Source organism: Aliiroseovarius zhejiangensis, from assembly GCF_014656375.1.
In the GTDB taxonomy this organism is placed as follows: domain Bacteria; phylum Pseudomonadota; class Alphaproteobacteria; order Rhodobacterales; family Rhodobacteraceae; genus Aliiroseovarius; species Aliiroseovarius zhejiangensis.
Genome location: NZ_BNCH01000003.1, coordinates 111,978 through 224,913 on the forward strand (window position 1 = coordinate 111,978; position 112,936 = coordinate 224,913).

The following is a 112,936-nucleotide window of genomic DNA, read 5'->3' on the forward strand; positions in this document are numbered from 1 at the left end:
GATCCGCCCGTCGCTGAACTCAAGCAGCGCCCAGGCCGCGGCGTTGGTCTGATAGATACCGATCACCGACATTCGGTTTCGACCGTCATCTGGTTGGATGGAAGCAGCCACGGGGGTTGGAGCGGTTGCCAGATCGTCCACGCCCACAGCCGGTTCGGGGGGGCGGGGGAACGGCTCGGCGATCCGCTCAGGCTCAGATGGCAACCTGGGTTCGGGACTGCGCCGTTTTAGCGGACGTGGGGAGGCGGTGGGCGCAGACGCCAAATCGGGTTTCAGGACATCCTCTTCCGCCTTCGGCTGGGGCAAGGGCAGCGGGGTGGCGGCCAAGACCTTCGCGATCTGGTGGATCAGGTCGTCGTCGTCGGTTTTGTTGGCAATGACAGGGGCAGGTGGCGGCTGGCGCAGGTTTTCGGTGCCGTCCGCCAGATGCAGGGCAGGGGCCGTGATCGGTGTCGGCGTTGCCAGGCGCTGCGTATCAACAGAAAGAGAAGCGGGTGAGGCGGCTGGCGCTGCGACGAAATCCAGCGCGGCGAGTGATTGAGACACGTCAAGCACAACCGCATGATCCACCCGTTGCGGCCAAGTGTCCGGCTCGGCCATGGCAAACACGGTATCGGGAGAAGGGCGGGGACTGTCACTTGCGAGTGCGAAGACATCGGCCGGTGGCGGCGGCGGAACGGATATATCAACCGGTTCGGCCAGCGCGGCGACCAGCATGTCCAACTGATACTGCGCGTCGTCGTCCGACCGGACGGACTGGTCCGGGGCCACTATGTCCTGCACCGGCGATCCGAGCGAATAGACCAGAGCCGTGTCGGCAGCACCAAGCCCGTCGGCGCGCGCGGTTGCGTGAAGAGCAGGTGCGGGGGGCAGGTCGGTCATGTCATTGGCAGGTTTCAGCGAGGGGCCAAGACCATCCGGATCGACCAAGGCGTGTGGCACGGGGGGCGGGGCCAGAACATGACCCGCCGTCAGGATCGCCAGGTGACCGGCCTCGGATCGTGGCGTTCGGGGTTGGTCGAGATCGGTGGCAAATTCGGGCATATACGCTGTTGGTGCCGTTTTCTCGGGACCTTGCGCGGTCTCGCTCGGCACCGTGAACACCTCGTCCGGCGCGATGTCGCGAGTGATCGCATAGGGATCCGGCCAAACCCGTTTCGCGGCATAGATGGCGACGGACAGGAACAGCCCGCCAACGATAAACAGGACCGATAGAACGGACAATGCCAGTCGATACGATCTTGTTCCTTTCATAATTCCAACCTGCGTCCTGATGAAATCTGGCCTTCACGATCAAGCGCCCGGTCGCACGGCTTGTCAATATTGGCGCGTTACCGGCTAGCGTTGCAGACTGTTCTAGCGGTGGACTGTTGCGCGAAAACACAAATACAGGTGAAGGGTTTCGGTGAAGATCACAGGATGATTTAGCTTATTCCAACATTTGCCCTTCCCACTGGAAAGAACATACAGAACTACAGCAGGGGCCGGTCTGATCCAGCCGGTCACAGAAAACCATGGTGAAGGAAACTGGTCGGGCTGAGAGGATTCGAACCTCCGACCCCCTGCTCCCGAAGCAGGTGCGCTACCAGGCTGCGCTACAGCCCGACCGTGACGGGCGGGATAAACTGAGTTGCGGTCAGAGGCAAGCCCAGAAATGCCTTTGTGGCAACGTCGGGATCTATTTATCTTCCTGCCGACCAGCCAGACGCAAGATGAAAACGGCCGATGTGATCATCGGCCGTTTCAAGAAGCACGCGGGCGTTTGTTGCGTCAGAGATTCGCGTTCAGCGCGGCGATCACCGCGTCGCCCATGTCCGATGTGCTGACCGGTTTCACGCCTTCTTCGTTCGACAGATCGCCCGTGCGCACGCCATCGGCCAGCACCTTCTCGACGGCGGCCTCCAGTCGGTCAGCCTCGTCGCCCATGTCAAAGCTGTAGCGCAGTGCCATGGCGAAGCTGAGGATACAGGCGCAGGGGTTGGCCTTGCCTTCGCCCGCAATGTCGGGGGCCGAGCCGTGCACGGGTTCGTAAAGGGCCTTGGGCCGACCATTGGCCATCGGGGCACCCAGTGAGGCCGACGGCAGCATCCCCAACGATCCGGTCAACATGGCGGCGCAATCGGATAGGATGTCGCCAAACAGGTTGTCGGTATAGATCACATCAAACTGCTTGGGCGCACGCACCAGCTGCATGGCCCCGTTGTCGGCATACATATGCGACAACTCGACCTCGGGATAATCCTTGCCGACACGGGTCACGACCTCGCGCCACAGGATACCCGATTCCATCACGTTGGCCTTTTCCATCGAGCACAAACGCTTGTTGCGTTTCATCGCCAGCTCAAATGCCGACCGCGCGCCGCGCTCGATCTCGGTCTCGGTGTAGCGTTGGGTGTTGATCCCCACGCGTTCACCGTTCTCTTCGAAAATGCCACGCGGTTCGCCGAAATAGACGCCCGAGGTCAGCTCGCGCACGATCATGATATCCAGCCCCGACACGATGTCGCGTTTCAGGGACGAGAAATCGGCCAGCGCGTCGAAACATTGCGCCGGGCGCAGGTTTGAATACAAGTCCATTTCCTTGCGCAGCCGCAGAAGGCCACGTTCGGGTTTGACCGAGAAATCCAGATCGTCGTATTTCGGCCCACCAACGGCACCCAAAAGAACGGCGTCAACCTCTTGCGCTTTTGCCATGGTTTCATCGGCCAGCGGAACGCCATGCTTGTCATAGGCGGCACCACCCACCAGATCCTCGCTCACGTCGAAGGTCACGCCGCGCTTGTCGCCGATCCAGTCGATGATCTTGCGCACTTCGGCCATGACTTCGGGGCCGATGCCATCACCGGGCAGGATAAGGAGGGAGGGGTTGGTCATCGGCTTGTCCTTCATAAGAAATACGTCGCCGATGGCCTAGCCTGTCGGGGGCGTAGCGTCAAGAAATGAAGGGTCAGAAGCGCAGATCCACCCAGACAAGGCGGTGCCGCGACGCGGTGTTGACCGTGTCCAGCATCGGGTCGCCTTCGGCGGGCCAGAACACCCCTGCGCCCGTCACCTCAAGCGTGCGCGCGGGCAGGACATAGCTGACGCGCATATCCCCCGGCGCAGGCTCGGGCCAATCCACCGTGTGCAAGGATGCATTCCCTGTTGCAGTTGTGCCGGTGTGGCGCGGTTCGGGGTCGTTGAACCTGGGATCAGCCAGCAACCGGGTGATCGCGTCCCGGCGACCATCGCCCTTTGTCGGATCAAGGTTCGCAACCCCCGCGATGATCACCGGTCCGTCTGGGGCAGGGGTGGAAAGCGCGCCATCCATATAGCGTTGCCAGAATGCGATCTCATCATGGTTGCGCCGCCCGTTTCGGTCTTCGTCCCCGTCAAACACAGGAGTTGTGGCATGAAAGGTCAACAGGTGCAGAACCGGCCCGTTCGGCAGGCGCACCGGCACATCCCAATGAGCGACGCTGCTGAGCCGTTGGATCGCAAACGCCTCGGCCGATGGGAAGGGCGCGCCGTTTCGGGTTGGTGGAATGGCGACCGGCAGGTCGGTCCACAGAAAACCCGAGAAGTCGCGCACCTTGCCCAGCGGAAAGCGCGACAGGACGGCCATGCCGCCTTGCCCGGTGAAGCGGCCATAGCCCTGGGCGTCGCGCGGCTCGCCCGTGCGGCCGTTGCCATCCATGTCCAGCCCAGTGAACAGGCCCGCATTGGGCATCGCCGCAAAGGCGTGGGGCAGGGCATGTCCCCGATCTGCCAGCGCGGATTGAAAGGCCGTCAGGGCGTGGCGTTCGACGTCGTGGTCAAAGCCCTGAAGCGTCAGGATGTCAGGTTTGGTTGTGGCAATTACCGTCAGAACCGCAGCAATCTGAGGATCCGTCCCGGACAGGATGTCGCGCAACAAAAGGCCGGGGCCCTTGCGATCCAATTCAGCATTGAACGTTGCAACCCGCACATCCATCGCGGTCGAGGTGACTGGGATGGCGCTGACCACCACAGCCAGCGCCAGGATGGCGAATTGCTTCAGGGGATGGGCAAGACTGCGCGCGGCGTGGGTCAGGCCGTAGCCAGACCGGACTTGGTCGCCCGGCGTTTGTTGCGCTTGCGTTCGCTGCTGATCATCAGGGCGACACGCAGCATCGCGATACCGCGCATGAATAGGCTGGCAGGAAGAAAGGCCCATGCGGCAACTGTCCAGATCATGGTTTGATGGTTTTCCACCGACACCGAACCGAACAGCGATACGGCGGCAGAGATGATGATGGGCGTGGCAAACGGCAACAGGAAGCCAAGCGCAATGTTGAACCGGGCGTCGCGCACCAGGCGACGGACAACATCGCCGCCCGTGGTCGGGTCGAATGTCGGCAGATTGACCCAGACGTTGAACGCACCCGACGATTTCGACGGCCATTCGGTAAAGCGCAGCGCCATCAGGAACACGGCCATCGACAAAAGCGAGATCAGATAGCTCATGCCAGCGGCCGCGCGCAGCAGCACCATGTCGTTGAAACTGGCAGTGTCAGGCAACATCGACACCACGAAGCGCACCGGGCTGTAGGGGAAGTCGATGGCCTGACCAATCAGCATACCGACCGAGGTCATGAACTGGGTCGCCGTGGAATGGTCGGTCTGACCGCGCACGATCACCGACAGGCAGAACACGGTTGCAAACAGGGCGGCAAAGCGGATCCGGTTGAAGGGCGGGGCATCGCGAAATTCGACAAGGCCGGGATAGGTCGAGGCATACTCAAAGATCGTCAACGCGGCGGCGAATAGCGCGACGATGGTCACGATCTGGCCGGATTCCTGACTGACCCCCGGCACCAGAATGGACGGCGTTGCAATCAAGATCACCATCAGGAATGCTCGCGCAATTGCGCCAATCATTCGACTAACCACTACCTTTTCCTTCCACCTGGACGGGTGCTGTTACCTGCCGCACCCTTAATCCATGTCAGCGTTTCCTCACTCAGCGGGTCACTGCTTCTTATTGCAACATACTGCGTCGCATCTTAGTCCCACTGCAAGTTGAGCCTAAAATGCGTTGCCAAATGTGGTCGTTTTAAGGGGAAACTGGTGCGACTTTGCACCAAAATAAGGAGAAAATGGGGCCATTCCGGCGAATGACCCCATGATTCACGCAGTTTTTCAGGTGTTTAGACCCAAGGACGTTGGGTGGCGGCCTTGGCCTCAAAAGACTCAATTGATGCTTGTTTTTCCAGAGTCAGGCCGATGTCATCCAGTCCATTCAGCAAGCAATGCTTCTTGAAGGCGTCAACTTCGAAGGGAATCACCACGCCATCCGAGGTCGTGATCTCCTGTGATTCGAGGTCGACGGTCATCCGGGCATTGGCGCCTTTCTCGGCGTCGGCCATCAGAATGTCGACCTGTTCCTGCGTAAGCACGATCGGCAGAATGCCGTTCTTGAAGCAGTTGTTGAAGAAAATGTCGGCAAAGCTCGTCGAGATCACGCATTTGATGCCGAAATCGGCAATCGCCCAGGGTGCGTGTTCGCGCGACGACCCGCAACCGAAATTGTCGCCGGCCACCAGGATCTCGGCGTTGCGGTATTGCGGCTTGTTCAGGACGAAATCCGGGATCTCGTTGCCCTGGCGATCATAGCGCATTTCGTCAAACAGGTTCACGCCCAGACCCGACCGCTTGATGGTCTTCAGAAAGACCTTGGGGATGATCATATCGGTGTCGATATTCACCAGCGGCATTGGTGCCGCGATCCCATGAAGTTTTTGGAACTTGTCCATTGCACGCACCTTTCTGCATCCGCCACGCCGGATGGGCCGTGGCTGCGTCGTTCAGTCCCTTGCTTTATGCAGGTTTTGGCGGCGAATCCAAGTCAACCGCGCATGAAAAACCCGGCGCCTTGAGCAAAGCGCCGGGTTGGTGTTCAGATTGATCCGGATCAGGCTTTGCGGCGGCGGCGCGTGAGTGCGCCCATGCCAAACAGCCCGGTGATCAGAAGCAGCCCTGCGGCGGGCACCGGAACCGGCGACACCGTGACAAGGTTCTGCCCGGTGTAACGGCCACGATTTGCGTCGCCGTCCACTTGCAGGAACGACAGGTTCCACAGACCCGCGCCGGTGTAGTTCGTCGCCGCCAGAAGGAACTGGTTGGCAAGCGTCGTGCTGCCGGTGCTGCTGGCCTGGAACAGGCCGGTCGACACGCTGAGCGCGGTGTCGTCGTCTTCATATGCGGCTTCCCACAGCGCCATCTGGAAGGCGGCGGCCTGATCGCCGTTTGACGCGTCAAGCGAGGCGTAGTTGGCATCAAACACCGACTGAACCCGGTCGCGCGCGACGTTGGACAGGCCAAAGCTGTTCGAGAACGGATCGTTGGTCGGCGTATAGTTCTGACTGGAACCCGTGCTCATCAGATAATGCGCGATGTCCAGACACCAGCCGACGAAACTGCCCATGTCCCCCGATGTGTCGGTCAGGTTGAAGCCCGTGGCGCCAACGGTTCCGGGCGTGTTCGCCACCGGAGAAGAATTGACAGATACGGACTGAACCGTGGACGTATAGCCATCCAGCCGCAAAACGGCGGCGTCGGATGTGGTTGCGAAACCTGCGGCAATGACGGCCGCTGATAGTAGTTTTTTCATATTCACCCCTTCGATACTTTTGACCCAGCAATATTTTTCCACCGCATCCCCGGAACGGTGTTGGAATAAAAGTGATTCTAGCGGTGCATCGTGTCCGGCGCAAAGAAATTCGTCAGAATTGTGGCCGTATCAATTTTAGGTGGTGTGGGGTGCGCGGGGGGAGTGTAAAAAAGTGCGCAACTGTTTCCCAGTTGCGCACAATCGCATCGTTTCCAGTTGTTTCGGTGTGCCTCGCCTGGCACACGAATCACATCAGATCGCGAACATCGGTCAGTTTTCCGGTCAGTGCGGCGGCTGCCGCCATGGCGGGCGACACCAGATGGGTGCGTCCTTTGTAGCCCTGACGCCCCTCGAAGTTCCGGTTCGAGGTCGACGCGCAACGTTCATGCTCGGACAGTTGGTCAGGGTTCATGGCAAGACACATGGAGCAGCCCGCCAGCCGCCATTCGAACCCGGCCTCCTGAAAGATCTCGGCCAGACCTTCTTCTTCCGCCTGCGCGCGTACAAGGCCGGATCCCGGCACGATCATGGCCCGCAGTCCGTCCTTGATCTTCTTGCCCTTCACCACGTCGGCCACGGCGCGCAGATCTTCGATGCGCCCGTTGGTGCAAGAGCCGATGAACACGGTATCAATTTCAATGTCGGTCAGCTTCTGGCCGGGGGTCAGGCCCATATATTCGATGGCGCGCTTGGCTGCCTCGACCTTGCCGCCGGTGAAATCCTCGGGGCTGGGCACAGTGGCGGATATAGGCAGAACATCCTCGGGCGAGGTGCCCCAGGTCACGACCGGCTCGATCTCTTCACCCTTGAGCGTGATTACTTTGTCGAAATGCGCGCCTTCGTCGGTGTAAAGCGTTTTCCAGTATTCCAGCGCCTGTTCCCATTGCCCGGCTTTGGGCGCATGGGGGCGGCCTTTGACATATTCAAAGGTGGTCTCATCCGGTGCGATCAGACCTGCGCGGGCGCCGCCTTCGATGGCCATGTTACAGACGGTCATGCGGCCTTCCATCGACAGGTCGCGGATCGCCTCACCGCAATATTCGATGACATAGCCGGTGCCGCCGGCGGTGCCGGTCTTGCCGATCACGGCCAGCGTGATGTCCTTGGCGGTGACACCCGGTTTCAGCTTGCCGGTGATCTCGACCTTCATGTTTTTCGACTTCTTCTGGATCAGCGTTTGCGTCGCCAGAACATGTTCGACCTCGGACGTGCCGATGCCGTGCGCCAGCGCGCCGAACGCACCGTGCGTCGCGGTATGGCTGTCACCGCACACGACCGTCATGCCGGGCAGGGTCCAGCCCTGTTCGGGACCAACGATGTGCACGATCCCCTGGCGCACGTCATCCACGGGGTAATAATGGATGCCGAATTCCTTGGCGTTCTTGTCCAGCGCCTCGACCTGAATGCGGCTTTCTTCGTTTTCGATCCCCTTGGCGCGGTCCAGCGTGGTGGGCACGTTGTGATCCGGCACTGCGATGGTCTTGTCGGGCGCGTGGACCTTGCGTCCCGCCATGCGCAGCCCTTCGAAGGCCTGCGGGCTGGTCACTTCGTGCACCAGATGGCGGTCGATATACAGAAGGCAGGTGCCGTCTTCGGCTTCATGGGCCACATGGGCGTCCCAGATTTTGTCATAGAGTGTCTTCGGGGCGGTCATATCGCTCTCCGTGGATGGGCGTGGATGTATGTCAGGTTGCAATAGGTCGGGGGCGCCACCTTATAGGTAGGCCTGCACCGTCCGCGTCGCACCGAAAAACCGCCAGGGCAGGCGCGCGCGATCATCCATATCGAAAACCCGAGTCATGCTGCTGGGATACTCTTTTGCCGCCCATGTCGCAAGAGCGGTTGGAGGTGATGGTGTGTCCGCCCACTGGACGCCGGGAATGCCGCGTGTAAAACTCATCGCTATGGAGCCAGAAGCAACGCCGCACCCCGGCACATCACCCAGAGAAAGCAGCGGCGCGGACGACCTGCCAGAGCTTGCAACCAGCACTTTCGACACGCTGCGCGACGAGTTGATGCCGCTGTGGATCGAAGGCGCCAACTTCGTGACCAGCCTTGGACAGACCTGGCGTTTGTACCAGGTGGCCATCGTGGTTCTGCTGGCGGTGATTTCCTGGGCGGTCGGCAAGGTGCTGGCCCCCCGGATCGACGAATGGCTGCGGTCGCGCGAGGGGTGGTCGAAACGCCGGTTGCGCTTTGCCATCCACACCAAGCGCCGTGTGCCCATGATGATGTTCGTGGTGATGTCATGGATGGTTGTGTCGGTGATGCGCGAGGTGACGTGGCCGTCACGATCCTATCTGATCGCGGCGATTGGCACGCTGGCGCTGGCCTGGGTGCTGGTGGGCTTTGCCTCGGTCATCGTTGAGAACCGCGTTCTGCGGCGCACGACGAAATGGGGGCTGTGGATCTATGTCACCCTGTATTATCTGGGTGTCACCGACGAGATCGGCGAGGTGCTGGATAATCTGGCGATCTCGGCAGGGGATTTCCATATCTCGCTTCTGGATGTTCTGCGCGCGGTTGTGGTCACGGCGGCACTGTTTGCACTGGCGCGCATGTTCAGCCGGGGATCGGCGGAGAAGATCAAGAACAACGACGACATCTCTCCGTCCATGCAGGTGTTGGCGGTCAAGTTCATCCAGCTTCTTCTGTATGGCGCGGCGTTCTTTCTGGGCCTGAAAGTGATCGGTGTCGACCTGACCGGTCTGGCGGTCCTGTCGGGTGCCATCGGTGTCGGTCTTGGTTTTGGTCTGCAAAAGGTCGTGTCGAACCTTGTGTCGGGCGTGATCATCCTGCTGGACAAGTCGATCAAGCCGGGCGACGTGATTTCCCTGGGCGAGACCTTCGGCTGGATCCAGCAGCTTGGCGCGAGATATGTGTCCGTCGTCACACGCGACGGGCGCGAATACCTGATCCCGAACGAAGACCTGATCACCGGGCAGGTGGTGAACTGGTCGCATACGAACTCGTTCGTGCGGCTGGATATCTATTTCGGCACCGCCTATGGCGACGATCCGCACAAGGTGCGCAAGGTTGCAATCGCAGCCGCCAGCGAAGTGGCGCGGGTTCTGAGCTTTCGTCCCCCTGTCTGCCACATCGTCGGATTTGGCGACAGTTCGGTCGATTACATTCTGCGCTTCTGGATCGACGATCCGACCGGCGGGCTGACCAATATCCGCGGCAATGTCTATCTGGCGCTGTGGGATGCGTTCCACGAAAACGACATCTCGTTCCCGTTCCCGCAGCGCGAGGTGCGCCTGTTGCAGGACGACGAGGAGGGCGAACAGGAGGGCGACCTGGCGGACGCGGCGGAAACCGGCGAAAATCCGCAGGCGTGACCCTTTTGCATGACCCAATAACGCCAGTTGCTTGACGAACGTTGAGATCGCCCCCATGTGATGCTACGATTCCAACATGCCCAGCGTCGGGGCGGAACGGCGTGTATTGATAGGAGGACAATGTCCTGTATCGTCAAACAGAGGTCGCAGAAGATGCGACTGCAGGGAAATCCGCAATGACGGCGGCCCCTCAGACCAATGTCAGCGACACAATCCTGTCGCTCGTTCTAAACTCACTTGAAGATGACAAAGCCGAAGATGTGGTGATCATCGATTTGCGCGGCAAATCCGAGATGGCCGATCACATGGTCGTGTGCTCCGGTCGTTCGACCCGACAGGTCGCCGCGATTTCGGAAAAGCTGACCGAGAAGCTCAAACAGGATATGGGGGTCTTTTCGAAGATCGAAGGCAAGGATCAGGGCGACTGGGTTCTGATCGACGCGGGCGACGTGATCGTCCATGTCTTCCGCCCCGAAGTGCGCGAGTTCTATCAGCTTGAGAAGATGTGGTTGGAGCCGGGCACGGCCGGCGCGGCCACCTGATCTTCAAGGGTGCGACGTCATGAAGGTGCATATCTGCGCCGTTGGCCGCCTGCGCGGCGGGGCCGAGCGTGACCTGATCGACGATTATCTGACCCGGTTCGATCGCACCGGGCGTGCGCTGGGTCTGGGGCCAGCCCAAATCCATGAAGTGGAGGACAAGAAGGGCGGTGGCACGGCGGCCGAAGCCGCCTTGCTGGAACGAGCCATTCCGCAGGGCGCGCTGCTGTGCACGCTGGACGAACGTGGCAAGGTCATGTCCTCGCCCGATTTTGCAAACCTGCTGGCCCGTTGGCGTGAAGACGGGCGCAGCGATGTGGCTTTCGCGATCGGCGGGGCGGACGGGCTTGACCCCGGTCTGCGCGCCCAAGCCGATGCCAGCCTGTCATTTGGCAAGATGGTCTGGCCGCATATGCTGGCGCGGGTGATGTTGTCCGAACAGCTTTACCGTGCGGCCTCGATCTTGGCGGGCAGCCCGTATCACCGGGTCTGACCGGCGCCGCAGTGCCTGCCTGCCTTGCACCCGGTCTGTTCGCACAATAGACAGTCCTTATGCAGCCAGAGGATCCGATCATATGACCACGCCCAAGCCCGTCGTTCTGTGCATTCTCGATGGCTGGGGGCTGCGCGCGCAACGCGACTACAACGCCCCCGCGCTGGCCAGCACTCCCAATTTCGATTGGTTGATGAAAAACTGCCCGCACGGCACACTGATTACGCATGGTCCGGATGTGGGCCTGCCGACGGGACAGATGGGCAATTCAGAAGTGGGGCACACCAATATCGGCGCAGGTCGCGTGGTGGCGATGGACCTTGGTCAGATTGATCTGGCGATCGAGGATGGTTCGTTCTTTGAGAACGAAGCTCTGCGCGCGTTCGCAACCAAGGTCAAGGCGGCAGGCGGCATCGCCCATATCGCCGGATTGGTAAGCCCCGGTGGCGTTCACAGCCATCAGGATCACCTTGTCGCCGCAGCCAAGGCGCTGACCGATGCGGGGCTGAGCGTGGCCATTCATGCAATCACCGATGGGCGCGACGTGCCGCCGCAATCCGCGCGTGAACAGGTGGCGGCGTTTGAGGCGGCGCTTCCAAACGGCGCGCGCGTGGTCACCGTGATGGGCCGCTATTTCGCGATGGATCGCGACAACCGCTGGGACCGGGTCAGCCGCGCCTTCGACGCCATGGTCAAGGGGCAGGGCGCCGCGACATCCAGCGCCGATGCCGCCATCGCTGCCGCCTATGACAAGGGCGAAACAGACGAGTTCATCCAACCTGCGGTGATCGACGGCTTTGCGGGCATGAAAGATGGGGATGGCCTGTTCTTCATCAACTTCCGCGCCGACCGCGCCCGCGAAATCCTGCGCGCCATCGGCGAGCCGGGCTTTGCCGAGTTTAACACCGGCCCGCGTCCAACCTTGTCGGCGCTTCTGGGCATGGTGGAATATTCCGATGATCACAACGCCTTTATGACCACCTGTTTTCCCAAGCGCGAGATTGTGAACACGCTGGCCGAATGGGTCGCGAAACACGGCAAAACCCAGTTTCACACCGCCGAGACCGAGAAGTATCCCCATGTCACGTTTTTTCTGAACGGCGGCAAGGAAGCCCCGGTCGAAGGCGAGGTGCGATATATGGCCGACAGCCCAAAGGTCGCCACCTATGACCTGCAACCGGAAATGTCCGCCGCTGAAGTCACCGAACATTTCGTCGGGGCCATCCGTGACCGCTTTGACCTGATCGTCACAAACTATGCCAATCCCGACATGGTGGGACATACCGGCGATCTGGATGCGGCCATCGCAGCCTGTGAAGCGGTGGATGCCGGGCTTGGACAAGTGCTGGCGGCGCTGAAAGAGGTGGGCGGCGCGATGATCGTGACCGCCGATCATGGCAACTGCGAAACCATGTGGGACGACGAAACCAACGGCCCCCACACGGCGCATACGACCAACCTTGTGCCAGTCATTCTGTTTGGCGGACCCGAGGGCGCCCGACTGGCAGACGGACGACTGGCCGATCTGGCCCCGACCGTGCTGGAGCTTATGGGGCTGGCGCAGCCCGCCGAGATGACCGGCGAAAGTCTGATCCGCCGGTGAGAGGGGTCGGGCGTCTCTTGCCCCGTTTGGCGGGGGCGGTCCTGTTGGTGCTCGCGCCGACACTTGCAGCCCGTGCGCAGACCGACCCGACCGACGCCGCCCGTGCCGCGATGCTGGCGCTGGACAAGGCGACGCTTGCACTGGCCGAAGCTGAAAAGTCCACCGACCGGATTTCCGCCCTGACGCAAACCGTGCAGGCCTATGAGGAAGGGCTGGCCGCGCTGCGCGATGGGTTGCGCCGGGCCAGCCTGCGCGAGGCAACCCTGAAGGGTGCCTTGCAGGCGGAAAGCGACCAGTTGTCCCAACTTCTGGGCGTCCTGCAAACCATCCAACGCGCGCCGGAACCGGCCTTGCTGGTCCATCCTGCTGGACCGATTGGCACCGCCCGGTCCGGGATGATCCTGTCCGATGTGGCCCCCGCCCTGCAATTGAAAGCCGACGCGCTGCGCCGCGACCTTGAAGAGCTGCAAACCCTGCAGACCTTGCAGGAAAACGCGGTCGAGACGCTGAAATCAGGGCTGGAAGGTGCGCAGGACGCGCGGTTCGAGCTTAGCCTGGCCATCGCGCGGCGCACCGAACTGCCCCGCCGTTTCGTCGCTGATGAGGCCCGGATGAAAACGCTGCTTGAAAGCGCGGATACCTTGACCAGCTTTGCCGACGGGCTGATGTCGGAACCTGTGCCGCAGGGCAACGCTGCCGATACACGGGACTTTTCAAGCGTGAAAGGGCGGCTGCCCATGCCCGTGCTGGGCAAGGTGTTGCGCCGCTTTGATGAGGTGGACGCCGCCGGGGTGCGTCGCCCCGGTTATGTCATCGCCACGCGGCCCTTGGCCATCGTCACCACACCCTGGCCTGCGACGATCCGATACCTGGGGCCGCTTCTGGACTATGGCAACGTCGCCATCATCGAACCGGGCGATGGTTATCTGATGGTGCTTGCCGGGTTGGGCCAACTGTTCGGCGAAGTGGGTGAGGTGCTGCCAAAAGACGCCCCGATCGGCCTGATGGGCGGGGCGTCGGCCAGCGGTGATCAAGCGTTTTTGATCGCAGCGGAGGAAGGAACTGGCGCAGTCGCGTCGGAAACGCTTTATATAGAGCTAAGAGAGAACGGAACACCCGTGGACCCCGGCGACTGGTTCGCGGCAGGCAAGGAATGAACTGATGAGGAAATTCGTGATGGCCGCCCTTGGGGGCACATTGGCAGGCGCGGTGCTGACCACGCAGGTGGCCGGGCCGCTTCTTGCACAAGATGCCGCCCGCAACGCAAGCGTCTATGAGCAACTTGACCTGTTTGGCGACATTTTTGAACGTATCCGCGCGCAATATGTGGAAGAGGTCGACGCCGCCGATCTGATCGAGGCGGCCATTGACGGGATGCTGACCTCGCTCGACCCGCATTCCAGTTACCTGTCGCCCAAGGACGCCGCCGACATGCGGGTGCAGACGCGCGGGTCATTCGGGGGGCTGGGCATCGAAGTGACGCAGGAAGAAGGCTTCGTGCGTGTCGTGTCGCCGATGGACGGAACACCCGCAGCAGATGCAGGCATGGAATCGGGCGACTATATCACCCACGTGGATGGCGAAGCCCTGATGGGGCTGACATTGGACGAGGCGGTGAACATGCTGCGCGGCCCGGTGGGATCCGAGATCATCATCACCGTTGTGCGCGAAGGCGTGGATGAACCCTTCGACGTGTCGATCATCCGCGACACGATCAAGCTGACCGCCGCCACCGCGCGCTCGGTCGGCAATACCATCGTTCTCAGGGTGACGACCTTCAACGACCAGACCTATGCCAACATGACCGAAGGCTTGACCCGCGAGGTTGAGGCCCTGGGCGGGATGGACAATGTCGCAGGCATTGTGCTGGATCTGCGCAACAACCCCGGCGGGCTTCTGAATCAGGCGATCGAAGTGTCCGACGCCTTCCTTGAAAGCGGCGAAATCGTATCGACCCGCGGCCGCAATCCCGGTGAAAGCGAACGGGTCAACGCCGAAGCAGGCGACTTGGCCGAAGGCAAACCGATGGTCGTTCTGATCAATGGCGGCTCGGCCTCTGCGTCGGAAATCGTCGCAGGCGCGCTTCAGGACCACCATCGCGCCATCGTCGTCGGCACCAAGAGCTTCGGCAAAGGCTCGGTCCAGACGGTGATGCCGCTGGCCTCGGACGGGGCCATGCGCCTGACCACCGCACGGTATTATACACCGTCGGGCCGTTCGATTCAGGCGCTGGGCGTGTCGCCCGACATCTTGGTCGAGCAGCCCCCGCGCGTCCCCACGGCCGAGAACGAGGATGAAGGCCGCCCGCAACGCACCGAAGCCGACCTGCGCGGCAGCCTGAACAATGACAGCCTGAGCGAGGATGAACAGCGCCAGATCGAGGAAGAACGCGAAGCCGCGGAAGAAGCCGCCAAGCTGCGCGACGACGATTTCCAACTGTCTTACGCGGTCGACCTGATCAAGGGCCTGTCGACCATCGCCATGGCGCAGTGAGCAGGTTGCAAGACGATCAAGGGGCCATTCTCAGGGATGGCCCTTTTGCATTCCTGCCACAGATGCCTGTAACACGCTGTCGCACCGCCAAGCTGATGAGGTCATGATGACACCTGCCGATATCGAAAAACTGCCCTATCGACCTTGCGTCGGGATCATGCTGGTGAATGACGATGGCAAGGTGTTCGTGGGCCAAAGGCTGGACGCGCCGAAACTGGGCACTGAAACCGCCTGGCAGATGCCTCAGGGCGGGGTGGATGACGGCGAAGACCCGCGCGAGGCTGCCCTGCGCGAGCTGTGGGAAGAAACCGGCGTGACAAGCGATCTAGTGACGATCGAAGCGGAACTGCCTGACTGGCTGCCCTATGACCTGCCCCACGACATCGTGCCACGGATCTGGAAAGGCCGCTTCAAAGGGCAACAACAGCGGTGGTTCCTGATGCGGTTCAAGGGCGACGACAGCGCGGTGAATATCGAAACGGACCACCCGGAATTCAGCCAATGGGCCTGGATGGACCCGGACGAGGTCGTGGCCCATATCGTGCCCTTCAAACGCGACATCTATGCCACTGTCCTCAAGGGATTTCGGAGGTATCTGTGATGCGCGGCCTGCTGCTTGTCATCTGGCTCGTGATGCCTCAGTCCGCCTTGGCACTTTCGTGCTTGCCCCACAACGCGATCTCAGCCTTCCTGGACGCCGCCCGGTCCACCAAATCCTATGTTGCGGTGTTGGGTCGGCTCAGCTTTGATGCCAGCAAAACCCCCAAACCAGACCAATCCCGGCAACGATTGCCCAAACCCGACAATTTCCTCAGCGGTCGGATCAGCGGGCACAGCCTGACGCGGTCAGGTTTTGACTCGCCGTTTGACCGCGCGATTGACATCAACCTGAAATGCATGGGGCCGTGGTGTGCCCGGCTTCGCAACGGACAGGAACATCTGGTGTATCTGGAACGGACAGACGGGCGTTACCTGCTCGTGTCCGATCCCTGTGGCGGATACGCGTTCGCGACGCCCGATCCGGCCACCCTGGACAAGGTCCGGTCCTGCATGCGCGGTCAGGCCTGCGATCCCGAATTGCCGCGCCGCTGACGCGTTTCACCCTTCGCAAACGCCACAATCCCGCTATAAGGGCGGCAAACATCGCTGCCGGAGCCACGCCCATGTCCTTTGACCGTTCGATCAAGATCGCACCCTCCATCCTGTCCGCCGATTTCGCCAATTTCGGTCAGGAAATCCAGGCCATCGAAGCGCAGGGCGCCGACTGGGTGCATGTCGATGTCATGGACGGCCATTTCGTGCCCAACCTGACCTTCGGCCCGCCTGCAGTGAAAGCCTTCCGCCCCCATGTGAAAACCTTCATGGATGTGCATCTGATGATCGCGCCGGTCGATCCCTATATCGAAGCCTATGCCGAAGCCGGCGCCGATATGATCACCGCCCATGTCGAAGCCGGACCCCATATCCACCGCACGTTGCAGGCCATCAAGGCGCAGGGCGTGAAAGCCGGCGTCAGCCTGAACCCGGGCACACCGCTGGACAGCATCGAACATGTGCTCGACCTCGTGGATATGGTGCTGATCATGACCGTGAACCCGGGCTTCGGCGGGCAGAAGTTCATCCACTCCGGCGTCGACAAAACCCGCCGCCTGCGCCGGATGATCGGCGACCGCCCGGTCCACATCCAGATCGACGGCGGTGTCACAACCGAAACCGCGCCACTGGTGGCCGAAGCCGGTGCCGATGTACTGGTGGCCGGATCCGCCGTCTTCAAAGGCGGCTCGGTCGACAATCCAGACGCTTATGGGGACAATATCCGCGCCATCCGCGCCGCCGCTGAAGCCGAGCGCAGCTAGGGTTTCTTCTGGCCCGAAATTTCCCGGGGTAGGTCCAATCGACCGATTGGACCGCAGGGGCAGCGCCCCTGACACAAGGCTGGATTGTCACATTCGAATGTGACAATCTGATGCGAACAAATTGCCGGAGGACACCATGTTTCGCATCACCACAGCCTTTGCCACCCTTGTCGCCTTTGCCGCCATACCCGCCTTTGCGGATGAAGACATCGCCGACCAGTATCCCGGCTCGGTGCTTTATGAAAAACCGGTCGAGGTGATTCCGGATGTCTGGTCCGCCATCGGCGCCACCGCCCCGCCGACCTATGAAAATGCAGGCCACAACAACAATCTCAGCTTCATCGTCACGGGCGAAGGCGTGATCGTGGTCAACGCGGGCGCCAACGCCAAGCTGGCGCAGGCCCTGCATGACGAGATCAAGGCCGTCACCGACCAGCCCGTGAAACTCGTCATCAACGAAAACGGCCAGGGTCACGCGATGCTGGGCAACAGTTACTGGATCGATCAGGGGGTCGAGGTGCTGGCCCATGTCGATGCCGCCCATGAATTTGAGGAATACTCGGCCCAGATCTATGACGGCATGACGCGATACGCGCGCGAGAACGCCGAGGGCACCGTGCCGATGGGGCCGACCCGCACCTTCGAGGATAAGGAGGTTATCACACTGGGGGGCAAAACCATCGAAGTGCTCTATTCCGGTCCGGCCCACAGCCCCGGCGACATCCAGGTCTGGCTGCCGGAAGACGGGTTGATGATTGCGGGCGACATGGCCTTTCATAACCGCATCCCGCCGATTTTCGAGGACACCTGCACCAGCTGCTGGATCGAGACCTGGGAAACCGTCTTTGCCCCCATCGGCGCAACCTATGTGATCCCCGGTCACGGATACCCGACCAACATGGCACAGGTTGAAGATCACACCATCGGCTACCTCAAACATCTGCGCGGCGAAGTGGGCAAGCTGCTTGACGAAGGCGGCACGCTGGAAGACGCCTATTACGTTGACCAATCCCCCTATGCCCACCACGACACGTTCGAGGAGCTGGCCACCAAGAATGCCGGTCAGGTCTTTACCGAGATGGAGTTTGAGTAACCGACACCCTCAGTCCCGGCTGCGCAGATGATCCAGCATCGCACCGGATCCGAACCCGTCTGCCACCAACCCGTTGTCGCGCTGATAGTTGCGCAGCGCGGCGGCGGTGTTCGGGCCGGGGAACCCATCTGCGCCCAATGTGTCATAGCCCGCCGCCGTCAGGCGTTCCTGCAATTCGCGCATCTGGTCGCGGGACAGCACGATCAGGTCATCGGGGCAGCGCGTTCTGATCGGACGCCCGCCCTGCACCCGGTCGGCCAGAAGCCCGACTGCAATCGCATAGGCATCGGCCCGGTTATAGGTCAGCAACACGTCGAAATTACCAAAGGTCATGAAGGCCGGGCCGCTGGCGCCTGACGGCAGCACGATCGAGGCCTCCCCATAATCCGGGACCGGGCTGCCATCGGCCAGCTGCACCCCCATGCCCGCCCAGTCGGCAACCGCGCGTTTGACCTGGCGTCCCGCCAGTGCATGGTCGAACCCCTGTGGCAAGACGACCTCGACCCGGCAGGGGCGGCTCATCCGCCAACCATGCGCGGCCAAGTAGTTCGCGATCGAGGCCAACCCGTCCTGCGGATCGTCGCCCCAGATGTCGCGCCGCCCATCCCCGTCATGGTCGACCGCAAACCGCAGAACGCTGGACGGCATGAACTGTCCATGCCCCATCGCCCCGGCCCAGGATCCCAGCATCGCGGCGGGCGCGATGTCGCCTGCGTCGATGATCGTCAGCGCGGCGATCAGTTCGTCTTCGAAGAAACTGGCGCGATGTCCCGATTGCGCCAGTGTCGCCAGCGCCGTCAGAACCGGCCAGTCGCCACGTGTGGCGCCGTAATCGGTCTCCAACCCCCAAATCGCCAGGATGATCTGCGGATCGACGTCAAATTTCTCGGATATGCCATTCAGAAGGGCGCGATTATCCCGAAACCGTGCCCGCCCCTTGCGGATGCGTTTGTCCGTCACCGCGCGTTCCAGGTATTGCGAGATGGTCAGGGTAAATTCAGCCTGGTTCGATTGCTTTTCCAGCACCCTGGGATCGGGGCGCAGATGGCTCGCGCACAGCTCAAGCGTTTGGGCAGAGACGCCCGCCTGACCGGCACGTTTGCGAAAGGCATCGCACCATGCCTGAAAATCGTCTTCCAACATCATACTGTTCAACACCAACTCATACCTTTTGTCCCGATTGGACATTACCAACTACTTTCGGGAACGCTTCACTTTCTTTTTCGTCTTTGCGGTTTTCCGCTTTGACGTCATGGGTTTCCGGGGTGTGGACTTCCCCGTCTTTCGCGTTTTTGCGGGCGTCAGTTTGCGTCCTTCAATGTTCAGAAGCTCAAGCGTCAGCCCGCCGGTGGTCGGAATGGCTTCCGCAAGTCGCACGGTGACACGCTGCCCCAGCCCGATCACCAGACCCGACCGTTCGCCCACCAGCACCTGTTCGTCCTTGTCATGGCGAAAATATTCGTTGCCCAGCGAACTGATGGGCACAAGCCCGTCGGCGCCGGTTTCGTCCAGTTTCACGAACAGGCCGAACCGCGCGATGCCCGATACCCGCCCTGTGAACTCGTTGCCGACGCGTTCGGCCAGAAACGCGGCCAGATAACGGTCTGTCGTGTCCCGTTCAGCCGCCATCGACCGCCGTTCGGTTTCCGAGATATGCTGCGCCGTCGCTTCCAGCTTTTCGATGTCTTCCGGCCTGAGCCCGTCCTTGCCCCATCCATGCCCCGAGATCAGCGCCCGGTGTACGATCAGGTCTGAATAGCGCCGGATGGGCGAGGTGAAATGCGCATAGGATTGCAATGCCAGCCCGAAATGTCCGAAGTTTTCCGGGAAATAGTAGGCCTGCGACATTGACCGCAGGGTGGTCAGGTTGATCAGCTCGTCAAACTCCGTGTCTTCGGACTGGGCCAGCAGATTGTTCAGGTGCTGGGTTTTCAGTACCTGCCCCTTGGCCAGCGTGAAACCAGACGCCTGCGCGACCTCACGCAAGGCTTCCAGCTTCTCGGGGCTGGGCTCTTCGTGGACCCGAAACAGAAGCGGGCGTCTGAGGCGGGTCAGTTCCTCGGCCGCGGCGACGTTGGCGAGGATCATGAACTCTTCGATCAGCCGGTGCGCGTCGAAGCGTTCGGCAAAGGCGACCGAGGCGACCTTGCCATCGTCGTCCAGGATGATCTTGCGTTCCGGCAGGTCCAGATCCAGTGGCTGGCGCGAGGCGCGGGCTTGTTTGGTCGCGTGATAGGCGGCAAACAGCGGCGCGATCACCTCGTCCATAAGGGGCGCGCATTTTTCGTTGGGTTGACCGTCCTGCGCCGCCTGCACCTCGGCGTAGTTCAGCGAGGCATGGGATTTCATCAACCCGCGAATGAAACTGTGGCTGAGTTTGCGGCCCTGCGCGTCCAGCACCATGCGCACGGCGATACACGCGCGTGGCACACCTTCGTGCAGGCTGCACAAATCGCCAGACAACCGGTCGGGCAGCATCGGCACCACCCGGTCGGGAAAATAGGTTGAATTGCCCCGCCGCCGCGCCTCGTGATCCAGATCTGATCCGGGTGTCACGTAATGGGCCACATCGGCGATGGCGACCCATACCACATGACCGCCGGGGTTCTTCGGGTTGTCGTCCGCATGGGCATAGCACGCATCGTCATGGTCGCGCGCATCCGCCGGGTCGATGGTGACAAGGGGCAGGTGGCGCAGATCCTCGCGCCCCTTCAGGCCCGCCGGTTTCATCGCATCCGCTTCTTCGATCACGCTGTCGGGGAAGGCATCCGGGATGCCGTGCTGGTGGATCGCGATCAGGCTGACGGCCTTGGGCGCGGTCGGGTCGCCCAGCCGGGCCACGATCCGCGCGCGGGGCAGTCCCATGCGGGATTTCGGCCCGGATTGCTGCGCCTCGACCAACTCGCCGTCTTTCGCGCCTTCGTCCGCTCCGGGATCAACCCGCCATTCCTTGTCCGCCCCCTTGTCGACAGGCACGATCCGCCCGCCTTCGGACCCCTTGCGATAGATGCCCAGAATACGGATCGGATTGGTGCCGATGCGGCGGATCAACCGTGCCTCATAGGCATAAGGCTCATCTTTCACCTCGGTCATGCGGGCCAGAATGCGCTCGCCCGGCTCCAGCGCCGGGTCCGAGGGCTTCAGCACCAAAATCGCACGCGGCGCAGCGCCGTCGCCCGCCCATTCCATCGGGCTGGCATACAGATCGCCATCGGCATCGGGCACCTCGATCCGCAGCACGGCGACCGGCGGCAGCTTGTCCGGGTTGCGATAGGTCTTGCCACGTTTGGCAAGGTGCCCGTCGGCCTCAAGCTCTTTCAACAGGCGCTTCAGGTCGATCCGCGCCGCGCCCTTGATCCCGAACGCCCGCGCGATGTCGCGCTTGCCCGTCTGGGTCGGGTTATCCGAGATCCAGTCCAGAATCTCTTGTTTGCTGGGAAATTGGCTCATGCGAAATAATCCCGGATAAGGCGTGAATAAATGGTTTTCAACTGGCCGATCTGGTCGACTTTCACCCGTTCATCCACCTGATGCATGGTTTTGCCCACAAGGCCGAACTCAACCACGGGGCAGATGACCTTGACGAAGCGCGCATCCGATGTCCCGCCCGAGGTCGACGCCTCTGGGCGACGCCCGGTTTCGGCCTCGACCGCTGTGGCAACAAGGTCAGACAGCGGGCCGGGGGGGGTCACGAAACTTTCACCCGACACGGTCGCCGTCATCTCGATATCCACACCGGTGGCTTTGCCGACGCGGGCGGCTTCGGTGTTCAGCCATCGGATCAGGTCAGACGAACTGTGCGCGTCGTTGAAGCGGATGTTGACCGTGGCGCGGCATTCGGCGGGGATCACGTTGGTGGCGGGGTTGCCCGTGTCAAAGGTCGTCACGGCAAGGGTCGAAGCGTCGAAATGGTCGGTGCCATTGTCTAGCTCGTGCGCCGCAAGGTCGGCAATCAGCCGGGCCAGCGCGGGCACCGGGTTCAGCGCGCGGTGGGGATAGGCGGAATGGCCCTGCACCCCGCGCGCGGTGAAATAGGCCGTCATGGACCCGCGCCGCCCGATCTTCATCATCTCGCCCATGTCATTCGGGCTGGTGGGTTCGCCAACGATGCAATCATCCATGGTTTCGCCCGCTTCGGCCATCCAGTCCAGAATGGCGGTGGTGCCGTCGGTGGCATCGCCTTCTTCGTCGCCGGTAATGGTGATGACAAGCGAGGCATCCGCAGGCGCATCCGCCACGAAATCAATCGCGGCAGCGACCCAGGCGGCCACGCCGGACTTCATATCTGTGGCACCCCGACCATATAGATAACCGTCACGTATCTCGGCCCCGAAGGGATCCACCGTCCAGGCGTCCGCATCGCCCACCGGCACCACGTCGGTATGGCCGTTGAACCCCAGCGTGCGTGCATTCCGCGACCCCCAGCGGGCAAACAGGTTCGACACGCCCCCCCGGTCGATCCGGGTGCAGGCAAAGCCCGCATCGGTCAGCAGTCTTTCCAGCAGGACCAGCGCGCCACCTTCCTCTGGCGTGACCGACGGGCATCGCACCAATTGTTGCGTCAAGGCCACCGGATCAACCGGTGTGTGGGTGGTGTCGGACATGTTCGTGCGCTCCTTTCTGATATCTGTAGTCGGTTGACGGGGGCAGGGCAATCGGTGGAGGTCTTCCGCCCATGGCCGATGCGCAGACTGGACCTTGCGTTGGGGGGTGTCTAACCTGCGCGCGAACTCACACTGCGCGCTTCGGAGCCCTTCATGAAAAAACTTCTGTACCTTCTGCTGCTTGTGCCGCTGTCGGCCTGTTTCGATGCCGATCTGGATTTCGTCGTGCATGACGATGAAACGGCCACCATGTCGGCGCATATGCTGCTGGGGCCGGAAATGTACGGAATGATCGCGCAAAGCGGGCAGGATCCTTGTGAAGAGGGGGTCGGCACCACAAATGCCGATGGCACCTTCAGTTGCCGCGTCGAAGAAACCGACACGATCGACAACCTGATCGCCGAAATCGAGAACGGCCAGAAAAACGCCGCGCAAGGTGGCGTGAACCCCAACCAGGGTGTCAGCCTTGAACGGATGGAAGGCCCCTTTGTCCGGCTGGTGTTTGACCTGGCCGAGCTGAAAAAGGTGGCGGCTGAAAGCGGCGCGGACCCGTCGATGATGGGGATGCTGCAACAATCCTTTCAGGGGCATCGCATCCACATGACCATCACCGGCAAGGACATCGTTGAAACCAACGGCCAGTTGTCCGCGGATGGCCGCACCGCCGAGATCACGATCCCGCTTCGGGCGCTGATCGAACCGGATGCCAGCCTGCCGGACCAGTTTGTCACCGTGGTGCGGACCGAATAGACAAACCAGCTATGGCAGGAAACGATCCACGACACCCGGCAATTCGTCGGGTGTTTTCACCTGTGCGTCTGCCCCCGACAGATCGTCACTGCGGCCATAGCCCCAGCCAACGGCGATGAAGGCCATGCCCACCGCGCGCGCGGCATCAAGATCGTAGTGGCGATCCCCAACCATGACGCAACGCGCAGGATCATCGCCGGTTCGGGTCAGCGCATGGGCCAGCAATTCGCCCTTGTCATTGCGGGTGCCATCAAGTTCGGGGCCAAATTCGTGGGTCATGTGTTTCGCCAATCCGAAATGCGCGGTGATCTTGCGCGCATAGACATGCGGCTTGGCGGTGGCAAGGTGCATGACATGCCGCGCACCGATGGCGGTCAGCGCGGCAGGGATACCGTCGAAGACGGTGCAGTCATACATGCCGCCGTGATCCTCGTAATACCTGCGATACAAGGCCAGAGCCTGCGCCGGGTCCGGGGTGCCCAGCTTTTCGAAGCTCCACAAAAGTGCGGGGCCGATGACCCATTCCAGATCGTCCGGCGCGGGAGCGTCCAGCCCCAGATCCTGCAAGGCTTTCACGACGCTGCCGGTGATGCCGGGCTTCGGGTCGGTCAGAGTACCATCAAGGTCCCAAAAAACGGTGCCCATCAGGTATCCTCGTCAAAGAAGGGGGTCATCTGGGCGACGATCACGCTGTTTTCCTTGAGCGCGCGGCCCATCAGCTTGCGTTCTTCGCCGGGAATGTCATGCCCCTCGGCCAGCCGTTCATCCAGGCTGCCATAGCCGTTCACGTCAAGCGGGGCCAGGTCGGCCTGTTTCAGGATTGCAACGGTTTCACGCACCGCTTCGGCCTCGTCCACGCCCGAGGCATAGCACACCAGCGCGGCACCCGTGGCACCGTCCGGCAGGCCATCGCCGTCCTTGCGACCGACCTCGACCAGTAGCGTATAAACCTGATGCGGTTTCTTCGGTTTTTTCTCTTTGCTCATGCGCCGGGCTTAGGCCGCTTCCGGGCCGGGATCAAGCCTTGCCGGTTCAGACCGTGTATGTGCAGGCGGCTGGATGCTGTGCGTTGCGAGATTGTGCGGCCTCGGCGGCAAAACCGATGGCGATCAGGCTGCTGAGCAGAACAAGACGTATCATTATGACCTCCCTTGGTATGAGGGTGATACGGACCAGCCCGGCATTTACGTCACTTTTTCCTATGAGAACGCATAAAAAAGCGCGCCGGTCGGAAGCGGCGCGCCTTGTCTTTCCTTACAGCGTTGGTGCTCAGTCGCGTAAAAGCTCGTTGATCCCGGTTTTCGAGCGGGTCTTGGCATCCACCCGTTTCACGATCACCGCGCAGTACAGGTTGACGCCATTTTTCGACGGCATCGAGCCTGCGACCACGACCGAATAGGGGGGCACTTCGCCATACATGACCTCGCCGGTTTCGCGGTCCACGATCTTGGTCGACTGACCGATGAACACGCCCATGCCCAGCACGGACCCTTCACGCACGATGCAGCCTTCCACGACTTCCGAGCGGGCACCGATGAAGCAGTTGTCTTCGATGATGGTCGGGCCGGCCTGCATGGGTTCCAGCACGCCACCAATGCCCACGCCGCCCGACAGATGCACGTTCTTGCCGATCTGCGCGCACGACCCAACCGTAGCCCAGGTGTCAACCATCGTGCCTTCGTCCACATAGGCGCCAAGGTTCACGAAGCTGGGCATCAACACGACGCCAGGGGCGATGAAGGCGGATTTGCGGACAATGCAGTTCGGCACGGCGCGGAACCCGGCCGCCTTCCACTGATTGTCGCCCCAACCCTTGAACTTGCTGTCAACCTTGTCCCACCAGCCGCCGCCTTGCGGACCGCCATCCTGTTGTTCCATGTCCTTCAGGCGAAAGCCCAGCAGCACAGCCTTCTTCGCCCATTGGTTCACATGCCAGTCGCCATTGTCCTGACGTTCGGCCACACGCAGCCCGCCGCCATCCAACGCGTTCAGCGTATCCTCGATCGCCTCGCGGGTTTCGCCGGTCGTGGTGGGGGTGATGGTGTCGCGCGCCTCCCAGGCGGCTTCAATGGCGGCTTCGAGTTGGGCGTTCGACATGCAAATGGCTCCTTCAACGGGATTGGGCGAGATTTTGTTGCATTGGTCTTTAAGCTGCATCCCGTATTTGTGCAATGGAACGTGGCACTGGTTCTTCACGTGCAAAGGCGTTAGCCATGAACAGAACGCACAAGTGACAGGATTAGTGAGCATGAAAGACGAACGCAACCATCCGTTCCGCGACAGCGCGCAAGACCGCAAAGCCGCACAACATACGCCCGATACGCCCCAGACCCGCGCGCAGGCCTACAAGCTGGCCTATGACGATCAGGAGTTTCTGTGCCGGGACGAGTTGCGGCCGGTGCGCTGGCAGCTGGAACTGATGAAACCCGAGCTTCTGATGCAGGAATACGGGGTGGACAGCACCGTCGTCCTGTTTGGTGGCGCCCGAATCCCGGAGCCTGCGAAAAAGGACACGGCGCGCACTGAAACGCTGGCAGACCTGTCCCGGTTTTATGACGAAGCACGCGAATTTGCCCGCCTGATGACCTTGCGTTCCAAAGCCAACGGGCACCGCGAGAACGTGATCGTCACCGGCGGCGGGCCGGGCGTGATGGAGGCGGGGAACCGCGGAGCGGCGGACGCGGGTGGCGTGTCCGTCGGGTTGAACATCGTCTTGCCACATGAACAGGCGCCCAACGAATATGTGACGCCCGACCTGTGCTTCAACTTCCACTATTTCGCGATCCGCAAGATGCATTTCCTGATGCGCGCCGAGGCGATCGCGATTTTCCCCGGCGGTTTCGGCACGCTGGACGAGATGTTTGAAAGCCTGACGCTGATTCAGACCGGACGGATGAAACGCGTGCCGTTCCTGCTGTTCGGCCGCGATTTCTGGACCCGTATCGTGAATTGGGAGGCACTGGCGGACGCTGGCACGATCAGTCCCGAGGATCTGGACCTGTTCCGCTTTGTCGAAACGGCGCAGGAGGCGATCGACGTGATCGACAACTGGGGCCAGCCCGGCAAGCGCAAGGACATTCCGGGGCGGTGACCTGCCGCCGGGTCCGCGCGCGCAAGGTCGGCCCTGTCACCCTTTGTCGTCAAAGATCGGGTCGAACCCGGCCCAGATCATCCGCTTGCCATCAAACGGCATCTCGCCCATCTCTTTCCAGCGTGGGTCTGTCTCCATGCTTTTTGCGGCAGCATCGCAGGTCTGTTTGTCCGGCCATTCGATCCACGAAAACACCACGGCCTCGCCGTCCTCGGCCTTTACCGCGCGTTTGAAATCCGTGACCTTGCCGTCCGGTGTGGTTTCGCTCCATGTCTCGACGATGCGTGTCGCGCCATATTCCTGAAACAGCGGTGCGGATTTGGCGGCAAGGTCGCGATAGGCGTCCTTGTTCTTGACCGGCACCGGGATCAGGAACCCTTGAACATAGCTCATTGTGTGGCCTCCCATCCAAAGGCAAGCGCCACGTTTCGGGACGCCTGCCCGAACCCTGAGCATAACGCGAAATGGCTGGGCGGTCTATTGACCCAACCCGGCCTCGGCTTCGATCTGCCGTTTGGATTTGCGCGCGCGTTCGGTGGCGGATTTGAGCTGCCCGCAGGCGGCCATGATGTCTTCGCCCCGCGTCTTGCGGATCGGGCTGGCGTACCCGGCCTGATAGATGATGTTTGCGAACGCCCGGATACGGTTGTTGGACGACCGCTTATAGGGCGCGCCGGGCCATTCGTTGAACGGGATCAGGTTGATCTTGGCCGGGATGTTGTGGCGTTTGATGTGGTCGATCAGCCGGTGGGCATCTTCGTCCGAGTCATTCACGCCGTCCAGCATCACGTATTCAAAGGTGATGCGTTCGCTGTTTGATGCTTTGGGATAGGCGGCAAGCGCCCCCAGCAGCTCTTCGATATTCCAGCGCTTGTTGATCGGCACCAGCTTGTCGCGCACGTCGTCCGTAGTGGCGTGGAAGCTGATGGCCAGAAGGCAGCCGATTTCCTGCGCCGTGCGGGCAATTTCCGGCACCACGCCCGAGGTCGACAAGGTGATCCGGCGGCGGCTGAGGCTGATCCCTTCCGGGTCCATCGCGATTTTCATCGCGTCGCGCACATTGTCGAAATTATACAAGGGTTCCCCCATCCCCATCAGCACGATGTTGGACAAAAGGCGGGTTTCGTCCTTGGGCGCACCGGGTTCGGGCCATTCGTCCAGATCGTCGCGTGCCATCATGATCTGTCCGACAATCTCGGCGGCGGTCAGGTTGCGGACCAGCTTCTGGGTGCCGGTGTGGCAGAAGGAACAGGTCAGCGTGCAGCCCACCTGCGACGAAACGCAGAGCGTGCCGCGATCCTCCTCGGGGATATAGACAACTTCGACCTCGTGACCGCCTGCAATACGAACCAGGTACTTGCGGGTGCCGTCCTCGGACACAAGGCGGCTGACCACTTCGGGGATCTCGATCACGAAATGCTCGGCCAACAACGCGCGATAGGTCTTGGCAAGGTTTGTCATGACTTCGAATTCACGCACACCCCATTGGTAAATCCACTGCCAGACCTGCCCGGTGCGCATCTTGGCCTGCTTCTCGGGCGTGCCGACCGAGATCAGCGCCTCGCGCAACTGATCACGTGTCAGACCCACGAGGTTGCGTTTGCCACCGTCGTCGGTCTTGCGGGGGATGGTCATGACATCCTGAGTGATCGGGGCGGTCGGTTCCATGGTGCGTTCCTGTCTGTGCAAGGCCGCAGTCTATAAACCACCCAACACAGCTTGTCACGCCACGGATTGCACCGTGACGTTTCAGAATGTCGTGATGTGATGCCGGATCAGCCGCCGCAGCGTTTACCGGCCTCGTCCACAGCCGCGGTGAAGCCCAGAAGGCTGAATGTGTCCTGCGTCTTGGTGCCGCGAGAGCTGCTTGCCGTGGCGATCGCACTTGCGCCGCGTTTCATGGCCGCGATGATCTTGGCATCGTCGTCTTTCGAGGCCGACCAAGCCCATTCACCGTCTGTAAACAGCTGGAAGGTGCTGTCGCCGATTTTCAGCTCGACGGTCGAGCCATCGGCAAACGGATAGCCGCCGGTAAACGAGACCTCGCCTTTCACATCGGCGCCGGGGCGATAGCTGACAAACAGCAGGATATCGCCGCGCTTCACCGCCACGGAACGCCCGTTTCTGGTGTTCACGGTCTCTTTCGGGCTGGAAACGCTCCAGCATTCTTTCGGGTTGTCCTCGACAAACACGCTCCAATCGGTGTTTGCGGCGACCCGGTTCGAGCTTTCCTGAGCGAAAACACCCGTCGCTGCCAGCGACAGGCCCAGTGCGCAAATCGCGCCTGAAATCGTTCGTTTCATGTCTAACACAGCCTCCAGCTGCCTCTGCCTCAAGCCCATGCGCGTCCCCACCGTCTGACGCGGCCCTTGACTGTTGCGCTTGGGTCGTTTCCAAGTCTGTGCAGGGAGTTTAGCGCGAAATGTGGGCGTAATAAAAGCCCCCGTGGCGGTTTTTCGCATGTTTCATTTGGAAAGGATCAACCAATGGGCCAGTCAGAGCGTCTTGTCGAGGTTTGGCGCGGAGATATCCTTGAAAGCCAACACCATGGCCATGCGGTCATATGCAACGCCAAGGGTGAAATCGTTGACGGCTGGGGCGATCCCGATCAAGTGATCCTGCCGCGTTCGTCGGCGAAGATGTTGCAGGCGTTGCCGCTGGTGGAAAGCGGGGCGGCCGATGTGGCAGGGCTGACCACCGAGCAACTGGCGCTGGCTTGCGCCAGTCATCAGGGGGCTGCGATTCACACCACCCGCGTGACACGCTGGCTTGCGGAGATGGGGCTGGGAAATGACGACCTTTTGTGCGGGCCGCAGATGCCCGATGATCGCGAGGCCAAGACCGGGCTGATCAAGACGGATCAAAGCCCTTGCCGGATTCACAACAATTGCTCGGGCAAACATGCCGGGTTCCTGACACTCAGCCGTCATCTTGGAGCCGGTGCGGATTATGTTGATCTGGACCATCCGGTGCAGAAGGCAGTTAAGACCGCCTTTGAAGAGATCACGGATGAGGCCAGCGCCGGTTTCGGGATTGACGGCTGTTCGGCGCCGAACTTTGCCTCGACCCTGGCTGGCATGGGTCGCGCGATGGGGGCGTTTGCCGGGGCCAAACCGGGGGCGGACAAACGTCAGGACGCCGCCGTGCGTCTGCGCGAGGCGATGATGCTGCACCCGGAACTGGTGGCCGGTGAAACCCGCGCCTGCACCGAGTTGATGCGTGCCGCAAAGGGCAAGGTTGCCCTGAAAACCGGCGCGGAAGCGTTCTTTGTCGCCATCCTGCCAGAGCAGGAACTTGGCGTTGCGCTGAAGATCACCGATGGGGCAACACGCGCATCGGAATGCGCGATTGCGACGATCCTGGTGAAACTGGGTGTTCTGACGGCGGATGATCCAATGGTGAAGAAGCGGATGAACCCGGTGGTGAAAAATTTCGCGGGGCTGGATACAGGTGAGATTCGGCCGAGTGCCGCGCTCATGCGGGGGTGGGGGTAAGGGGCCTTGCCCCTCTGCGCATGCGCGCATTCACCCCAGGATATTTTTGGCCAGAAGAAACCGTTAAATCAGGTCTGTGATGAGCTTCAGCGCCATCGCGGTTGAGGCAATGACCAGCAGCGGTTTGATCAATCTGGCGCCAATCCGCGACGCGAGGCTGGAGCCGAGATAGGCGCCTGCGATCTGGGCGGCGCCCATCGCCAAGCCGATCGCCCACAGCGGCGAGAGCACGATCAGAAACCCCGCCAGCCCGCCGACATTCGAGGCGAAGTTCAGAAGCTTGGTATGCGCTGTCGCTTTGAGAATGCCGTGCCCGGCCATGGCAACGAAGGCCAGCATGAAGAAGGCCCCCGTGCCGGGGCCAAGCAGGCCGTCGTAGAAGCCGATCAGCGGCACGAAGGTCAGGGCAAACAGAGCGGGCGACAGGCGCTGGTGGCGGTCGAGGTCGTCGAGACCCGGCTTCAGCGCAAAAAACAGCGCGATGGCGACCAGAAGCACCGGCAGGATCCAGCGGATCAGGTCAGTGGGCAGCGCATTCACTGACAATGCGCCCACAAGGGCAGCCAGAAACGAGATTGCGCCGGGTTTGAGTTGCGCCCACAGGTTCACATGCCCCGCGCGCGCATAGGTCAGCGCGGCCATCCCCGCCCCGAACAGGCCTTGCACCTTGTTGGTGGCGAGCGCGGTGACAGGGGGCACTCCTGCCAGCAACAGTGCGGGCAGGGTGATCAACCCGCCGCCGCCCGCGATGCTGTCGACAAAGCCCGCAACAAAGGCCGCAGCCAAGAGCAGAAAAATGACCTCGGTTGTCAGGTCAAACACTTGCGAACTCGGCCTTTGAATAACCTTGGATGTATAGAAGTGCTGTCAGATCACCGTGATTGATCCGTATGTCGCATTGTGCTGCCACCGTTGGCTTTGCGTGCAGCGCCACACCTGCGCCTGCCCGTTGAAGCATACCCAGATCGTTGGCGCCATCGCCGACGGCCATGACCTCGTCATGGATGAGACCAAGGCGGGCCGAGATCTCTTCCAGCGCGGCCACCTTGGCATCGCGCCCCAGGATGGGCTGGCCGACTTCGCCAGTCAGTTTACCGTCCGCGGTCAGGAGCGTGTTGGCACGGTTCTCATCAAAGCCCAGAGTTTGCGCCACATGGGCTGTGAACGCAGTGAACCCGCCTGAAACCAGCGCGGCATAAGCGCCGGCGGCTTTCATCGTGGCCAGCAGTTCACGCCCGCCGGGCATCAGGGTAATGCGCGTATCAAGCACCTTGTCGATGACCGCTTCTGGCAGGCCCTTTAGCAGCCCCACCCTTTCGGTCAGCGCACCTTCGAAGTCCAGTTCGCCATTCATGGCACGGGCGGTGATGTCTTTGACGCGGTCGCCGACGCCAGCTTCGTCCGCCAGCTCGTCGATGCATTCCTGCTGGATCATGGTCGAATCCATATCCGCCAGCAACATGCGTTTGCGCCGCCCCTCCATTGGTTGAACGACAAGATCGACGCCCAGGGTTTGCAGATCCTCCCAGACGTCCCAGAGGTTCGGGGGCATCTGGCGAACGGGAAACTCGGCGGCTTCGTCCGGTGACAGCCAATCGGCATCGCCGCCACCCCAGGCATTGCGCAGGCTTTCCACCAGCGCGATTTCAAGGGTGGGGTTGGTGGGGGCTGTCAGCAGCGTGGCGATGAACATGCGAAAGTTTCCGATCGTAGACATTCGGCGCCATATTCCGACGCTCGGCGCGGCTATAGCGACATTTTTGATCTTGTGCCAGACGCATCTGCTCCTTACTTCGGTCCGTGGGACACCCCTCCCCAACGAGGGGCTTATATCTGGAAGGGTATCATGACTGATATTGCTCAACCGGTCACGCGGCCGGCAAATCCGCGTTTTTCTTCTGGCCCCTGTGCCAAACCCCCCACATGGACATTGGATGCTTTGTCGGACGCCGCCCTTGGCCGTTCGCACCGTGCGGCCATCGGCAAGGACAAGCTGAAGGCCGCCATTGAAGGCACCCGTGAGGTGCTGGGCATTCCTGCGGATTACAAGATCGGGATCGTGCCTGCGTCGGATACCGGCGCGGTGGAAATGGCGCTATGGTCGCTTCTGGGTGCGCGTGGTGTCGAGTTGCTGGCGTGGGAGAGCTTTGGCGCGGGTTGGGTCACGGATGTGACCAAGCAGTTGAAGCTGGACGCCGTCGTAAAGACCGCCGAATACGGCGAACTGCCGGATCTGTCCTCGGTCGATTTCACCAATGACGTTGTGTTCACGTGGAACGGCACCACCTCGGGCGTGCGTGTCCCGAATGGCGATTGGATCGCTGACGACCGCGAAGGGCTGACGATCTGCGATGCCACGTCCGCGGCGTTTGCGATGGACCTGCCCTGGGACAAGCTGGATGTGACCACATTCAGCTGGCAGAAGGTATTGGGCGGAGAAGCGGCGCATGGCGTCCTGATCCTGTCGCCGCGTGCAGTTGAGCGTCTGGAAAGCTACACCCCCGCTTGGCCATTGCCGAAAATCTTCCGCCTGACGAAAGGTGGGAAGCTGATCGACGGCATCTTCACCGGCGCGACGATCAATACGCCGTCCATGCTGGCGGTCGAGGATTACCTGTTTGCGCTCGATTGGGCGCGCTCTGTGGGCGGGCTTGAAGGACTCATCCACCGCGCGGATGCAAACACCAAGGTCATCGCCGATTTTGTTGAGATGCGCGACTGGATCGACTTTCTGGCGCACGATCCGGCGACGCTGTCGAACACCTCGGTCTGTCTGAAGTTTACCGATGATCGGATCAAGGACGGCGCGGCCTTTGCCAAAGCGGTGGCCAAGCGGTTGGAGGCCGAAGGCGTGGCGCTGGATATCGGCGCATATCGCGACGCGCCCGCCGGTCTGCGCATCTGGTGCGGCGGCACGGTCGAGACATCGGATGTCGAAGCCCTGATGCCGTGGCTCGACTGGGCGTTCAACGCCGAGATCGCAGCGCAATAAGTTTTCGCCCTGCGCACTGGTTGCGCGGGGCCTTCCCCCAGATAATTGTGAAAAGGACCAGACACATGGCCCCCAAAGTCCTCGTATCCGATAAACTGTCGGAAACCGCCGTTCAGATCTTTCGCGATCGCGGCATCGACGTCGATTTCGAACCCAACCTTGGCAAGGACAAGGATGCTCTGCTGGCACGCATTGGCGATTATGACGGCCTTGCCATCCGCTCGGCGACCAAGGTGACAGACAAGATCCTTGAGGCCGCCACCAACCTGAAAGTGGTTGGTCGCGCCGGGATCGGAACCGACAATGTCGACAAGATCGCCGCGTCCAAGAAGGGCGTGATCGTGATGAACACGCCGTTCGGCAACATGATCACCACCGCCGAACATGCCATTGCGATGATGTTCGCCGTGGCCCGGCAAATCCCCGAGGCGTCCGCCTCGACCCATGCGGGCAAGTGGGAGAAATCCAAGTTCATGGGGGTCGAACTGACCAACAAGACGCTGGGCGTGATCGGAGCGGGCAATATCGGCGGTATCGTCTGTGATCGTGCGCTGGGCTTGAAGATGAAGGTCATCGCCTATGACCCCTTCCTGTCGGAAGACAAGGCGGATCATATGGGTGTGGAAAAGGTTGAGTTGGACGAGCTTCTGAAACGCTCGGATTTCATCACCCTGCACGTGCCCTTGATCGATCAGACCCGCAATATCCTGAGCCGCGAAAACCTTGAGAAGACCAAGAAAGGCGTTCGCATCATCAACTGCGCCCGTGGGGGTCTGGTGGATGAAGAAGCGTTGGCCGACCTGCTGAAGTCCGGCCATGTCGCCGGAGCGGCGTTCGACGTATTTGCCGAGGAACCCGCGACCGAGAACCCTCTGTTCGGATTGCCCAACGTGGTCTGCACCCCGCATCTGGGCGCTGCGACAACCGAAGCGCAGGAAAATGTGGCGCTTCAAGTGGCGGAACAGATGTCGGATTATCTGTTGACCGGGGCGGTTCAGAACGCGCTGAACATGCCGTCCGTCACTGCTGAAGAAGCCAAGGTCATGGGGCCGTGGATCAAACTGGCCGAGCATCTGGGCGCCTTCGTCGGGCAGTTGACCGAGGGGCCGATCAAGGCGGTCAACATCCTTTATGATGGTGTGGCAGCCGAAATGAACCTGAAGGCACTGGATTGCGCGGTTCTGTCGGGGCTGATGAAGCCGATCCTGCCGGATGTAAACATGGTATCCGCGCCGGTCGTGGCGGCGGATCGGGGTATCAAGACCTCGACCACCACGCAGGCAAAGGGCGGGTCTTTTGACGGCTATATCAAGCTGACGGTCGTGACGGAAAAACGCGAACGGTCCATTGCGGGGACGGTGTTTTCGGACGGCAAGCCGCGCTTTATTCAGATCAAGGGCATCAACATTGATGCCGAGATCGGCGCGCATATGCTCTACACCACCAACAACGACCAGCCCGGCATCATCGGGACGTTGGGCAACACGATGGGCGAGCAGGGGGTGAATATCGCCAACTTCACCTTGGGCCGGAAAGACACGGGAGGCGATGCGATTGCGCTTCTGTATCTGGACGAAGCCATCCCCCAAACGGCGCTGAAAAGCCTGTTGGAAACTGGCATGTTCCAATCGGTCAAGCCGCTGGCCTTCGACATCTGAAAGCGGTGAACGATGAAAGCCCCGACCAAGTGCCGGGGCTTTTCATTTCCGACCTGCCCGTTACTGTCGGCGCTGACAGGAGGGACCCATGCGCGCCTATGCGATCGGAGACATTCACGGCCAGCTTGATCTGCTGCACAACGCGCACGCCTTGATCGAAGAAGATCGCGCGCGGGTGGGGGACAGCAACGCCCCTGTCGTCCATATCGGAGACCTTGTGGATCGTGGTCCCGACAGTGCAGGCGTCATCACCTGCCTGCTGGACGGTGTGGCGCAGGGGCGCAACTGGGTGGTGCTCAAGGGCAATCATGACCGGATGATGGAGATGTTCCTGCGCCCCTATCCGATGGTCGATATGCAACTGCTGGTCGGGTATAACTGGCTGCATCCGGGCATCGGCGGGGTTCGGACGCTGGGCAGCTATGGGGTCGAGGTGCCGGACGGCATTCGCACCTATCAGCTTCACCCAAAGGCGCGCGCCGCCGTTCCAAAGGCGCATCGCCGTTTTCTGGCGGACCTGCCTGCGATGTACCGCCTTGGCGATCTGTGCTTTGTCCATGCGGGCATCCGCCCCGGTGTGCTACTCGACGCCCAGTCCGAGGATGATCTGTGCTGGATTCGCGGCGAGTTTCATGCCTCGACTGCCGATCATGGGGCGCTGATCATCCACGGTCACACGCCTGTGGATACGGTGACGCATTACGGCAACCGGGTGAATATCGACACCGGCGCCGGGCACGGCAAAGCACTGTCCGCCGTGGTGATCGAGGGGCGCGACGTCTGGTTGCTGACCCCCGAGGGGCGCCAGCCCGTGTCGCGCGGCTGAGCGCGCTAGCCGGCGTCGTCCAGCCGGTCGAACCAGTCAATATCCTCGATGGTGATCCAGCCCGATACGATGATCCCGGCCACGATGGCCCAGACCACCGTGCCGATTATGGTGACGATGATCATGGTGCGCGCCAGCTTGAAATCGGCGGGTGCACCGGCATGGGTGCCGCGCACCACCTCGCCTTCATCGCCCTGGGTGCGCAGGCCGATGGGCAGGACCACGAACATGGTCACAAACCAGATCACGACATACAGGACAATGGCGGCGGTGATCGACATCAAACTTGTTCCAGCTCGACCAGCGTGCCGTTGAAGTCCTTTGGATGCAGGAACAGGACGGGTTTGCCATGGGCGCCGATCTTCGGTTCGCCGGTGCCCAGCACGCGGGCGCCCGCGGCTTGCAGCTTGTCACGTGCAGCGATGATGTCGTCGACCTCGTAACAGATGTGGTGAATGCCGCCTGCCGGGTTCTTTTCCAGAAAACCTGCGATGGGCGAATTGTCCCCCAGTGGATACAGAAGCTCGATCTTGGTGTTGGGCAGGGTGATGAACACGACCGTGACGCCATGATCCGGTTCGTCCTGCGGGGCGCCCACATCGGCCCCCAGCGTGTCGCGATACTGTGCCGCGGCGGCCTCAAGGTCTGGCACGGCGATGGCCACGTGGTTCAGGCGTCCGATCATGTCTTGTCTCCCTCGGAAATCATGGCTTGGTTATGCCGGGGTTGCGGCCGTCGGGCAAGTGCTGCGGTGCCGCATCGCGCGAAAGCGACGCCGCGTTTGCGGGTTTAACCGGATGTTAGGCAATTTTCGCGCAGGCTCACGGTGAAAGGAGAACGCCGATGAGCGATGATCTGGAAAAACTGATGATGGGCCAACCCCCGACCGCCGACCGTCCATTGCAGGGGCTGACCGTTCTTGTGGTCGAAGACAGCCGTTTCGCATCCGAAGCGATCCGACTTCTGAGCCTGCGATCAGGCGCGCGCATCCGGCGGGCTGACAGCCTGGGGGCCGCACATCGGCACCTGCGGGTCTATCGCCCCTCTATCGTGATCGTGGATATGGGGCTGCCAGATGGCTGCGGTGCCGATCTGATCGCACGGCTGGCCGCAGATCCGCTGCGCGTTCCCGTGCTTCTGGGGATGAGCGGGGACGCGACGAACGGGGATCAGGCCATGCAGGCCGGGGCGGATGGATTTCTGGCAAAACCCGTTGAAAGCCTTGCGGTGTTCCAACAAAGCATTCTGTCCGTTCTGCCACCCGCCGAAGGCCCCGTTGCCCCGCGCGCCCTGCCGCAAGAGGTCATCGAACCTGACGCGATCGCATTTCAGGATGATCTGTGCCACGCCGCCGCCCTGATGCGCGACGGGGTAGACGGGCCGATGCAGGATTATCTTGCCCAGTTTCTGGGGGGTGTGGCGCGCAGCGCGCATGACAACCCGCTGGAGGCTGCTGCAACCGACCTGGCGCAAGCTCGTGCCGCCGGACGCGGTACCGGGGCTGATCTGGCCCGTGTGCAGGGGCTGCTGCAAGACCGGCTGGCCGACCGTCACGTTCTGTGATCACCGGTCCGGGGCTTATGCAATCGACCCGGCGGGGGATGCGACATTCCCTGACCCTGCCGCGAAAATACCCCGCTCGTCCATGAAATGGGCCGGGCAAGACCTCATTTCCGCCCAAATCTGATGACAGAAAAGCATCAGACGGGGTGAACGAAGTGTTAAGACGAGGGTTGTATTATGAAAAGCCTGATTAAACGTTTCGCGGATGAAGAGTTCGGCAATGCCGTGATCGATTGGACGGTTCTGATTTCCGGCGCGGCCATGTTGGTCACAGCGCTGGTGTTGACCGTCGCCTGACTTTTCCGGTCATGGGTCGACGCGGCAGGTGATATGATCAAGACCCGTCCGGTAAAGGGTGATTTGAGAAGAGTGCTGTTTCAGCGAGCTGCTGCTGAAAACAAGGGTGCGTGTAGAACTACACGCACCCTTTCATGTTTTCATTGGCAAATCCCGGGCGCGCATTGCGGCCCCTGACGTGACCGGCGCCGGGTGCCCGCGTGCTTACTCCTGAGGGATTACGCGCAGGTGAAGCTCGCGCAGTTGCTCGTTCTGCGGTTCGCTGGGCGCGTTCATCATCAGGTCTTCGGCGCGCTGGTTCATCGGGAACATCATCACTTCGCGGATGTTTTCCTCGTCTGCCAGCAACATCACGATACGGTCCACACCGGCTGCACAGCCGCCGTGCGGGGGCGCGCCGTATTGGAAGGCGTTGACCATCCCGCCGAACCGCTTGCGCACCTCATCCTCGCCATAGCCCGCCAGGTCAAAGGCCTTGAACATGATCTCGGGCTTGTGGTTCCGAATGGCGCCCGACACCAGTTCATAGCCGTTGCAGGCCAGGTCATACTGGAAGCCACGCACAGCCAAGGGGTCGCCCTCCAGCGCCTCCATCCCGCCTTGCGGCATGGAAAACGGGTTGTGGTCGAAATCCAGTTTGCCGGTTTCGTCATCTATCTGGAAGATCGGAAAGTCCACGATCCAGGCGAAGGCGAACCGGTCTTTGTCGGTCAGGCCCAACTCGTCGCCGATGACGGTGCGGGCCCGGCCCGCAACAGCCTCGAACGCCTTGGGCTTGCCGCCAAGGAAGAAAGCCGCGTCGCCGACGTCCAGACCCAGTTGCTGGCGGATCGCCTCGGTCCGTTCCGGGCCGATGTTCTTGGCCAGCGGGCCTGCCGCTTCCATGCCGCCCTCGACCTCGCCGGCTTTCAGCTTGGCCTGCGCCTCTTTGACGCTGATCCCCAGTTCCTGCGCGACCGAGTCCGCCGTCTTCTCGCGCCAGAAGATATAGCCCATGCCGGGCAGGCCTTCTTGCTGCGCAAACTTGTTCATCCGGTCGCAGAACTTGCGGCTGCCGCCCGTGGGCGCGGGAATGGCGCGAATCTCGGTCCCGTCCTGCTCCAACAGCTTCGCAAAGATCGCAAAGCCCGAGCCGCGGAAATGATCCGAAACCACCTGCATCTTGATCGGGTTGCGCAAGTCCGGCTTGTCGGTGCCATACCACAGCGCCGCGTCTTTGTAGGAGATATGCGGCCAGTCCTGATCGACCTTGCGCCCGCCGCCAAACTCTTCGAACACGCCTTTCAGCACCGGTTCAATCGTGTCGAACACGTCTTGCTGGGTGACGAAGGACATCTCCATGTCCAACTGATAGAAGTCGGTGGGCGAGCGGTCGGCGCGCGGGTCTTCGTCGCGGAAACACGGCGCGATCTGGAAATACTTGTCAAAGCCCGCCACCATCATCAACTGTTTGAACTGCTGCGGGGCCTGCGGCAGCGCATAGAATTTGCCGGGATGCAGACGAGACGGCACAAGGAAGTCACGCGCACCTTCGGGGCTGGAGGCCGTGATGATCGGCGTCTGATATTCACGGAACCCCTGATCCCACATCCGCTTGCGCATCGAAGCGACAACGTCCGAGCGCAATTTCATGTTCTCCTGCATCACCTCGCGTCGCAGATCCAGGAACCGGTATTTCAGCCGCGTTTCTTCCGGGTATTCCTGATCGCCGAACACCATCAACGGCAGTTCGTCCGAGGCGCCCAGAACCTCAAGATCGCGTACGAACACCTCGATTTCGCCGGTTGGGATCTTGTCGTTCACCAGATCGGCGTCGCGGGCCTTCACATTCCCGTCGATGCGGATGCACCATTCGGACCGCACCTTCTCCATCTCGGCAAAGACGGGGCTGTCGGGGTCGCACAGAACTTGCGTGATGCCATAATGGTCGCGCAGGTCGATGAACAGGATGCCGCCGTGGTCGCGGACCCGATGGACCCAACCAGACAGGCGCACCGTGTCGCCAACATTCGATTTGTTCAGTTCAGCGCAGGTGTGGCTGCGAAAAGCGTGCATGGGTGCCCCCGTCGAGCGTTCATATGTATCGCGCCGATACACCTGCCTTGGCGGGTAAAGTCAAGCCGAAGCAGCAACATCTGCCGGAAAAGGATGGTGCGCGGAGCCGAAATGGTTGGTCTGCCAATCGGATCACGCTAGACCCATCGACAGGTTATGCGGTTGTCGCGAAAGTTTGCTCTCGGACATCCCGTTCGATTCAGCCAAAGGGAGCGAGGAGTAAATGTACCGGATGACGTATCAATGGATTGGTTCTACGGTCCTTGCGTTCATCGCTTCAATCTTGATCGGCAACTATTGGAACAACTGGCCAGTCGACCTTTCAGCACTCTATTTCGCAGCACATTTCTACCAGATCGGCGCACACGATTTAGTGTATGCCCCCGGCGGAGAGATGTTCTGGAAGCATGCACCAGCGGAATGGCAGGCGCTGGCAGCCGCACATGGGCGGCCCGATGCGCTTGTCCCTGCCTTCGTCTATCCACCCATTTGGGCGAAGCTACTTGGCCCTATCACGCAGCATGTTGGTTTCATAGCCTTTTCAAATATCGTACTCGTCTTGTTTGTTCTGTCGCTTGTCGCTTCAATCAGCCTGTCGTTCGCCATTGGTCGGCGCCTTGTAGCAGAGAACCACGGAAAGATGCCCTCCTTTCTCATCTGGTGTGTAATTGGTGGATACGCGGCCGGGTTTACCTCGGTCGGTGCATTGTCTCTGCAACTGCTGCAACCGCAGATCATCGTGACTTTCCTTTTGATCCTGATGCTGTTTCTTTTGTTGAGCGGCAATGACATCCTTGCAGGTGCGACTTTGGCGTTAGCCGCGGCGATCAAGCTGATGCCAGCAATGCTTGTGATCTTTCTGGTGATGGAGAGGCGTTGGTCGGCACTCGCTGCGTTTATTGCGATCGGTATCATGCTGGGGCTCGGCTCGGTTCTGGTCGTGGGGTGGCCTTTGCACCAGGCACTGATCGATAGACTTGCATCGCTTGACTCCGAAATCCTTGTCTCACGACTCAGTATCGGGGTTGAACTGGTGCTGTATCACCTGCACCAGCTATGGCAGGGCTCTGTGATATGGCAGATTAATCAACCAAGCATGGTTGACCAGCCTGCAGTGAATGCGTTTCTGTCCAGATTTGTTTTTGTGTTGGGCCTTTTAGGCGTGTGGTTGTTGACGCGCGTAGCACCAATAATTACGCGCATGTGGACCCGGTTTCTAGGGGTGTATCTGCTCGTGGTTGTGTCCTCGCCACTCGCCTGGCTGCATTACCTGCTTCTGCCCATACTAATGATCCCAGCCATAATTGGCGTATGGAACAAACGATGGCTGCACGTGTTGCTGATTGTCATAGGGGCGCTTATGTCGCTGCCGGTGTTCCTGTGGTTGGTTGATGTGTTCTGGGCAGGTTATGTTCAGGTCTATCTGCACTTCGGGCTTGCCGTCGCTTTTCTACTTTTATCGTTGAGAGTGGCAACGCATCGTCCGGCGGACCTCATTCAGGGCTTGCGCTAAACCCCCTCATCTCTATAACCCACGACAATTTGCGCGCGGGTGAGAATCCCGAACGTGGTCCAGTCTGCCGATGGGGGTCATCATGCCGAAAAGAACCGATATCAACTCAATCATGATCATCGGGGCGGGGCCGATCATTATCGGGCAGGCGTGCGAATTTGACTATTCCGGGGCTCAGGCCTGCAAGGCGCTGCGCGAAGAAGGGTATCGGGTGATCCTGGTCAACTCGAACCCCGCAACGATCATGACCGACCCGGACATGGCCGACGCCACCTATATCGAGCCGATCACAGCAGATGTTGTCGCCAAGATCATCGAGAAAGAGCGTCCCGACGCGCTTTTGCCCACCATGGGCGGGCAGACCGGGTTGAACACGGCGTTGAAGCTGGATGACATGGGCGTGCTGGACAAGTTCAATGTCGAGCTGATCGGCGCCAAACGCGACGCCATCGAGATGGCCGAGGACCGCAAGCTGTTCCGCGAAGCGATGGACCGGCTGGGCATCGAAAACCCCCGCGCCACCATCGCCAATACGATGGAAGAATGCATGAAGGCGCTGCCGGAAATTGGCCTGCCGGCGATCATTCGCCCCGCCTTCACCTTGGGCGGCACCGGCGGTGGCGTCGCTTATAACCGCGAAGAATACGAGCATTACTGCCGCACCGGGCTGGATGCCTCGCCGGTCAGCCAGATCCTGATCGACGAAAGCCTGTTGGGCTGGAAAGAATACGAAATGGAGGTGGTGCGCGACACCGCCGACAATGCGATCATCGTCTGTTCGATTGAAAATGTGGACCCGATGGGGGTGCATACCGGTGATTCAATCACTGTGGCGCCTGCGCTGACCTTGACCGACAAGGAATACCAGCTGATGCGCACCCATTCGATCAACGTGCTGCGCGAGATTGGCGTGGAAACCGGCGGGTCGAACGTTCAATGGGCGGTAAACCCAGAAGATGGCCGCATGGTGGTGATCGAGATGAACCCGCGTGTCAGCCGCTCGTCCGCGTTGGCATCGAAGGCGACCGGCTTCCCGATTGCCAAGATCGCTGCTAAACTGGCCGTTGGCTATACGCTGGACGAGTTGGACAACGACATTACCAAGGTGACGCCCGCCTCGTTCGAGCCGACCATCGACTATGTCGTGACCAAGATCCCGCGCTTTGCATTCGAGAAATTTCCCGGCGCCAAGCCTGAACTGACCACCGCGATGAAATCGGTGGGCGAGGTCATGTCGATCGGCCGCACCATCCACGAAAGCCTGCAAAAGGCGTTGGCGTCGATGGAAACCGGGCTGACCGGCTTTGACGAGATCGACATCCCCGGTGCGCCCGATCAGGCCGCGATCATCAAGGCGATTTCCGAGCAGCGCCCAGATCGCATCCTGAAAATCGCGCAGGCGATGCGCTTTGGCATGTCGGACGCGGATATTCAGGCCTGCACCGCCTATGATCCGTGGTTCCTGGCCCGCATCCGCGAAATCATCGACGCTGAAACCCATGTCCGTGAAAACGGCCTGCCGTCGGACGAGGCTGGTCTGCGCAAGCTCAAGATGATGGGCTTCACCGATGCGCGGCTGGCCAAGCTGACGGGCTTCAAGGAAAGCGATGTGCGGGGCGCGCGCCGCAAGGTGGGTGTGGACGCCGTGTTCAAACGCATCGACACCTGTGCCGCCGAGTTTGAAGCGCAAACTCCCTATATGTACTCCACTTATGAAGCCCCGATGATGGGCGAGGTTGAATGCGAAGCGCGGCCCAGCGACCGCAAGAAGGTCGTCATTCTGGGCGGTGGCCCGAACCGGATCGGGCAGGGGATCGAGTTCGATTACTGCTGCTGTCACGCCTGTTTTGCTCTGACCGATGCGGGCTATGAAACCATCATGATCAACTGCAACCCGGAAACGGTCTCAACCGACTATGACACGTCGGACCGGCTGTATTTCGAACCGCTGACGTTTGAGCATGTGATGGAGATCCTGACGAAGGAACAGGAAAACGGCACGCTGCATGGCGTGATCGTCCAATTTGGCGGTCAGACCCCCCTGAAACTTGCCAATGCGCTTGAAGCCGAAGGCATTCCGATCCTCGGCACGACCCCCGATGCGATCGACCTGGCCGAAGACCGCGAGCGGTTCCAGGCACTGGTCAACCAGTTGGGCCTGAAACAACCGAAGAACGGCATTGCCTCGACCGATGCGGAAGCTCTTGCGATTGCTGAAGATATCGGCTTCCCGCTGGTGATCCGCCCGTCCTATGTTCTGGGTGGCCGCGCGATGGAGATCGTGCGTGATATGGCGCAACTGGAACGTTACATCGCCGAAGCCGTGGTGGTGTCGGGCGACAGCCCGGTCCTGTTGGACAGCTATCTGTCCGGCGCGGTCGAGGTTGATGTGGATGCGTTGTCCGATGGCGAAAACGTCCATGTCGCCGGCATCATGCAGCATATTGAAGAGGCCGGCGTGCACTCGGGCGACAGCGCCTGTTCGCTGCCGCCTTATTCGCTGTCTGACGATATCATTGCCGAACTGCGCCGCCAGTCGCGCGAATTGGCTTTGGCGCTGAACGTTGTGGGCCTGATGAACGTGCAGTTCGCCGTCAAGGACGACGAGATCTACTTGATCGAGGTAAACCCCCGCGCATCGCGCACCGTGCCCTTCGTCGCCAAGGCCGTCCTGTCGCCGATCGCCTCGATCGCGGCACGTGTCATGGCGGGCGAAAAGCTGGATGCCTTCGATCTGGTTGATCCCGCAATCGACAGCTTCGCCGTCAAGGAAGCCGTGCTGCCCTTTGCCCGTTTCCCCGGTGTCGACACGATCCTTGGCCCGGAAATGCGATCCACCGGCGAGGTGATGGGCGCGGACAAAAGCTTTGCCATGGCGTTTCTGAAAGCCCAGCTTGGGGCAGGCACCATGCTGCCCACTGCGGGCAACGTGTTTTTGTCGATCAAGGATGGCGACAAGAGTAAACAGTTGGTCGAAACAGCCAAGCTGTTGATAGAACAGGGTTTCAATATCCTTGCCACCCGTGGCACCGCGGCGTTCCTGTCTGAAAACGGGGTCGAGACCGAAACCGTCAACAAGAACTATGAACCGGGCCGCAACATCATCGACCGGATGAAGGATGGCGAGGTTCAACTGGTTCTGAACACGACCGAGGGCACCCAGTCGGTGAATGACTCGCGGGAAATGCGCAATGTCGCGTTGATGGACAAGATCCCATACTTCACCACGCTCGCCGCCAGCCATGCCGCCGTGCGTGCGATGAAGGCCCGCACCGAGCGCGAGATCGAGGTCAGGCCGCTGCAAAGTGCGTGAGCGGTCAAAGCCAGGGGCGGTAAGGAATTGCCGCCCCTTGGTTCAACCTGTGATATACTCGGGGAAATCCAGAAGGAGCCCCCGATGAAACAGATTCTGCCCCTGATCGCCCTTGGCCTGCTGACGGCCTGCGATACCAAGACGACCACCACCCAAACCACAACCACGCTGCCCCTGTTTGGCGACGGCTACCGCGCCGATGGCGACCAATGCCGCCGCGTCGGCGAAAGCGCGGCCACCGTCGAATATCTTGACCACACCGCCGACCTTGTGGCCTGCCCGGAAGACTACGAAGGGCTTGGCGTGTTCCAGGTGGATACCGGCGGCGTAGAGGTCGCCCGGATCGACGGCTGGGTGCTGTTTAGTGTGAGTAGGGAATAGGCATGCTCCACGCCGCACGTGGTGTGGCATCTGTCTAGGTTTCGGGTGGGGCGTACATTTCGAAGACTTCGGCACCCGTCATCATCTGGGTCTTGTCGGCGAGCGTGTAGTAATGTGGCTTGCTGTCCGTGAAGACCTGCAAGGTCAGGCTCATGTTCGTCGTGTCGTTCAACAGACCTGCTGACATCTGGTATTCGTCCGTTTCCAGGATGCGATAGAACAGGTTGGAACCGCATCTATTGCAAAAGCCACGTTCCGCCCAATCCGAGGACCGGATGGTGGTGATATTGTCAGCCCCTTTGAAATCGACGTTCTGGCATGTGATTTCAAAGAACGGACCCGAGGACCAACGCCGGCACATCTCGCAGTGACACGCTCCGATGGAAGGATCCTTCGCCGTGGCGTGAAACGTGACCGCGCCGCACAGGCATTTTCCAGACAAGGTTACGGGATGTTCCATGCAGAATCTCCTTAATGGACACGAGCGCGCGTTCACTATGGATCAAACCGCTCATTGCCGCTTTGACGCGCGTCAATCAGACTAGGCGTTCAGGCCGGGTGCATCCACCCTGTAGACCCCGTTGATCCGCCACTGCCCATCGACCTGCACCATATCGGCAAATTGTTCGGCGGTGCCGAAAATGGCTTGGATATTGGGGGATGCAAAGGTGAAGGCCGTGGCGATGTCGTCCGTTTCAAACGCCTCGATTTGCAGGTTGATCACGTCTTCGATCGACCGATCCTGAGCCTTTGCCGCAACGCTGAACAGCATCGCGAGGGTAAGGGTGAACGCAAGCAGTCGCATCATCAGTACCTCCTCACTTACGAATGATAAGCGAAAAAGCGATGTTTGGATCGGATTTTGTAGCGTGTCAGGCGGTTCGCAGCCGACCCCACAAGTCGTACTCGCCCGCTTCGTCCACTTCGACGGGCACGATCTCGCCCACCGCCAGCCCCTCTGTCCCTTCATCAATGAACAGGTTTCCGTCGATCTCGGGGGCATCCGCTTTGGTGCGGCAGGTGGCGATGCCGTCTGCGTCGATGTCGTCCACGATCACGTCCATCACCTGACCCACCTTTGCCGCCAGCTTGGCTTCTGAAATCGCTTGCGCTTTTTCCATGAACCGGTTCCAGCGGTCTTGTTTGACCTCGGCGGGGACGTGGTCGGGCAGGTCGTTTGATCGCGCGCCGTCGACGTTTTCGTATTGGAAGCAGCCGACGCGATCCAGTTGGGCTTCGTCCATCCAGTCCAGAAGCGTCTGAAACTCCTCTTCGGTTTCGCCGGGATAGCCGACGATGAAGGTTGAACGCAGGGTGATGTCGGGGCAATCGGCGCGCCAGGCTGCAATCTCGTCCAGCGTTTTGGATGCCGCTGCCGGGCGGGCCATGCGTTTTAACGTGTCGGGGTGGGCGTGTTGGAACGGGATGTCCAGATAGGGCAGGATCAGGCCTTCGGTCATCAACGGGATCAACTGGCGCACATGGGGATAGGGATAGACATAGTGCAACCTGATCCACGCCCCAAGCGACCCAAGGTCGCGGGCAAGGTCGGTGATATGGGCGCGGTGGCCCCGGTCTTCGGCATGTTTGATGTCGACACCATAGGCCGACGTGTCTTGGCTGATCACCAGAAGCTCTTTCACGCCCGCCTCGACCAGCTTTTCCGCCTCGCGGATCACCGCGTGGGCCGGGCGGCTGACAAGTTTGCCGCGCATGTCGGGGATGATGCAGAACTTGCACTTGTGATTGCAGCCCTCGGAAATCTTCAGATAGCTGTAGTGGCGCGGGGTCAGTTTCACGCCCGAGGCCGGCAGCAGGTCGACAAAGGGGTCGGGGCTGGGCGGCACGGCGCCATGCACCGCGTCCAGCACCTGTTCATATTGATGCGGGCCGGTGACGGCCAGAACGCTGGGGTGGGTGCCGCGGACATAATCCTCTTCCGCGCCCAGACAGCCGGTGACGATCACACGGCCGTTTTCGCTCAACGCCTCGCCGATGGCTTCCAGGCTTTCAGCCTTGGCTGAGTCCAGAAACCCGCAGGTGTTCACGATCACCGCGTCTGCGCCGGTGTAGTCCGGGCTGATCGCATAGCCTTCGGCGCGCAGGCGGGTCAGGATGCGTTCGCTGTCGACCAAGGCCTTGGGGCAGCCAAGGCTGACCATGCCGATGGTGGGCTGACCATCGCGCTTTGGTTCGGAAAACCGGGCTTTCGGGGCAAGGTCAGGCCGTAAGTTGGGCGGGTTCACTGGATTTGTCATGGCGGGCATATAGCTTGCCGTCGCCACCATGGGAAGGGGTGGTGGACCACACGAAAAAAGCGCGCCCGGTCCGGCGCGCTTTGAAATTTTTGACTGGTCCGGCTTACCGCTTCCGGTCACGCCGCGAGGACATCGGCTGGAACGCTACGCCAACATGGGCCTCGCAATAGGGTTTGCCTTGTTGCACGGGCAAGCCGCAGAACCAGAAATCATCCGTGGCCGGGTCGCCGATGGGCCATTTGCAAGTCCGCTCGGTCAGTTCCATCAGGTTCAGTTTCTTCGCGCCCTTTTCAACCTCGCGCACCGAGGCCAGCGCCTCGGGGCTGATTTCGTTGGCCGAGGGCTGCGGGGGCAGGGGCTGGCCCGCCGGGATGATCTGCTTGCGCGCCGGGATCGGCTTGGCTTCGGCAGCCGGTTTGGCGGCGGGCTCCGGTTCTTTCTTCGGGGTCGCTTTTTTCGGTGCGGGCTTGGGCTTGGCCGCCGCTTTCGGCGCGGCTTTGTCCTTGGCCGGGGCTTTCGACCCACCGCCGGACCGGTTCGACAATCCAAGGCGATGCACCTTGCCGATCACCGCATTTCGGGTGACGCCACCCAGTTCTTTTGCGATGACCGAGGCAGATTGCCCCTCGCCCCACATCTTTTTCAGGATTTCAACGCGCTCGTCGGTCCAGGACATAGTTCTTCCCGTGTTTGGGGTGGGCGCCCGATATCGACTGGGCGGCCCGTAAATTCACAAGCGGCTATTTTAGTCATAGCGCCGGGGGATACAAGCGCAGAAGCGGTTTCATCGGGCCTGACGACCTTCACGCCAGATCAGAAGCACACCGCCTGCAATGATGATCGCCGCACCGGCAAGGCTGGAGGGGGCCGGGATGACCCCGAATGCGCCGAAATCATAGAGCCCCGCAAAGACCAGCGTGGCATAGGAAAAGGGCACGGCGAAACTTGCATCCGCGCGCTTCATGGCCTGAATGAAGCAGGTTTGCGCCAGCGCCATCATGCCGCCCAATGCTGCCAGTGCAGCCCATTGTGCAGCGGTAGGAGGCGCCCAGACCCAGACCACGGCCAAAGTCGCCACCGTCAGCCCGATGCCGTTGTTGATCCAAAGGATCTGCAGCGGCGCCTCGCGTCCGGTCAGGCTTTTGATCAGAGTGATCTCGAACCCCATGACCATTGCCGCCGCAAGCGCCAGAAGCGCGGCGGGGTGGAAGCTGCCCGCGCCGGGGCGGATCAGCACCACCGCACCGACCAGTGCGATCGCCGCCGCGATCCAGCGCCATGGCCCGACCCGCTCGCCCAGCAGCGGGATCGCCAGAAGCATTGCAAAGACCGGGTTCAGAAAGCTGATCGCTGTTGCATCGGCCAGCGGTATGAAGGCCACCGCCGCGAACATCAGCGAAATGCCGGCCCAGCCGGACACCGATCGCGCAATGTGCAGTGGCAGGTTGCGGCTGTGCAGCATGGGGCGTTTGATCGCCACCACAAGGCTTATCGCCAGAAACGCAAACAGAAACCGCCCGTGGCTGATCTGCAAGGGGTGCAACGGCTCGCCCAAGGTCGGGCGCCCGACCAGTTTGGCCATCAGCGTGGTGCCGGCAATCAGCGCGGCGGCCAGCAGCATAAAGCCTGCGGCGGCCAACGGGGGGTGCGGGGCAGGGGCAAGACGCGTTTCCATCCTTACCGCTTAAGGGTTTGTCCGCACTCTGAAAAGGGTGGACAGGCGGGTTTCCTTCGCGTAAGCCCGCCCCATGATCAAACGCACGCATATCGCTGACACCCGACGCCGACGCCTTCGCGCCTGACGTCCCTGTTTCGTTTGATCCTGCGCCCTGACGCGCACCCGTTCCGAAAATGTTGACTCGAGGCCCGCCATACGGCACCCAAGGGCTTCTTTTATAAAGGATACCGACATGATCCCGTCGCTTCTTCCGACCTATAACCGTGTTGATCTTGCGTTCGAGCACGGTCAGGGCAGCTGGCTTGTGACCGACAGGGGAGAGCGATATCTGGACCTGGGCGCGGGAATTGCGGTGAACGCCTTGGGCCATACACACCCGGCGCTGGTCGATGTGCTGACGCGGCAGGCGCAGAAGCTCTGGCATGTATCGAACCTCTACACCATACCCGAGCAACAGAAGCTGGCGGATATGCTGGTCGATCTGACCTTTGCCGACACTGCGTTCTTCACCAATTCGGGGACCGAGGCTTGTGAGCTGGCGGTGAAGATGGCGCGCAAGTATTGGCATGACAAAGGCCAGCCGAACCGGACGCGCATCATCGGCTTCGATGGGTCGTTTCATGGCCGTTCGTCCGCCGGGATCGCGGCGGCTGGGGGCGAGAAGCTGACCAAGGGGTTCGGCCCGCTTCTGCCCGGTTTCACCCATCTGCCGTTTGGCGATCTGGATGGGTTGACCAATGCGCTGTCCGAAGGTGACGTGGCGGCCGTGATCATCGAACCCGTGCAGGGCGAGGGTGGCATCCGCCCTGTGCCGGATGACGAGTTGAAAGCGATCCGCGCAGCCTGTGATCAGGCCGGCGCCCTTCTGATCTTTGACGAGGTCCAATGCGGCATGGGCCGGACGGGCAAGCTGTTTGCGCATGAGTATTCCGGCGTCACCCCCGACATCATGATGGTCGCCAAAGGCATCGGCGGGGGGTTCCCGCTTGGCGCGGTCCTGGCGACGGAAGACGCAGCCTCAGGCATGGTTGCTGGTACGCATGGCTCGACCTATGGCGGCAACCCGCTAGCCTGTGCCATCGGGGCCAGGGTTGTCGAGATTGTATCAGACCCCGCATTTCTCGATACGGTCAGCCGCAAGGCCGGGCGTCTGCGCCAGAAGCTGGAAGGGTTGGTCGCCGCACATCCGGACGTGTTCGAGGCGGTACGCGGCTCGGGGCTGATGCTGGGCTTGAAATGCAAGGCGCTGAACACGGATGTGCTGGCCAAATGCTATGACGCCCGGCTGTTATGCGTGCCGGCGGGCGACAACGTGCTGCGCATCCTGCCCGCCCTGACCATCGAAGACGAAGACATTTCCGAGGCCGTCACGCGCCTTGAAACCGCTGCAAAGGCTGTGGAGGGCCAGAGCAAATGAGACATTTCCTGGATATCAACACCACCGACACCGCCGATCTGACCGGCATGATCGCTGAGGCCACCCGGATCAAACAGGCCCGCGCAGGGAAACCGAAAGGAGCGCTGGACGAAGAACAGCCCCTCAAGGACCATATGGTTGCGCTGATCTTCGAGAAGCCGTCGACCCGGACGCGAGTCAGCTTTGACGTAGGCGTGCGCCAGATGGGCGGGCAGACGATGGTCCTGTCCGGCTCCGAGATGCAGCTGGGCCATGGCGAGACGGTGGCCGATACGGCCCGCGTGCTGAGCCGCTATGTCGACATGATCATGATCCGCACGTTCGAGGAAGCGACGCTGCTGGAAATGGCGGAATATGCCGATGTGCCGGTGATCAACGGGCTGACCAACCGCTCGCACCCCTGCCAGATCATGGCCGATATCCTGACCTTTGAAGAGCATCGCGGGTCGATTGCCGGGAGGAAGGTGGTCTGGGCGGGCGATGGCAACAATGTTTGTGCGTCCTTCCTGCATGCAGCCGGGCAGTTTAGTTTTGACGTGACCTTCACCGGGCCGGAAGTGCTGGACCCGGAGCAGAAATTCGTCGACGAGGCGCGTGCCAAGGGGGCGAAGATCGAGATCGTGCGCGACCCGGCGCAAGCGGTCGAGGGGGCTGACCTTGTGGTGGCGGACACCTGGGTTTCGATGCATGATGCGCCCTCGGCGCGCGAGCGGCGGCACAACCTGTTGCGCCCCTATCAGATCAACGACGAATTGATGGCCCATGCCAAGCCGGACGCCTTGTTCATGCATTGCCTGCCTGCCCACCGGGACGAGGAAGTCACGAACACCGTGATGGACGGTCCGCAATCGGTGATCTTTGACGAGGCTGAAAACCGGCTTCACGCGCAGAAGGCAATCATGCGCTGGTGTCTGGGGGCGTGATCAGGGGCGTTGCCCCTGCGGTGCCACGCGGGGGCGCGTGGCACCTACCCCAGGATATTTGGGGCCAGAAGAAGCCGGGCGGCGTGGGACCGTCTCAGGAGACGATGGCGTTCAGCACGTAGAAGATCACCCCCGACATCAGAGCTGCGGCGGGGACGGTGATCACCCAGGCTGCCACGATGGTCATGAAGTGTGACCGGCGCACCAGTTTGCGGCGGCGGCGTTCCTCGGGCGCGATGCGTTTGACCTGGGGGCGGGCGGCCGATGAGCGGCGCAGGCGGCGCTCCATGTGGTATTCGCGATAAAAGCCGACGCCGAAGACGCCCCCCACCGCGATATGGGTCGAGCTGACGGGCAGGCCCAGCCAGCTTGCCACGATCACGGTGATGGCGGCGGACAGGGCCACGCAATAGGCGCGCATCGGGTTCAGCTTGGTGATCTGGCTGCCCACCATGCGGATCAATTTCGGGCCAAACAGCATCAGGCCAAAGCTGATGCCGAACGCTCCGATCACCATGACCCAGGTCGGGATCGAGACCTTGTCAGCAAAGTCGCCCACGCTTTCCACATGCACGATGGCGGCGAGCGGGCCAACCGCGTTGGCCACGTCATTGGCGCCATGGGCAAAGGAAAGCAGAGCCGCCGAGAAGATCAGCGGCAGGGCAAACAGCGCCTTCAGGGACTTGGTTCGGTTCTCGAGCCCCCGGGCTTGGCGGGCGATCAACGGGGCGGTGACGAAATAGGCGACCGCGCCGATACCGGCACCGATCAAAAGCGCGGTGCCAATATCGATCTTCACGACCTTCTTCAGACCCTTGATCGACAGATAGGCGCCGAACGCAGCGGCCATGATGCCGATCAGCACCGGCACCCAGCGTTTCGCCGCGGCAATCTTATCTTCCTGATAGATAATCTTGTGCTTGATCAACGCCAGGAACAGCGCGGCGATTGCGCCGCCCAGCACGGGCGAGATGACCCAGGAGGCAGCAATCTTGCCCATCGTGCCCCAACTGACCGCGGAAAACCCCGCAGCGGCAATGCCTGCCCCCATCACGCCACCCACGACCGAATGGGTGGTGGACACGGGCGCGCCGATCCAGGTGGCAAGGTTCACCCACAGCGCCGACGAGATCAGCGCCGCCATCATGGCCCAGACAAAGACACGGCTTTGGTCAAAGCCCGTGGGGTCGATGATCCCTTTCGAGATGGTCGAGACCACGTCCCCCCCTGCCAGAAGCGCGCCTGCGCTTTCACAGATGATCGCGATGATGATGGCGCCCCCCATGGTCAGCGCATTCGCGCCGACCGCCGGCCCCATGTTGTTGGCCACGTCATTCGCCCCGATGTTCAGCGCCATGTAGGCTCCGAAAGCAGCGGCGGTCACGACGACCAGAGAGGTTGGGGACTGGCCGAAGAACACGGCAGCGCCCAGCGCGGCGATAACAATAAATGCAAGGGCGATCCCCATGCCGACCAGCGGGCGCGAAACATATTGTGTGGCGTATTCAACCTGGCTGATCCGGTTCAGATCCTTGTCCAGCGTCTTCCACTGGCTGCCGCGTTTTTCTGCGCCCATCCTTGGCCCCCTGGCTCTGTGTTCTGACACGGCCAGATGACGACCGTTGCAGTTCAGCGCCTGCGCTAGACTGTCAGGACCATGATTGCAACAGATTCGGGCTGTTGCGCGGCGCGAGACGGGGAAGTGTGATCCGACCGCTTCGGCCAGCTGACCCGGTGGTCAGGCCATGCCCGCAGAGGCAGGGGTGGCGATGCAAAGGGAGCGGTCAGAATTCCTGCAAGATCTTTTGCAGTTCCCTTTCCTTGACCATATCAGCCGCCTGTTCCGCCGGAACCCAAGTGCGGGTACGTTCGTCGGCTTCGGGAAAATCATCGGCCAGTTTTTCCACCTTCAGCGGGAAGACGGTGGTCGTGCAACGGGCGATCCCACCAAAATCCATTTCTTTTTCAGATTCGAACGCGCCGATCGGGGCATGATCCAGCTGGCCCTTGGCGACGCCGGCTTCTTCCCATGCTTCTTGCCGGGCGGCTTCTGCTGCATTTTTGCCATCCATCGGCCAACCTTTGGGCAGGATCCAGCGGCCAGTGCCGCGCGACGTCACCAACAACACTTCTTTGTCGTCGCCTGTCCCGCGATAGCACAACGCGGCGACCTGCACCCGGTTGGGGCGTTGGAACATGGGGGCGACGACCTCTTCCCAGGCCTGTTTCAGCAATGATGACATTTTCGTACCTGCGCTCTCGGAGCTTTGCTCAGTTTTTATTGTAGATGTTAAGATATGGTAATTGTGGGTTAAATTGCAAGTTTGACCGCCAGAACCACCGATTTTGGGCGCTATCTGACCGGTTTCAACCCTTGCGGGGCTTGGCGCGCAGGGTCGGATCGGCCTGGGTCGGGTCTTCGGGCCAGGGATGTTTGGGATAGCGCCCGCGCATGTCCTTGCGCACATCCTGATAGCTGTTCGCCCAGAAATTCGGGATGTCCGTGGTGGTTTGCACCGGGCGTCCGGCGGGTGACAGAAGGGTCACACGCAGCGGCGTAGTGCCGATCATCGGGTGGCGGGTGGTGCCGAACATTTCTTGCAGGCGCAGGCTGATTTCCGGGACCTCGCCGCCATAATCGATGGGGATCCGGCGTCCCATCGGCGTGGTGAAATGGGCAGGCGCCTCGTGGTCGACAAGGGACATCTGTGCCCAGTCAAGTCGGGCACGCAACGCGTCCAGCGGATCGAACCGCTTCCAGTCGGCGGCAGACCGCACGCCCTCAAGATGTGGCAGCAACCATTCCTCGAGCTGGTTCATCAGGGCGTCATCGGTCATGTCAGGCAGATCCGCCCCGCCCAAACGCAAAAGCTCGACCCGTGCGATGAACCGGCGTGCCGCATCCGTGGGGCGCAAGCCCAGATCGCGCACCCCGTCCAGCATGGCGCGGGCCATGGCATCGGCCGGGGCGTCCTTCCACTGGCGGTCATCCAAGACAAGGGCACCCAGTCGTTCCCGACGCCGCGCCACCACGCGGCCTTCGCGTTTGGACCAGGCGACGTGATCAACCCAGACGATCTCGTCCCCGAAAGTCGCACGCAACTCACCCTCGCTGATCCGGATCGCCTGACGGATTCGGGCCTCGCGCGGGTTGCCATCGGTGTCGGTGACGACGATCAGTCGCGCTGCGGCCAAGGGGTCGCTGTCTTCGATCACCGCCCCTTTCCCGCCGGACAAAACAAAGCGCGGCGCATCACCCGGTCGACGCAACCCGACGCGATCGGGATAGGCCAGCGCGGCCATCTGGGCGTCGCTCAGCTCGCCCGAAGGGGTGTCAATCAGCCGACGCAGGCGTTTGGCTTCGGTGCGGATCCGTTCGATGGTGCCGCGATTGGGTGTCATTCCCCGGTTTGCGGTAAATCCTTTCGGGTCGCGGATCGCCTCCAGCCGGAGTGACAGATCGACCGGGGCAGAGCGGGGAAGGGGATCGCGCTCACCCCACAATGCGGCCAAGGGGGCGGCGTCAGGTCCGGCTGTGGCGAGCATATGACCCAGACGCGGATGCAGGGGTAAGCGAACCAGTCTGCGCCCATGCGTGGTGATCCGCCCCGTTGCATCCAGCGCACCCAGAGACCGCAGCAACGCCTGCGCCTCGGTCAGCACGCCCGCGTTCGGAGGTGTCAGGAAGGCAAGCCCCGCGCCGTCCGGCGCCCCCCATGCGGCAAGCTCCAACGCCAATGGCGCCAGATCGGCGGTTTCAATCTCGGCCGGTGGAAAGGGGGGCAGCCCGCCTTCTTCCCCCTTGGTCCAAAGCCGATAGCAGACGCCCGGCGCGACGCGACCCGCACGCCCGCGCCGCTGTTCGGCTTCGGCTTTCGATACGCGCTCTGTCACCAGCCGTGACATGCCGGACCCGGCATCGAAGCGCGCGCGGCGGGACCAGCCTGCATCGACCACCACGCGGATATCCTGAATGGTCAGGGATGTCTCGGCGATCGCGGTGGCCAGCACGACCTTACGGCCCGATGCGGCAGGAGCGATCGCGGCGCGCTGGGCGGCAAACGGCATCGCGCCGAACAACGGGTGCAGATGGCAATCGTCAGGCAAATGCGGGCGCAGCGCGGCTTCGCTGCGACGAATTTCGCCTTCGCCAGGCAAAAACACCAAAACGCCGCCTTCGGTTTGGGCCAGCGCTTCGCGCACCAGGGTGGCGGTGGCGTCGGGCAGACGCGCGGTTTTGGGCAAAGGGGCGGGCAGGTGGCGGGTTTCGACCGGAAAGGCGCGCCCATCCGAGCGCAGGATGGGGGCATCATCCAGCAGCCGGGCAACCGGTTCGGCATCCAGCGTCGCCGACATCACGACCAGTTTCAGGTCGTCGCGCAAGGCCTGCATCGCCTCCCAGGTCAGCGCAAGACCCAGATCAGCGTTCAGCGAGCGCTCGTGAAATTCGTCAAAGATCACCGCGCCGATCCCGGCGAGCGAAGGGTCCGACTGCAGCATCCTTGTCAGGATGCCTTCGGTCACGACCTCGATCCGGGTGGCGGTGCTGACCTTGGCTTCGCCCCGGATGCGATAGCCGACGGTGCCACCCACCTGCTCGCCCAGCGTTTGCGCCATGCGCTCTGCGGCGGCGCGGGCGGCCAGTCGGCGTGGCTCCAACATCACCAGCTTGCCGTCGAACACACCGGCGTCAAGAAGGGCCAGTGGCACGACGGTGGTTTTCCCGGCCCCTGGCGGTGCCATCAGAACAGCTCGCTGTGCCCGTCGCAAAGCGGTCAGAAGGTCGGGGATCGCGTCATGTATGGGCAGGCGGTCGTTCATGCCTCCTTATCGGACGTGGCGCGCATATCGTCCAGTGGCCGTACGGATGTTAGCGCGCCGCTCTGGACAGTCCGGGTCCCACGGGGCATGACTGTCCGAAAGTTGGAGGCAGCATGGATATTCAAGATCTGGCAGGGCGGGTGCAATCTGGCGAGCGACGGGCGCTGGCCCGGGCCATCACCCTGGTTGAAAGCGGTCGTGCCGACCACCGCGCGCAGGCCGGGGCGCTGCTGGACCAACTGGCACCCTTGGGCCGCCAGGCCCTCCGCATCGGCCTGTCAGGCACACCAGGCGTGGGCAAGTCGACGTTTATCGAAGCGTTCGGCATGTTCCTGATCGGGCAGGGGCTTAAAGTGGCCGTGCTGGCGGTCGATCCCAGCTCGGCCCGCTCGGGCGGTTCCATACTGGGTGACAAGACGCGGATGGAACAACTGAGCCGCGAGAAAAACGCCTTCATCCGTCCCTCGCCATCGCAATCGCAACTGGGCGGTGTGGCGCGCCGCACCCGCGAGGCCGTGGCCCTGTGCGAGGCGGCGGGCTTTGACGTTGTGCTGATCGAAACCGTGGGCGTGGGACAATCGGAAACCATGGTCGCGGAAATGTCTGACCTGTTCCTGCTTCTGTTGGCCCCCGCGGGTGGCGACGAGTTGCAAGGCGTCAAGCGTGGCATCATGGAGATCGCCGACCTGATCCTGGTCAACAAGGCCGATGGGGATCTGAAACAGACCGCGATGCGCACCTGTGCGGATTACGCAGGCGCCCTGCGATTGCTGCGCAAGCGCGCCTATGACCCGGCAGGCTTTCCAAAGGCTATGACCGTGTCTGCCGTGACGCAGGACGGGTTGGCTGATGCCTGGGCCGCAATTGGCGAACTGATCGACTGGCGCCGTGCGAACGGATATTGGGACAGCCGCCGCGCCCAGCAGTCACGCCACTGGTTCGAGGAAGACGTGCGTATGGGTCTGCTGTCGGTGCTGAATCGCAAGGACACCCGCGCACGAATCGAAACGCTTGGGGCTCAGGTCGCCGCGGGCAAGCTTTCGGCGAGCCGTGCGGCAGAGGACATCCTGGCCCACCTGCGCCCCACCGGCGAGCCCTGATCCCCGGCGCCTTTTCTGGTCTGAAATATTCCGGGGTGATCGGGCCTGTCGCGAGGAGTAGCGCCCTGTGCCCGCCGCATCCCGACACGCAGGGGTTGATCAGCGCTAACATCTGGAGTAGCGTCCCCTCAGCACATGAAGGAGAGATGCCGGATGCACAATATTAGGACCCTATATCGAGCGTAGGCACGGTCCTGATGGGCTGTCGTCAGCCCCGTCCATCACATCTCTGATTTCCAAGCGCATGGAGCGCCTTCATGTATCGTCTTTTCGAAAATCTTGTCGACCCGTTTGCCCCGCATGATGCGGGCACGCCGCCCAATAATCTTTGGCCCTTCTTCAAGTCTCAGTTCGGACCGTTCCGTAAATGGATGGTCTGGATGGCCCTGACCGGCGTGCTGGTCGCCCTGATTGAAACCGGATTGATCTTCTATACCGGTCGGGTGGTCGATCTGATGAACCTGTCGACGCCGCAAGGTTTCTGGGGGGAACATGGGGTCGAACTTCTGATCGCAGCGGTGTTCATCATCTTCCTCAGACCGCTGGCGATCACGCTGAACCGTTTCTTTCTTGAACAAACCCTGGCCGGCAACATGCAGGAACAGGTGCGCTGGCGGGCACACCGGCATCTTCTGGGGCAGTCCTTGAGCTTTTTCCAGAACGACTTTGCCGGACGCCTGTCCAACCGCGTGATGCAGCTTGGGCCAGCAGTCGAGGACAGCACCTATATGTTCTTCGAAGGCATCTTCTATGCCACCACATATGTGTTGAGCGCGATGGTCATTCTGGGGCAGGTCGACATTCGACTTGCGCTGCCACTGGGCGTCTGGCTGGTCTTCTATGTGCTTTACGTGCGCTATATCGCCAAGCGCGTGTCGGTGGCGTCCGAGAAATGGTCCGATGCAAGGTCTCTGGTGACGGGGCGGATCGTCGACGCTTATGCCAATATCGAAAGCGTGAAGCTGTTCTCGCAAGGGGCGGGTGAAGAACGCTATGCGTTGTCGTCGCTCAAACGGTTGCGGCTCAGGTTCCAGCGGTTCCTGCGCCTGATGACCGAGCTCAGCTTTGGGCTGAACCTGTTGAACGGCCTGCTGATCGTGGGCGTGTTGGGCGCGGCGGTCTGGCTGTGGACGCAAGGCGAGGTGTCGGTGGGCGAGGTCGCCGCCGCCTCGGCGCTGGTGGTGCGCCTGAACGGGATGTCGGGCTGGATCATGTGGGTGACAATCCGCCTGTTCGAGCATATGGGCGTGATCCGTGAGGGCCTGCGGTCCATCGCCGTGGCGCACGAGCTGCAGGACGCCAAGGACGCGCGGGATCTGGTCATCGACCGGGGCGAGATCACGTTCGACAAGCTGACGCATCACTATGGCAAGGGATCGGGCGGATTGGACAATGTGTCCCTGACCGTGCAGCCGGGGGAAAAGGTCGGGCTTGTGGGTCGGTCGGGCGCGGGCAAGTCCAGCCTTGTGAATCTTTTGATGCGCTTTCGCGACCCCGAAGGTGGGCGGATCCTGATTGACGGGCAGGACGTGTCCGCCGTGACACAGGACAGCCTGCGCGCGCAGATTGGTATGGTCACGCAGGACAGCAGCCTGTTGCACCGCTCGGTGCGGGCAAACATCCTTTATGGGCGCCCGGAGGCCACCGAAGCGCAGATGATCGCCGCCGCCGAACGGGCCGAAGCGCATGAGTTCATCCAGTCGCTGGAGGACCCGCAGGGCCGGCGCGGCTATGACGCGCATGTGGGCGAGCGCGGTGTGAAACTGTCGGGCGGGCAGCGCCAGCGGATTGCGATAGCGCGGGTGATGCTGAAAGATGCCCCGATCCTTGTGCTGGACGAGGCGACATCGGCGCTGGACAGCGAGGTCGAGGCCGCCATTCAGAAGACGCTTTACGGAATGATGGAGGGCAAGACCGTGATTGCCATCGCGCACCGTCTGTCAACCATTGCGCAGATGGACCGGATCGTCGTCCTGGACGAGGGCCGGATCATCGAAAGCGGCAGCCACGACGCGCTGCTGGCCCGGGGCGGCACCTATGCCGGGCTTTGGGATCGGCAATCGGGTGGTTTTCTGGGAGAGGAATGACGCCATGGCATTCGGTGGCTCACGATGTGAGCCTGGAAGGGGCCTTGCCCCTCTGCGCGTGCGCGCATTCACCCCAGGATATTTCTGGCCAGAAGAAGCCATCTAGCCGGGTTTGGGCGGGCAGGGGAAAATCATGTCCGAAGCGGCAAGACTCACTTGACGCGCCTATGGAAGGCGTCTAATTACCGCGAACGGAATTTGGGGCGCTGCCAGTGCGGCGCCCGTTTGTATTGACCGGCTGGACGTGAACGGCGCGAGGGCGCACCGGAAAGATCACCAATCTGGCCCGAGAAAGCAAGGAAAGAGCCATGTCGCGCGTTTGCGAACTGACCGGAAAAGGCCCGATGACTGGCAACAATGTCAGCCACGCCAAGAACAGAACCCGCCGCCGGTTTCTGCCAAACCTGAACGATGTGACGTTGCAGTCCGAAGCACTGGGCCGTGGGGTCAAGCTGCGCATTTCGGCCGCCGCGCTGCGTTCGGTGGATCATCGTGGTGGTCTGGACGCTTATCTGGCGAAAGCCAAGGATGATGAGCTGTCGGCCAACGCGCTGAAGATCAAGAAAGAAGTCGCCAAGGCGCTGGCATCCGCCTAAGCCCACGCGCGACCCGGAACAAACGGACCTGAACCGCCCTGGCCTTGCCGCTTTGGGCGGTTTTTCCATGTTCGGGACTGATACGTTTTGTCGCTTGTGCCGGGTGAAAAGACGGCTTAGCTCTGTTCCCATGATCCGTGCCGTTTCTGCATATGTCTTGGTTCTGATGCTGGTCGCGGCCAGTTTTACGCTGGCCCATGCGCGCGGCAGCAGTCCGGATTTGGGCAAGGCCATGGACATGGTGATTTGCACCGGTGTCGGCATGGTGACCGTCTTGGTCGGCCCGGATGGTGAACCCATCGAATCGGTGCATCTTTGCCCGGATGGGGCGCAGATTTTCGCAGCCGCTTTCGCTGTTCCGGTTGTTCACAGCCCCGAAGCGCGGATTGTCGCCCGCATAACGCCCTTGCGCAGCGCCTCATATCAGGGGCGCGCAACGCTGACCCCGTCTGCCCGTGGCCCTCCGGCGCAGGTCTGACTTTACACCTCAGATCTATGCAACGACGGACCAAAGGAACGAAACCATGTCCCCTATGAAAACCATTCTTGCAGCCACCACGGCTGCGCTGCTTGCCTTTCCTGCGTTTGCCGAAGGCGACATCACGATCGAAGATGCCTATGCCCGTGCCTCGGGTATGAACGCCATGGCGGGTGCGGCATTTTTCCAGATCATGAACCATGGCGATCAGGATGACCGCCTGATTGCTGCGAAGTCAGACGTGGCAAAACGGGTCGAGCTGCACACCCACAAGGAAACCGCCGAGGGCGTGATGCAGATGATGGAGGTCGAAGAAGGCTTTCCCATTGCTGCGGGTGGCATGCACGCGCTCCAACGCGGCGGTGACCACGTGATGTTCATGGGGTTGAACCAACCCTTCGAGGATGGATCGACCATCAGCGTCACGCTCGTCTTTGAAAAAGCCGGTGAAATGACAGTCGAGATCCCGGTTGACCTGAAACGCAACCCCATGGGCGGCGGGATGCAACATGGCAAAATGGGTCAGGGCAAGATGAAGGGTGGCCAGATGGAGCAGGACAACACGTCCACCAACTGATCGGGCAGCAGTTTTTTGCGCGTGAAGGGCCGCACCTTTCCGGGTGCGGTCCTTTTCATCTTTCGTCGAGAATCTCGGCAACCCAGAGCGGCACGATCCTGGTGGCTGGTCCGAAACGCGCGGTGTCGAAGCTGTTGGCGGTGGCAGATGGCTCCAGATTAAGCTCGATCGTTTCGACACCGGCCGATTGGGCCTCGGCGGCGAAGCCCGCGGCTGGATAGACATTGCCGGATGTGCCAATGGCGACAAACAAATCAGCGCCTGTCAGATGATGGTAAATCTCGTCCATGTGATACGGCATTTCGCCAAACCAGACGATGTCGGGTCGGGTGGCCATTTCCTTGCAGGTGGGGCAGGGGTCGTCAGTGGACATGGCCAGTGGCGCAGTCCAGCGATGATCGCAGGCCGCACAGAGCGCACCGGACAGCGTGCCATGCATATGGATCACATCGGTGGCGCCAGCGCGCTCGTGCAGGTCGTCGACATTCTGCGTTACGATCGTCACGCGACCGCCGTGTTCTTTTTGCAGGCGGGCCAAGGCCGCATGTGCCGCGTTCGGCTGTGCATTTCGGCAGTTCGCCCGGCGCGCGTTATAGAACGCGTGGACCAGATCGGGATTGCGGGCAAAGCCTTCTGGTGTAGCGACCTCGTTCAGGTCGTATTTCGTCCACAGCCCATCCTTTTCGCGAAACGTCCCCAGCCTGCTTTCGGCTGAAATGCCTGCACCGGTCAGGATGACGATATGGCTCACTTGAAGCCCCCATAGATGTCCATCGCCTTTTGCAACAGATCCAGCAAGGCGGCGACCTGTAGCGGGTCTTCGGCGGTGATCTCGCGTTCGGCGGCGAAATTGGCGACGCGCAGGTCGCCACGGGCCACGGCTTCGACATCTGCCCAGTCAAAGGCGATCTGCACCGGGGCCAATGGCATGGCGCCGGACTGAAGCGCGGCGCGCCCACCGGTGACGGTCAGCGAAAATGGCTCGCCGTCCAGCAGGATCTCAGCGCGGATGTCATCGAGTGGTCCGGCGGCACGTTCAATGGCACCGGCCAGAATGACCGCGCGATGTGCGCCGTTTTCCGGGTCCGCCGGAGCGTCCGGAACCGGCTGGTGGCGGCCAAAGCGGGCCAGTTCGAACAGGATGGCTCGGGTGGACAGGCCGCGTTCGGTCAGCGTGTAAAGCCGGTGGGATTTGGCAATCAATCCGGCGGCGCAGAGTTCGGACAGGCGCGCGGACAGCATGTTGGAAGCGATGCCGGGCAAGCCTGCCCTGATCTGGGCGAAGCTGGCCGGGCCTGCGTGAAGTTCGCGCAGCACGTGAACCGCCCAGCGATTGCCCAACAGGTCAAGGGACCGCGAGATCGGGCAGGACATGGAATAGGGTTTTACACGCGACATGGCGCGCTTGTGACGACCTTGTCAGGTGTTTGCAAGGGGCCGTGCGGCGAATGGGCAAAGCCATGCCCGTTTGCGCAAAGCCGGGTGGGCTTGACGTGATCCCCGTGCAGATGAAACGATATGGCATGGCATTGCAGCGACCGATCCAACCCATGCCGCCCGATATTGACGCGCGACTACGCGCGGGCGGGCTGCGCGACGCCTACGAGGCGCGTCCGCCCTATCAGCGCAACGACTACCTGGCGTGGATTGCCCGTGCGAAACGGCCCGAAACCCGTGAAAAGCGGGTGGCGCAAATGCTTGAGGAGCTGGCGGGTGGGCGGCTTTACATGAAAATGCAGTGGCGGAAAGGGCAAGCGTGACGGACCGCGATCGTGCCTCAAGGACGATGCCGTGACCCATCGCATTCTGTTCGTCTGTCTGGGCAATATCTGCCGGTCGCCCACCGCCGAGGCCGTGTTGCGTGACTTGGCGGGTGATCATCCGTCATTGGCGTTGCAGATTGACAGCGCGGGCACGTCTGATTGGCATGTCGGTGATCCGCCCTATGGCCCGATGCAGAAGGCTGCGCAAAAGCGCGGCTATGACCTGTCAGCTTTGCGCGCCCGTCAGGTGTGTCGTGCGGATTTCACCCGGTTCGATCTGATTGTGGCGATGGATGACAACAACAAGGCCGCTCTGGAGCAGATGTGGCCAGACGGGGAGCACGCGCGGGTGGTTCTGTTCACCAATTTCGCACCGGAGTTGGGACAGGACCAGGTGCCGGACCCCTATTACACCCGGGATTTCGATCAAACTCTGGACATCGTCGAGGCCGCCGCGCGGGGTTTGATTGCGACTTTGACCTAAGTCGCTCTCAGCGGCAGTAAGATGTCACCGTTTGACCGAATTGCTTGTATTTCTTCCAGAACCGCTCATCCGAACTGCGATCGGATTGGCGGAGCGCCTGACTGCGGTGCGGATCCTTGAAGAATTTTGACACCTTGGCACGCTCGGTATTGGTGAGCATGGAATTGGCGACCTTCTGGATACAGCCGCACAGCGTGCGCGATGCGGCGGCGCGATTGGCGCTGAGACATGCCCGTTCGATCGACCCGCCGGCGAATGCCGCCTGGCTGGGAAGGATGACGGAAAGTAACGCGATGGAAAGAAGAACCCGTTTCATGGCTGCCCTCGTCGAAATCTGCTTCCTGTTTCAGGTCTTGGATGCCTGACTGATGAAACAGATCATACACGTTATAGGGGTCCGATGCAATTTGGCACGCGCATCACAGCTGCGTGATTTTCACCTGCGGCAGTAAGGCGCGCAGGTCGTGATCGCGGCACAATTCGGTCGCCGGGCTCATCACCGCGGCGCTGGCGGCGGCGGTGCCGTGGCGCAGGGCGTCGGCCCAATCGCCCCCCTGTGCGCGGGTCAGGGTGAAGGCCCCGACGAAGCTGTCGCCCGCGCCGACCTTGCTTGCCACCGGCACGGGCGGGGTGACGGCATGCAGCAGCGTCCCGGCCGTGGCCAGCACCGACCCCTCGGCCCCCAACGCCAGCACAACCGCGCGCGCATATCCCTTGCCGACCAGTTCGCGGGCGAACCCGGATACATCGTGCAGCGACCCAAGGCGTCGCCCCGCCAGCGCCTCGCTTTCCGCGCCGTCCAGTCGCAGGATGTCGGGGGCCGCGCCCAGGTCCGAGGCCTGCACGGCCAGCGCCGCCCCCGAGGTGTCCAGTGTCAGAATGGCGCCCTGGGCGCGGGTGATCTCGGCCAGCATCCGGGGAAAGCCATCCGGCACGCCCGGCGGTTGCGAGCCGGACAGAACGACCTGCATGCTGGGCTGGATGGCGGTTTGCAGGCGGTCACACAGGGCGTCGAGGTCGGTCTGGGTCCAGACCGGGCCGGGCATGACGAAACGGTATTGATGGCCCGCCTGCCGGTCAGTGACGGCAAGCGAGAGCCGGGTTTCACCGTCCAATGTGAACACCTCGGTCGGCACACCCTCGCGCGTCAGAAGCGCGGCCAGTTCCTGCCCGCGATACCCGGCCAGTGCCACGAGCGCGGTGGCCTGCCCGCCCAAGCGGCAGATCACGCGGGCCACATTGATCCCGCCGCCGCCCGGGTCCAGCACCGGTGTATCGCATCGCAGCTTTTCATCAGCGCGGACCGCATCCACGCCGGTGGACATATCCATGGCCGGATTCAGCGTGATCGTCAGAATGTCGGAGGGAGGGTGGGCCATGGCATCCGATTCACATGAAGCATCGACGCCAGCCTAAGCGGTCGGGGAAGGCGCGGCAACGCCTTCCCCGCAAGGGATCAGGCCGCGCGGGCCTTGATGGTCTTGGCCACCACGTCCTGTGCGACGGCGGCGGGGCTGACGCCCTGCTTGGCGGCTTCCGACAGGATCGCCTCCATCGTGTCGTCCAGCGCGTCCAGTTTCCTGGCCACCCAGTCGACCCGGCCTTCGATTTTCAGAACCTCGGTCGCAACGTTGATGATACCGCCGCCATTGGCAACGAAATCCGGGGCATAAAGGATGCCGCGCTCCACCAGCCGTTCCGCATCCGCAGGCGTGGCCAACTGGTTGTTGGCGCCACCAGCCACAGCCCTGACCTTCAACTGCGGAATGGTGTCGGCGTTCAGGATGCCCCCGATGGCGCAGGGGGCGAAAATGTCAGCCTTGACCGCATAGATGTCATCCAGACCCACCGGTTGCGCACCGAAGGCCTTGGTGGCGGCGTCAACACGCCCGGTATCAATATCGGTGACGATCAGCTTGGCGCCCGCATCGGTCAGCAATTCGCACAGGTTCCAGCCGACATTGCCCAGACCTTGCACGGACACGGTCCGCCCGGTCAGATCGGCATCACCAAACTGGTGCAACGCCACGCGGCGCACGGCGTTGAAGATGCCGCGCGCGGTGATCGGTGACGGATCGCCCGACGCAAACGCCCCATCCGACAGACCGGCGACAAAACCGGTTTCCTTGGCCAGCTCGGCCATGTCCGCGGGGCTCATACCCATGTCCTCGGCTGTCCAGTAACGACCCTCGCAGGCTTCGACCGCGCGCCCGAAGGCGTGCAGCAACTCGGGTGTCTTCAGCGTCGCCGGATCGCCAATGATCACGGCCTTGCCACCGCCCAACCGCAATCCAGCGGCTGCATTCTTGTAGGTCATGCCTTCCGACAGGCGCAGCACGTCGGTCAGCGCGGCGTCCTCGCTGGCATAGGGGCGCATCCGCAGCCCACCCGCCGCCGGCCCCAGAACCGTTGAATGAATGGCAATGAACCCGACAAGACCGCAGCTTGCGTCTTCGACACGATAAACTTCTTCATGGGTGGCCGAGGCCACTTGTGTAATGTTCATGAGATCCTCCCGCATTTGTCGTTAATTTACTCAAAGTCAGCCGGTGAAAATCACTAAAAATCGGCGTGTGGAATTTGATTTTTGGTGATATCGTCTGAAATGACGCAGAAAGACGGGATTTTTCTGATGGACGCCATCGACCGCCGCATCATCGCCGCCTTGCAGGAAAACGGCCGCCAGAAGCTGGGCGAGCTTGCCGATTCCGTCGGCCTGTCCCCCACCCCCTGTGCCCGCCGCATCGCGGCTTTGGAAGAGGCGGGCGTGATCACCGGCTATGGCGCACGGGTCGATCAGGCGAAGCTGGGGCTGCCGGTATCGGTCTTTATCTCGGTCGAGTTGGAAAGTCAGAACCGCGACGCCCTGACCCAGTTCGAGCGCGCCGTGTCACGCATGGAAGAGGTGATGGAATGTCATCTGATGAGCGGCAACCGCGACATCATCCTGCGCGTCGTCGTCGCCGACCTGACCGCCTTCGACGAGTTCATGGAACACCGCCTGATGCGGGTCGAGGGGATCCGGCGCATGCGGTCGAGTTTTACGCTGAGGACGATGGTGCGAAGGAATGTGCTGCCGGTGGGGTAGGGGCAGGGTTGCGAAGTTCCGTCTGGTCGTTAGACCGGACATCGCCCGACCCTCCCCATCGGCCGAAGGCACGCCTTTGGCGTGACAGGGCGTTCCGCCCACCCAGGGTCAGGCTATGTCCAAGAGCAAGGGTTTGGTACCGCGGGAGGAGCTAACGCAGCTCTTTTTTGACTCTCGTATTTTTTCGCATCAATGTTGATGTTGTTAAAGCCGGGACAAAACTGCGTCTATAATGGCCGTTTCCACACCCTGAGCGGCTAGTTGGAGAACTATGCGTTTTATGAATAGTAGTTCGGTTGTTTTGTACCACTCAACTGGGTCTGACGTTGTAAGAGGTATCCGTAAAGCGACGTTTCTTCCTCGAGGAGATGCGGGGAAAGAAATCTGATAACACCGCGTCAATGTTGGATCGCCAAATATACTTACAATCACAATAATCTCGTCACGAAGCGGTATTGCCGCTAGAAAATGTTCTTTAAGGCGCCAAACAGTTTCACCCACTAAGGAGTTTCTGAACTCGGGATGATAAGACACAACGACCGCCTCAATAAGCCGGGGATCATACGCGTCTGCATCCATCACGGCTCTAATACTTCGTGAACTGTCGCTAAATGTCCATGAAGGCCCCAGAAAAAGGTGCGCAGTGCCCAGCGCAATCTTGGCAAGACCTTTTTCCAAACTCACTAAGTCTAGCTCCATTGAAGTGGAGAACTCCCTAATTTCTTTGGAAACAGCTTTCTCGGTTGCTGAATTAAGCATTTCTTCCAGAATTGCTGGATTGATTTCTGAGCTTCTAGCTCTACGGAATCTCTTGGAAATAATGTTTCCCAAGATATTTCTCGCTTCCTTGATTTCGCCTGAAATGCTGACCTCAAAACTGCCTTCGTCGTGATCAGTAGTCCTGACTATTGGCAATAGCTTTGTCGTTAAACCTGCGTCGTGGAACGTTACTTTTCCGATTTCGTCTTCGAAGCCTTTGGCTCTCACAGGAAAACTGGCCTTCTGGAACTTGCCTTTTTTACTTTTTACTGAATTTGAGAGCTGAAGAAACTTGACGAAGAACTGTTCCTGAAAAGGGCCATCTATGCAGGTGCCAAGGTCAGAGTTACACTTCACGCAGCAATCTTTAGTGATGGCCGGACTGCGTCCCCCAAGACTTTCCGGAATAATATGTTCTTTGCTTGATCTTCGATTTGATTCAGTATCTTCGGATAGCAACTCTTGACAGTAAATACATCGCATAAGCCCCTCCTGAATATTGAGATCAGCTAGTTCACTTGACCGCCCCCAAAATCCCTATAATACGCTGCACTATGACCGACCTGAAACACATCCGCAATTTCTCGATCGTGGCCCATATCGACCACGGGAAATCCACGCTTGCTGACCGCCTGATTCAGGAGACGAACACCGTTTCTTTGCGGGATATGAAAGAGCAGATGCTCGACAGTATGGATATCGAGCGCGAGCGCGGGATCACCATCAAGGCGAACACGGTTCGGATCGAATACAAGGCGGATGACGGCGAGACCTATGTGCTGAACCTGATCGACACGCCGGGCCATGTCGATTTCGCCTACGAGGTCAGCCGCTCGATGCGGGCGGTCGAGGGCTCGCTGTTGGTTGTGGATTCGACCCAAGGGGTCGAGGCGCAGACGCTGGCCAATGTCTATCAGGCGATCGACGCGGATCACGAGATCGTGCCGATCCTGAACAAGATCGACCTGCCTGCGTCCGACTGTGATCGCGTGGCCGAGCAGATCGAGGACGTGATCGGCATCGACGCCTCGGGCGCCATTCAGGTGTCGGCGAAGACCGGGCAGGGCATCCACGAAACGCTTGAGGCCATCGTTGCCCATCTGCCTGCCCCCAAGGGTGACGTGGACGCGCCTTTGAAGGCGATGTTGGTGGACAGCTGGTATGACGCCTATCTGGGGGTGATCGTCCTGATCCGGGTGATCGACGGCAAGCTGAAAAAGGGCGAGCGCATCCGGATGATGTCGACCAACGCGGTTTACCCGGTGGATCGCGTCGGTGTGTTTACCCCCGCGATGAAGCCCGTGGACGAGTTGGGCCCGGGCGAAATCGGGTTCCTGACCGCGTCCATCAAACAGGTGCGTGACACGCGCGTCGGCGACACCATCACGCACGAGAAGAAGGGCACGACAGAGGCGCTGCCGGGCTTCAAGCCGTCGCAGCCCGTGGTGTTCTGCGGCCTGTTCCCCGTTGATACCGCCGAGTTCGAAGACCTGCGCGAGTCGATCGAGAAGCTGGCGCTGAACGACGCGTCTTTCAGTTACGAGATGGAGACCTCAGCCGCGCTGGGTTTCGGCTTCCGCTGCGGCTTCCTTGGCCTTCTGCACCTTGAAGTGATCCGCGACCGGATCGAGCGCGAATATGATATCGAATTGATCACCACCGCGCCCAGCGTGATCTATCACGTCTTCCTGAAAGACGGCTCGATGATCGAGCTGCACAACCCCGCCGACATGCCCGACCCATCGACGGTCGATCATATCGAAGAGCCGCGCATCAAAGCGACGATCCTTGTGCCCGACGATTATCTGGGCGACGTGCTGAAACTGTGCCAGGACCGGCGTGGCATCCAGATGGACCTGACCTATGCCGGGTCGCGGGCGATGGTTGTCTATGACCTCCCTCTGAATGAAGTTGTGTTCGACTTCTATGATCGCCTGAAATCCGTAACAAAAGGTTACGCGAGTTTCGATTATCAGATGGAGGGCTATCGCGAGGATTTCCTTGTGAAAATGCAGATCCTGGTGAATGACGAACCGGTTGACGCGCTGTCCACCATGGTCCACCGCGACCGCGCGCAACTGCGCGGTCGGGCGATGTGCGAAAAGCTGAAAGACCTGATCCCCCGTCACATGTTCAAAATCCCGATCCAGGCGGCCATCGGCGGCAAGGTCATCGCGCGCGAAACCCTGTCGGCGCTGCGCAAGGACGTGACCGCGAAATGCTATGGCGGGGATGCGACCCGGAAGAAGAAGCTGCTGGAGAAGCAGAAGGCCGGGAAGAAGAAAATGCGCCAGTTCGGGAAAGTGGATATCCCGCAGGAAGCGTTTATTAGCGCGCTTAAGATGGATGATTGAGAATGAAAAAGGCGCGCAAGCGGCCTTTTTGTTCAGTGCGCGGCAGCGAATTGCGAAGCAAATCGAGTGCGCACCCCTTAAGTGCTTTGCGGAACCATTCACTCAAGTAGCGTAACCGCCAACTGCACTTCAAATGCAGGTTGGTGGCAAAATAGGTCTCCTTATGGTTGCGCCGAATGTGCGCAAGTCGTATTGGTGGCCATATTATTTCATGGAGTAGAGCGAGCAGTGAATAAGAGGCGCAAAAGTGTATTTGTGGTCGGGGCTGGAGCAAGCAAAGAGTTCAATTTGCCGACTGGTGCAGAACTAAAACAAAAAATCGCACAAATCGGAGACATCAAATTTGACGAGTGGGGGCAAAAACTTGCCAGTGGGGATCCAGGTGTTGTCGATGCGCTTAGAGAACGCGCGAAGCAAGATAATCAAAACTCGATCAGTCCGTATCTACATGCAGCTTGGCAAGTCCGAGACAACATGCCGATCGCGCCTTCTATTGATAATTTTCTGGATACGCACCGCTCAGATTCCTTCTTGGTAGACTTCGGAAAAATTGCGATTGCAAAAGCAATCAGATCAGCGGAGCGGCACAGCTTACTGTGCCAAATCAAAGATGATCATGGGCAACCCAAAATAAACTTTGAAAACGTTAGAGAAACTTGGATAGCGCAGTTATTTAGTATTTTGGTTGCTCAGAGAGATTTTCAGTCGTTTCTTGATGCGCTAAACGACATTACCTTCGTTTCATTTAACTATGACCGATGTATTCATCAGTTTTTCGCATATGCATCCAAGAGCTATTTCAACCTTCGGGACCAAGAGGTAGAGGCAGTCTTGGGAAACCTCAATATTCTGTATCCGTATGGTACAGTCGGAGAGTTCTCAATTCATCTGGACAGTATTTCGAGTTTCAATCGAGACGTTAACGGCGCCAGTTTGCTCCAAGTCTCAAAGGGAATAAAAACCTTCACCGAAGGTGTTGAAAGTGCGCAAAGAGATCAAATTTGGAAGGCGATGGACGAGGCTAGTCTAATTGCATTTCTTGGATTTGGTTTTCTTGATTTGAACATGGACTTACTGATCCCTGATGACAGAATTCTCGTAGATAAAGTCATAGCGACCGGAAAAGGGCTATCTGAAAACTCTCGTTCAGATGTGGTCAAAAAACTCACAAAGACCTTTTTTAAGCGTTCGGCTCCAAATGTCATCGCTGGATTGGCACCAGAAGATATGCAGGTTCTAAATTGTACATGCAGCTCCTTGATTTTCGAGTTTCATCGATACTTGTCGCGTGTGTGAGCCAGTACGCCGCACGGGCAGCGCCCGACCCTCCCCACGGGAGGGCGCTTTGCACCCACCCAGGATCAGGGACCGCCCTCTGTAACCGCGCACCAAAGTTCTGCGTGACTCCCCCTCTCATTCCCCCCTATAGCTCCCTCACCCAACCCCGGAGCCCAACATGACCTGCCCCCTCTGCGCCTCAGACGCCCCTCTATCCAGCTTCCCCGTCCCCGGCGGACCCGAGGGAGCGTCGGTGGATATCTGCGCCATCTGTGCCGCCCAGATCGACGGCACGCCGGATGAGACCCATTGGCGGGGGCTTGCGTCCGCGATGTGGTCCGAGGATGCGGCGGTTCAGGTGGTGTCTGTGCGGATGTTGAAGCGGCTTGGCACGGGTTGGGCGCAGGATTTGCTGGATCAGGTCTATCTGGACGAGGACACGCAGGCGTGGGTCGATAATGTCGCCGCGGCCTCTCAGCACAAGGATGCCAATGGCGCGACGCTGGAGCAGGGTGACACCGTGGTGTTGATCAAGGACCTGCCGGTGAAGGGGGCGGGGTTCACGGCGAAGCGTGGGACGGCGGTGCGCGGGATCAGCCTTGTCGCCGATAACCCCGAGCATATCGAGGGGCGCGTCGAAGGGCAGCGCATTGTCATTCTGACGCAGTTCGTGAAGAAGAAGTAGGCAGCGCAGCGCCAGTCGGTTATGTCGCCGCGCAGGAGGCCCCACATGCGTTCACCGCTTCTTAAGATCGTCATGACATTTTACGGGATCATCGGGTCAACGTTGGCCTCGGTTCTGGTGGTGGTCGCGCTGGTCAACGGTGTCTCTGGCCTGTGGCCTTTGCTGGGCGCGGCGGCGGTCGGGTTCGTCATCGGTCTGCCGGTGAGCTACTTTGTCGCAAAGGCAATGATCGGCGACTGATCCAGATCAAAGAGATGCGGTCGCGCCGGGTTCAAAACACGTGCGTATTCGCGAATATTTGCAAGGAGAATGCCATGTTCCGTCTCGCCGCTGTCATCTATATCCTGCTCGGCGCAACGCTGGCCGGGATCTTCATCATCGCCGCCCTGACTGTCGGCATGGATACAGCACAGCCCATTATCTATGCCGCCGTGGCCGGCTTTGTCGTGGCACTGCCCGTCTCATGGGTGGTTGCCAAGCAAATCAAGGGCTGATCCGCCGGTTTTCGGTTGAAACGGGACGCGCGGCGGGGGTAAGGCTTCGTCGTGCGGTCCCTTAGCTCAACTGGATAGAGCAGCTGACTTCTAATCAGCAGGTTGAGGGTTCGAGTCCTTCAGGGATCGCCAGACATAAAACTCTCCTAGACACAAATTGCTTGTACGGCGCGCGGCGCTCACACCTTGCGCCCCGGTGCTCCGCCCTCGAAACAGTTTTCGTCGGTATAACGACACGGCGCTTCCTGCGGTTCCAGGTGCAGGCCGTCGCCGGTGTAGGGATGGGCGCGCATCAGGGCTTCATCCGGTGTGATGCCCAGCCCCGGTGTGTCGGGTGGCAGGATATAACCCGCGTCCCAGCGCAGCGTCCGACCGATCAGGGCAAGGTGGAAGTCGCCGCCTCGCTCGATGGTTTCAACCATCAGAAGGTTCGGGATGGACGCGCCCAGATGGATGTTGGCAGCCCATTCGATGGGGCCTGCGTAAAGATGTGGGGCGATCAGGGCATTGTGCACCTCGGCGATGGCGGCGATCTTTCTGGCTTCCCATATTCCACCGACGCGCCCGAGGGCAGGTTGCAGGATGGTGGCCGCGCCTTGGCGCAGAACCTCGGCAAATTCGGCCTTTGTGGTCAGACGCTCTCCGGTCGCGACCGGGACGGGGCTGGCGCGGGCGACTTTCGCCATTTCGGCAATGTTGTCCGGCGGGATCGGTTCCTCGTACCACAGCGGGTCATAAGGCGCGATGGCCCGGGCAAGGCGGATCGCGCCCCCGGTGGTGAACTGGCCATGTGTGCCGAACAACAGGTCGGCCTTGTCACCGACGGCTTCGCGGATGGCGGCGCAAAACGCGACCGACCGCGATATGTCACGCATCGCGGGCATGTGGCCTGACCGGATCGTATAGGGCCCTGCAGGGTCGAATTTCAGCGCTGTGAACCCTTGCGCCACGCGGGTCGCCGCGGCCTCGGCCGCCATGTCGGGCGAGGTCCAGAACGCGGGCAGCGGATGGCCCGGATCGGGATAGAGATAAGTGTAGCTTCGCAGCCGGTCGTTCATCCGCCCTCCCAGCAAGGCCCAGACGGGTCGCCCGCGCGCCTTGCCCAGAATGTCCCAGCAGGCGATTTCAAGGCCCGAAAACGCGCCCATGACCGTGGGATCGGGGCGTTGGGTGAACCCGGCGGAATAGGCGCGGCGGAACATCAGTTCGACATTCTCGGGGTTTTCGCCCTGCATGTGGCGGGCGAACACGTCTTCGATCACGGCGCGCATGGCATCGGGACCGACGGCGGCGGCATAGACTTCGCCCCAGCCGGTGATGCCATCATCTGTTGTCAGTTTGACAAAGATCCAATAGCGTCCGCCCCAGCCCGGCGCGGGCGGCGCGACGACGAAAATTTCCAGATCCTGCAGGCGCATCAAAGCCTCCTAGTTACGGTCGAACAGGATGACATTGCGCCGGGCCGCGCCTGCGCGTGTATCGGCAATCGCCTCGTTGATCTGATCCAGCCGCCAGCGGCCCGAGATCAACTCGTCCAGTTTCAGCCGCCCCTGTTGGTACAGGTCGATCATCCAGGGAATGTCGCGCTGGATCACCACATCGCCCATCTTGCTGCCGACCATGCCCTGACCCAGTGCGGCAAGGATCACCGGTTCGTATCGTGACATCCCGCCGGAATGGGGCATGCCCACCATCACCACCTTGCCGCCGGGGGCAAGGTAGCGCGGGGCGGCGTCATAGGCGGGCAACGCCCCGACAGTGACAAGCACGGCATCGGCGCCACGCCCGGCCACAAGGCGTGCGGCTTTCCAGGGGGCCTCGTCGGTGGCCAGCACCCCGTGCGTGGCGCCAAATTCGATGGCGGTGTCCAGTTTGCCTTCGTTCATGTCGACGGCGATGATGCGGGACGCCCCGGCGATGCGCGCGCCCTGAATGGCGTTCAGCCCGACACCACCTGCGCCGATCACCACGACGACCTGACCGGGGCGGATATGGGCGGCATTGACCGCCGCCCCAACACCGGTGATCACGCCACAGGCCAAAAGCGAGGCAACATCCATCGCCATGTCATCGGGGATGCGCACCACCTGGCTGTGGTCCACAACCACCCGTTCGGCAAACCCGCCGGTGGCCATCGCCTGGTGCAGCCTGCCACCCTCAGCCGTCCTGATCGGCCCCTGATCGCCGTCATAGGGCGTTTCGCAGGTGACGGGCGACCCCGACGCGCAGCTCGGGCAGGTCTGGCAGGCGCGGATCAGGGTGACCACAACCGGGTCGCCCACCGACACCCCCCGAACCTGATCGCCCAGCCCTGTGACACGCCCTGCGGCCTCGTGGCCATAAACAGCAGGCAGAGAGCCGCCCCAATTGCCATCCAGATACGAGATGTCGCTGTGACAGATCGCGACCGCATCCAGCGTGACTTCGACCTCGCGACCTTCGGGCGCCCGGATCGCAATGTCCTCGACCACCAATGGTGCGCCAAAGCTGTGGCAAACGGCGGCTTTGATCGTGTCCATCAGTGTCCCCTCGGCATAATTTCAGGCATGGTGGCGCAGGTGGGGGGCAAATGCCAAGCGCGAATGCAACATGTGGCGGGCCGGGCAGCGGTCAGAGATGCCCGATGCTGGTCAGGAAATCGGTCAACAGGGTTGCAAACATATCCGGCTTTTCGAGTGGGGGCATGTGGCCTGCGCCCCGGATCAGCTCGAACCGGGCGCCGGGGATAAGCCCCGCCGTTTCGCGCACCAGATCAGCGGGGGTCGAGCCATCCTCGGTCCCTGCAATCGCAAGCGTCGGCAGGCGCAGCCGGGCGGTGCTTTCGTAGAGGTCGGTGTCCGCAATCGCTTCCATGCAGCCCAGATACCCGGCCAGAGGAGTCGCGCGCATCCGGGAGCGGGCGGCGTTGACGACCTCGGGATGGTCGCGTTGGGTTGCGCGGGAAAACCAGCGGTGCATGGTGGCGTCAAGCTCTGTCTCGATCCCGTTTTCGCGCACGGCCTTGATGCGGTCAGCCCAGATGGCCGGCGTGCCGATCTTGACGGCGGTATTGGCAATCACCAGCCCCCGCACAAGGTCCAGCCGTTCCGCCGCCAGACCCTGTGCGATGATGCCGCCGATGGACAGACCCACAAAAACGCAGTCCTTCACGCCAAGCCGGTCCAGACACCGCGCCGCATCCCCCACCAACTCGCCCATTGGATAGGGGCCATCGGGGCAGGGGCTGTTGCCATGGCCGCGCATATCCATGCGGATCAGGCGAAGGCTTTGCGGCAATCGCGCCACCACAGCGTCCCACGTCGTCAGGTCAGACCCCAGAGCATGGGCGAACGCCACGGCCGGGCCGTCCGGCGCGCCGCTTTCGACCACATGCAACACCACGCCATCCTGATCGGGAATGATGATCACCGGCGTGGCCCGTCTTCGTCCCCGCGCAGGGACAGATAGGCCATGATCTGCCCGTGATCCGACGCCAGCTTGTTATAGGGCGCTTCGGGGTGCGAGCCATCGGTGATGTGGTCATTCAGCACGCTGAAATAGGTCATGTCAGCGATGCGGTTGGCGTTCTCCGGGTGGAAATGACGGCTGAGGTAAATCTGGTCGATGCTTTCAAACACCCCCGCAAAGGCCGAAGTATAGACCATATCGCGCAAGGATTTCCGCACAAAGAGCTTTTCGGCAGAGTGCAGGCGCACGGCTTCGACGGCGCGCGTGATCTGGATGCTTTCCTCTTTTGAATAACGGTCGCGGTCTGACTTGGCATCATGGCGCAGCATCCACGCATAGTTCTTGAACGGCACTTCGCCCGAGATGATTTCCGAACTGACCGCATGTTCACCATCGTTGAAATCGCCCATCACGACGACCGGATTGTTCTGGCGCAACTCCTCGATGATGAAACTGCGCAAGACCCAGGATTCGGCCATCCGGCGCATGGCGGCGCGGGCAGCCCCCAGCGCGCGCCCGACCGGGTCATAATTGGTCAAATCCTCTTCGGGGGCGAATTCCGCGCCAGGGGGGCGGATGTATTCGCCCAGTTTCGATTTCAGGTGACAGTTGAAGACGGTGATGACCTGATCGCCGACAGGAATGCGGGCGCGCAGGATCGGGCGCGACAGACGTCGCAGCGTATAATGCCCCGCGTCACCTTCCAGCCCCCGCAGCGCGGTAAAGGGGATGGTCAGCGGTTCGGGCATATCCTGAATGACCTGTGGGGGCTCGGTGAAGCCGAAGCGCGACAGGATCGCGACGCCCGGACGGCGCTGACCGGGGCCTTCATCGGCGGCGTTGGGCGCAAAGGCCAGATGGTCCATGTCCCACGGCCGAACAGCCAGTTTGCGGAAGATCGCCTTGCGGTGATAGCCCTTGGACTTGTCAGGGATGGTCGCGGAATTCAGGTCTGCGACGCGCGTGTTCGCCTCGCCGATCACATCGCGCAGGGCATCTTCTTCAAAGATCTCCTGAAACCCGATGATGTCGGCATCCAGCGCCATGAGCTGATCGGCCATCCAGTCGCGTTTCCACGCATATTCCTCGGGTGTGTAGCTTTGAAACTCGTAATATTCCTGATTGGGTCCGATCAGGTTCTTTACGTTGAACGAGGCGATGGTGAAATCTGTCATATGGTCCTCCGGTCAAGGGAAGCGGGTCAGGGCGTCGGCAAAGACCGGCGCGTCGACATTGCCGCCGGACACGACGACAATCACGGTGTCACCGTCGATCTGGTCAGCGTGATACAGGGCAGCGGCCAGCGCCACCGCACCACCGGGTTCAACGACGATTTTTAGGTGGTTGAAGGCCGCGGTCATGGTGCGCAGGCAATCGTCGTCTGGCACCGGCAAACCCGGCCCGCAAAGGCGCTTCAGAATGGGAAAGGTCAGTTCGCCCGGTGATGGGGTGATGATGGCATCGCAAATCGACCCCGACAGGCGCGGGTTGCGTTCGATCTGCCCCGAGACGAGCGAGCGGGCCACATCGTCAAACCCCTCCGGCTCGACCGGGTGCACGCGAAAGTCGGGTGCGTCAGCCTCCAGCGCCAGCGCGATGCCCGACGTCAGCCCGCCACCACCGCAGGGAACCAGAACCCGAGCGTCCGCGATCCCCATTGCGCGGGCTTGTTCGGCAACCTCAAGCCCAACCGTGCCTTGGCCGGCGATCACGTCGGGATTGTCAAACGGTTTGATCAGGGTCAGCTTGCGATCATTGGCCAGTCGCGCGCCGATCTTATCCCGATCCTCGGTCGCGCGATCATAGAGGATCACCTCACCCCCCAGCGTGCGGGTGTTGTCGATTTTCTGGCGCGGGGCGTCTGAGGGCATGACAATCACCGACGGCGCACCGATCGCCTTGGCCGCCATCGCAACCCCTTGAGCATGGTTCCCGGATGAAAAGGCAATGACACCCTGTTTGCGCTGCACGTCGCTCAGTTTCGAGACCGCATTCCAAGCGCCACGAAACTTGAAACTCCCGGTGTGCTGCAGACATTCAGGTTTCACGATGACCCGCTTGCCGGCGATCTCGTCCAAAAACGACGAAGAAAGCAAAGGTGTGCGACGCACATGGCCGTCAAGGCGGGCGTCTGCCGCGCGGATGTCGTCGATATTCAACGAAGGTCCTCCAACCAGTCGTGGATCGTCTCAAGCGCCTCGGGTTCGTCCAGAAACGGAACATGCCCACGATCTGTCACGCGGGCATAGCGCATGTCGGGAATACGGCGCCGCATCTCGGCGACCGTGTTATCAGTCAGAATATCCGAGTTCTCGCCGTGGATCAGCGCCACGGGCAGGCCCTGCAACGCATCAAAAAACGGCCACAAGTCCGGTGCAGGTTGCGCCCCAGCCTCCAGCAAAGCGTCGCGCAGGGCCGGGTCATAGCGGTTCTTCAACCCGGTTTCCGTTTGCGAATACAGATGGCGTACTTCCGCCTCCCACCGCTCCATGGCGACATTGCGAAAACCCAGCTCTGCCATGATCTCGGCCCGCATCGCGGCAGCATCCTTGTAGAACCTTGCCGTTGGCTTGCGCCCCACGAATCCCTTTATGTAATCCAGCCCCCGCGGATCGATCACGGGTCCGATATCGTTCAGACATGCGCCCAGCAGCCGGTCTTTCGCGGTGGCGGCGATCCCCATCGCAATCAATCCGCCGCGCGAGGTGCCAAGGATCGCGGCCTGATCAATCCCCAGATGATCCAGCAGCATCAATGCGTCATCGGCCTCTTGCGGCACGGTATAGGTCTGATGCGGCCCCCAGTCCGACGCGCCACGCCCGCGATAATCCATGCGGATCAGGCGCACCCCCGACAGATGCGGCGCCACGAAGTTGAAATCGTCCGAATTGCGGGTCAGTCCGGCCAGCGCCAGAACCGGCAGGCCTTCGCCTTCATCCCGATAGGCCAGTGTCAGGCCATCACGCGCGATAAAGTTCTCCATTCCAGTTCCCCGTCGTTACCCGTTTTTGCCAGTAAGCACCGGTTGGGGAAGGGGTGCAAGCAGAAGGCATGGGGGCCAATAAACCAGAACACCCGCCGAAGATGGCGGGTGTTCTGCAGACTGGTACTCGGTGCCTTTGTCAGAGGTTTTCCGGCTGCGGCATTCCAAGCACGTGGAAGCCGCAATCGACGGTGATGATCTCGCCCGTGGTGCAGGCACCATAGTCAGAGGCCAGATACACAGCCGTGCCGCCGATGCTTTCCAGTGTGGCGTTCTGGCGCAGGGGGGCGTTTGCCTCGGTGTGGCGGAAAGTCTTGCGCGCCCCGCCAATCGCCGCGCCTGCCAGCGTTTTCATCGGGCCGGGCGAAATCGCGTTCACGCGGATACCATCGGGGCCAAGGTCGTTCGCCAGATACCGCACCGACGCCTCCAGCGCCGCCTTGGCCACGCCCATGACGTTATAGAAGGGCGTCACCCGGTTCGACCCGCCATAGGTCATGGTCAGGATGGTGCCACCATCCGTCATCTTGGGTGCGACGCGACGCGCAACCTCGATCAGCGAATAGCAACTGATATCCATCGAGTTCTTGAAGTTCGCGCGACTGGTGTCGACAAAGCGGCCCGTCAACTCGTTCTTGTCGGAATAGGCAACGGCGTGCACCAGAAAGTCGATGCTGTCCCACTCGGACCAAAGCGCGTCAAAGCCCTTGTCCAGCGCATCATCGTTCGTCACGTCCATATCCACCAGAAGGTCCGACCCGACCGATGCGGCAAGCGGTTGCACCCGCTGTCCGAACGCCTCGCCCTGGTACGAGAACGCAAGTTCCGCCCCTTCGTTCGCCATTGCCTGTGCAATGCCCCATGCGATGGACCGGTTGTTGGCAACCCCCATGATGAGGCCACGTTTTCCTTGCATCAGCCCTGCCATGTCAGTTCCTCGGTCTTGTTTTAAACATCAGTCGCGGTATTTGCTCAGAAGCATCGAGCCATTGGTCCCGCCGAACCCGAAACTGTTGGTCATCACCGTATCAAGCCGCGCGTTTTCAACCAGTTCGGTGGCGATCTCGCCGGGGTTGATGGCCGGGTCCAACGTCTCGATGTTGATCGAAGGCGTGATGAAATCATGTTCCAGCATCAACAGGCAATAGACAGCCTCCTGCGCGCCGGTCGCGCCCTGGCTGTGCCCCGTCATCGACTTGGTCGAACTGATCGGCGGGGTCGTACCCTCGCCAAACACACGGCGCACGGCTTCCACTTCTCCGACATCCCCGACAGGGGTCGAGGTGCCATGCGCGTTGATATATCCCACTTTTCGACCATCGGGCAGCATATCCAGCGCCAGTCGCATCGCACGCTCGCCACCTTCCCCCGACGGGGCCACCATGTCGTGACCGTCCGAGGTCGCGCCATAACCGGTGACTTCTGCATAGATTTTCGCCCCGCGCGCCTTGGCGTGGTCGAGATCCTCAAGCACCAGAATGGCGCCGCCGCCGCCGATCACGAACCCGTCGCGATCCGCGTCAAACGCACGCGAGGCTTTTTCGGGCGTATCATTGTATTTCGACGACATCGCGCCCATCGCGTCGAACAGGCAAGACAACGTCCAGTCCAGCTCTTCACCACCGCCGGCAAACATCACGTCCTGCTTGCCCATCATGATCTGCTCGGCCGCGTTGCCGATGCAATGCAGGCTGGTTGAACAGGCTGACGTGATCGAATAGTTGATGCCCTTGATCTTGAACGCGGTCGCAAGGTTCGCGGAAATCGTCGATCCCATGCATTTCGGCACCGCAAACGGGCCAATCCGCTTGGTCCCGCCGGTTTTCAGCGCGGTCTGGTGGGCGGCAAACATCGCGCTGGTCGACGGCCCGCCGGAACCGGCCACCAACCCGGTGCGAGGGTTCACGACGTCATCTTCGCTTAACCCGGCATCGGCAATCGCCTGAGTCATTGCGATATGGGCATAGGCCGCACCCGGCCCCATGAAACGCAGCGTGCGCTTGTCCACATGTTCGGTGATGTCGATATCGGGCATGCCGGCGATCTGACTGCGGAAGCCGTGTTCGACCATATCCGCGTTCGCGGTGATGCCGGATCTGCCAGCCTTGAGCGAGGCCAAAACCTCGTCCTTGTTGTTCCCGATGGCCGAGACAATGCCCAGACCGGTAACGACCACACGACGCATATGCGCACTCCTTCACGTGTCGGTGACGGGTCGCGCCCGACACCGGAAATCCTTTTGCCCTGTCAGCTTTCGGACAGGGCCACTTTCATGTCCTTGACCTGATAGATCACTTCGCCATCCGCTTCCACAATCCCGTCGGCAACCCCCATGGTCAGCCGCCGGGTCTGGATCGCCTTGGTGAAATCGATCTTGTAGGTCAGCATCTTGCGATCCGGGCGCACCATTCCGGTCAGTTTGACCTCGCCCACACCCAACGCATACCCGCGCCCCTGCCAGCCGCGCCAGCCCAGATTGAACCCGGTCAACTGCCACAAACCATCCAGACCCAGACAGCCGGGCATGATCGGGTTGCCGGGAAAATGGCAGTCGAAGAACCAAAGATCGGGGGTTATGTCGAACTCGGCCAGAACATGACCCTTGCCATGCGCCCCGCCATCGCCGGAAATATCCGTGATGCGGTCCATCATCAGCATGGGCGGGGCGGGAAGCTGCGCGTTGCCGGGGCCGAACAACTCGCCCCGCGCACATTTCAAAAGATCGTCCTTGTCGAAACTCGTCGGATAATCCGCCATTCCCCGCGCCCCATATCTTGTGTATGCCTTCCCTTCACCCTCTATCACCCGGCCCAAGCCGGACGCAAGGGCGGGTACACACCCGCACATGCTGATGCGCGACCGCAGGGCAACAGTCCGGGCCAGCGGCCCCCTCACGATCCCGACCAGAAATTATTGGCACTTTGGCATATCAGCCCTTATATTTGATAACGACCTACGATCACAGCGGACAAGACACCCGACCGATGGACCACAACAGCGACACGACAGAGGCAACATGGCTGGCAAGCGCGGGGTTGCGCCCGACGCGCCAACGGCTCGCCCTGGCGCATCTTCTGATCGGAGACGGCCAGCACCGCCACGTGACGGCAGAAAGCCTGTACGAAGCATCGCGCGACAGCGATGAACAGGTGTCGCTGGCCACCGTCTATAACACATTGCGGGTGTTTTCAGACGCGGGGCTTCTGCGAGAAATCACCGTCAACGGCGCGCGCAGCTATTTTGATACCAACGTCACCAACCACCCGCATTTCTTCTGGGAAGACACCGAAGAGCTGATGGACGCCCCGGACGAGGACCTTAAAATCGCACAGCTTCCCAAAGCCCCTGCCGGTACCGAAATCGCAAAAGTCGACGTCGTGATCCGGCTGCGCCGCAAATAACGCCCCCCCGTTTCTTCTGGCCAAAAATATCCTGGGGGAGGGCGAAAGCCGCTCGGCTTTCGCACGGGGGCAACGCCCCCTGGACGCGCGCAGCCCGCGCGCCCACATCGTTCAGATAAGCTCAGGCAACGCTGACCACTTCAAAATCAAAGATCAGCGTCTTGCCCGCCAGCGCATGGTTGGCATCCAGTGTCACACTGTCGTCGGTCAGTTCGGTTACCGTCACCGGGATGGGCTGGCCCTGCTGGCCGGTCATCTGAAGCTGCAGACCCACTTCAAGAGGGATCTCGGCCGGAATGTCGCCCCGTGGCACCTCCAGAAGCGCTTCGTCCTGACGTGGGCCATAGGCTTCTTCCGGGGCGATGGTGACTTGTTTCTTTTCGCCGACGCTCATACCGGGCAGGGCTTTGTCCAGACCCGGAATGATCATACCGGACCCCACGGTGAACTCCAACGGATCGCGCCCTTGCGAGCTGTCGAACACGGTGCCGTCCTCCAGGGTGCCGGTGTAATGAATGCGCACGGTTGCGCCGGATGTGACTTCGGTCATGAATGCCTCGTGATGTAAGGGGATTGATGGACAAGGCCGCTGGCTCAGCGGGTGCTTGTATGATGCCCCGACCCTAAAGGTTCATGTCGGAATGTAAAGGGACGGCCCCGGATGGCCTAGAACCACTGCCCGGGCTCCATCAGGCCAAGGTCCAGCAATTGTTGCGAGTTCCAGTCGAAGCGGGTCGAGTTGTGCCACTTGAACGTGGGGATGTCGAAGGTGGACCCGGCGTTTGATTTCAATGCCTTGGCGGTGCGGAAACTGGCAATCGCAACGGTGATGTTGTTGTGCCAGGGACAGGCATAGGTGTTGTATTCTTCATCGCTGAATGTGTGGTCAGGGCGCAGCTTCAACCCTTTCTTCGCGCGGAAGATCGAGATTCGGTCGATCTTGCGCCGGGCCGGGGGAATGTGCTCTTCGAACCGCCACCGCAGCCCGCCGAAGAAATCCAATTGCCGCTCGCGCGGGTTTCCGTCGTCGTCCGGTCGACCCAGCGCGTAATAGCCCGACTTGTCCAGAAACGCATGATCCAGCGCCACGGCGTTTGGGTGCTGCGATAGATCATCCGCATACAGGTCCACGACATAGGTCAGCACCGCATCGCGCCGTTCTTCGGTGTGAAAGGCCAGCAACTCTCCGATCGACCGGGTTTCGCAGAACGGATGGAACAGGTATTCGGCGTTGAAGCAGTAATAAAGCCAGGTGCCGGGCGCGGCGTCGATGATCTTGTTGACCGCATGTTCCACCGCCCCATCACGGGCGACGGCATAGGGGATCCGATGGATCGTATCTTCGACGGCTTCGGGCAGATCTAACATGTCGGGCGCAAACACCAGAATCTCGGCAAAGCCGGCCTTCTGATGGTGGGCGATGGTGCTTTCCACCTCGACCAGATCTTCGGCAAAGATCATCGCCACCGGCCCTTTGGCCAGTGCCTTGTCCCCGGTGCGCAGGAAATCTGTCAGGCCTTGATACCGCATCGGTCCCTTTCTCTTGCCGCAGGATTCTGTGGCATCCGGGTTAAAATGCTATGAAATCAAGGTGTTTTGCAAGCGTTGCGGGGGGCGTGGCTTTGCTATAGGAAACGGGGCCTGATCCACCGCCCTATCCAGCAGGAACTGCGCGTCATGTCCGACCCGAAAAAGCTCTTCATTCGCACCTATGGTTGCCAGATGAATGTCTATGACAGCGAACGTATGGCCGAGGCGCTGGGCGCGGATGGTTACGTGGCAACGGACACGCCGGACGACGCGGACATGATCCTTCTGAACACCTGCCATATCCGCGAAAAAGCCGCCGAGAAAGTGTATTCCGAGCTTGGGCGGTTCAAAGGTCTGAAGGCGGACAACCCCGATCTAAAAATCGGTGTTGCCGGTTGTGTGGCACAGGCCGAGGGCGAGGAAATCATGCGCCGCCAACCGCTGGTCGATCTGGTGGTCGGCCCGCAGACCTATCACCGTCTGCCGCAGATGATGGAGCAGGTGGCGAAGGGTGAAAAGGCGCTCGACACCGATTTCCCGGAAGAAGACAAGTTTGAACACCTGCCCGTGCGGCATGGTGCCAAGAAAGCCGCGCGCAACCCGTCGGCGTTTCTGACCGTGCAGGAAGGCTGCGACAAGTTCTGCGCCTTCTGCGTCGTGCCCTATACCCGCGGGGCCGAGGTCAGCCGCCCGGTCGACCGCATCCTGAATGAGGCCCGTGATCTGGTGGAACGGGGCGTGCGTGAAATCACGCTTTTGGGCCAGAACGTCAATGCCTATCACGGCGCAGGCGAGGGGGGCGATTGGTCGCTGGCCCGGCTGATCTGGGCGTTGGACAAGATCGACGGGTTGGAGCGTATCCGCTTCACCACCTCGCACCCCAACGACATGAGTGATGACCTGATCGAGGCACATGGAACCTGCGCGAAACTGATGCCGTATCTGCATCTGCCGGTGCAATCCGGGTCCGACAAGATCCTGAAGCGGATGAACCGCAGCCATACCGCCGACAGCTATCTGCGCCTGATCGAACGGATCCGCGAAGCGCGGCCCGATATTCTGTTGTCAGGCGACTTTATCGTGGGCTTCCCGGAAGAGGACGATCAGGATTTCGAAGACACGATGGCCCTGATCCGCGAGGTGAAGTATGGGCAGGCCTACAGCTTCAAATATTCGACCCGTCCCGGCACGCCAGCCGCCGAACGCGCACTGGTGGATGACGCGGTGGCGACCGACCGTCTGCATCGCCTGCAAGCCCTGATCACCGAACAGCAGCGCGCGATCCAGCAAAGAATGGTCGGAAAAGAGGTCGGCGTCCTGTTTGAAAAGGCGGGCCGGCTTGAGGGGCAGATGGTTGGCAAATCCGATCATCTGCATGCCGTGCACGTCCATGCCCCGGACGGGCAGGTGGGCGATCTGCGGCGGGTGCGCATTGTGGACAGTGCCCCGAACTCGCTGGCGGGCGAGTTGGTCGGGTAGGGCGCGGCCCCGTCATGTCGAATTTGTGAAGATTTCCAATGGGGGCTTGCGCCCGCCCTCTGCACTTGGCACCATCACACAATAGGATCTGACCAGGAGACCCCGTATTGGGATTTGAAAACCTGACCGCTGCCCCCGACGCGTCATCCGCAGAAGAGGCGCTGCTTGAATTTCCCGACAACCGCCTGTTGATCGACCTGTGCGGTGAGTTTGACAAGAACCTGACCCATATCGAAAGCCATCTGGGCGTGCAGATCGTGCGGCGCGGCAACCAGCTTGCGGTGTTCGGCGAGGCGAGCGCACGCACCAAGGCGGTCGAAGTCTTGCAGGCCCTGTATCAGCGGCTGGAAAGCGGCAAGGGAATCGAGGCGGGCGATATTGACGCCGAGATTCGCATGGGCGGCTCGGACGAAGGGACCGGCACCCGCGACGGCGACCAGATGGAGATGTTCAAGGGCGGCGCGGTCGAGATCAAGACCCGTAAGAAAACCATCGAACCCCGCACCGAAGCGCAGAAGAGCTATGTGCAGAACCTGTTTCAGAACGAACTGGCCTTCGGCATCGGCCCGGCGGGCACCGGCAAGACCTATCTGGCCGTTGCGGTTGGTGTGAACATGTTTCTGGGCGGACATGTGGATCGCCTGATCCTCAGCCGTCCGGCGGTCGAGGCGGGCGAGAAGCTGGGCTATCTGCCCGGCGACATGAAGGACAAGGTCGATCCCTACATGCAGCCGCTTTACGACGCGCTGAATGATTTTCTGCCCGGCAAGCAGGTCGCCAAGCTGATCGAGGAAAAGCGGATCGAAATTGCGCCTCTGGCCTTCATGCGCGGGCGTACCCTGGCCAATGCATTTGTCGTGCTGGACGAAGCCCAGAACGCCACCACAATGCAGATGAAGATGTTCCTGACACGCCTGGGCGAGGGCTCGCGCATGGTGATCACCGGCGACCGGTCACAGGTCGACCTGCCGCGTGGCGTGGACAGCGGGTTGCGCGATGCCGAAGGGTTGCTGAAGGGGATCGACCAGATCGCATTCAACTATTTCACCTCGAAAGACGTGGTGCGCCACCCGCTCGTCGCCAAGATCATCGAGGCGTATGACGACGCGGCACAAAAGGCGATGGTTCGAAAGGCAGAGCGCGACCGGCGCGACCCGTGACATGATTGTGGAGGTGATCGTCGAAGATGACCGCTGGGAAGCCGTGGGGCTTGAGGCTCTGGCAGAACAGGCGGCACAGGCCGTGGCCGATCACCTGTCCCTGACTCCGCCCGATGCGACCCCGTTCGAGGTCAGCCTGCTGGCCTGCGATGATGCACGGATCGCGGCGCTGAACGGAGATTTTCGTGACAAGCCGATGCCGACCAACGTGCTGTCATGGCCGTCTGAAGATCGCGCCGCTGGACAACCGGGCGCCGTGCCCCATCCGCCCATGGATCCGGAACTGGGCGATATTGCCATCGCCTATGAAACCTGCACGCGCGAAGCGGCCGCGCAGGGCAAGCAATTCCCCGCGCATGTAAGCCATTTATTGGTGCATGGCATATTGCATCTGTTGGGTTATGATCACATAGACGACAAAGATGCAGCCCTGATGGAGGGGCTGGAGGTTGAAATTCTTGGCAAGATGAGCATTTCAGACCCATATGAAGACTAAGCGGCGCAATTGAGCGCGATTGTGGAAAAGGAAAGATGGGCGACACCGAAGACGGTTCTTCTGACGCAGCGCAAAGCGCGCCAAGTGAAACCGAAAACAGCAGGACCGGGTTTTTCGGTCGTATCGTCGGGGCACTCAGCCCGACGGATGCAGAAAGCGAACCCCCTCAGAACACTCAGACGGTCACCAACGGCGTGACCCCGTTTGTCACGCCGGGCATGATGAACCTGCGCCGTATGCGGGTCGAAGATGTCATGGTGCCCAAGGCCGAAATCGTGTCGGCCCCTGTCGATATCGAAAAGGATGAACTGGTCGCTTTGTTTCGCGAAAGCGGCCTGACCCGGGTGCCGGTGTTTGACGGCACGCTGGACACGCCCATCGGACTGGTACACCTGAAAGACCTTGCGCTGAATTACGGCTTCAACGGGCAGACGGGCGTCAAGATGCCCGCCTTTTCGCTGCACAAGCTGTTGCGCCCGCTGCTCTACGCGCCGCCGTCGATGCCCATCGGGGTGCTTTTGCAGAAGATGCAGACCGACCGTATCCACATGGCGCTGGTCATTGATGAATATGGCGGCGTGGACGGGCTTGTGACCATCGAAGACCTGATCGAACAGGTGCTGGGCGAGATCGAGGACGAACACGACCTTGAAGAGGGCGCCTTGTGGATCGAGGAAAAGCCCGGCTGTTATCTGGCGGAAGCCAAGACGCCGCTGGACGAGTTCGAGGCCGAGATCGGCATAGGCCTGTGTGGCAACGACATCGACGACGAAGAAGTCGACACGCTGGGTGGACTGGTCTTTGTGTTGTCCGGCCATGTGCCCGCGCGTGGCGAAGTGATCGCCCATCCCGCCGGGCCCGAGATCGAAGTCGTCGACGCCGATCCGCGCCGGATCAAACGACTGCGGGTGCGGGTGCCGTCAAAACCTGATGACTGATCGCCCCCGTCTGGCAGGTGTTCGGGCGGTGCTGGCGTCGGCTGCCCTTGGGGCTGTGGCGTCCCTTGGTCACGCGCCCGTCAGTTGGCCTGCCTTCACTCTGATCGGACTGGCGGCAGGGATATTCCTGATCCTGCGCAGTATGTCCCCGTTGCAGGCGGGTTGGCGGGCCTGGGGGCTTGCGGCCGGTTATTTTGGCGTCACGCTGTCCTGGTTGGTCGAGCCGTTCTTCGTTGATGCCGCGCGGCATGGCTGGATGGCACCCTTTGCACTGTTCTTCATGGCAGCCGGCCTTGCGCTGCTGTGGGGCGGAGCAGTTGCCCTGGCGCATCGCATATCTGCCCCCTCGCTTCGCTGGCTGTCCGTGGCCTTTGCCCTGACCGGGGCCGAGGTGATCCGCGGCTGGATTTTCACCGGGTTTCCGTGGGGCAGTCCGGGGCATGTCTGGATCGACACACCTTATGCGCAGCTTGCCGCCTACATCGGCGCCAGCGGATTGGGGGCGCTGACCTTCCTGATGGCCGCGTTGTTGGCGCAGATCGCAGTGCCGGGGCAGTTCGCGCGCGTGCGCCTGTTGCTTGCGGCGCTGGGCGCGGTCAGCGCGGTTGGCGGGTTCGTCGCGGGGCAAGCATTGGAAAACGAACCCCTGCCCGATGATCGGGACGTCACATTGCGCCTCGTGCAACCCAACGCGCCGCAGCACCTGAAATGGCATCGCGACCACGCTTATGATTTCGTGCGCCGCCAGATCGACCTGACCGCCGCCACCCCAAGCCCCGGTCAACCCCGCCCGGACCTTGTGATCTGGCCGGAAACCGCCGTGCCAACCTTGCTGGATTGGACCGATGACCTGCGCCCTGCCATGGCCGAGGCCGCACAGGGTGCCCCGGTTCTGTTCGGCGTGCAGCGCGGCGACGCGATGCAGTATTATAACAGCCTTGCCCTGATTGGCCCCGATGGAGCGGTGCAAGCGAGCTATGACAAGCACCATCTGGTGCCCTTCGGCGAGTATATACCGCTCGGGGATTGGCTGGACGAGTTCGGGATCAGTGCCTTCGCCGCACGCGCCGGAAATGGCTACTCCGCCGGACCGGGAGCGCGGCTCATGGACACAGGGGTGGCGGGCAACGTCCTTCCCCTGATCTGTTACGAAGCGATCTTTCCGCGCGACATTCGCGCCGCGCCCCGCCGCGCGGATTGGATCCTGCATGCCACCAACGATGCGTGGTTCGGTGATTACTCGATGCCCTTTCAGCACCTCGCCCAGGCGCGGTTTCGCGCGATCGAGTTCGGCCTGCCGGTGATCCGGGTCGCCAACACAGGCATTTCGGCGGTGATTGATGCAAGGGGTCAACTGCGCGATGCTCTGGCGCTGGGCCGCGCGGGCTTTCTGGATGCGTCCTTGCCCGGTGCAGCCCCACCCACGCCTTATTCCCGCCACGGAGACCTGCCATTGACCGTGCTGATCACTGTTGCCCTGTTCGGCCTGTTGGCCCGACGCGTCACAAAAGCGCGTTGACCACGGTCGGATTGCCATGTAACGCCAAGACAAATCCCGCCACAACGGCTTCCTGACGTGGTGTGGGCTTAACCATCGGAGCACTTTTCATGACACGAATGACACGCAAGAGCCACGTATTCACCTCGGAATCCGTTTCCGAAGGGCATCCTGACAAGGTCTGCGACCGCATCTCGGACGCCATCCTCGACGCATTCCTGGCCGAAGATCCGCAAGCTCGCGTGGCCTGCGAAACCTTCGCCACCACCGACCGTGTTGTGATCGGCGGCGAGGTCCGCGGCCCGGCCACCGTCATCCAGCGTGTCGAAGACATCGCCCGCGAATGTGTGCGCGATATCGGCTATGAACAGGAAGGGTTCCACTGGGCGAACCTGAATGTCGACAGCTTCCTGCACGCGCAATCAGCCGACATTGCCCAGGGCGTCGATGCGGCCCAGAACAAGGATGAAGGGGCTGGCGATCAGGGGATCATGTTCGGCTATGCGACCATCGAGACCGAGGCGCTGATGCCCGCGCCCCTGCAATACAGCCATGCGATCCTACGGCGCCTGGCCGAACTGCGCAAGGACGGCACCGAAGGCTGGATGGGCCCGGATGCCAAATCCCAGCTGTCCGTGCGCTATGAAAACGACCTGCCGGTCGAGGTGACGTCGCTGGTTCTGTCAACCCAGCACCTGGATGCCTCGATGACGCCGGATGACGTGCGCGAACGCGTGGCGCCCTATATCCGCGACGTGCTGCCCGATGGCTGGCTGACCGATGAAACCGTCTGGCACGTGAACCCGACAGGCAAATTCGTGATCGGCGGACCCGATGGCGATGCCGGCCTGACCGGGCGCAAGATCATCGTCGACACCTATGGCGGGGCGGCCCCACATGGCGGTGGGGCGTTTTCCGGCAAGGATCCGACCAAGGTGGACCGCTCGGCCGCCTATGTCGCGCGTTACCTGGCCAAGAACATCGTCGCCGCCGGGATGGCGAAACGCTGCACGCTGCAATTGTCCTATGCCATCGGTGTGGCCCACCCGTTGTCCATCCTCGTCGACACCCACCGCACCGGAGAGGTCGAGGAAACAGCAATCGAATCCGCCATCGGCAAGGTGATGGACCTGACGCCGCGCGGCATCCGCGAACATCTGGGGCTGAACAAACCCATCTATGAACGCACCGCCGCCTATGGCCATTTCGGCCGCGCCCCGGATGCAGATGGCGGGTTCAGCTGGGAAAAAACCGATCTGGTCGACGCGCTGCAGAACGCGCTCTGACCCGGTGACATTAGGTTATGACCAACAAAGGGCGGCCCGTCACTTGACGCGGCCGCCCTTTGCACGGCATAGGCGCGCCCATGACACAAGATGATCCAACCAAATCCAAGCACCAATCAGGCGCACCTTGGCGCAATTTTTATGGCCGGCTGAAGGGCAAGGGACTGCGCAGCAGTCAGCAGGAATACCTGGATGAAGACCTCAAGGCACTCAGCCCCGGAGCGGTGGATTGGGACACGAATCCCGACCGCATTCCGCTTGACCTGAACGCTCTGTTCGGTGGCAAACCGGTCTGGCTGGAAACCGGCTTTGGTGGCGGCGAACACATGGTCCACCAGGCCGCACGGAACCCGCAAGTCGGTATCATCGGATGTGAACCTTACATCAACGGCGTCGCCATGCTCCTGGGCAAGATCCGCAAGGCAGGATGCCAGAACATCGCGGTGCATCCCGGCGATGTGCGCGACCTGTTTGATGTGCTGCCGGATGAAAGCGTCGACAAAGCCTTCCTGCTCTACCCTGACCCCTGGCCCAAGAAACGACACCACCGGCGCCGCTTCGTTACACCGGAATACCTCGACCCTTTTCACCGTGTCCTGAAACCGGGGGCTGAGTTCCGCGTCGCCACAGACATCCCGGACTATGTGCGCCAGACGCTCGAAGAAGTCCCGCGCGCGGGCTTTGAATGGTTGGGGGAACGTCCCGCCGATTGGCGCACAGCATGGGACGACTGGATCTCGACGCGTTATGAACAGAAAGCCCTGCGCGAAGGCCGCACCCCCCATTACCTGACCTTCCGGCGCCTCTGACGCGCCCCGCCGGTTTCTTCTGGCCAAAAATATCCTGGGGTGAGGCCGCAGGCCGAGGGGCAACGCCCCTTTCGCTCTGGCCTCACCCAGATGACTGCGCTATCAGCTTTTCAAGACGACAGGAGAAGACGCATGTCCGCACACGGCCCCGCCATCCCCATGACTTCGCGCAAATGTGGCCCGCTGAAAGGCGAGGCCCGTGTGCCCGGTGACAAGTCGATCAGCCACCGATCGCTGATCCTGGGCGCCATGGCGGTGGGTGAAACCCACATCACAGGGTTGCTGGAAGGCGAAGACGTATTGGGCACCGCAGATGCGATGCGAGCGTTCGGGGCCGAGGTGGAGCGACTGGGCGACGGCGAATGGCGGGTGAACGGCGTGGGTGTCGGCGGCTTTGCCGAACCTGAAGACGTGATCGACTGCGGCAATGCCGGCACCGGCGTGCGCCTGATTATGGGGGCCATGGCGACCCAACCGATCACGGCGACCTTTACCGGCGATGCCTCCTTGCGTGCGCGCCCGATGGGGCGCGTCACCGATCCGCTCGCCCTGTTCGGGGCGCAAAGCTATGGGCGCGATGGGGGTCGCTTGCCGATGACCATCGTCGGCGCGCGCGAACCGGTTGCGGTGCGTTACACCACCCCCATGGCGTCCGCGCAGGTGAAATCGGCCGTGCTGCTGGCCGGTCTCAACGTGCCCGGTAAGACCGTGGTGATCGAAAAGGAAGCCACCCGCGATCATACCGAGCGTATGCTGACAGGCTTTGGGGCCGACATCACGGTTGATGAGACCGATGAGGGCCGCGTGATCACCCTGACCGGACAGCCCGAACTGCAACCGCAAACCATCGTGGTGCCGCGCGATCCAAGCTCAGCCGCCTTCCCGGTCTGTGCGGCGCTGATCGTGCCGGGATCGGATGTGCTGGTGCCGAATATCGGCCTGAATCCGACCCGGGCCGGTCTGTTCTACACCCTGAAAGAGATGGGCGCCGACCTGACGTTTGAAAACGAACGGACCGAAGGGGGCGAACCCGTCGCCGACCTGCGCGCGCGCTATTCGCCCGATATGAAAGGCATCGTGGTGCCACCGGAGCGGGCGGCCAGCATGATCGACGAATACCCGATCCTGTCCGTCGTCGCGGCCTTCGCCGCCGGCACCACAAACATGCCGGGCGTGCATGAATTGCGCGTGAAGGAAAGCGATCGGATCGACGCCATGGCCAAAGGTCTGCGCGCTGCAGGTGTGACAGTCGACGAAGGCGATGATTGGTGGGCGGTCGACGGATTGGGCCCCCAGGGTGTGCAGGGCGGAGCCACCGTGGCCACGGTGCTGGATCACCGCATCGCGATGAGCTTTGCCTGTCTCGGCATGGCGTCGCAGAAACCCATCCACCTTGACGATGGCGGCCCCATCGCCACCAGCTTTCCGGTGTTTGAACCGCTGATGGCGGCACTGGGGGCGCAACTGGTCAGGACGAACTCATGACCCGGTTTACAGTTGCGATTGATGGTCCGGCTGCGGCGGGCAAGGGCACGATCTCGAAGGCCGTGGCGGCGCATTTCGGTTTTGCCCATCTTGATACCGGGCTTCTTTACCGCGCGGTGGGGGCGAAGGTGTTGACCGGAGTTGATCCCGTGCGAGCGGCGAAGGCGCTGACCGCTCAGGATCTGGGGGGTGATCTGCGCACCCCAGAAGTGGCGCAAGCTGCCAGTCGCGTGGCGGTGCTGCCTGATGTGCGTGCTGCGCTTGTGACGTTCCAACGCGACTTCGCCTTGCGCGAGGGCGGAGCGGTTCTGGATGGGCGCGACATCGGCACGGTGATCTGCCCTGATGCGCAGGTGAAGCTGTTCGTCACCGCCTCGGCTGCGGTGCGTGCCGAACGGCGCTTTCTCGAACTGCTGGACAAAGGGCTGGACGTGACGCGCGAGGAGGTTCTGGCCGATGTCATCGCCCGCGACACCCGCGACCGAGAACGGGCCGAGGCACCTCTGAAGCCTGCGGATGATGCCGTGGTGATCGACACCAGTGACATGAACATCGAGGATGCCGTAGGTGCCGCCGTCGCACAGGTGCAAAAAGGTTTGGGCCTGACCTGAACCCGCCCCATGTTGTTGTTGGGGAAGGTTAGAACCAGCGGCGGGTCCGCTGCGCATAGTCGCGATACTCCTGGCTGAACGTCTCGTGCAAATACCGTTCTTCTGGCCGGATCATCCAGCGATCCAGCACCAGCATTGCGCAGGTGGCGACAAGCAGGAACCACAGACTGTTCGCGGCAATCGCCATCCCGAAGGCCATCAGGATCGCCCCAAGATAGTTCGGATTGCGCGAAAAGCGGTATGGTCCGTCCGTGACAAGCTGTGTCGTCGGTTCACCCGGCAATGACGGTTGATCCTGTGCCTCCAGCGCAGTTTTCGAGGCCGAGATCAGTTTCAACCCCGCGATGACACCGGCCAGTCCAACCGGGATCAGCAGCCAAAAGGTCAGCGGCACGATACGGGTCGGGATCAGATATTCCGCCAGAATGGCGATCGCGAGGGCAGGGAACATGACCACGTCGCTGATCTTCCATGGATGGGTATGTGCTGATCGGTCGTTCATGTGATGCCGTTGACTTTCAGTTCGGAGGTCGTGTTTGGTTGTAAACTGCGCATCAGTAACAAGGCGCGCACATTCCCTGTCAATCCAGCTTTCCCCTTGCTTTATTGGCAGAATCCCCGTATTTCCCGCCCCTGTCGACAAGGTGAAAACGCCGCGATAGCAGGGATACGAGCAGGGTCGGAGCTACCGGCCCTCTTTGTTTTGTGGCTAACCTGTTGACCAAATTGGACAATCCAAGACCTGCGGAGCCAACCGCACGGCCCGAATAGCACTTGTAAAGGAACAAAACGCATATGTGCGCTAAAGCAACCATGGAGGAATTCGAAGCCCTCCTGAACGAAAGCTTCGAAATGGACACGCCCGAAGAGGGGTCGGTTGTCAAAGGCAAGGTCATCGCCATCGAGGCAGGCCAGGCCATCATCGACGTAGGCTACAAGATGGAAGGCCGCGTCGACGTCAAAGAATTCGCAAACCCCGGTGAAGCCCCCGAAATCGCCGTCGGCGACGAGGTCGAAGTTTACCTGCGCGCGGCTGAGAACGCCCGCGGCGAAGCCGTCATCTCGCGCGAGATGGCCCGCCGCGAAGAAGCATGGGACCGCCTGGAAAAAGCATACGCAGACGACGCACGCGTCGAAGGTGCGATCTTCGGTCGCGTCAAAGGCGGCTTCACCGTCGATCTGGGCGGCGCCGTGGCCTTCCTGCCCGGCAGCCAGGTTGACGTGCGCCCCGTGCGCGACGCAGGCCCGCTAATGGGTCTGAAGCAGCCGTTCCAGATCCTGAAAATGGACCGCCGCCGTGGCAACATCGTTGTGTCGCGTCGTGCCATTCTGGAAGAATCGCGTGCCGAACAGCGTGCCGAGGTCATCGGCAACCTGACCGAAGGCCAAGCAGTTGACGGCGTGGTCAAGAACATCACCGAATACGGTGCGTTCGTTGATCTGGGCGGCGTAGACGGCCTGCTGCACGTCACCGACATGGCATGGCGTCGTGTGAACCACCCGTCGGAAATCCTGTCGATCGGCGAGACCATCAAGGTTCAGGTCATCAAGATCAACAAGGAAACCCACCGCATCTCGCTGGGCATGAAGCAGCTGCAAGACGATCCGTGGGATCTGGTTGCCGGCAAATACCCGCTGGAATCGGTGCACACGGGCCGCGTGACCAACATCACCGACTACGGTGCATTTGTTGAGCTGGAGCCGGGCGTCGAAGGTTTGGTGCACGTGTCGGAAATGTCGTGGACCAAGAAGAACGTCCACCCCGGCAAAATCGTGTCGACCAGCCAGGAAGTCGAAGTCATGGTGCTGGAAATCGACCAGGCGAAACGCCGTGTGTCGCTTGGCCTCAAGCAGACTATGCGCAACCCGTGGGAAGTGTTTGCAGAAACCCACCCCGAGGGCACTGAGGTCGAAGGCGAAGTCAAGAACATCACCGAGTTTGGTCTGTTCATTGGCCTCGACGGCGAGATCGACGGCATGGTTCACCTGTCCGACATCTCGTGGGACGAACGTGGCGAAGACGCGATCCAGAACTTCAAGAAGGGCGATGTTGTCAAAGCTGTCGTTTCCGAAGTGGACACCGACAAAGAGCGTATCTCGCTGTCGATCAAGGCGCTGGACGGCGATCCCTTCGCAGACGCCATTGGCGGCGTGAAGCGTGGGTCGATCATCACTGTTGAAGTGACCTCGATCGAAGATGGCGGCATCGAAGTGGAATATGAAGGCATGAAATCCTTCATCCGCCGCTCGGACCTGTCGCGTGACCGTGCCGAACAGCGCCCCGAGCGGTTCCAGGTTGGTGACAAGATCGACGTTCGCGTGACCAACGTGGACTCGAAATCGCGCCGTCTGGGTCTGTCGATCAAGGCCCGCGAAATCGCCGAAGAAAAAGAGGCTGTTGCACAATACGGATCATCGGATTCGGGTGCATCGCTGGGCGACATCCTGGGCGCAGCCCTGAAGCAGGACAACTAAGTACAGCCTGAAAGAACCTTGAACAGCCCCGTGCCACGCGCGGGGCTGTTTTGCGTCGAATCAAAGGGTTATGCTGCGCTGCAACAATTCGGCACCAAACGGCCCATGGTGATTTGCCGCTGCGGCATCGGCCCGAAAATCCCGAAAAAACTGCCTGTTTCCCGCCAAAATTGCCGGTTCGACGAGGCAATGCTTGTATCACGCGCGGCGGTTTGCTCCTATAATCCGTGACAGAATAAGGATGCAAAATCCATTACATAGCCAGTTGGGGGGACCAGAATGATCCGGTCGGAATTGATCCAGAAGATCGCGGATGAAAACCCGCACCTTTATCAGCGCGATGTCGAACGTATCGTCAACACGATCTTTGAAGAGATTATTGAAGCGATGGCGAAAGGAGACCGGGTTGAACTGCGCGGCTTTGGCGCATTTTCCGTCAAGAAACGGGATGCTCGTATCGGGCGCAATCCCCGCACGGGCGAGTCGGTCGAGGTCGAGGAAAAACACGTCCCGTTCTTCAAAACCGGCAAGCTTCTCAGGGACCGTTTGAACGGCAAATAAGAGGTATCTATGCGATACATCCGTTACTTATTTCTGGCGACCCTTGCGGTCGTCCTGATTACAGTTGCACTGGCCAATCGCGAGGCTGTGACCCTGAACCTGTTGCCGCAGGAGCTTGCGGGGTTTCTGGGATACAGCTGGTCGATGACCTTGCCGCTGTTCGTGGTCATTTTTGCCAGCGTGATCGCCGGAGTCCTGGTCGGCTTCGTGTGGGAATGGCTGCGCGAACACAAGATCCGCGCGGAAGGCGCGCGCCACCGGAAAGAACGTGATCGTCTGGCCCGCGAGGTGAAGACCCTGCGCGAACCCAAGGCCCGCACGGGCGATGATGTGCTGGCCCTGATCGACGACGCCAAGTGATCTGACGACCATGGGTGCCACTGTCAAAATCTGCGGCCTGTCGGACGCGCAGCATGTGAAGGCTGCTGTGTCGGCAGGGGCGCGCTATTTGGGGTTCGTTTTCTTCCCGAAAAGTCCGCGCAACGTGTCGATAGAACGTGCAGCAAAACTGATGGTGGATGTGCCGGTCGGCGTTGCCAAGGTGGCGCTGGTTGTGAACGCAGATGATGCGTTGCTGGACCGGATCACATCCGAGACACTCGTCGATATGGTGCAACTGCACGGGTCGGAAAGCCCTGAACGCGTGGCTCAGGTCAAGGCGCGCTATGGCCTGCCGGTGATGAAAGCCATCGGCATTGCCGGGCCCGAGGATGTCGCGCAGATCGAACGTTACGCCGGGGTGGCGGATCAGTTGTTGATCGACGCCAAGGCCCCGAAAGGGGCGGACCTGCCTGGTGGCAATGGTATCGCCTTCGACTGGCGGCTGGTGCAGCGCAAATACTGGCCTTGTCCATGGATGCTCGCGGGCGGTTTGGCGCCCGACAACGTGGCCGAGGCGATCCGGCTGACCGGGGCGAAGCAAGTCGATGTCTCGTCAGGGGTTGAATCTGCGCCGGGGATCAAGGATGACAGGCTGATCGCGGCTTTCTGCGCCGCTGCCCACGCTGCGAATTAAGGGAACCACACCCATGCCCAACGACCTTTTCAACAGCTTCATGAACGGCCCCGATGAAAAGGGTCGGTTCGGCGATTTCGGCGGGCGCTTTGTGTCTGAAACGCTGATGCCCCTGATCCTTGATCTTGAAGCCGAATATGAGAACGCAAAGACCGATGACAGTTTCTGGGCCGAGATGCAGCACCTCTGGACCCACTATGTCGGTCGCCCCAGTCCGCTCTACTTCGCCGAAGGGCTGACCAAACATCTGGGCGGCGCCAAGGTTTACATGAAGCGGGACGAGCTGAACCACACCGGCGCGCACAAGATCAACAACGTGTTGGGGCAGATCCTTCTGGCCCGTCGCATGGGCAAGACCCGCATTATTGCCGAAACCGGGGCCGGGCAGCACGGCGTCGCGACGGCCACGGTCTGCGCCAAGTTTGGCCTGAAATGCATCGTCTATATGGGCGCGCATGACGTGCAGCGACAGGCGCCGAACGTGTTCCGTATGCGCCTGTTGGGGGCCGAGGTCATTCCCGTCAGCTCGGGTCGCGGCACACTGAAAGACGCGATGAACGATGCGCTGCGCGATTGGGTGACAAATGTGGCCGACACGTTTTACTGCATCGGCACCGCTGCAGGTCCGCATCCCTATCCCGCCATGGTGCGCGATTTTCAGTCGATCATCGGCAAGGAAGCCAAGGAGCAGATGCAAGCCGCCGAGGGTCGCTTGCCCGACACGGTGATCGCCGCGATCGGGGGTGGGTCGAATGCCATCGGTCTGTTCTATCCGTTCCTTGATGATGACAGTGTGCGCATCATTGGTGTCGAAGCGGGCGGCAAAGGCGTCAATGACGAGATGCAGCACTGTGCCTCGCTGACCGGTGGGCGCCCCGGCGTGCTGCATGGCAATCGGACCTTCCTGTTGCAGGACCAGGATGGGCAGATTCTGGATGGTTATTCGATCTCGGCAGGGCTGGATTATCCGGGCATCGGGCCGGAGCACAGCTGGCTGCACGACATCGGCCGTGCCGAATACGTGGCGATCACCGACAAGGAAGCGTTGGACGCGTTCCAACTGTGCTGCCAGACCGAGGGGATCATTCCCGCGCTGGAACCCTGCCACGCGCTGGCCCATGTGATGAAGATCGCGCCGGACCTGCCGGACGATAACATCATCTGCATGAACATGTGCGGACGGGGCGACAAGGACATCTATACCGTCGCCAAGTATCTGGGTTTTGACATGTCCGACACCGAAGGCCGCGACGCCAACTGACCCGGTCAGTCCAGCGCCGCGGCAATCTTGCGGAACATGGCGATATTGGCATCGTTTACCCCGTCGCCACGGAACCCACGATCAGCACTGTTCAGCGCGATGACAACATCGCGAGACGTGTCGATGAAGATGTATTGCCCATAGATCCCGCGCGCGAAATACTCGCCTGCGGGCGCGTCCGGCGCCATCCACCACTGAAACCCATATCCCTGTTCACCCGCCGCCGTCGGGGCCGAGGGAACGGTCGAAGCCGCCACCCAGTCTGCCGGCACGATCTGTTGCCCATTCCAGCGTCCGTCTTGCAGAAACATCTGCCCGAACCGCGCATAGTCACGCGTGCGCAGGTTCAGCCCACCCAGCACGAAGGCCACTCCGTAGCCGTCGGTGACATAATAGGGGTCCGCCTCGAACCCCATGTGTTGGATGATATGCTGCTCTAGCAACTCAGGAATGGACTGCCCGGTCGCCCCCCGGATCACCATGCCGATCACATGCGTGTCGATCGAGACATATTGCCAGGTCTCGCCCGGCGGTGCGAAGGTTTCGGTCAGCCCGGCGGCAAAATCGTCCATGGACTGCCCCAATGCCAGCACCCGGCCCATCCGGTTGATGTCTGAATTGAAGTCCTGATAATCCTCATTGAAGACGACGCCCGAGGCCATGTTCAGCACGTTGCGGATCGTCGCGCCTTCATAAGCGCTGCCCTTCAGTTCGGGCGCATAAAGATCGACAGGGTCGTCAATCGAGGCAATCGCGCCTTCGGCGACGATGATCCCGGTCAGTGCTGACAGAAAGCTTTTTGCGACCGACCAACTGATCCGGCGATCCTCCGGCCCGGTGCCAAGGTGATAGCTTTCATGCCGCATGGCGCCATCTTTCAGAACGACAAGGGCGGTCACGGACCGATCCTTGATCCAAGCCTCGGCCCCGTCTGGAAGGGTCATCGGCGCGCCTTCGGGAAGAGCGACAGGTTCACCATCGCCGCGTGACATGGTGCGGGTCAGAAACGCCTGATCCATGTTGGAAAAGTTGTGAACGATCTTCTCTTCTGAAAATAATGAGTTGACGGCAAGAAGTCGGCTTAATTCTTCCCGCTTCCAGATCGCCATCGCAGCGGCCAGAACAGCGACGACAAGAAAAGCCTGCAACAGGCGTTTGAAGACGGTATGCATGTGTCCCCCGAAATTTTTAATCAGGGTGCCGTCCAATCGACCCAGCGTCCATGGAAATCGACACGACCAAACGTCAACTTCCGACCCTCGGGCCACAGCGTCAGGGTCAGAAGCGCGCCCTTGTCCAGATGCTCGTCTGCTTCCATCGAAAAATGCGCGACGGGGCCACGTTGCGCGGCGGTTTTGATGGCGTCACGACATCGCGCCTGTGTCTCGCGCGGGAAGTATTGCCACGCGATGGTGTGATAGACCAGCGTCAGGTGATCGGGGGCCGCGCCGATGAGCTGCTGTTCCAACCAGTCGGCGGCGTCGCCGGCATCCACCCGTGCGTCGAGCGCATCAATGACCGCGCGGGTGCGCTGCAATCGCTCGGGCTGGTCCGCCCAAAGATACGAGATCAGGCGCAGGGCATCTTCCGGGTCGCGGGCGTTCATTGGCCTCAGGTCGACGCCCCGGCGCGACAGGATCGTTGGCATCTTGCCGATTGGCAGATCGCCCCGCCAGTCGGGCGTCAGGGTGATCACGGGATCGGGCGGGCCCATCTGGCCACCCGGTAACGCCAGCGCAAATCGGTCCCACATCAGGTTCAGCCCGGCACTCGCGCCCAGTTCATACATGCGGATCGGCAGGTCATACTGCGCGGCCAGCCAATGTCCGGCAGCGATCAGCACAGCGGCCCGGCGCACTTCATTGGTTTGCGGCGGGTTGTCGAGCCATTTGTTCAGAAGCGCGGCGTGATCGGTCAGCGCCCCTTGGATTGCAGCCCACAGGCGGGAATCGTCCGGCGCTGGGTTGGGCGGATACACCGCCTGCAATGCGGGGCAGGCGCCGGTCAGGACCAGCGCGTGCAGCCCCGCCAAAAGGCGCAGAGGCACCGAATGCCCGCGCGGTCCAATGTCACCCGGCCAGTCGAACATCCGGTTCGTCAAGGCCGTGCCGGGCTGGATGTTCTCGGCAAGCAGGTCCAGAACACGCGCGGTGAACGGGGAGTCAAGATGCCTGTTGCTGCCGGCCTGATGACGCAAAGCGTCGCGCAGGCTCATGAAAACTTGTCCATCAGACGTTGCAGAGGGCTTCGGGTCTCCTTGGGCTCAGGGTCGGGTTTCGGGCTGGATGCGGGGTCAACCTTGGCCCCTTCGGATTTCGGTTGCGTGGTCGAGGACCGTGGCGGATTGACCCGCCGCCCAATCGCATTCATGAACTTGCCGCTGTCGCCTTCCGCCAGATCAACGGCCCCATCAGCGCAGCCGCGCAGCACATCGTCCAGCCAGCCCTCATCCGCCTTGGCGAAGTCGCGCAGCACATAAGACGACACGGCGTTCTTGTTGCCGGGGTGCCCGATGCCCATGCGCACACGGGAGTAGTCCGGACCGATATGAGCGTGAATTGACCGCAAGCCATTATGCCCGGCATGCCCGCCGCCCTTTTTCACGCGCACCTTGCCGGGGGCCAGATCCAGTTCGTCGTGAAAGACGATGATGTCATCCGGCGTCAGCTTGTAGAACCGCATCGCCTCGCCCACGGATTGGCCCGACAGGTTCATGAAGGTTTCAGGCTTCAAGAGCAGCACCTTCTCGCGACCCAACCGACCCTCGGATATCGCGCCTTGGAACTTGCCACGCCACGGGGCGAACCCGTGATCTGTTGCGATGTGATCCAGCGCCATGAAGCCGATGTTGTGTCGATTGCCTGCGTATTTGGGGCCGGGGTTTCCCAACCCCACGAACATTTTCATTCTGAACCTTTCCTGCTGGACATGTCGCCTGCGCCTTTGACATGGTGTGGCCCTGTCAAACTAAAGCCCCCCAAACGGGGTTGCAATCACCGCGACGCATCGCGATCGGAGATATCCTTGCCCCGGTATTCGATAGATGGCATCGACCTTCGGATCCCCCGTCATTGCCTGAATGACGGCCTCGACCAGCAGTTGCAGCAGGGCGTTTACGAATGGAAAGAGGTGAACGGGCTGAAGCGGCACCTGAAACAGGGGGATCGGGTGCTCGATCTGGGTGGTGGGGCGGGGTATATCGCCATCCAGGCCGCGCGCATTGTGGGGGCTGCAAATGTCGCCACCGTCGAAGCCAATGCCGACATGGTGAAGGCCATCGAACAGAACCTGGTACTGAACCATGTCGATCAGGTGCGCGTATTGCACGGGGCCGTGGTGGCGGATGCGTTCTCTGGCGACACGGTTGCATTTGACGTCAAGCCCGCCTTCTGGTCCTCGGCGATTGCGTCCGGGCCGCGACAAGGGGCCGTCCGGCGAATGCAGGTGCCCGCGCTCAGGCTCAGCGATCTGATGCAGGCGTTTGAACCCGATCTGGTGATCATGGATGTGGAAGGGGCTGAACGGGATATGGCCCGGCAAGACTGGCCCGAGATGGTGAAGACCGTAATCATGGAAATTCACCCGCAGCTTTATCCGCCAACGGGCATTCGAGAGATCTTCGATGCAATGTCGGTAGCGGATTTCGCCTATATGCCGTGGGGGTCACGCGGCAATCTGGTGGTGTTTCAGCGCCTGCCCGACTGACGGCCGCAAGCGCCTGAACAAAAAAAAAGCGGGCCACACGGGCCCGCTTTTTCGTTGTCCACAGGGACTGTCTTATTCTTCCGACTTCATTTCGGTTGCTTCGACTTCGTCGACCGCAACCTCTTCGGTTTCTTCTTCCTCGTCAGCCGAACGCAGCGAGCTGGGTGCCGAGATGTTGGCGATCACGAAATCGCGGTCAACGGTCGGCTTCACGCCTTTCGGCAGGTCCACGTCCGAAATGTGGATCACGTCGCCGACTTCGCGGCCGGTCAGATCGACAACGATCTGCTCAGGGATTTCACCCGCCAGAACGTTCAGCTCGACTTCTGGGCGCACAACGGTCAGGACGCCGCCTTTTTTCAGGCCAGGGGCCTCTTCTTCGTTTGTGAACTCAACGTGGATGAACAGGCTGATCCGGGTGTTGCGGTGCAGACGCATCAGGTCAAGATGGGTCGGCAGGTCTTTCACGACGTCGCGCTGCACGTTGCGGCAGATGACGCGAACGTCATCATAGCCATCGACCTTCAGGTTCCAAAGTGTAGAAAGGAAACGGCCGGCTTTCAGCTTTTTCAGCAGCTCGTTGAAGGGGAGGTTGATCGGCAGCGGGTCTTCACTGCCACCATACACGATACCCGGTACCAAGCCTTCGCGGCGAGCTTGACGAGCGGCCCCCTTGCCTGTCCCCGTCCGTACCGTGGCCTCAAGATCAGGAATCTGTTTTGCCATGGAAATTCTCCAGTTTGTTGAAGCGGGATTCCTCCAAGGGTGTAAGTCCCGCGGTTGAAGCCGTGCCTATAGAACGGCGAAGGTCAAAAGGAAAGAGGATTCTTGGCCAGTTGGTCCTGTAAAATGGACTGTTCGAGGCGTTTTTGCGCCTTTTCACGCATTGCCTGCTTTTCCTTCCGGATCAGGGTCTCGGTCGCGGAATTGCGCCCGAAGGCCAGACGCGCAGCCTGCACCAGTGGATCGCGCCTGGCGCGGGCGCAGGCAAGCTCGGCGTTCAGTTTCGTCAGCTCCTGGTCAACCCACCGTTGCCACCTGTCGTAATGCCCGCTGGTCAGGGTCAGGGGCACCGCGTCTTCCGACCCGGCGGGTGGGCAGGTATGCCGCCGCTGGCGTAAACCTGAAATGCGGTGTTCCAATATCTGAAGGGCGCGATTGTGGCGGGCAAGCTCGGCCATCGCGGCGTCGTGTTGAAGCGCGGCCAACGCCCCCAGCTGGGTCAGCGGGCTGGTCATGCGCCTGTCCTGAACGCGCCGCGCGCCCGGCTGCGCATCTTTTCGGCAAAGCGGATCGCGGCGGCCACGGCCTTGTAATGATCCGGCGGGATTTCTTCGCCGATCTCGACAGTCGCATGAAGCGCCCGCGCTGTTGGGGGGTCGCTGTGAATGGGAACCCCGTTTTCACTGGCCAGTTCGCGGATGCGCGCTGCAACCTCGTCGACCCCTTTGGCCACGCAGATCGGCGCAGCCCCGGGCATGCGAGACCATTTCAGCGCCACGGCATAATGGGTGGGGTTGACAACGACGACATCTGCGTCGGGCACATCCGCCAGCATCTGGTTCATCGCGATGGCATATCCTTTTTGCCGCCGCTGCCCTTTCATGTGAGGATCGCCTTCATTCTGCTTGATTTCGTCCATGAGATCCTTGTGGGACATGCGGTTCTTGCGCAAGTGTTCATGATACTGCCAGACGTAATCAATACCGCCGATAATGAAGGCGATCAGCAGGACGAGCGCGAAAAACGTGACGCTGAGCTCCAGCAGCACAACGGTGGCCATCCCTGCACTCAGCGTCAGGGTGGATAAGATCTCGGGCAGCTTCACCCAAAGGAAGATGCCCAGAACAAGGGCATAGATTGTCAGTTTTGCGAAGCTCTTGGCAAATTCGAACAAGCCGGAGCGTCCGAACTTGTTCTTCGCATTCGACATAAGCGACAAGCGGCTCAGCTTTGGCTGGAGCTTTTCCGGCGCGACGACGAAACTGCGTGTCGCAATGACAAGCAACAGGACCGCCGCGGCCGGCGCGATGAACCAGGGGGCAAGATACTGGCCCAGTCCGACCAGCAGCGACGCGGAAAACGGGGCGCCGCCACGAAAGACCTGCTCGGCAAGCTGATCGGGCCGCGCCAGCAGCCCGGACAGAAGCGCACCGACCCCCTTCAGGCTGGCCGCCCCCAGCGAAACGGCGATCAGCAGCAGTGCCAGATAGGAGGTGGCGGTGTTCAGATCCGCGGATCGCGCGACCTCGCCCCGCTTGCGCGCATCGTCCAGTTTTTTCTGGGTTGGTTCGTGTTGTTTGCTGTCGTCATCCTCCGTTCCCGACATCACCGGCCTCCGAACGGGTTGGCAAGGGTTGCCTCAAGCGCTGCCTGCCAGACTGGCAACAGAAGCGGCGTGGTCAGAAGCAACAGGATCAGCCCACCTGCGGTGATGGCCGGGGCGCCGACAAAGGCCACCATCAGTTGTGGCATCGCGCGATTGATGACCCCAAGCGCCACATTATAGAGCAAGGACGCAATGACAAAGGGCGCAGCCAGCGAGAACGCCAGCGAAAACGCCTGTGCAATCTGCGTGATCCCCCAATCCGCAAACAGCTGCGGATCGGGAAACTGTCCGACCGGAAAGACGCGATAGGTCATGATCAGGCCGGCCGCCAGTTTGACATGCAGCCCCAGCATCACCGCAAGCGCAAGACCCGCCACCATAAGGACATGTCCGATGGCCGGTTGCGGATCGGCATTTGCCCCGCCCATCAACTGGGCCAGAGAGGTCGACTGCGCCGCGATGCTGCCGGCGATTTGCAGCGCCATGATCATCAGGCGAATGGCGATGCCGAAGCCCAGCCCGATCACCGGCTCGGACACATAGGTCAGCGGTGTCGTGGCCCCCAGATCCGCGCTGACACCGGGCGCGACGATCAAGGTGAACGCGAAAGCCAGGAACAGACGCACCCGCGCGGGCACAGATTTTTCGCCAAAGGCGGGCAGAACGGCCATCGCCGCACCGACCCTCAGAAAAACCACAAGGCCGCCCTGCAATACCAAAACGGCCAGAGCCGATATCTGGTCCAGCGCCGCAATCATGCCGGGATCATCCCCACCAGCGACGGCTTGGCGTCGGTGCCGATCTCTTCAAAAGAGAGGACGGGGTTGGCGATGCCCTTGGCCGACAACACGGTTTTCAGGAACCGCCGCCGCCGGGACGAGGTTACAACCGCAGGATATATGCCGTTTTCGCCCGCCCGCGCGATCTTGTCGGCAACCGAGTTGGCAAGCCGGTTGAACTCTTCCGGAGGCAAGGCCACGTCGCCCCCGTTTTCTCCGTCAAGCTGGTGCGACTGGAATGTGCTTTCCCATTCCGGCGCAAGTTGAACCAGAGGTACCGTTCCGTCATCACGCTTCAGATCCGCAATCAACTGAAACCCCAAACGCTGGCGCACATATTCACAGATGGCGTCCGGCGTGCCGAAGACCGGGCGAGCTTCGGCAATGCTCTCGATGATCAGGGGCAGGTTGCGGATGGAAACCCGTTCGTCCAGAAGCAGACGCAACACCGCGTGAAGCAGGTCGAGCGGCACCTTTTCCGGGACCATTTCCTCCAGCAAACGGCGATTGGCGTCTGCGCGGGTCGCATCCGACAGATTGACAAACTCGTCCAGCAGACGTCGCAAAGCCTTGAACCCGAGAAGCCGCGGGAAGTTGCGTTTCATCACCTCAAGAAGATGGGTGGCCAGAACCTCGGTCGGCGCGATGACCGCGCAACCCGACAAGGCGGCGTCCTCTTGGTCATCAGTGCTGATCCAGCGGGCAGAGGCGCCATAAACAGGCTCTTTCACGTCTTCGCCTTCGGGCAGTTGGTCATCCGGGCCTGACAGGATGACCAGAGCGCGGTGCGGTAGCACCTTGTTGCGCGCCTGCTCGACGCCCTGAATGCGGATCGCGTAGGTGCCCGGGGCAAGGGCGCTGTTGTCGGTCAGCCGGATCTCCGGCAGGATCAATCCGAAGCTGCTGGCAATATGATTTCGTATGCTCGCGATACGCGCGTCCAGCCCCGTCGCCGGGTCCAGAACCATCGAAACCAGGTCGGGCGCAAATTCGACATGAATGTCATCCAGATCAAGGATGTCGCCCAGGCTTTCGGTCTGCGCGGGGCTGTCGGCTTCGGGGGCAGGGGATGTGGCTTTGCGTGCGTTTTCAAGCTGTATTTGGTGTCCTTTCCAACCCGCCGCACCAAGGGCAATCGAACCCAGAATGAACGGCACGAAGGGCAGGCCCGGCACCAGCCCGAACAGCGCCATCAGAACCGCCACCGTGATCAGGGCGGAAGGGTATTTCCCCAGTTGCGAGAACAGGGCGAGATCCGTGGATCCCGATGTCCCGCCACGCGCCAGAAGCAGCGCCGATGCGATCGAGATGACCACGGCTGGAATTTGCGTGACCAACCCGTCGCCAACGGTCAGGATCGCATAGGTCTGAAAGGCGTGGGCTATCTTCATATCATGCACCACCACACCGATCACCAGCCCCATGACCAGGTTCAGGAATGTGATCAGCAGCCCGGCGACCGCGTCACCTTTCACGAATTTCGATGCGCCATCGAGCGAGCCGAAGAAGGTGGTTTCGGCCTGTTCCCGTTCGCGCCGGGCCTTGGCTTCGGCGTGGTCGATTGCACCTGCCGACATATCGCTGTCGATGGCCAACTGCTTGCCCGGCATCCCGTCCAGCGCAAAACGCGCGCCGACCTCGGCCATACGTGCTGCGCCCTTGGTGATGACGATAAAATTGACGATCAACAACACGCAGAACACCACCAGGCCCAGCAGGATGCTGCCGCCCATCACGAAACTGGCAAACCCTTCGATCACGCTGCCTGCTGCCGAGGTGCCAGTGTGCCCCTGCCCGATGATCAGCTTGGTGGAGGAAACATTCAACGACAAGCGCAACATCAGCGACGCCAGAAGCACCGTCGGGAAGGCCGAAAAATCCAACGGTCGTTCGATGAACAGGGTGACCGTGAACATCAGGATCGCCAGTGCGAATGAGGCGGCAAGCCCGACGTCCAGCACCCAGGCGGGCATTGGCAGGATCATCATGACGATGATCGCCATCAGGGCCAGCGCCAACAGGATAGTGGGGCGAAAGATGTCCTTTATCGGCGGCATTGGATGTGGTTTTCGACGGTCGTGGAGCGCATGCGGCGTCGCGTTGACGTGGATCGTGCGCCTCTGTTCTTCGAGGTTGGATTACTGTGGATTCGCCGCGTTCGGTCGATGTAATGAAATACGCCACAGCTGCGCATAGTCATGACAGGTGCGCCATCTGGCGACCATTGGCACAGCGAACCGCACGGGCTGATCTTTGGCTTTGGCAAAGGAAGATTCGACGTGCACATTGAGGGGCAGATCCTGGATTGCTCTGCCCCTCAACCTATCGGGCCATGCTTAACAAGCCGTAACCATCTGGTTTTTTAGGAGGTCGGCGCGGGGTTCAGGACGAGGTCGATGTTTGCACGGATCGCCTTGCTGCCCTCGATCAGTTTGTCATAGGCCTCAAGCGAGATTTCATTCCCTGAACCATCGGAAAGAACAGGTGCCGGAGGGGCTGTCGGGGCATCTGGTTCGGTCATCTGCCCCGTCGCCCGCAAGGCAGATTTGCGCAGGCTTTGCGCGGTTTCACCGTTCAGGCCGCTCAGATAACCCAGCGCGACCTTCGCCTGCCCGTTTTGCAGGGCCGCGCGCGCAATCAGAACGCGCGCTGCCCGACCGGGAGGAGCGGGCTGGTTGGTCAGCATGTCTTTGGCCGCCGACGCAAAACCCAGATCAAGCAAGCGAGTCGCGATCAGGATCCGGGTGTCTTCGCTGGCATCCGGCCAAAACGGTTGCCCAATGACATGACGTAGAAATGTGCTGTCGGCGGCGGATTTGGCCAAAGCCCTGCCAAACTCGTTCACGATCAGCACATGTCGGTCGTCGCCACGATCCGGAAACGAGTCGAAATTACGCAGTTTCACGCGGGCGTCGGTGAAGCGGGACATATGGATCAGCGCCCGCACCTCGGCGATGGCAAGGTCGCTTCCCCGGCCTGCGGCCCCGTGTTCGTGGGCAAGAGAGCTAAGCAGTTCCAGCGTCCGCTCTGGTATGCCAGATTGCGTTGCGATGTGGTTTTCAATCAACAAAAGGATGGCGTCGATGGCATCGTGATCGTCGGCGTCGACGATCTCTGCCAACTGGTTGCGGCCCTGCGGTTCTTGCCCGGTTTCGAGCTTCAACTGGGCGTCGGCCAGCGTAACCGCGTTGGCCGTTTGGTCCGATCCGCGCTGCGTGATGCGATTTAGCTCCATTGACGTATCAGTGTCCCCGATGGCCAGAAATTTGCGCATCACCATCGGGCCCAGATGAAGGCGCAGGTGACGCGGCAGTGACGAGAAGGCGGCGATCACCGCGGCGGTGTTGATGGGTTGGTCACGGGGCAGGCGAGGCTGAGCCAGGACGGCCCAGAGGGCCACCGAACCTTCGCAGGCCAGTTGCGTCGACATGCGCGCGTGGTCTGCCGTGACGCCGGTTTCAATAATCTCGGCCATCAAGCGTAAATCCGCATCATCGGGCAGAATGCCTCGGTACCGATCCAGATAGGACAAGACTTCGGCTCCGAACGTCAGGTGGAGCTGATGCTGGATATAGGCGCGGAACCGGGTCGGGTCCAACCTATCCAGCTCTGTCATCAAACTGGCGCGATAGACAGCGAAATCGAGCGGTCCTTCGTCGCCGCGCCCCCAGTCGCCGATGGCAAACGTGGAGGACGCCAAGCACGCCGCGCCATCGCCGAAAGTCTCGGTTGAAGTGGCTGCATTCACGCGGTCGCGGTCCACGGATGTCTGAACGCGGATATGGTCGGCTGGGGTGGGCGGTTTGGTCCGCGCTGTCGGCGGGGGGTGTGTGGCGGGCTCTGCCCTGCGCGTCTGTGACGCCGTCTCAACCTCGGCCGGGGGAAGCGGCGACGGGGCATCGACAAGCCCTTGCGAAGCCGCGCGGGCAAGCTGCGTCAGCAAGTCTTTTTCGTTCAGTGGAAGGGGACTGGTGGCCTCGGACACAGTGAGGCTTGTGGTAGCTTTGGTAGCCTCTTGTGTCTCGGGCTCGGGTAGGACCAGAGGATTGTCCGTCCCGGTTCGGACCGCAATCGGAAGCCCACGCCGGGCGTCACGTGCGTTGGTGACACTGCCCGGATAGGGGCGTTCCGCATCCGATTTTCCGGTCTGGGCAGAGGGCGTTTCAGGACGCGCGGGCGTATCAACAATATCAATCACAAACTGCCCGGTGGGCAGGGTTTGGGTGACGACATCGCAAGGGCAAGCGACGACGATGTTCAGAACACCTTCCCCGGGCGACGTCAAATTCTGGATGCGATCGCGCGGGATCATGTCGAACACGCCCTGCGTCGTAAACCGGTCCGCCCTGTCTCCCGATGTAAACCGAAACCCGTCCGCATGACGCGTTAAAACCGGACTGTCGGCCGGGGTTGTATAGACCACGAGTCGCGAGAACCGGTCGTGCTCTCCGGCCTTGACGGTGATGTCACGTGCGGACAAGCTGGCGGGCCAACAGATCAGCAGGAAACATATTGCCGTCCATAACCGCATCAGGCCACCTGCTTGACCTCTTTCAAGGCCTCTTCAAGCTCGGTAAAACTGGGACGATGGTGTCCGGGTGTATTCTGACGGCCGACCTCGATGCAAATATTAACCGAGTGATTGTAGAGATTGGCCACCAGCACCTCGCGGATCAGCTGATAGAAATGGGCATCTTCTTCCACCACGGTTTTGACCTTGGCCGAAAAGGGCCCGACCAAACCATAGGCCAGAAATACGCCCAGAAATGTCCCGACCAAGGCGCCACCAATCATTTTGCCAAGAATTTCAGGAGGTTGATCAATCGAACCCATGGTCTTGATCACACCCAGAACCGCAGCCACAATGCCCAGTGCAGGCAAGCCGTCGGCCACCGTTTGCAGCGCGTGGCTGGAATGGAGCGCATGGTGCAGGTTGGCCTCCATCCGTTTTTCCAGAACCTCTTCGACCTGGTGGGGGTCATCATAGTTCATGCTGGCCGATCGCAAAGTGTCGCAAATCAGGTCAACCGCCTCGCGATCTGCGAGGATTTTGGGGTAGCGCCCGAAAACAGGGCTGTCTTGCGGGTTTTCCACATGCTCTTCCAGAGCGACGGCGTTCTGCCGGGCCTGTCGGATGAGCTCGAACAGAAGGCAAAGCAAGTCGCGGTAATCGTCTGGCTGCCATTTCGGCCCTTTGAAGACCTTGCCGATGTCCTTCATCGTATGCTTGATCGCCGCCATGTCGTTTGAGATCACGAACGCACCCGCCGCCGCGCCGCCAATCATGGTAAATTCGAAGGGCAGGGATTTCAGGATGATGCCCATCTTGCCGCCGGCGGCCAGATAGCCGCCGAACACCATCACGAAGATCAACGCGATACCAACAAATCCGATCATCCTGAGCCTCTTGCACTGGTCACATTGCGGGTCATATCTTCATCGCAGACATGGGTTAACAAACCACCGACATTCCCTAATTTGTCGGCGCGTCCGAATTGCGGCCTGCAAATACGACACTGATGGCATAGGCCGTTTGCGGATCGAGTCCCGCCATGATCTGCGCGGCGATGGGTGGTTTCATGCGCGACAGGAAACCTGCCGCAAATTCCGGATCCATCGTTTCGAACAAGGGGATCGCCTGTTTGGGCTTCATGTTCTCGTACAGGGCGGTGAGGCGTGCCAGATCATCCGAAGCGGCGGTCCGGGCCGCAGACATGGTTGACGCCAGCGCGGTTTCCGCCGCCACCAATGCCTGCATTTGCGCGTCGAGCCTGCCTTCGGCATCAGCCAGGGTTTTTAACCGTTCTTCCAATGCGTTTTCGTTTTCGACAAGCGCAGCTTCGCGGGTTCGCAGGGCCGTCAGCACCGCTTCTATATCGGCTTCTGTTGTGCAGGCAGTACGGTCGCCCGGGCTGGCCGATGTGCCGCGCAGCAGGTTCGTCACATCTTCGGCAATCGCCATGCCGAACCCCCCCAGCCGCATCAACCCTGATGCGCCAAGTAGAAGCGCCAGCGTCAACAGGATATGCCGGCTGGTGGCACGGCGGCGAGATTTTCGGTTTGCCCGCGCCCGTTTCATTCTGCTGCCCTCATCATGCGATGGCTTACAAAGACAGGGGCCGCGTCGCGGGTTTGCGTTGCCGGGGGATGTGCGTCCTCATCCAAATGCAGCGATCCGGTGTCCGCTCGTTCAACTCGGTCCGGTATATCCGGGTGGGCATGATCTGGAAGATCATGCAGGCTCGCCATCATCAGTTCCAGTTTCTGCGCGGATGCTTCGGCCCGTTTGGTCAGATCCGTCAGCACTTCGGCGCTTGTGCCCGCGGCATCGCGCGCACTGTTCAGCATGGTGGTCATGTCGTCGACTTGCGCCGACAACACCGCAACGGCGCCGCCCATCCCGTTTTGCAGATTGTTGAAACGACGCAGCCGCCGCGAGAGCACCATGCAATAGATTGCAGCGCCAATGGCACCGATGCCCAGCATGATGTCAGCCAGAAAGTCCATGCTCATGCCTCCTTGTCAGTTGAGGACGAATTCGAGAATCAGAAGGTCACGCACCCGACCTTCGCCAGTGACCAGTTGAATGCGCCGCAACATTTGTGCCCGCAGTTCGATCAGTGCAGTGGGATCTTCGAGCACCTTGACGTCGACCGCGCGAAGATACCCGTTCAACACGTCAATCACGCGCGGCACCAGGTGGCTGACATCCGTTTCATGGCCCGGCACCACTTCAAGCGAGCCGCGAAACCGCAGGTGGCGGCTATTGCCCGAACCGCCCAGCGAAATGACCAGGGGGTCCAGTTCGACAAAGGCCACTGCGGGAAGGTCGGCGATGACGGCGGCCGGCTCTTCCGGCGGGATATTGGGGTCCGCCCCGCCAATCAAACCGGAATAGGTGGCGAAAAAACCACCGCCCCCCAGGGTCGCTGCCAGAACAACGCCAAACAACAAGCCTTTTCTGGATTTCTGCTCTGCCGGTGCATCAGGCGCCCCGGATGTCATGTCTGTGTCTGTCATCTGGCCATCCAAAAAAATCTGTTCGATTCGTTATAAGCCGTTGCGCACTAACCAAATGTTAAGGGCGATCGGGGAAGACTGCAGATGTGACGGGGGCAGAAGCCCGCTCGGTAAAAGGAGTTGCGTCTTGCAGCAGATCGCCTCGATATGGGCCAGCCTGGATATGCGGAAACGCATCATTGTGGTGGCGTCGACACTTGCGATGTTCATTGCGGTCATCGGTTTGTCGCGGATGGCAACGTCGACCCAGATGACGCTGCTTTATGCCGGGCTGGAAAGCGGCGCGGCAGGGGATGTCGTCAAGGCGCTTGAGGCGCGCGGCGTGGCTTATGATATCCGTGGAGGTTCGATTTTTGTCGACACCACGCAGCGTGACGGTTTGCGCATGACGCTCGCCAGCGAAGGGCTGCCCGCCAACGGCGGCAAGGGGTATGAGCTTCTGGATGGTCTGAGCGGATTTGGCACCACATCGCAAATGTTCGATGCGGCCTATTGGCGTGCGAAAGAGGGCGAATTGGCGCGCACGATCGTGGCCAGTCCGCTGATTCAGAACGCCCGCGTTCATATCGCCAACACCTCGACCCAGATGTTTCGTCAACGCAACGAGCCGTCGGCTTCGGTCACGGTGACGACCGCCAGTGGCGCACTTCCCGGCGCGCAGGCAAAGGCGCTGAAGTTCCTGGTGGCTTCGGCGGTGCCGGGTCTGTTGCCGGAACGTGTATCGATCATCGACAGTCGGGGTGGATTGATCGCCGGCGGGGACGAGTTGCCGGATATGCCCGGTCATGCATCAGATCGCGCGCTGACCCTGAAACAGAATGTGGAACGACTGCTTGAGGCGCGTGTGGGCTTCGGCAATGCGGTGGTCGAGCTGAATCTCGAGACGGTGACGGAACAGGAAATGCTGCGTGAACGACGGTTTGATCCCGAGGCGCGGGTTGCCGTTTCAACCGATACGCTTGAAACATCCAACTCGGCCAAGGATAGCGATGGTGCCGGTGTGACCGTGGCGTCAAACCTGCCTGATGGGGATGTGGCGGCAGGGGGCAATTCGTCGTCCAACACGTCCGAGACTCGCGAACGTATCAACTATGAAGTGTCAGAAACCACACGGGAAATCGTCACTGCCCCGGGTGCTGTCAAGCGGCTGACGGTCGCGGTCCTGATCGACGGGATTCGGACAACAGACGATGCCGGGAACGAGGTCTGGACCGCCCGGAGCGACGAGGAGATAAGCAGCTTGCGCGAACTGGTTGCAGGCGC

112 protein-coding genes, 2 tRNA genes and 1 riboswitch (2 of these 115 only partly in view) are annotated in these 112,936 nt (G+C 61.1%); of the genes, 53 read left to right on the forward strand and 61 right to left on the reverse strand.

Going from position 1 to position 112,936, the window contains the following annotated elements; translation table 11 throughout:
- From IE188_RS08445 to leuC, 8 genes are all read right to left on the reverse strand, one after another.
- On the reverse strand, window positions 1-1,254 hold the 5' portion of the coding sequence (locus IE188_RS08445) for a hypothetical protein (protein WP_191286054.1). It extends 129 nt beyond the left edge of the window; only the first 1,254 of its 1,383 coding nucleotides appear in the window; the start codon lies at window positions 1,252-1,254; its stop codon lies off the left edge, out of view.
- Window positions 1,255-1,528: 274 nt separating this feature from the next.
- Window positions 1,529-1,605 (reverse strand) — tRNA-Pro (locus tag IE188_RS08450).
- A gap of 165 nt (window positions 1,606-1,770) precedes the next feature.
- Entirely contained in the window at window positions 1,771-2,874 is a 1,104-nt protein-coding gene (gene leuB / locus IE188_RS08455) for a 3-isopropylmalate dehydrogenase (protein ID WP_191286055.1), read from the reverse strand.
- 73 nt (window positions 2,875-2,947) lie between these two features.
- Window positions 2,948-3,952, reverse strand: a complete 1,005-nt coding sequence (locus IE188_RS08460) for an endonuclease/exonuclease/phosphatase family protein (RefSeq protein ID WP_229836685.1) — start codon at window positions 3,950-3,952, stop codon at window positions 2,948-2,950.
- Between the two features lie 95 nt (window positions 3,953-4,047).
- Complete coding sequence (locus IE188_RS08465; protein ID WP_229836650.1) at window positions 4,048-4,878, reverse strand: hypothetical protein; 831 nt, start codon at window positions 4,876-4,878, stop codon at window positions 4,048-4,050.
- A gap of 269 nt (window positions 4,879-5,147) precedes the next feature.
- Window positions 5,148-5,753, reverse strand: coding sequence for a 3-isopropylmalate dehydratase small subunit (gene leuD, locus IE188_RS08470; protein WP_191286057.1), 606 nt, complete (start codon window positions 5,751-5,753; stop codon window positions 5,148-5,150).
- A gap of 158 nt (window positions 5,754-5,911) precedes the next feature.
- Complete coding sequence (locus IE188_RS08475) at window positions 5,912-6,610, reverse strand: VPLPA-CTERM sorting domain-containing protein (protein WP_191286058.1); 699 nt, start codon at window positions 6,608-6,610, stop codon at window positions 5,912-5,914.
- A gap of 247 nt (window positions 6,611-6,857) precedes the next feature.
- Window positions 6,858-8,264, reverse strand: coding sequence for a 3-isopropylmalate dehydratase large subunit (leuC, locus tag IE188_RS08480; RefSeq protein ID WP_191286059.1), 1,407 nt, complete (start codon window positions 8,262-8,264; stop codon window positions 6,858-6,860).
- Between the two features lie 226 nt (window positions 8,265-8,490).
- Here leuC and IE188_RS08485 point away from each other — a divergent pair, with 226 nt between their 5' ends.
- From IE188_RS08485 to IE188_RS08530, 10 genes are all read left to right on the forward strand, one after another.
- A complete protein-coding gene (locus IE188_RS08485; protein ID WP_407648210.1) occupies window positions 8,491-9,951 on the forward strand; it encodes a mechanosensitive ion channel family protein in 1,461 nt (486 codons plus the stop codon).
- Window positions 9,952-10,127: 176 nt separating this feature from the next.
- Window positions 10,128-10,493, forward strand: a complete 366-nt coding sequence (gene rsfS, locus IE188_RS08490; RefSeq protein WP_191286060.1) for a ribosome silencing factor — start codon at window positions 10,128-10,130, stop codon at window positions 10,491-10,493.
- A gap of 19 nt (window positions 10,494-10,512) precedes the next feature.
- The gene (rlmH, locus tag IE188_RS08495; protein ID WP_191286061.1) at window positions 10,513-10,983 is read left to right on the forward strand and encodes a 23S rRNA (pseudouridine(1915)-N(3))-methyltransferase RlmH; all 471 of its coding nucleotides are present in this window, start codon (window positions 10,513-10,515) and stop codon (window positions 10,981-10,983) included.
- An 82-nt stretch (window positions 10,984-11,065) separates the two neighbouring features.
- Window positions 11,066-12,586, forward strand: a complete 1,521-nt coding sequence (gpmI, locus tag IE188_RS08500) for a 2,3-bisphosphoglycerate-independent phosphoglycerate mutase (protein WP_191286062.1) — start codon at window positions 11,066-11,068, stop codon at window positions 12,584-12,586.
- Window positions 12,587-12,603: 17 nt separating this feature from the next.
- Complete coding sequence (locus IE188_RS08505) at window positions 12,604-13,743, forward strand: murein hydrolase activator EnvC family protein (RefSeq protein WP_191286063.1); 1,140 nt, start codon at window positions 12,604-12,606, stop codon at window positions 13,741-13,743.
- Window positions 13,744-13,747: 4 nt separating this feature from the next.
- The gene (locus tag IE188_RS08510) at window positions 13,748-15,079 is read left to right on the forward strand and encodes a S41 family peptidase (RefSeq protein ID WP_191286064.1); all 1,332 of its coding nucleotides are present in this window, start codon (window positions 13,748-13,750) and stop codon (window positions 15,077-15,079) included.
- 106 nt (window positions 15,080-15,185) lie between these two features.
- Window positions 15,186-15,680, forward strand: coding sequence for an RNA pyrophosphohydrolase (locus IE188_RS08515; protein WP_191286065.1), 495 nt, complete (start codon window positions 15,186-15,188; stop codon window positions 15,678-15,680).
- Complete coding sequence (locus IE188_RS08520) at window positions 15,680-16,171, forward strand: hypothetical protein (RefSeq protein WP_191286066.1); 492 nt, start codon at window positions 15,680-15,682, stop codon at window positions 16,169-16,171. Before IE188_RS08515 ends, IE188_RS08520 begins: the two co-directional genes overlap by 1 nt.
- Before the next feature lie 71 nt (window positions 16,172-16,242).
- A complete protein-coding gene (gene rpe, locus IE188_RS08525) occupies window positions 16,243-16,935 on the forward strand; it encodes a ribulose-phosphate 3-epimerase (protein ID WP_191286067.1) in 693 nt (230 codons plus the stop codon).
- A gap of 136 nt (window positions 16,936-17,071) precedes the next feature.
- Window positions 17,072-18,028: an MBL fold metallo-hydrolase gene (locus IE188_RS08530; RefSeq protein ID WP_191286068.1), complete on the forward strand. Its 957-nt coding sequence runs from the start codon at window positions 17,072-17,074 to the stop codon at window positions 18,026-18,028.
- Window positions 18,029-18,037: 9 nt separating this feature from the next.
- On the opposite strand, the gene IE188_RS08535 is transcribed toward IE188_RS08530, so the two are convergent.
- From IE188_RS08535 to dapE, 3 genes are read right to left on the reverse strand one after another with little or no spacing between them, the layout of a single operon-like run.
- Complete coding sequence (locus tag IE188_RS08535; protein WP_229836698.1) at window positions 18,038-19,174, reverse strand: lytic murein transglycosylase; 1,137 nt, start codon at window positions 19,172-19,174, stop codon at window positions 18,038-18,040.
- 48 nt (window positions 19,175-19,222) lie between these two features.
- Window positions 19,223-21,478: a ribonuclease R gene (gene rnr, locus IE188_RS08540; RefSeq protein WP_191286070.1), complete on the reverse strand. Its 2,256-nt coding sequence runs from the start codon at window positions 21,476-21,478 to the stop codon at window positions 19,223-19,225.
- Entirely contained in the window at window positions 21,475-22,632 is a 1,158-nt protein-coding gene (gene dapE, locus IE188_RS08545; RefSeq protein WP_191286071.1) for a succinyl-diaminopimelate desuccinylase, read from the reverse strand. The genes rnr and dapE overlap by 4 nt, the downstream gene beginning before the upstream one ends.
- A 153-nt stretch (window positions 22,633-22,785) precedes the next feature.
- On the opposite strand from dapE, the gene IE188_RS08550 reads away from it, so the two are divergent.
- Window positions 22,786-23,382 carry a hypothetical protein gene (locus IE188_RS08550; protein ID WP_191286072.1) on the forward strand — a complete coding sequence of 199 codons (597 nt, stop codon included), beginning with the start codon at window positions 22,786-22,788 and terminating at the stop codon, window positions 23,380-23,382.
- Between the two features lie 9 nt (window positions 23,383-23,391).
- Here the strand turns inward: IE188_RS08550 and IE188_RS08555 are convergent, their stop codons facing one another.
- The 3 genes from IE188_RS08555 to dapD all read right to left on the reverse strand — a co-directional run bounded on the left by IE188_RS08555 (window position 23,392) and on the right by dapD (window position 25,479).
- Complete coding sequence (locus tag IE188_RS08555; protein ID WP_191286073.1) at window positions 23,392-24,027, reverse strand: HAD hydrolase-like protein; 636 nt, start codon at window positions 24,025-24,027, stop codon at window positions 23,392-23,394.
- Entirely contained in the window at window positions 24,027-24,368 is a 342-nt protein-coding gene (locus tag IE188_RS08560) for a hypothetical protein (RefSeq protein WP_191286074.1), read from the reverse strand. The genes IE188_RS08555 and IE188_RS08560 overlap by 1 nt, the downstream gene beginning before the upstream one ends.
- Before the next feature lie 283 nt (window positions 24,369-24,651).
- Window positions 24,652-25,479: a 2,3,4,5-tetrahydropyridine-2,6-dicarboxylate N-succinyltransferase gene (dapD, locus tag IE188_RS08565; protein WP_191286075.1), complete on the reverse strand. Its 828-nt coding sequence runs from the start codon at window positions 25,477-25,479 to the stop codon at window positions 24,652-24,654.
- A gap of 151 nt (window positions 25,480-25,630) precedes the next feature.
- Between dapD and IE188_RS08570 the strand changes: the two genes are divergently transcribed.
- Window positions 25,631-26,473: an LOG family protein gene (locus IE188_RS08570; protein WP_191286076.1), complete on the forward strand. Its 843-nt coding sequence runs from the start codon at window positions 25,631-25,633 to the stop codon at window positions 26,471-26,473.
- 36 nt (window positions 26,474-26,509) lie between these two features.
- Here IE188_RS08570 and IE188_RS08575 read toward each other — a convergent pair whose 3' ends face one another.
- From IE188_RS08575 to IE188_RS08585, 3 genes are all read right to left on the reverse strand, one after another.
- Window positions 26,510-26,866 carry a DUF1428 domain-containing protein gene (locus IE188_RS08575; RefSeq protein WP_191286077.1) on the reverse strand — a complete coding sequence of 119 codons (357 nt, stop codon included), beginning with the start codon at window positions 26,864-26,866 and terminating at the stop codon, window positions 26,510-26,512.
- An 84-nt stretch (window positions 26,867-26,950) separates the two neighbouring features.
- Window positions 26,951-28,141 carry a 23S rRNA (adenine(2503)-C(2))-methyltransferase RlmN gene (rlmN, locus tag IE188_RS08580; RefSeq protein WP_191286078.1) on the reverse strand — a complete coding sequence of 397 codons (1,191 nt, stop codon included), beginning with the start codon at window positions 28,139-28,141 and terminating at the stop codon, window positions 26,951-26,953.
- A gap of 107 nt (window positions 28,142-28,248) precedes the next feature.
- A complete protein-coding gene (locus tag IE188_RS08585; protein ID WP_191286079.1) occupies window positions 28,249-28,776 on the reverse strand; it encodes an invasion associated locus B family protein in 528 nt (175 codons plus the stop codon).
- A gap of 183 nt (window positions 28,777-28,959) precedes the next feature.
- Here IE188_RS08585 and IE188_RS08590 point away from each other — a divergent pair, with 183 nt between their 5' ends.
- Window positions 28,960-29,967, forward strand: coding sequence for an asparaginase (locus IE188_RS08590; protein ID WP_191286080.1), 1,008 nt, complete (start codon window positions 28,960-28,962; stop codon window positions 29,965-29,967).
- 63 nt (window positions 29,968-30,030) lie between these two features.
- Here the strand turns inward: IE188_RS08590 and IE188_RS08595 are convergent, their stop codons facing one another.
- Together IE188_RS08595 and serB are read right to left on the reverse strand one after the other, a co-directional pair.
- Entirely contained in the window at window positions 30,031-30,789 is a 759-nt protein-coding gene (locus tag IE188_RS08595) for a TSUP family transporter (protein WP_191286081.1), read from the reverse strand.
- Window positions 30,782-31,660 carry a phosphoserine phosphatase SerB gene (gene serB, locus IE188_RS08600; protein WP_191286333.1) on the reverse strand — a complete coding sequence of 293 codons (879 nt, stop codon included), beginning with the start codon at window positions 31,658-31,660 and terminating at the stop codon, window positions 30,782-30,784. Before serB ends, IE188_RS08595 begins: the two co-directional genes overlap by 8 nt.
- 153 nt (window positions 31,661-31,813) lie before the next feature.
- Between serB and IE188_RS08605 the strand changes: the two genes are divergently transcribed.
- The 3 genes from IE188_RS08605 to IE188_RS08615 all read left to right on the forward strand — a co-directional run bounded on the left by IE188_RS08605 (window position 31,814) and on the right by IE188_RS08615 (window position 35,443).
- A complete protein-coding gene (locus IE188_RS08605; RefSeq protein ID WP_191286082.1) occupies window positions 31,814-32,959 on the forward strand; it encodes a phosphoserine transaminase in 1,146 nt (381 codons plus the stop codon).
- Window positions 32,960-33,024: 65 nt separating this feature from the next.
- Window positions 33,025-34,617 carry a phosphoglycerate dehydrogenase gene (gene serA, locus IE188_RS08610; protein WP_191286083.1) on the forward strand — a complete coding sequence of 531 codons (1,593 nt, stop codon included), beginning with the start codon at window positions 33,025-33,027 and terminating at the stop codon, window positions 34,615-34,617.
- A gap of 88 nt (window positions 34,618-34,705) precedes the next feature.
- Window positions 34,706-35,443, forward strand: a complete 738-nt coding sequence (locus IE188_RS08615) for a metallophosphoesterase (protein WP_191286084.1) — start codon at window positions 34,706-34,708, stop codon at window positions 35,441-35,443.
- A 5-nt stretch (window positions 35,444-35,448) separates the two neighbouring features.
- On the opposite strand, the gene IE188_RS08620 is transcribed toward IE188_RS08615, so the two are convergent.
- Together IE188_RS08620 and mce are read right to left on the reverse strand one after the other, a co-directional pair.
- Entirely contained in the window at window positions 35,449-35,724 is a 276-nt protein-coding gene (locus IE188_RS08620) for a DUF1467 family protein (RefSeq protein ID WP_191286085.1), read from the reverse strand.
- A complete protein-coding gene (gene mce, locus IE188_RS08625) occupies window positions 35,724-36,128 on the reverse strand; it encodes a methylmalonyl-CoA epimerase (protein WP_191286086.1) in 405 nt (134 codons plus the stop codon). Before mce ends, IE188_RS08620 begins: the two co-directional genes overlap by 1 nt.
- A 158-nt stretch (window positions 36,129-36,286) precedes the next feature.
- On the opposite strand from mce, the gene IE188_RS08630 reads away from it, so the two are divergent.
- On the forward strand, window positions 36,287-37,006 hold the full coding sequence (locus IE188_RS08630) for a response regulator transcription factor (protein WP_191286087.1): 720 nt from the start codon (window positions 36,287-36,289) through the stop codon (window positions 37,004-37,006).
- 501 nt (window positions 37,007-37,507) lie between these two features.
- Here the strand turns inward: IE188_RS08630 and aspS are convergent.
- Complete coding sequence (gene aspS, locus IE188_RS08635) at window positions 37,508-39,358, reverse strand: aspartate--tRNA ligase (protein ID WP_191286088.1); 1,851 nt, start codon at window positions 39,356-39,358, stop codon at window positions 37,508-37,510.
- Window positions 39,359-39,590: 232 nt separating this feature from the next.
- Here aspS and IE188_RS08640 point away from each other — a divergent pair, with 232 nt between their 5' ends.
- From IE188_RS08640 to IE188_RS08650, 3 genes are all read left to right on the forward strand, one after another.
- Window positions 39,591-40,871 carry a glycosyltransferase 87 family protein gene (locus tag IE188_RS08640; RefSeq protein WP_191286089.1) on the forward strand — a complete coding sequence of 427 codons (1,281 nt, stop codon included), beginning with the start codon at window positions 39,591-39,593 and terminating at the stop codon, window positions 40,869-40,871.
- A gap of 82 nt (window positions 40,872-40,953) precedes the next feature.
- Window positions 40,954-44,184, forward strand: coding sequence for a carbamoyl-phosphate synthase large subunit (carB, locus tag IE188_RS08645; RefSeq protein WP_191286090.1), 3,231 nt, complete (start codon window positions 40,954-40,956; stop codon window positions 44,182-44,184).
- Between the two features lie 84 nt (window positions 44,185-44,268).
- Window positions 44,269-44,565: a hypothetical protein gene (locus IE188_RS08650; protein WP_191286091.1), complete on the forward strand. Its 297-nt coding sequence runs from the start codon at window positions 44,269-44,271 to the stop codon at window positions 44,563-44,565.
- 34 nt (window positions 44,566-44,599) lie between these two features.
- Here IE188_RS08650 and IE188_RS08655 read toward each other — a convergent pair whose 3' ends face one another.
- The 5 genes from IE188_RS08655 to IE188_RS08675 all read right to left on the reverse strand — a co-directional run bounded on the left by IE188_RS08655 (window position 44,600) and on the right by IE188_RS08675 (window position 48,498).
- Window positions 44,600-45,025, reverse strand: coding sequence for a GFA family protein (locus IE188_RS08655; protein ID WP_191286092.1), 426 nt, complete (start codon window positions 45,023-45,025; stop codon window positions 44,600-44,602).
- An 81-nt stretch (window positions 45,026-45,106) separates the two neighbouring features.
- A complete protein-coding gene (locus IE188_RS08660; RefSeq protein WP_229836652.1) occupies window positions 45,107-45,373 on the reverse strand; it encodes a DUF4864 domain-containing protein in 267 nt (88 codons plus the stop codon).
- A gap of 64 nt (window positions 45,374-45,437) precedes the next feature.
- Complete coding sequence (rimO, locus tag IE188_RS08665; protein ID WP_229836655.1) at window positions 45,438-46,811, reverse strand: 30S ribosomal protein S12 methylthiotransferase RimO; 1,374 nt, start codon at window positions 46,809-46,811, stop codon at window positions 45,438-45,440.
- 115 nt (window positions 46,812-46,926) lie between these two features.
- Window positions 46,927-47,499: a GcrA family cell cycle regulator gene (locus IE188_RS08670; RefSeq protein ID WP_191286093.1), complete on the reverse strand. Its 573-nt coding sequence runs from the start codon at window positions 47,497-47,499 to the stop codon at window positions 46,927-46,929.
- Between the two features lie 108 nt (window positions 47,500-47,607).
- On the reverse strand, window positions 47,608-48,498 hold the full coding sequence (locus IE188_RS08675; protein ID WP_191286094.1) for a DMT family transporter: 891 nt from the start codon (window positions 48,496-48,498) through the stop codon (window positions 47,608-47,610).
- A gap of 235 nt (window positions 48,499-48,733) precedes the next feature.
- Between IE188_RS08675 and IE188_RS08680 the strand changes: the two genes are divergently transcribed.
- A complete protein-coding gene (locus tag IE188_RS08680; RefSeq protein WP_191286095.1) occupies window positions 48,734-49,918 on the forward strand; it encodes an aspartate aminotransferase family protein in 1,185 nt (394 codons plus the stop codon).
- Entirely contained in the window at window positions 49,915-50,841 is a 927-nt protein-coding gene (gene argF, locus IE188_RS08685; RefSeq protein ID WP_191286096.1) for an ornithine carbamoyltransferase, read from the forward strand. Before IE188_RS08680 ends, argF begins: the two co-directional genes overlap by 4 nt.
- Window positions 50,842-50,935: 94 nt before the next feature.
- Here the strand turns inward: argF and IE188_RS08690 are convergent, their stop codons facing one another.
- From IE188_RS08690 to hrpB, 3 genes are all read right to left on the reverse strand, one after another.
- Window positions 50,936-52,417, reverse strand: a complete 1,482-nt coding sequence (locus IE188_RS08690; protein ID WP_191286097.1) for an inorganic phosphate transporter — start codon at window positions 52,415-52,417, stop codon at window positions 50,936-50,938.
- Between the two features lie 208 nt (window positions 52,418-52,625).
- Window positions 52,626-53,309: an NUDIX hydrolase gene (locus tag IE188_RS08695; RefSeq protein WP_308442444.1), complete on the reverse strand. Its 684-nt coding sequence runs from the start codon at window positions 53,307-53,309 to the stop codon at window positions 52,626-52,628.
- Window positions 53,209-55,662 (reverse strand): ATP-dependent helicase HrpB, encoded by a 2,454-nt coding sequence (gene hrpB / locus IE188_RS08700; protein ID WP_191286099.1) that lies wholly within the window; start codon window positions 55,660-55,662, stop codon window positions 53,209-53,211. The genes IE188_RS08695 and hrpB overlap by 101 nt, the downstream gene beginning before the upstream one ends.
- A 113-nt stretch (window positions 55,663-55,775) precedes the next feature.
- Here hrpB and meaB point away from each other — a divergent pair, with 113 nt between their 5' ends.
- The 5 genes from meaB to IE188_RS08725 all read left to right on the forward strand — a co-directional run bounded on the left by meaB (window position 55,776) and on the right by IE188_RS08725 (window position 60,500).
- Window positions 55,776-56,762 (forward strand): methylmalonyl Co-A mutase-associated GTPase MeaB, encoded by a 987-nt coding sequence (gene meaB, locus IE188_RS08705; RefSeq protein WP_191286100.1) that lies wholly within the window; start codon window positions 55,776-55,778, stop codon window positions 56,760-56,762.
- Window positions 56,763-57,019: 257 nt separating this feature from the next.
- Window positions 57,020-58,849, forward strand: coding sequence for an ABC transporter ATP-binding protein (locus IE188_RS08710; protein ID WP_191286101.1), 1,830 nt, complete (start codon window positions 57,020-57,022; stop codon window positions 58,847-58,849).
- 308 nt (window positions 58,850-59,157) lie between these two features.
- Complete coding sequence (gene rpmB, locus IE188_RS08715; protein ID WP_191286102.1) at window positions 59,158-59,445, forward strand: 50S ribosomal protein L28; 288 nt, start codon at window positions 59,158-59,160, stop codon at window positions 59,443-59,445.
- A 130-nt stretch (window positions 59,446-59,575) separates the two neighbouring features.
- The gene (locus tag IE188_RS08720; RefSeq protein WP_191286103.1) at window positions 59,576-59,923 is read left to right on the forward strand and encodes a hypothetical protein; all 348 of its coding nucleotides are present in this window, start codon (window positions 59,576-59,578) and stop codon (window positions 59,921-59,923) included.
- Between the two features lie 46 nt (window positions 59,924-59,969).
- Window positions 59,970-60,500: a copper chaperone PCu(A)C gene (locus IE188_RS08725; RefSeq protein ID WP_229836658.1), complete on the forward strand. Its 531-nt coding sequence runs from the start codon at window positions 59,970-59,972 to the stop codon at window positions 60,498-60,500.
- A 55-nt stretch (window positions 60,501-60,555) separates the two neighbouring features.
- Here IE188_RS08725 and IE188_RS08730 read toward each other — a convergent pair whose 3' ends face one another.
- Together IE188_RS08730 and IE188_RS08735 are read right to left on the reverse strand one after the other, a co-directional pair.
- Window positions 60,556-61,251: an NAD-dependent deacylase gene (locus IE188_RS08730; protein ID WP_191286104.1), complete on the reverse strand. Its 696-nt coding sequence runs from the start codon at window positions 61,249-61,251 to the stop codon at window positions 60,556-60,558.
- Window positions 61,248-61,898, reverse strand: coding sequence for a winged helix-turn-helix transcriptional regulator (locus tag IE188_RS08735; RefSeq protein ID WP_191286105.1), 651 nt, complete (start codon window positions 61,896-61,898; stop codon window positions 61,248-61,250). The genes IE188_RS08730 and IE188_RS08735 overlap by 4 nt, the downstream gene beginning before the upstream one ends.
- A 62-nt stretch (window positions 61,899-61,960) precedes the next feature.
- Here IE188_RS08735 and IE188_RS08740 point away from each other — a divergent pair, with 62 nt between their 5' ends.
- Together IE188_RS08740 and IE188_RS08745 are read left to right on the forward strand one after the other, a co-directional pair.
- Window positions 61,961-62,260 (forward strand): YdeI/OmpD-associated family protein, encoded by a 300-nt coding sequence (locus IE188_RS08740; RefSeq protein WP_229836661.1) that lies wholly within the window; start codon window positions 61,961-61,963, stop codon window positions 62,258-62,260.
- Between the two features lie 31 nt (window positions 62,261-62,291).
- Complete coding sequence (locus tag IE188_RS08745; RefSeq protein ID WP_191286106.1) at window positions 62,292-62,747, forward strand: low molecular weight protein-tyrosine-phosphatase; 456 nt, start codon at window positions 62,292-62,294, stop codon at window positions 62,745-62,747.
- A gap of 7 nt (window positions 62,748-62,754) precedes the next feature.
- Here IE188_RS08745 and IE188_RS08750 read toward each other — a convergent pair whose 3' ends face one another.
- The 3 genes from IE188_RS08750 to IE188_RS08760 all read right to left on the reverse strand — a co-directional run bounded on the left by IE188_RS08750 (window position 62,755) and on the right by IE188_RS08760 (window position 65,253).
- Entirely contained in the window at window positions 62,755-63,063 is a 309-nt protein-coding gene (locus IE188_RS08750) for a hypothetical protein (protein ID WP_191286107.1), read from the reverse strand.
- A gap of 103 nt (window positions 63,064-63,166) precedes the next feature.
- Window positions 63,167-64,126, reverse strand: coding sequence for a 1-phosphofructokinase family hexose kinase (locus IE188_RS08755; protein ID WP_191286108.1), 960 nt, complete (start codon window positions 64,124-64,126; stop codon window positions 63,167-63,169).
- 77 nt (window positions 64,127-64,203) lie between these two features.
- Entirely contained in the window at window positions 64,204-65,253 is a 1,050-nt protein-coding gene (locus IE188_RS08760) for a Glu/Leu/Phe/Val family dehydrogenase (protein ID WP_191286109.1), read from the reverse strand.
- 126 nt (window positions 65,254-65,379) lie between these two features.
- Between IE188_RS08760 and IE188_RS08765 the strand changes: the two genes are divergently transcribed.
- Window positions 65,380-65,835, forward strand: a complete 456-nt coding sequence (locus IE188_RS08765; protein WP_191286338.1) for an Lrp/AsnC family transcriptional regulator — start codon at window positions 65,380-65,382, stop codon at window positions 65,833-65,835.
- Window positions 65,836-66,039: 204 nt separating this feature from the next.
- Here IE188_RS08765 and IE188_RS08770 read toward each other — a convergent pair whose 3' ends face one another.
- Window positions 66,040-67,077 (reverse strand): HNH endonuclease, encoded by a 1,038-nt coding sequence (locus IE188_RS08770; RefSeq protein WP_191286110.1) that lies wholly within the window; start codon window positions 67,075-67,077, stop codon window positions 66,040-66,042.
- A gap of 71 nt (window positions 67,078-67,148) precedes the next feature.
- Between IE188_RS08770 and lepA the strand changes: the two genes are divergently transcribed.
- The 6 genes from lepA to IE188_RS08800 all read left to right on the forward strand — a co-directional run bounded on the left by lepA (window position 67,149) and on the right by IE188_RS08800 (window position 71,537).
- On the forward strand, window positions 67,149-68,948 hold the full coding sequence (gene lepA / locus IE188_RS08775) for a translation elongation factor 4 (RefSeq protein WP_191286111.1): 1,800 nt from the start codon (window positions 67,149-67,151) through the stop codon (window positions 68,946-68,948).
- A gap of 228 nt (window positions 68,949-69,176) precedes the next feature.
- A complete protein-coding gene (locus IE188_RS08780) occupies window positions 69,177-70,244 on the forward strand; it encodes a hypothetical protein (protein ID WP_191286112.1) in 1,068 nt (355 codons plus the stop codon).
- Window positions 70,245-70,404: 160 nt separating this feature from the next.
- Complete coding sequence (locus IE188_RS08785) at window positions 70,405-70,911, forward strand: PhnA domain-containing protein (RefSeq protein WP_191286113.1); 507 nt, start codon at window positions 70,405-70,407, stop codon at window positions 70,909-70,911.
- 45 nt (window positions 70,912-70,956) lie between these two features.
- Window positions 70,957-71,151 (forward strand): CTP synthetase, encoded by a 195-nt coding sequence (locus IE188_RS08790; RefSeq protein WP_191286114.1) that lies wholly within the window; start codon window positions 70,957-70,959, stop codon window positions 71,149-71,151.
- Between the two features lie 74 nt (window positions 71,152-71,225).
- The gene (locus tag IE188_RS08795; protein ID WP_191286115.1) at window positions 71,226-71,405 is read left to right on the forward strand and encodes a CTP synthetase; all 180 of its coding nucleotides are present in this window, start codon (window positions 71,226-71,228) and stop codon (window positions 71,403-71,405) included.
- Between the two features lie 55 nt (window positions 71,406-71,460).
- Window positions 71,461-71,537, forward strand: a tRNA-Arg gene (locus IE188_RS08800).
- Between the two features lie 47 nt (window positions 71,538-71,584).
- On the opposite strand, the gene IE188_RS08805 is transcribed toward IE188_RS08800, so the two are convergent.
- The 9 genes from IE188_RS08805 to fabA form a co-directional block, all read right to left on the reverse strand.
- Window positions 71,585-72,823, reverse strand: coding sequence for a mandelate racemase/muconate lactonizing enzyme family protein (locus tag IE188_RS08805; RefSeq protein WP_191286116.1), 1,239 nt, complete (start codon window positions 72,821-72,823; stop codon window positions 71,585-71,587).
- A 9-nt stretch (window positions 72,824-72,832) separates the two neighbouring features.
- On the reverse strand, window positions 72,833-73,924 hold the full coding sequence (locus IE188_RS08810) for a zinc-binding dehydrogenase (RefSeq protein ID WP_191286117.1): 1,092 nt from the start codon (window positions 73,922-73,924) through the stop codon (window positions 72,833-72,835).
- 91 nt (window positions 73,925-74,015) lie between these two features.
- On the reverse strand, window positions 74,016-74,810 hold the full coding sequence (gene pcaD / locus IE188_RS08815) for a 3-oxoadipate enol-lactonase (RefSeq protein WP_407648229.1): 795 nt from the start codon (window positions 74,808-74,810) through the stop codon (window positions 74,016-74,018).
- The gene (locus IE188_RS08820) at window positions 74,810-76,027 is read right to left on the reverse strand and encodes an endonuclease/exonuclease/phosphatase family protein (RefSeq protein ID WP_191286118.1); all 1,218 of its coding nucleotides are present in this window, start codon (window positions 76,025-76,027) and stop codon (window positions 74,810-74,812) included. The genes pcaD and IE188_RS08820 overlap by 1 nt, the downstream gene beginning before the upstream one ends.
- A 12-nt stretch (window positions 76,028-76,039) precedes the next feature.
- On the reverse strand, window positions 76,040-77,011 hold the full coding sequence (locus IE188_RS08825) for a threonine ammonia-lyase (RefSeq protein ID WP_191286119.1): 972 nt from the start codon (window positions 77,009-77,011) through the stop codon (window positions 76,040-76,042).
- Window positions 77,008-77,835 carry an alpha/beta fold hydrolase gene (locus tag IE188_RS08830; RefSeq protein ID WP_191286120.1) on the reverse strand — a complete coding sequence of 276 codons (828 nt, stop codon included), beginning with the start codon at window positions 77,833-77,835 and terminating at the stop codon, window positions 77,008-77,010. Before IE188_RS08830 ends, IE188_RS08825 begins: the two co-directional genes overlap by 4 nt.
- A 139-nt stretch (window positions 77,836-77,974) precedes the next feature.
- On the reverse strand, window positions 77,975-78,763 hold the full coding sequence (locus tag IE188_RS08835; protein ID WP_191286121.1) for an enoyl-ACP reductase FabI: 789 nt from the start codon (window positions 78,761-78,763) through the stop codon (window positions 77,975-77,977).
- A 27-nt stretch (window positions 78,764-78,790) separates the two neighbouring features.
- On the reverse strand, window positions 78,791-80,020 hold the full coding sequence (fabB, locus tag IE188_RS08840; protein ID WP_191286122.1) for a beta-ketoacyl-ACP synthase I: 1,230 nt from the start codon (window positions 80,018-80,020) through the stop codon (window positions 78,791-78,793).
- A 62-nt stretch (window positions 80,021-80,082) separates the two neighbouring features.
- Window positions 80,083-80,592 (reverse strand): bifunctional 3-hydroxydecanoyl-ACP dehydratase/trans-2-decenoyl-ACP isomerase, encoded by a 510-nt coding sequence (gene fabA / locus IE188_RS08845; protein WP_191286123.1) that lies wholly within the window; start codon window positions 80,590-80,592, stop codon window positions 80,083-80,085.
- 227 nt (window positions 80,593-80,819) lie between these two features.
- Here fabA and irrA point away from each other — a divergent pair, with 227 nt between their 5' ends.
- A complete protein-coding gene (irrA, locus tag IE188_RS08850) occupies window positions 80,820-81,236 on the forward strand; it encodes an iron response transcriptional regulator IrrA (protein WP_191286124.1) in 417 nt (138 codons plus the stop codon).
- 121 nt (window positions 81,237-81,357) lie between these two features.
- On the opposite strand, the gene IE188_RS08855 is transcribed toward irrA, so the two are convergent.
- Together IE188_RS08855 and IE188_RS08860 are read right to left on the reverse strand one after the other, a co-directional pair.
- Window positions 81,358-81,786 (reverse strand): FKBP-type peptidyl-prolyl cis-trans isomerase, encoded by a 429-nt coding sequence (locus IE188_RS08855; protein ID WP_191286125.1) that lies wholly within the window; start codon window positions 81,784-81,786, stop codon window positions 81,358-81,360.
- A 116-nt stretch (window positions 81,787-81,902) separates the two neighbouring features.
- A complete protein-coding gene (locus IE188_RS08860; protein ID WP_191286126.1) occupies window positions 81,903-82,766 on the reverse strand; it encodes a glycosyltransferase family protein in 864 nt (287 codons plus the stop codon).
- A 147-nt stretch (window positions 82,767-82,913) separates the two neighbouring features.
- Here IE188_RS08860 and miaB point away from each other — a divergent pair, with 147 nt between their 5' ends.
- The 9 genes from miaB (at window position 82,914) to IE188_RS08905 (ending at window position 92,528) form a co-directional block, all read left to right on the forward strand.
- On the forward strand, window positions 82,914-84,245 hold the full coding sequence (miaB, locus tag IE188_RS08865; protein WP_191286127.1) for a tRNA (N6-isopentenyl adenosine(37)-C2)-methylthiotransferase MiaB: 1,332 nt from the start codon (window positions 82,914-82,916) through the stop codon (window positions 84,243-84,245).
- A 107-nt stretch (window positions 84,246-84,352) separates the two neighbouring features.
- A complete protein-coding gene (locus IE188_RS08870) occupies window positions 84,353-85,405 on the forward strand; it encodes a PhoH family protein (RefSeq protein ID WP_191286128.1) in 1,053 nt (350 codons plus the stop codon).
- A gap of 1 nt (window position 85,406) precedes the next feature.
- Window positions 85,407-85,901 carry an rRNA maturation RNase YbeY gene (ybeY, locus tag IE188_RS08875; RefSeq protein WP_191286129.1) on the forward strand — a complete coding sequence of 165 codons (495 nt, stop codon included), beginning with the start codon at window positions 85,407-85,409 and terminating at the stop codon, window positions 85,899-85,901.
- 35 nt (window positions 85,902-85,936) lie between these two features.
- Window positions 85,937-86,839, forward strand: a complete 903-nt coding sequence (locus IE188_RS08880) for a hemolysin family protein (RefSeq protein WP_191286130.1) — start codon at window positions 85,937-85,939, stop codon at window positions 86,837-86,839.
- The gene (lnt, locus tag IE188_RS08885; protein WP_191286131.1) at window positions 86,832-88,358 is read left to right on the forward strand and encodes an apolipoprotein N-acyltransferase; all 1,527 of its coding nucleotides are present in this window, start codon (window positions 86,832-86,834) and stop codon (window positions 88,356-88,358) included. Before IE188_RS08880 ends, lnt begins: the two co-directional genes overlap by 8 nt.
- 33 nt (window positions 88,359-88,391) lie before the next feature.
- A riboswitch (SAM-SAH riboswitch) is annotated at window positions 88,392-88,441 on the forward strand.
- A gap of 15 nt (window positions 88,442-88,456) precedes the next feature.
- Window positions 88,457-89,623: a methionine adenosyltransferase gene (gene metK / locus IE188_RS08890; protein WP_191286340.1), complete on the forward strand. Its 1,167-nt coding sequence runs from the start codon at window positions 88,457-88,459 to the stop codon at window positions 89,621-89,623.
- An 80-nt stretch (window positions 89,624-89,703) separates the two neighbouring features.
- The gene (gene trmB, locus IE188_RS08895) at window positions 89,704-90,432 is read left to right on the forward strand and encodes a tRNA (guanine(46)-N(7))-methyltransferase TrmB (RefSeq protein ID WP_191286132.1); all 729 of its coding nucleotides are present in this window, start codon (window positions 89,704-89,706) and stop codon (window positions 90,430-90,432) included.
- A 132-nt stretch (window positions 90,433-90,564) separates the two neighbouring features.
- Window positions 90,565-91,917 carry a 3-phosphoshikimate 1-carboxyvinyltransferase gene (gene aroA / locus IE188_RS08900; protein ID WP_191286133.1) on the forward strand — a complete coding sequence of 451 codons (1,353 nt, stop codon included), beginning with the start codon at window positions 90,565-90,567 and terminating at the stop codon, window positions 91,915-91,917.
- Window positions 91,914-92,528, forward strand: coding sequence for a (d)CMP kinase (locus tag IE188_RS08905; RefSeq protein ID WP_191286134.1), 615 nt, complete (start codon window positions 91,914-91,916; stop codon window positions 92,526-92,528). The genes aroA and IE188_RS08905 overlap by 4 nt, the downstream gene beginning before the upstream one ends.
- Before the next feature lie 28 nt (window positions 92,529-92,556).
- Here the strand turns inward: IE188_RS08905 and IE188_RS08910 are convergent, their stop codons facing one another.
- Window positions 92,557-93,030 (reverse strand): methyltransferase family protein, encoded by a 474-nt coding sequence (locus IE188_RS08910; protein WP_191286135.1) that lies wholly within the window; start codon window positions 93,028-93,030, stop codon window positions 92,557-92,559.
- 293 nt (window positions 93,031-93,323) lie between these two features.
- On the opposite strand from IE188_RS08910, the gene rpsA reads away from it, so the two are divergent.
- The 5 genes from rpsA (at window position 93,324) to trpB (ending at window position 97,840) form a co-directional block, all read left to right on the forward strand.
- Window positions 93,324-95,003 (forward strand): 30S ribosomal protein S1, encoded by a 1,680-nt coding sequence (rpsA, locus tag IE188_RS08915; RefSeq protein WP_191286136.1) that lies wholly within the window; start codon window positions 93,324-93,326, stop codon window positions 95,001-95,003.
- A gap of 279 nt (window positions 95,004-95,282) precedes the next feature.
- Window positions 95,283-95,564, forward strand: a complete 282-nt coding sequence (gene ihfB, locus IE188_RS08920) for an integration host factor subunit beta (protein WP_091428481.1) — start codon at window positions 95,283-95,285, stop codon at window positions 95,562-95,564.
- A gap of 9 nt (window positions 95,565-95,573) precedes the next feature.
- A complete protein-coding gene (locus IE188_RS08925) occupies window positions 95,574-95,924 on the forward strand; it encodes a LapA family protein (protein WP_191286137.1) in 351 nt (116 codons plus the stop codon).
- 10 nt (window positions 95,925-95,934) lie between these two features.
- Complete coding sequence (locus IE188_RS08930; RefSeq protein WP_191286138.1) at window positions 95,935-96,579, forward strand: phosphoribosylanthranilate isomerase; 645 nt, start codon at window positions 95,935-95,937, stop codon at window positions 96,577-96,579.
- Window positions 96,580-96,592: 13 nt separating this feature from the next.
- Entirely contained in the window at window positions 96,593-97,840 is a 1,248-nt protein-coding gene (gene trpB, locus IE188_RS08935) for a tryptophan synthase subunit beta (protein WP_191286139.1), read from the forward strand.
- 5 nt (window positions 97,841-97,845) lie between these two features.
- On the opposite strand, the gene IE188_RS08940 is transcribed toward trpB, so the two are convergent.
- Genes IE188_RS08940 through pth form a run of 3 tightly spaced genes read right to left on the reverse strand, consistent with a single transcriptional unit; the run spans window position 97,846 to window position 100,747 of the window.
- On the reverse strand, window positions 97,846-99,012 hold the full coding sequence (locus IE188_RS08940) for a serine hydrolase domain-containing protein (RefSeq protein WP_191286140.1): 1,167 nt from the start codon (window positions 99,010-99,012) through the stop codon (window positions 97,846-97,848).
- Between the two features lie 20 nt (window positions 99,013-99,032).
- A complete protein-coding gene (locus IE188_RS08945) occupies window positions 99,033-100,055 on the reverse strand; it encodes a DUF2332 domain-containing protein (RefSeq protein WP_191286141.1) in 1,023 nt (340 codons plus the stop codon).
- A complete protein-coding gene (gene pth / locus IE188_RS08950; protein ID WP_191286142.1) occupies window positions 100,052-100,747 on the reverse strand; it encodes an aminoacyl-tRNA hydrolase in 696 nt (231 codons plus the stop codon). The genes IE188_RS08945 and pth overlap by 4 nt, the downstream gene beginning before the upstream one ends.
- A 117-nt stretch (window positions 100,748-100,864) precedes the next feature.
- Here pth and IE188_RS08955 point away from each other — a divergent pair, with 117 nt between their 5' ends.
- Window positions 100,865-101,545, forward strand: a complete 681-nt coding sequence (locus IE188_RS08955; RefSeq protein WP_191286143.1) for an FkbM family methyltransferase — start codon at window positions 100,865-100,867, stop codon at window positions 101,543-101,545.
- Window positions 101,546-101,617: 72 nt separating this feature from the next.
- Here the strand turns inward: IE188_RS08955 and IE188_RS08960 are convergent, their stop codons facing one another.
- The 10 genes from IE188_RS08960 to IE188_RS09005 all read right to left on the reverse strand — a co-directional run bounded on the left by IE188_RS08960 (window position 101,618) and on the right by IE188_RS09005 (window position 111,673).
- Window positions 101,618-102,271: a 50S ribosomal protein L25/general stress protein Ctc gene (locus IE188_RS08960; protein WP_191286144.1), complete on the reverse strand. Its 654-nt coding sequence runs from the start codon at window positions 102,269-102,271 to the stop codon at window positions 101,618-101,620.
- A gap of 83 nt (window positions 102,272-102,354) precedes the next feature.
- Complete coding sequence (locus IE188_RS08965) at window positions 102,355-102,783, reverse strand: hypothetical protein (protein WP_191286145.1); 429 nt, start codon at window positions 102,781-102,783, stop codon at window positions 102,355-102,357.
- Window positions 102,780-103,874, reverse strand: a complete 1,095-nt coding sequence (locus tag IE188_RS08970) for an EscU/YscU/HrcU family type III secretion system export apparatus switch protein (protein ID WP_191286146.1) — start codon at window positions 103,872-103,874, stop codon at window positions 102,780-102,782. Before IE188_RS08970 ends, IE188_RS08965 begins: the two co-directional genes overlap by 4 nt.
- Window positions 103,874-104,632, reverse strand: coding sequence for a flagellar biosynthetic protein FliR (locus IE188_RS08975; protein WP_191286147.1), 759 nt, complete (start codon window positions 104,630-104,632; stop codon window positions 103,874-103,876). Before IE188_RS08975 ends, IE188_RS08970 begins: the two co-directional genes overlap by 1 nt.
- Window positions 104,629-106,710: a flagellar biosynthesis protein FlhA gene (gene flhA / locus IE188_RS08980; RefSeq protein WP_191286148.1), complete on the reverse strand. Its 2,082-nt coding sequence runs from the start codon at window positions 106,708-106,710 to the stop codon at window positions 104,629-104,631. The genes IE188_RS08975 and flhA overlap by 4 nt, the downstream gene beginning before the upstream one ends.
- 305 nt (window positions 106,711-107,015) lie before the next feature.
- A complete protein-coding gene (locus IE188_RS08985) occupies window positions 107,016-109,184 on the reverse strand; it encodes a hypothetical protein (RefSeq protein WP_191286149.1) in 2,169 nt (722 codons plus the stop codon).
- A complete protein-coding gene (motA, locus tag IE188_RS08990) occupies window positions 109,184-110,050 on the reverse strand; it encodes a flagellar motor stator protein MotA (RefSeq protein WP_191286150.1) in 867 nt (288 codons plus the stop codon). Before motA ends, IE188_RS08985 begins: the two co-directional genes overlap by 1 nt.
- A gap of 76 nt (window positions 110,051-110,126) precedes the next feature.
- The gene (locus tag IE188_RS08995; protein WP_191286151.1) at window positions 110,127-110,732 is read right to left on the reverse strand and encodes a MotE family protein; all 606 of its coding nucleotides are present in this window, start codon (window positions 110,730-110,732) and stop codon (window positions 110,127-110,129) included.
- The gene (locus tag IE188_RS09000) at window positions 110,729-111,160 is read right to left on the reverse strand and encodes a hypothetical protein (RefSeq protein WP_191286152.1); all 432 of its coding nucleotides are present in this window, start codon (window positions 111,158-111,160) and stop codon (window positions 110,729-110,731) included. The genes IE188_RS08995 and IE188_RS09000 overlap by 4 nt, the downstream gene beginning before the upstream one ends.
- A 15-nt stretch (window positions 111,161-111,175) precedes the next feature.
- Window positions 111,176-111,673 (reverse strand): flagellar basal body-associated FliL family protein, encoded by a 498-nt coding sequence (locus IE188_RS09005; RefSeq protein ID WP_407648219.1) that lies wholly within the window; start codon window positions 111,671-111,673, stop codon window positions 111,176-111,178.
- A 127-nt stretch (window positions 111,674-111,800) separates the two neighbouring features.
- Here IE188_RS09005 and fliF point away from each other — a divergent pair, with 127 nt between their 5' ends.
- Window positions 111,801-112,936 carry the 5' portion of a flagellar basal-body MS-ring/collar protein FliF gene (gene fliF, locus IE188_RS09010; RefSeq protein WP_191286153.1) on the forward strand. 475 nt of this gene lie beyond the right edge of the window, so 1,136 of the gene's 1,611 nt are visible here — the first part of the coding sequence; the start codon lies at window positions 111,801-111,803; the stop codon falls past the right edge of the window.

Bases quoted from the DNA above. Each gene is read 5' to 3' on its own strand.
- leuB (WP_191286055.1), bottom strand. From the start codon at position 2,874: ATGACCAACCCCTCCCTCCTTATCCTGCCCGGTGATGGCATCGGCCCC.
- IE188_RS08460 (WP_229836685.1), bottom strand. From the start codon at position 3,952: ATGGATGTGCGGGTTGCAACGTTCAATGCTGAATTGGATCGCAAGGGC.
- IE188_RS08465 (WP_229836650.1), bottom strand. From the start codon at position 4,878: ATGATTGGCGCAATTGCGCGAGCATTCCTGATGGTGATCTTGATTGCA.
- leuD (WP_191286057.1), bottom strand. From the start codon at position 5,753: ATGGACAAGTTCCAAAAACTTCATGGGATCGCGGCACCAATGCCGCTG.
- IE188_RS08475 (WP_191286058.1), bottom strand. From the start codon at position 6,610: ATGAAAAAACTACTATCAGCGGCCGTCATTGCCGCAGGTTTCGCAACC.
- leuC (WP_191286059.1), bottom strand. From the start codon at position 8,264: ATGACCGCCCCGAAGACACTCTATGACAAAATCTGGGACGCCCATGTG.
- IE188_RS08485 (WP_407648210.1), top strand. From the start codon at position 8,491: ATGCCGCGTGTAAAACTCATCGCTATGGAGCCAGAAGCAACGCCGCAC.
- rsfS (WP_191286060.1), top strand. From the start codon at position 10,128: ATGACGGCGGCCCCTCAGACCAATGTCAGCGACACAATCCTGTCGCTC.
- rlmH (WP_191286061.1), top strand. From the start codon at position 10,513: ATGAAGGTGCATATCTGCGCCGTTGGCCGCCTGCGCGGCGGGGCCGAG.
- gpmI (WP_191286062.1), top strand. From the start codon at position 11,066: ATGACCACGCCCAAGCCCGTCGTTCTGTGCATTCTCGATGGCTGGGGG.
- IE188_RS08510 (WP_191286064.1), top strand. From the start codon at position 13,748: ATGAGGAAATTCGTGATGGCCGCCCTTGGGGGCACATTGGCAGGCGCG.
- IE188_RS08515 (WP_191286065.1), top strand. From the start codon at position 15,186: ATGACACCTGCCGATATCGAAAAACTGCCCTATCGACCTTGCGTCGGG.
- IE188_RS08520 (WP_191286066.1), top strand. From the start codon at position 15,680: ATGCGCGGCCTGCTGCTTGTCATCTGGCTCGTGATGCCTCAGTCCGCC.
- rpe (WP_191286067.1), top strand. From the start codon at position 16,243: ATGTCCTTTGACCGTTCGATCAAGATCGCACCCTCCATCCTGTCCGCC.
- IE188_RS08530 (WP_191286068.1), top strand. From the start codon at position 17,072: ATGTTTCGCATCACCACAGCCTTTGCCACCCTTGTCGCCTTTGCCGCC.
- IE188_RS08535 (WP_229836698.1), bottom strand. From the start codon at position 19,174: ATGATGTTGGAAGACGATTTTCAGGCATGGTGCGATGCCTTTCGCAAA.
- rnr (WP_191286070.1), bottom strand. From the start codon at position 21,478: ATGAGCCAATTTCCCAGCAAACAAGAGATTCTGGACTGGATCTCGGAT.
- dapE (WP_191286071.1), bottom strand. From the start codon at position 22,632: ATGTCCGACACCACCCACACACCGGTTGATCCGGTGGCCTTGACGCAA.
- IE188_RS08550 (WP_191286072.1), top strand. From the start codon at position 22,786: ATGAAAAAACTTCTGTACCTTCTGCTGCTTGTGCCGCTGTCGGCCTGT.
- IE188_RS08555 (WP_191286073.1), bottom strand. From the start codon at position 24,027: ATGGGCACCGTTTTTTGGGACCTTGATGGTACTCTGACCGACCCGAAG.
- IE188_RS08560 (WP_191286074.1), bottom strand. From the start codon at position 24,368: ATGAGCAAAGAGAAAAAACCGAAGAAACCGCATCAGGTTTATACGCTA.
- dapD (WP_191286075.1), bottom strand. From the start codon at position 25,479: ATGTCGAACGCCCAACTCGAAGCCGCCATTGAAGCCGCCTGGGAGGCG.
- IE188_RS08570 (WP_191286076.1), top strand. From the start codon at position 25,631: ATGAAAGACGAACGCAACCATCCGTTCCGCGACAGCGCGCAAGACCGC.
- IE188_RS08575 (WP_191286077.1), bottom strand. From the start codon at position 26,866: ATGAGCTATGTTCAAGGGTTCCTGATCCCGGTGCCGGTCAAGAACAAG.
- rlmN (WP_191286078.1), bottom strand. From the start codon at position 28,141: ATGGAACCGACCGCCCCGATCACTCAGGATGTCATGACCATCCCCCGC.
- IE188_RS08585 (WP_191286079.1), bottom strand. From the start codon at position 28,776: ATGAAACGAACGATTTCAGGCGCGATTTGCGCACTGGGCCTGTCGCTG.
- IE188_RS08590 (WP_191286080.1), top strand. From the start codon at position 28,960: ATGGGCCAGTCAGAGCGTCTTGTCGAGGTTTGGCGCGGAGATATCCTT.
- serB (WP_191286333.1), bottom strand. From the start codon at position 31,660: ATGTTCATCGCCACGCTGCTGACAGCCCCCACCAACCCCACCCTTGAA.
- IE188_RS08605 (WP_191286082.1), top strand. From the start codon at position 31,814: ATGACTGATATTGCTCAACCGGTCACGCGGCCGGCAAATCCGCGTTTT.
- serA (WP_191286083.1), top strand. From the start codon at position 33,025: ATGGCCCCCAAAGTCCTCGTATCCGATAAACTGTCGGAAACCGCCGTT.
- IE188_RS08615 (WP_191286084.1), top strand. From the start codon at position 34,706: ATGCGCGCCTATGCGATCGGAGACATTCACGGCCAGCTTGATCTGCTG.
- IE188_RS08620 (WP_191286085.1), bottom strand. From the start codon at position 35,724: ATGTCGATCACCGCCGCCATTGTCCTGTATGTCGTGATCTGGTTTGTG.
- mce (WP_191286086.1), bottom strand. From the start codon at position 36,128: ATGATCGGACGCCTGAACCACGTGGCCATCGCCGTGCCAGACCTTGAG.
- IE188_RS08630 (WP_191286087.1), top strand. From the start codon at position 36,287: ATGAGCGATGATCTGGAAAAACTGATGATGGGCCAACCCCCGACCGCC.
- aspS (WP_191286088.1), bottom strand. From the start codon at position 39,358: ATGCACGCTTTTCGCAGCCACACCTGCGCTGAACTGAACAAATCGAAT.
- IE188_RS08640 (WP_191286089.1), top strand. From the start codon at position 39,591: ATGACGTATCAATGGATTGGTTCTACGGTCCTTGCGTTCATCGCTTCA.
- carB (WP_191286090.1), top strand. From the start codon at position 40,954: ATGCCGAAAAGAACCGATATCAACTCAATCATGATCATCGGGGCGGGG.
- IE188_RS08650 (WP_191286091.1), top strand. From the start codon at position 44,269: ATGAAACAGATTCTGCCCCTGATCGCCCTTGGCCTGCTGACGGCCTGC.
- IE188_RS08655 (WP_191286092.1), bottom strand. From the start codon at position 45,025: ATGGAACATCCCGTAACCTTGTCTGGAAAATGCCTGTGCGGCGCGGTC.
- IE188_RS08660 (WP_229836652.1), bottom strand. From the start codon at position 45,373: ATGATGCGACTGCTTGCGTTCACCCTTACCCTCGCGATGCTGTTCAGC.
- IE188_RS08670 (WP_191286093.1), bottom strand. From the start codon at position 47,499: ATGTCCTGGACCGACGAGCGCGTTGAAATCCTGAAAAAGATGTGGGGC.
- IE188_RS08675 (WP_191286094.1), bottom strand. From the start codon at position 48,498: ATGGAAACGCGTCTTGCCCCTGCCCCGCACCCCCCGTTGGCCGCCGCA.
- IE188_RS08680 (WP_191286095.1), top strand. From the start codon at position 48,734: ATGATCCCGTCGCTTCTTCCGACCTATAACCGTGTTGATCTTGCGTTC.
- argF (WP_191286096.1), top strand. From the start codon at position 49,915: ATGAGACATTTCCTGGATATCAACACCACCGACACCGCCGATCTGACC.
- IE188_RS08690 (WP_191286097.1), bottom strand. From the start codon at position 52,417: ATGGGCGCAGAAAAACGCGGCAGCCAGTGGAAGACGCTGGACAAGGAT.
- IE188_RS08695 (WP_308442444.1), bottom strand. From the start codon at position 53,309: ATGTGCGCAAGGACATGCGCGGGCGCTATCCCAAACATCCCTGGCCCG.
- hrpB (WP_191286099.1), bottom strand. From the start codon at position 55,662: ATGAACGACCGCCTGCCCATACATGACGCGATCCCCGACCTTCTGACC.
- meaB (WP_191286100.1), top strand. From the start codon at position 55,776: ATGGATATTCAAGATCTGGCAGGGCGGGTGCAATCTGGCGAGCGACGG.
- IE188_RS08710 (WP_191286101.1), top strand. From the start codon at position 57,020: ATGTATCGTCTTTTCGAAAATCTTGTCGACCCGTTTGCCCCGCATGAT.
- rpmB (WP_191286102.1), top strand. From the start codon at position 59,158: ATGTCGCGCGTTTGCGAACTGACCGGAAAAGGCCCGATGACTGGCAAC.
- IE188_RS08720 (WP_191286103.1), top strand. From the start codon at position 59,576: ATGATCCGTGCCGTTTCTGCATATGTCTTGGTTCTGATGCTGGTCGCG.
- IE188_RS08725 (WP_229836658.1), top strand. From the start codon at position 59,970: ATGTCCCCTATGAAAACCATTCTTGCAGCCACCACGGCTGCGCTGCTT.
- IE188_RS08735 (WP_191286105.1), bottom strand. From the start codon at position 61,898: ATGTCGCGTGTAAAACCCTATTCCATGTCCTGCCCGATCTCGCGGTCC.
- IE188_RS08740 (WP_229836661.1), top strand. From the start codon at position 61,961: ATGCCCGTTTGCGCAAAGCCGGGTGGGCTTGACGTGATCCCCGTGCAG.
- IE188_RS08750 (WP_191286107.1), bottom strand. From the start codon at position 63,063: ATGAAACGGGTTCTTCTTTCCATCGCGTTACTTTCCGTCATCCTTCCC.
- IE188_RS08755 (WP_191286108.1), bottom strand. From the start codon at position 64,126: ATGGCCCACCCTCCCTCCGACATTCTGACGATCACGCTGAATCCGGCC.
- IE188_RS08760 (WP_191286109.1), bottom strand. From the start codon at position 65,253: ATGAACATTACACAAGTGGCCTCGGCCACCCATGAAGAAGTTTATCGT.
- IE188_RS08765 (WP_191286338.1), top strand. From the start codon at position 65,380: ATGGACGCCATCGACCGCCGCATCATCGCCGCCTTGCAGGAAAACGGC.
- IE188_RS08770 (WP_191286110.1), bottom strand. From the start codon at position 67,077: ATGCGATGTATTTACTGTCAAGAGTTGCTATCCGAAGATACTGAATCA.
- lepA (WP_191286111.1), top strand. From the start codon at position 67,149: ATGACCGACCTGAAACACATCCGCAATTTCTCGATCGTGGCCCATATC.
- IE188_RS08785 (WP_191286113.1), top strand. From the start codon at position 70,405: ATGACCTGCCCCCTCTGCGCCTCAGACGCCCCTCTATCCAGCTTCCCC.
- IE188_RS08790 (WP_191286114.1), top strand. From the start codon at position 70,957: ATGCGTTCACCGCTTCTTAAGATCGTCATGACATTTTACGGGATCATC.
- IE188_RS08795 (WP_191286115.1), top strand. From the start codon at position 71,226: ATGTTCCGTCTCGCCGCTGTCATCTATATCCTGCTCGGCGCAACGCTG.
- IE188_RS08805 (WP_191286116.1), bottom strand. From the start codon at position 72,823: ATGCGCCTGCAGGATCTGGAAATTTTCGTCGTCGCGCCGCCCGCGCCG.
- IE188_RS08810 (WP_191286117.1), bottom strand. From the start codon at position 73,924: ATGGACACGATCAAAGCCGCCGTTTGCCACAGCTTTGGCGCACCATTG.
- IE188_RS08820 (WP_191286118.1), bottom strand. From the start codon at position 76,027: ATGACAGATTTCACCATCGCCTCGTTCAACGTAAAGAACCTGATCGGA.
- IE188_RS08830 (WP_191286120.1), bottom strand. From the start codon at position 77,835: ATGGAGAACTTTATCGCGCGTGATGGCCTGACACTGGCCTATCGGGAT.
- IE188_RS08835 (WP_191286121.1), bottom strand. From the start codon at position 78,763: ATGGCAGGGCTGATGCAAGGAAAACGTGGCCTCATCATGGGGGTTGCC.
- fabB (WP_191286122.1), bottom strand. From the start codon at position 80,020: ATGCGTCGTGTGGTCGTTACCGGTCTGGGCATTGTCTCGGCCATCGGG.
- fabA (WP_191286123.1), bottom strand. From the start codon at position 80,592: ATGGCGGATTATCCGACGAGTTTCGACAAGGACGATCTTTTGAAATGT.
- irrA (WP_191286124.1), top strand. From the start codon at position 80,820: ATGGACCACAACAGCGACACGACAGAGGCAACATGGCTGGCAAGCGCG.
- IE188_RS08855 (WP_191286125.1), bottom strand. From the start codon at position 81,786: ATGACCGAAGTCACATCCGGCGCAACCGTGCGCATTCATTACACCGGC.
- IE188_RS08860 (WP_191286126.1), bottom strand. From the start codon at position 82,766: ATGCGGTATCAAGGCCTGACAGATTTCCTGCGCACCGGGGACAAGGCA.
- miaB (WP_191286127.1), top strand. From the start codon at position 82,914: ATGTCCGACCCGAAAAAGCTCTTCATTCGCACCTATGGTTGCCAGATG.
- ybeY (WP_191286129.1), top strand. From the start codon at position 85,407: ATGATTGTGGAGGTGATCGTCGAAGATGACCGCTGGGAAGCCGTGGGG.
- IE188_RS08880 (WP_191286130.1), top strand. From the start codon at position 85,937: ATGGGCGACACCGAAGACGGTTCTTCTGACGCAGCGCAAAGCGCGCCA.
- lnt (WP_191286131.1), top strand. From the start codon at position 86,832: ATGACTGATCGCCCCCGTCTGGCAGGTGTTCGGGCGGTGCTGGCGTCG.
- metK (WP_191286340.1), top strand. From the start codon at position 88,457: ATGACACGCAAGAGCCACGTATTCACCTCGGAATCCGTTTCCGAAGGG.
- trmB (WP_191286132.1), top strand. From the start codon at position 89,704: ATGACACAAGATGATCCAACCAAATCCAAGCACCAATCAGGCGCACCT.
- aroA (WP_191286133.1), top strand. From the start codon at position 90,565: ATGTCCGCACACGGCCCCGCCATCCCCATGACTTCGCGCAAATGTGGC.
- IE188_RS08905 (WP_191286134.1), top strand. From the start codon at position 91,914: ATGACCCGGTTTACAGTTGCGATTGATGGTCCGGCTGCGGCGGGCAAG.
- IE188_RS08910 (WP_191286135.1), bottom strand. From the start codon at position 93,030: ATGAACGACCGATCAGCACATACCCATCCATGGAAGATCAGCGACGTG.
- rpsA (WP_191286136.1), top strand. From the start codon at position 93,324: ATGTGCGCTAAAGCAACCATGGAGGAATTCGAAGCCCTCCTGAACGAA.
- ihfB (WP_091428481.1), top strand. From the start codon at position 95,283: ATGATCCGGTCGGAATTGATCCAGAAGATCGCGGATGAAAACCCGCAC.
- IE188_RS08925 (WP_191286137.1), top strand. From the start codon at position 95,574: ATGCGATACATCCGTTACTTATTTCTGGCGACCCTTGCGGTCGTCCTG.
- IE188_RS08930 (WP_191286138.1), top strand. From the start codon at position 95,935: ATGGGTGCCACTGTCAAAATCTGCGGCCTGTCGGACGCGCAGCATGTG.
- trpB (WP_191286139.1), top strand. From the start codon at position 96,593: ATGCCCAACGACCTTTTCAACAGCTTCATGAACGGCCCCGATGAAAAG.
- IE188_RS08940 (WP_191286140.1), bottom strand. From the start codon at position 99,012: ATGCATACCGTCTTCAAACGCCTGTTGCAGGCTTTTCTTGTCGTCGCT.
- IE188_RS08945 (WP_191286141.1), bottom strand. From the start codon at position 100,055: ATGAGCCTGCGCGACGCTTTGCGTCATCAGGCCGGCAGCAACAGGCAT.
- pth (WP_191286142.1), bottom strand. From the start codon at position 100,747: ATGAAAATGTTCGTGGGGTTGGGAAACCCCGGCCCCAAATACGCAGGC.
- IE188_RS08960 (WP_191286144.1), bottom strand. From the start codon at position 102,271: ATGGCAAAACAGATTCCTGATCTTGAGGCCACGGTACGGACGGGGACA.
- IE188_RS08965 (WP_191286145.1), bottom strand. From the start codon at position 102,783: ATGACCAGCCCGCTGACCCAGCTGGGGGCGTTGGCCGCGCTTCAACAC.
- IE188_RS08970 (WP_191286146.1), bottom strand. From the start codon at position 103,874: ATGTCGGGAACGGAGGATGACGACAGCAAACAACACGAACCAACCCAG.
- IE188_RS08975 (WP_191286147.1), bottom strand. From the start codon at position 104,632: ATGATTGCGGCGCTGGACCAGATATCGGCTCTGGCCGTTTTGGTATTG.
- flhA (WP_191286148.1), bottom strand. From the start codon at position 106,710: ATGCCGCCGATAAAGGACATCTTTCGCCCCACTATCCTGTTGGCGCTG.
- IE188_RS08985 (WP_191286149.1), bottom strand. From the start codon at position 109,184: ATGCGGTTATGGACGGCAATATGTTTCCTGCTGATCTGTTGGCCCGCC.
- motA (WP_191286150.1), bottom strand. From the start codon at position 110,050: ATGATCGGATTTGTTGGTATCGCGTTGATCTTCGTGATGGTGTTCGGC.
- IE188_RS08995 (WP_191286151.1), bottom strand. From the start codon at position 110,732: ATGAAACGGGCGCGGGCAAACCGAAAATCTCGCCGCCGTGCCACCAGC.
- IE188_RS09000 (WP_191286152.1), bottom strand. From the start codon at position 111,160: ATGGACTTTCTGGCTGACATCATGCTGGGCATCGGTGCCATTGGCGCT.
- IE188_RS09005 (WP_407648219.1), bottom strand. From the start codon at position 111,673: ATGACAGACACAGACATGACATCCGGGGCGCCTGATGCACCGGCAGAG.